108 protein-coding genes, 1 pseudogene and 2 riboswitches (2 of these 111 cut by a window edge) are annotated in these 115343 nt (G+C 38.9%); of the genes and pseudogenes, 85 read left to right on the forward strand and 24 right to left on the reverse strand.

What is annotated here, in order from left to right; all coding sequences use genetic code 11:
• The 8 genes in view from KW850_RS13710 to KW850_RS13745 are tightly spaced (at most 49 nt apart) and all read left to right on the forward strand, a layout consistent with a single transcriptional unit that may run on beyond the window.
• Window positions 1-143 carry the 3' end of a QcrA and Rieske domain-containing protein gene (locus KW850_RS13710; protein ID WP_218348140.1) on the forward strand. It extends 382 nt beyond the left edge of the window, so the window shows 143 of its 525 coding nt (coding positions 383-525); its start codon lies off the left edge, out of view; it ends in the stop codon at window positions 141-143.
• Window positions 133-324, forward strand: coding sequence for a hypothetical protein (locus tag KW850_RS13715; protein WP_218348141.1), 192 nt, complete (start codon window positions 133-135; stop codon window positions 322-324). Before KW850_RS13710 ends, KW850_RS13715 begins: the two co-directional genes overlap by 11 nt.
• Window positions 317-628 carry a hypothetical protein gene (locus KW850_RS13720; RefSeq protein ID WP_218348142.1) on the forward strand — a complete coding sequence of 104 codons (312 nt, stop codon included), beginning with the start codon at window positions 317-319 and terminating at the stop codon, window positions 626-628. The genes KW850_RS13715 and KW850_RS13720 overlap by 8 nt, the downstream gene beginning before the upstream one ends.
• Complete coding sequence (locus KW850_RS13725; RefSeq protein ID WP_218348143.1) at window positions 615-896, forward strand: hypothetical protein; 282 nt, start codon at window positions 615-617, stop codon at window positions 894-896. The genes KW850_RS13720 and KW850_RS13725 overlap by 14 nt, the downstream gene beginning before the upstream one ends.
• 49 nt (window positions 897-945) lie before the next feature.
• Window positions 946-1608: a sensor histidine kinase gene (locus tag KW850_RS13730; RefSeq protein ID WP_218348144.1), complete on the forward strand. Its 663-nt coding sequence runs from the start codon at window positions 946-948 to the stop codon at window positions 1606-1608.
• 13 nt (window positions 1609-1621) lie between these two features.
• A complete protein-coding gene (locus KW850_RS13735; protein WP_256358247.1) occupies window positions 1622-2275 on the forward strand; it encodes a response regulator in 654 nt (217 codons plus the stop codon).
• Window positions 2276-2290: 15 nt separating this feature from the next.
• Window positions 2291-2758 (forward strand): GAF domain-containing protein, encoded by a 468-nt coding sequence (locus KW850_RS13740; protein ID WP_218348145.1) that lies wholly within the window; start codon window positions 2291-2293, stop codon window positions 2756-2758.
• Window positions 2758-3819 carry a PAS domain-containing sensor histidine kinase gene (locus KW850_RS13745; RefSeq protein WP_218348146.1) on the forward strand — a complete coding sequence of 354 codons (1062 nt, stop codon included), beginning with the start codon at window positions 2758-2760 and terminating at the stop codon, window positions 3817-3819. Before KW850_RS13740 ends, KW850_RS13745 begins: the two co-directional genes overlap by 1 nt.
• 38 nt (window positions 3820-3857) lie before the next feature.
• On the opposite strand, the gene KW850_RS13750 is transcribed toward KW850_RS13745, so the two are convergent.
• Complete coding sequence (locus KW850_RS13750) at window positions 3858-5513, reverse strand: glutamine--tRNA ligase/YqeY domain fusion protein (protein ID WP_218348147.1); 1656 nt, start codon at window positions 5511-5513, stop codon at window positions 3858-3860.
• Window positions 5514-5760: 247 nt separating this feature from the next.
• Here KW850_RS13750 and KW850_RS13755 point away from each other — a divergent pair, with 247 nt between their 5' ends.
• The 4 genes from KW850_RS13755 (at window position 5761) to kynB (ending at window position 10798) form a co-directional block, all read left to right on the forward strand.
• Window positions 5761-6747, forward strand: coding sequence for a Gfo/Idh/MocA family protein (locus KW850_RS13755; RefSeq protein WP_256358249.1), 987 nt, complete (start codon window positions 5761-5763; stop codon window positions 6745-6747).
• Window positions 6748-6953: 206 nt separating this feature from the next.
• A complete protein-coding gene (locus KW850_RS13760) occupies window positions 6954-7967 on the forward strand; it encodes a 4Fe-4S binding protein (RefSeq protein ID WP_218348148.1) in 1014 nt (337 codons plus the stop codon).
• A gap of 126 nt (window positions 7968-8093) precedes the next feature.
• Window positions 8094-10070 (forward strand): WG repeat-containing protein, encoded by a 1977-nt coding sequence (locus KW850_RS13765; protein ID WP_256358250.1) that lies wholly within the window; start codon window positions 8094-8096, stop codon window positions 10068-10070.
• Between the two features lie 110 nt (window positions 10071-10180).
• Window positions 10181-10798, forward strand: a complete 618-nt coding sequence (kynB, locus tag KW850_RS13770) for an arylformamidase (RefSeq protein WP_218348149.1) — start codon at window positions 10181-10183, stop codon at window positions 10796-10798.
• A gap of 71 nt (window positions 10799-10869) precedes the next feature.
• Here the strand turns inward: kynB and KW850_RS13775 are convergent, their stop codons facing one another.
• The gene (locus tag KW850_RS13775; protein WP_218348150.1) at window positions 10870-11232 is read right to left on the reverse strand and encodes a hypothetical protein; all 363 of its coding nucleotides are present in this window, start codon (window positions 11230-11232) and stop codon (window positions 10870-10872) included.
• Between the two features lie 380 nt (window positions 11233-11612).
• On the opposite strand from KW850_RS13775, the gene KW850_RS13780 reads away from it, so the two are divergent.
• From KW850_RS13780 to KW850_RS33365, 4 genes are all read left to right on the forward strand, one after another.
• Window positions 11613-11912 (forward strand): DUF5658 family protein, encoded by a 300-nt coding sequence (locus tag KW850_RS13780; RefSeq protein ID WP_218348151.1) that lies wholly within the window; start codon window positions 11613-11615, stop codon window positions 11910-11912.
• A 107-nt stretch (window positions 11913-12019) separates the two neighbouring features.
• A complete protein-coding gene (locus tag KW850_RS13785) occupies window positions 12020-13165 on the forward strand; it encodes a DEAD/DEAH box helicase (RefSeq protein WP_218348152.1) in 1146 nt (381 codons plus the stop codon).
• A gap of 102 nt (window positions 13166-13267) precedes the next feature.
• Window positions 13268-14737, forward strand: coding sequence for an amidase family protein (locus KW850_RS13790; RefSeq protein WP_218348153.1), 1470 nt, complete (start codon window positions 13268-13270; stop codon window positions 14735-14737).
• Between the two features lie 56 nt (window positions 14738-14793).
• Entirely contained in the window at window positions 14794-14928 is a 135-nt protein-coding gene (locus KW850_RS33365; protein ID WP_256358251.1) for a hypothetical protein, read from the forward strand.
• Between the two features lie 156 nt (window positions 14929-15084).
• Here the strand turns inward: KW850_RS33365 and KW850_RS13795 are convergent, their stop codons facing one another.
• On the reverse strand, window positions 15085-16614 hold the full coding sequence (locus tag KW850_RS13795) for an FAD-dependent oxidoreductase (RefSeq protein ID WP_218348154.1): 1530 nt from the start codon (window positions 16612-16614) through the stop codon (window positions 15085-15087).
• A gap of 139 nt (window positions 16615-16753) precedes the next feature.
• Between KW850_RS13795 and KW850_RS13800 the strand changes: the two genes are divergently transcribed.
• A complete protein-coding gene (locus tag KW850_RS13800) occupies window positions 16754-17662 on the forward strand; it encodes a phosphotransferase (protein ID WP_218348155.1) in 909 nt (302 codons plus the stop codon).
• Between the two features lie 7 nt (window positions 17663-17669).
• Here KW850_RS13800 and KW850_RS13805 read toward each other — a convergent pair whose 3' ends face one another.
• Entirely contained in the window at window positions 17670-17816 is a 147-nt protein-coding gene (locus KW850_RS13805; RefSeq protein ID WP_218348156.1) for a hypothetical protein, read from the reverse strand.
• Window positions 17817-17914: 98 nt separating this feature from the next.
• Window positions 17915-18289, reverse strand: coding sequence for a DUF1360 domain-containing protein (locus KW850_RS13810; protein ID WP_218348157.1), 375 nt, complete (start codon window positions 18287-18289; stop codon window positions 17915-17917).
• Between the two features lie 132 nt (window positions 18290-18421).
• On the opposite strand from KW850_RS13810, the gene safA reads away from it, so the two are divergent.
• The 12 genes and pseudogenes from safA to KW850_RS13870 all read left to right on the forward strand — a co-directional run.
• Window positions 18422-19036, forward strand: a complete 615-nt coding sequence (gene safA, locus KW850_RS13815; protein WP_218348158.1) for a SafA/ExsA family spore coat assembly protein — start codon at window positions 18422-18424, stop codon at window positions 19034-19036.
• 153 nt (window positions 19037-19189) lie between these two features.
• A complete protein-coding gene (locus tag KW850_RS13820) occupies window positions 19190-19534 on the forward strand; it encodes a lmo0954 family membrane protein (protein WP_218348159.1) in 345 nt (114 codons plus the stop codon).
• Between the two features lie 81 nt (window positions 19535-19615).
• Window positions 19616-20260: a PspA/IM30 family protein gene (locus tag KW850_RS13825; protein ID WP_218348160.1), complete on the forward strand. Its 645-nt coding sequence runs from the start codon at window positions 19616-19618 to the stop codon at window positions 20258-20260.
• Between the two features lie 174 nt (window positions 20261-20434).
• Window positions 20435-21169 carry a cell wall-active antibiotics response protein LiaF gene (liaF, locus tag KW850_RS13830; protein WP_218348161.1) on the forward strand — a complete coding sequence of 245 codons (735 nt, stop codon included), beginning with the start codon at window positions 20435-20437 and terminating at the stop codon, window positions 21167-21169.
• Window positions 21166-22221: a sensor histidine kinase gene (locus KW850_RS13835; RefSeq protein ID WP_218348162.1), complete on the forward strand. Its 1056-nt coding sequence runs from the start codon at window positions 21166-21168 to the stop codon at window positions 22219-22221. The genes liaF and KW850_RS13835 overlap by 4 nt, the downstream gene beginning before the upstream one ends.
• A complete protein-coding gene (locus KW850_RS13840; protein ID WP_218348163.1) occupies window positions 22214-22846 on the forward strand; it encodes a response regulator transcription factor in 633 nt (210 codons plus the stop codon). Before KW850_RS13835 ends, KW850_RS13840 begins: the two co-directional genes overlap by 8 nt.
• Before the next feature lie 228 nt (window positions 22847-23074).
• On the forward strand, window positions 23075-23926 hold the full coding sequence (gene efeO / locus KW850_RS13845; protein WP_218348164.1) for an iron uptake system protein EfeO: 852 nt from the start codon (window positions 23075-23077) through the stop codon (window positions 23924-23926).
• Window positions 23927-25219: an iron uptake transporter deferrochelatase/peroxidase subunit gene (gene efeB, locus KW850_RS13850; protein WP_218348165.1), complete on the forward strand. Its 1293-nt coding sequence runs from the start codon at window positions 23927-23929 to the stop codon at window positions 25217-25219. It begins immediately after the preceding gene.
• Window positions 25220-25250: 31 nt separating this feature from the next.
• Window positions 25251-27005 (forward strand): FTR1 family iron permease, encoded by a 1755-nt coding sequence (locus KW850_RS13855; RefSeq protein ID WP_218348166.1) that lies wholly within the window; start codon window positions 25251-25253, stop codon window positions 27003-27005.
• Between the two features lie 104 nt (window positions 27006-27109).
• Window positions 27110-28444: a polysaccharide biosynthesis protein gene (locus KW850_RS13860; protein WP_218348167.1), complete on the forward strand. Its 1335-nt coding sequence runs from the start codon at window positions 27110-27112 to the stop codon at window positions 28442-28444.
• A 93-nt stretch (window positions 28445-28537) separates the two neighbouring features.
• Window positions 28538-29056 (forward strand): RNA polymerase sigma factor, encoded by a 519-nt coding sequence (locus tag KW850_RS13865; RefSeq protein ID WP_218348168.1) that lies wholly within the window; start codon window positions 28538-28540, stop codon window positions 29054-29056.
• A 16-nt stretch (window positions 29057-29072) separates the two neighbouring features.
• Window positions 29073-30845 (forward strand): annotated as a pseudogene (locus KW850_RS13870) (aromatic amino acid hydroxylase); the annotation flags it as partial.
• A 63-nt stretch (window positions 30846-30908) separates the two neighbouring features.
• On the opposite strand, the gene KW850_RS13875 reads toward KW850_RS13870, so the two are convergent.
• The 3 genes from KW850_RS13875 to KW850_RS13885 form a co-directional block, all read right to left on the reverse strand.
• Window positions 30909-31544, reverse strand: a complete 636-nt coding sequence (locus KW850_RS13875) for a Bax inhibitor-1/YccA family protein (RefSeq protein WP_218348170.1) — start codon at window positions 31542-31544, stop codon at window positions 30909-30911.
• Window positions 31545-31593: 49 nt separating this feature from the next.
• Window positions 31594-31983 (reverse strand): large-conductance mechanosensitive channel protein MscL, encoded by a 390-nt coding sequence (gene mscL, locus KW850_RS13880; protein ID WP_218348171.1) that lies wholly within the window; start codon window positions 31981-31983, stop codon window positions 31594-31596.
• Between the two features lie 126 nt (window positions 31984-32109).
• Window positions 32110-33609, reverse strand: coding sequence for a LuxR C-terminal-related transcriptional regulator (locus KW850_RS13885; protein WP_218348172.1), 1500 nt, complete (start codon window positions 33607-33609; stop codon window positions 32110-32112).
• Between the two features lie 203 nt (window positions 33610-33812).
• Between KW850_RS13885 and KW850_RS13890 the strand changes: the two genes are divergently transcribed.
• The 3 genes from KW850_RS13890 to KW850_RS13900 are packed head-to-tail and all read left to right on the forward strand — an operon-like array spanning window position 33813 to window position 35977.
• Window positions 33813-34388 carry a DUF6230 family protein gene (locus tag KW850_RS13890; protein ID WP_218348173.1) on the forward strand — a complete coding sequence of 192 codons (576 nt, stop codon included), beginning with the start codon at window positions 33813-33815 and terminating at the stop codon, window positions 34386-34388.
• A gap of 16 nt (window positions 34389-34404) precedes the next feature.
• Window positions 34405-34791, forward strand: a complete 387-nt coding sequence (locus KW850_RS13895) for a DUF6114 domain-containing protein (protein ID WP_218348174.1) — start codon at window positions 34405-34407, stop codon at window positions 34789-34791.
• A gap of 13 nt (window positions 34792-34804) precedes the next feature.
• On the forward strand, window positions 34805-35977 hold the full coding sequence (locus tag KW850_RS13900; RefSeq protein WP_218348175.1) for a hypothetical protein: 1173 nt from the start codon (window positions 34805-34807) through the stop codon (window positions 35975-35977).
• Window positions 35978-36014: 37 nt separating this feature from the next.
• Here KW850_RS13900 and KW850_RS13905 read toward each other — a convergent pair whose 3' ends face one another.
• The 3 genes from KW850_RS13905 to KW850_RS13915 all read right to left on the reverse strand — a co-directional run bounded on the left by KW850_RS13905 (window position 36015) and on the right by KW850_RS13915 (window position 41050).
• Entirely contained in the window at window positions 36015-37247 is a 1233-nt protein-coding gene (locus tag KW850_RS13905; RefSeq protein WP_218348176.1) for an aminopeptidase, read from the reverse strand.
• A gap of 337 nt (window positions 37248-37584) precedes the next feature.
• On the reverse strand, window positions 37585-38853 hold the full coding sequence (locus KW850_RS13910) for an MDR family MFS transporter (RefSeq protein WP_218348177.1): 1269 nt from the start codon (window positions 38851-38853) through the stop codon (window positions 37585-37587).
• A gap of 106 nt (window positions 38854-38959) precedes the next feature.
• Entirely contained in the window at window positions 38960-41050 is a 2091-nt protein-coding gene (locus KW850_RS13915) for a DNA topoisomerase III (RefSeq protein ID WP_218348178.1), read from the reverse strand.
• A 324-nt stretch (window positions 41051-41374) separates the two neighbouring features.
• Between KW850_RS13915 and hutH the strand changes: the two genes are divergently transcribed.
• On the forward strand, window positions 41375-42901 hold the full coding sequence (hutH, locus tag KW850_RS13920; protein ID WP_218348179.1) for a histidine ammonia-lyase: 1527 nt from the start codon (window positions 41375-41377) through the stop codon (window positions 42899-42901).
• 31 nt (window positions 42902-42932) lie between these two features.
• On the opposite strand, the gene KW850_RS13925 is transcribed toward hutH, so the two are convergent.
• The gene (locus tag KW850_RS13925) at window positions 42933-43136 is read right to left on the reverse strand and encodes a hypothetical protein (RefSeq protein WP_218348180.1); all 204 of its coding nucleotides are present in this window, start codon (window positions 43134-43136) and stop codon (window positions 42933-42935) included.
• Window positions 43137-43760: 624 nt separating this feature from the next.
• Window positions 43761-43850: riboswitch (cyclic di-GMP riboswitch) on the forward strand.
• A 30-nt stretch (window positions 43851-43880) separates the two neighbouring features.
• Here KW850_RS13925 and KW850_RS13930 point away from each other — a divergent pair.
• Window positions 43881-44003: an anti-repressor SinI family protein gene (locus KW850_RS13930; protein ID WP_256358252.1), complete on the forward strand. Its 123-nt coding sequence runs from the start codon at window positions 43881-43883 to the stop codon at window positions 44001-44003.
• An 84-nt stretch (window positions 44004-44087) separates the two neighbouring features.
• Here the strand turns inward: KW850_RS13930 and KW850_RS13935 are convergent, their stop codons facing one another.
• Window positions 44088-44414, reverse strand: coding sequence for a helix-turn-helix domain-containing protein (locus tag KW850_RS13935; RefSeq protein WP_218348181.1), 327 nt, complete (start codon window positions 44412-44414; stop codon window positions 44088-44090).
• Between the two features lie 284 nt (window positions 44415-44698).
• Between KW850_RS13935 and map the strand changes: the two genes are divergently transcribed.
• Window positions 44699-45448 carry a type I methionyl aminopeptidase gene (gene map / locus KW850_RS13940; RefSeq protein WP_218348182.1) on the forward strand — a complete coding sequence of 250 codons (750 nt, stop codon included), beginning with the start codon at window positions 44699-44701 and terminating at the stop codon, window positions 45446-45448.
• A 35-nt stretch (window positions 45449-45483) separates the two neighbouring features.
• On the opposite strand, the gene KW850_RS13945 is transcribed toward map, so the two are convergent.
• Window positions 45484-45708: a DUF1128 domain-containing protein gene (locus KW850_RS13945; RefSeq protein WP_026564441.1), complete on the reverse strand. Its 225-nt coding sequence runs from the start codon at window positions 45706-45708 to the stop codon at window positions 45484-45486.
• A 229-nt stretch (window positions 45709-45937) separates the two neighbouring features.
• On the opposite strand from KW850_RS13945, the gene KW850_RS13950 reads away from it, so the two are divergent.
• Window positions 45938-46309 (forward strand): YtxH domain-containing protein, encoded by a 372-nt coding sequence (locus tag KW850_RS13950; protein ID WP_218348183.1) that lies wholly within the window; start codon window positions 45938-45940, stop codon window positions 46307-46309.
• Between the two features lie 12 nt (window positions 46310-46321).
• A complete protein-coding gene (locus KW850_RS13955; RefSeq protein ID WP_218348184.1) occupies window positions 46322-47164 on the forward strand; it encodes a YihY/virulence factor BrkB family protein in 843 nt (280 codons plus the stop codon).
• 445 nt (window positions 47165-47609) lie between these two features.
• Here KW850_RS13955 and KW850_RS13960 read toward each other — a convergent pair whose 3' ends face one another.
• Together KW850_RS13960 and KW850_RS13965 are read right to left on the reverse strand one after the other, a co-directional pair.
• A complete protein-coding gene (locus tag KW850_RS13960) occupies window positions 47610-49523 on the reverse strand; it encodes a heavy metal translocating P-type ATPase (protein WP_218348185.1) in 1914 nt (637 codons plus the stop codon).
• A gap of 176 nt (window positions 49524-49699) precedes the next feature.
• Window positions 49700-50878, reverse strand: a complete 1179-nt coding sequence (locus KW850_RS13965) for an MFS transporter (protein ID WP_218348186.1) — start codon at window positions 50876-50878, stop codon at window positions 49700-49702.
• A 199-nt stretch (window positions 50879-51077) separates the two neighbouring features.
• Between KW850_RS13965 and cax the strand changes: the two genes are divergently transcribed.
• From cax to KW850_RS14025, 12 genes are all read left to right on the forward strand, one after another.
• A complete protein-coding gene (cax, locus tag KW850_RS13970; RefSeq protein WP_218348187.1) occupies window positions 51078-52133 on the forward strand; it encodes a calcium/proton exchanger in 1056 nt (351 codons plus the stop codon).
• Window positions 52134-52523: 390 nt separating this feature from the next.
• A complete protein-coding gene (locus tag KW850_RS13975) occupies window positions 52524-53108 on the forward strand; it encodes a YczE/YyaS/YitT family protein (protein WP_218348188.1) in 585 nt (194 codons plus the stop codon).
• Window positions 53109-53230: 122 nt separating this feature from the next.
• Window positions 53231-54055: a YfkD famly protein gene (locus tag KW850_RS13980; RefSeq protein ID WP_308128801.1), complete on the forward strand. Its 825-nt coding sequence runs from the start codon at window positions 53231-53233 to the stop codon at window positions 54053-54055.
• 133 nt (window positions 54056-54188) lie between these two features.
• Window positions 54189-54386, forward strand: coding sequence for an SE1561 family protein (locus KW850_RS13985; RefSeq protein WP_218348189.1), 198 nt, complete (start codon window positions 54189-54191; stop codon window positions 54384-54386).
• A 204-nt stretch (window positions 54387-54590) separates the two neighbouring features.
• The gene (locus tag KW850_RS13990; RefSeq protein WP_305730334.1) at window positions 54591-56132 is read left to right on the forward strand and encodes a fumarate hydratase; all 1542 of its coding nucleotides are present in this window, start codon (window positions 54591-54593) and stop codon (window positions 56130-56132) included.
• Between the two features lie 627 nt (window positions 56133-56759).
• Window positions 56760-57752: a nuclease-related domain-containing protein gene (locus KW850_RS13995; RefSeq protein WP_256358259.1), complete on the forward strand. Its 993-nt coding sequence runs from the start codon at window positions 56760-56762 to the stop codon at window positions 57750-57752.
• 28 nt (window positions 57753-57780) lie between these two features.
• Window positions 57781-58566 carry a delta-lactam-biosynthetic de-N-acetylase gene (gene pdaA, locus KW850_RS14000; protein WP_218348191.1) on the forward strand — a complete coding sequence of 262 codons (786 nt, stop codon included), beginning with the start codon at window positions 57781-57783 and terminating at the stop codon, window positions 58564-58566.
• Window positions 58567-58687: 121 nt separating this feature from the next.
• Window positions 58688-60070 (forward strand): 23S rRNA (uracil(1939)-C(5))-methyltransferase RlmD, encoded by a 1383-nt coding sequence (rlmD, locus tag KW850_RS14005; protein WP_218348192.1) that lies wholly within the window; start codon window positions 58688-58690, stop codon window positions 60068-60070.
• Between the two features lie 478 nt (window positions 60071-60548).
• Window positions 60549-62234 carry a serine hydrolase domain-containing protein gene (locus tag KW850_RS14010; RefSeq protein ID WP_218348193.1) on the forward strand — a complete coding sequence of 562 codons (1686 nt, stop codon included), beginning with the start codon at window positions 60549-60551 and terminating at the stop codon, window positions 62232-62234.
• 27 nt (window positions 62235-62261) lie between these two features.
• Window positions 62262-64334: a glycoside hydrolase family 3 protein gene (locus tag KW850_RS14015; RefSeq protein ID WP_218348194.1), complete on the forward strand. Its 2073-nt coding sequence runs from the start codon at window positions 62262-62264 to the stop codon at window positions 64332-64334.
• A 98-nt stretch (window positions 64335-64432) separates the two neighbouring features.
• Window positions 64433-65683 carry an exo-beta-N-acetylmuramidase NamZ family protein gene (locus KW850_RS14020; protein WP_218348195.1) on the forward strand — a complete coding sequence of 417 codons (1251 nt, stop codon included), beginning with the start codon at window positions 64433-64435 and terminating at the stop codon, window positions 65681-65683.
• A 167-nt stretch (window positions 65684-65850) separates the two neighbouring features.
• Window positions 65851-67140, forward strand: coding sequence for an efflux RND transporter periplasmic adaptor subunit (locus KW850_RS14025; RefSeq protein WP_218348196.1), 1290 nt, complete (start codon window positions 65851-65853; stop codon window positions 67138-67140).
• Between the two features lie 484 nt (window positions 67141-67624).
• Here the strand turns inward: KW850_RS14025 and KW850_RS14030 are convergent, their stop codons facing one another.
• Window positions 67625-68527, reverse strand: a complete 903-nt coding sequence (locus KW850_RS14030) for a DMT family transporter (RefSeq protein ID WP_218348197.1) — start codon at window positions 68525-68527, stop codon at window positions 67625-67627.
• Window positions 68528-69100: 573 nt separating this feature from the next.
• On the opposite strand from KW850_RS14030, the gene KW850_RS14035 reads away from it, so the two are divergent.
• The 13 genes from KW850_RS14035 to KW850_RS14095 all read left to right on the forward strand — a co-directional run bounded on the left by KW850_RS14035 (window position 69101) and on the right by KW850_RS14095 (window position 82224).
• Window positions 69101-70210: an FtsZ/tubulin family protein gene (locus tag KW850_RS14035; protein ID WP_218348198.1), complete on the forward strand. Its 1110-nt coding sequence runs from the start codon at window positions 69101-69103 to the stop codon at window positions 70208-70210.
• 852 nt (window positions 70211-71062) lie between these two features.
• Window positions 71063-71632, forward strand: coding sequence for a TetR/AcrR family transcriptional regulator (locus tag KW850_RS14040; protein WP_218348199.1), 570 nt, complete (start codon window positions 71063-71065; stop codon window positions 71630-71632).
• A gap of 91 nt (window positions 71633-71723) precedes the next feature.
• The gene (locus KW850_RS14045) at window positions 71724-72431 is read left to right on the forward strand and encodes a M48 family metallopeptidase (RefSeq protein ID WP_218348200.1); all 708 of its coding nucleotides are present in this window, start codon (window positions 71724-71726) and stop codon (window positions 72429-72431) included.
• Between the two features lie 31 nt (window positions 72432-72462).
• The gene (locus KW850_RS14050) at window positions 72463-72963 is read left to right on the forward strand and encodes a YehS family protein (protein WP_218348201.1); all 501 of its coding nucleotides are present in this window, start codon (window positions 72463-72465) and stop codon (window positions 72961-72963) included.
• Between the two features lie 43 nt (window positions 72964-73006).
• A complete protein-coding gene (locus KW850_RS14055; protein ID WP_218348202.1) occupies window positions 73007-74476 on the forward strand; it encodes a protein adenylyltransferase SelO in 1470 nt (489 codons plus the stop codon).
• 137 nt (window positions 74477-74613) lie between these two features.
• A complete protein-coding gene (locus tag KW850_RS14060; protein WP_218348268.1) occupies window positions 74614-75114 on the forward strand; it encodes a VOC family protein in 501 nt (166 codons plus the stop codon).
• 63 nt (window positions 75115-75177) lie between these two features.
• Window positions 75178-75447 carry an iron-sulfur cluster biosynthesis family protein gene (locus KW850_RS14065; RefSeq protein WP_218348203.1) on the forward strand — a complete coding sequence of 90 codons (270 nt, stop codon included), beginning with the start codon at window positions 75178-75180 and terminating at the stop codon, window positions 75445-75447.
• Between the two features lie 176 nt (window positions 75448-75623).
• Window positions 75624-76400 (forward strand): IclR family transcriptional regulator, encoded by a 777-nt coding sequence (locus KW850_RS14070; RefSeq protein ID WP_218348204.1) that lies wholly within the window; start codon window positions 75624-75626, stop codon window positions 76398-76400.
• A 51-nt stretch (window positions 76401-76451) separates the two neighbouring features.
• Window positions 76452-77339 carry an acetaldehyde dehydrogenase (acetylating) gene (locus KW850_RS14075; protein ID WP_218348205.1) on the forward strand — a complete coding sequence of 296 codons (888 nt, stop codon included), beginning with the start codon at window positions 76452-76454 and terminating at the stop codon, window positions 77337-77339.
• A 23-nt stretch (window positions 77340-77362) separates the two neighbouring features.
• On the forward strand, window positions 77363-78391 hold the full coding sequence (gene dmpG, locus KW850_RS14080) for a 4-hydroxy-2-oxovalerate aldolase (RefSeq protein WP_218348206.1): 1029 nt from the start codon (window positions 77363-77365) through the stop codon (window positions 78389-78391).
• Between the two features lie 199 nt (window positions 78392-78590).
• Complete coding sequence (locus KW850_RS14085) at window positions 78591-79997, forward strand: GntP family permease (RefSeq protein ID WP_218348207.1); 1407 nt, start codon at window positions 78591-78593, stop codon at window positions 79995-79997.
• 280 nt (window positions 79998-80277) lie between these two features.
• Entirely contained in the window at window positions 80278-81726 is a 1449-nt protein-coding gene (locus KW850_RS14090) for an HD domain-containing phosphohydrolase (protein ID WP_218348208.1), read from the forward strand.
• 228 nt (window positions 81727-81954) lie between these two features.
• Window positions 81955-82224, forward strand: coding sequence for a hypothetical protein (locus KW850_RS14095; RefSeq protein WP_218348209.1), 270 nt, complete (start codon window positions 81955-81957; stop codon window positions 82222-82224).
• A gap of 143 nt (window positions 82225-82367) precedes the next feature.
• Here the strand turns inward: KW850_RS14095 and KW850_RS14100 are convergent, their stop codons facing one another.
• Window positions 82368-82811, reverse strand: a complete 444-nt coding sequence (locus KW850_RS14100) for a MarR family winged helix-turn-helix transcriptional regulator (protein ID WP_218348210.1) — start codon at window positions 82809-82811, stop codon at window positions 82368-82370.
• Between the two features lie 23 nt (window positions 82812-82834).
• Entirely contained in the window at window positions 82835-83314 is a 480-nt protein-coding gene (locus tag KW850_RS14105; RefSeq protein WP_218348211.1) for a glutathione peroxidase, read from the reverse strand.
• A 166-nt stretch (window positions 83315-83480) separates the two neighbouring features.
• On the opposite strand from KW850_RS14105, the gene KW850_RS14110 reads away from it, so the two are divergent.
• The 3 genes from KW850_RS14110 to KW850_RS14120 all read left to right on the forward strand — a co-directional run bounded on the left by KW850_RS14110 (window position 83481) and on the right by KW850_RS14120 (window position 84983).
• Complete coding sequence (locus KW850_RS14110) at window positions 83481-83705, forward strand: hypothetical protein (protein ID WP_218348212.1); 225 nt, start codon at window positions 83481-83483, stop codon at window positions 83703-83705.
• Between the two features lie 204 nt (window positions 83706-83909).
• Window positions 83910-84320 carry a VWA-like domain-containing protein gene (locus tag KW850_RS14115; protein ID WP_218348213.1) on the forward strand — a complete coding sequence of 137 codons (411 nt, stop codon included), beginning with the start codon at window positions 83910-83912 and terminating at the stop codon, window positions 84318-84320.
• A gap of 54 nt (window positions 84321-84374) precedes the next feature.
• The gene (locus KW850_RS14120; protein WP_218348214.1) at window positions 84375-84983 is read left to right on the forward strand and encodes a methyltransferase; all 609 of its coding nucleotides are present in this window, start codon (window positions 84375-84377) and stop codon (window positions 84981-84983) included.
• Here the strand turns inward: KW850_RS14120 and KW850_RS14125 are convergent.
• Together KW850_RS14125 and KW850_RS14130 are read right to left on the reverse strand one after the other, a co-directional pair.
• Entirely contained in the window at window positions 84968-86047 is a 1080-nt protein-coding gene (locus KW850_RS14125) for a GIY-YIG nuclease family protein (protein WP_218348215.1), read from the reverse strand. The two genes, KW850_RS14120 and KW850_RS14125, sit on opposite strands and share 16 nt — an antisense overlap.
• A gap of 240 nt (window positions 86048-86287) precedes the next feature.
• Window positions 86288-87772: a peptide MFS transporter gene (locus KW850_RS14130; RefSeq protein ID WP_218348216.1), complete on the reverse strand. Its 1485-nt coding sequence runs from the start codon at window positions 87770-87772 to the stop codon at window positions 86288-86290.
• 457 nt (window positions 87773-88229) lie between these two features.
• Between KW850_RS14130 and KW850_RS14135 the strand changes: the two genes are divergently transcribed.
• The 20 genes from KW850_RS14135 (at window position 88230) to KW850_RS14230 (ending at window position 113698) form a co-directional block, all read left to right on the forward strand.
• On the forward strand, window positions 88230-88994 hold the full coding sequence (locus KW850_RS14135; protein ID WP_218348217.1) for a MerR family transcriptional regulator: 765 nt from the start codon (window positions 88230-88232) through the stop codon (window positions 88992-88994).
• A 306-nt stretch (window positions 88995-89300) separates the two neighbouring features.
• A complete protein-coding gene (locus tag KW850_RS14140) occupies window positions 89301-90314 on the forward strand; it encodes an ABC transporter ATP-binding protein (RefSeq protein ID WP_218348218.1) in 1014 nt (337 codons plus the stop codon).
• Window positions 90295-91263 (forward strand): ABC transporter ATP-binding protein, encoded by a 969-nt coding sequence (locus tag KW850_RS14145; RefSeq protein ID WP_218348219.1) that lies wholly within the window; start codon window positions 90295-90297, stop codon window positions 91261-91263. Before KW850_RS14140 ends, KW850_RS14145 begins: the two co-directional genes overlap by 20 nt.
• Window positions 91264-91311: 48 nt before the next feature.
• A complete protein-coding gene (locus KW850_RS14150; RefSeq protein ID WP_218348220.1) occupies window positions 91312-92922 on the forward strand; it encodes an ABC transporter substrate-binding protein in 1611 nt (536 codons plus the stop codon).
• Window positions 92923-93051: 129 nt separating this feature from the next.
• Window positions 93052-94059 carry an ABC transporter permease gene (locus tag KW850_RS14155; protein ID WP_218348221.1) on the forward strand — a complete coding sequence of 336 codons (1008 nt, stop codon included), beginning with the start codon at window positions 93052-93054 and terminating at the stop codon, window positions 94057-94059.
• Between the two features lie 15 nt (window positions 94060-94074).
• A complete protein-coding gene (gene nikC, locus KW850_RS14160) occupies window positions 94075-94974 on the forward strand; it encodes a nickel transporter permease (protein ID WP_218348222.1) in 900 nt (299 codons plus the stop codon).
• A gap of 177 nt (window positions 94975-95151) precedes the next feature.
• On the forward strand, window positions 95152-95637 hold the full coding sequence (locus KW850_RS14165; RefSeq protein ID WP_218348269.1) for a shikimate kinase: 486 nt from the start codon (window positions 95152-95154) through the stop codon (window positions 95635-95637).
• Window positions 95638-95732: 95 nt separating this feature from the next.
• Window positions 95733-96497 carry a type I 3-dehydroquinate dehydratase gene (gene aroD, locus KW850_RS14170; RefSeq protein ID WP_218348223.1) on the forward strand — a complete coding sequence of 255 codons (765 nt, stop codon included), beginning with the start codon at window positions 95733-95735 and terminating at the stop codon, window positions 96495-96497.
• A gap of 471 nt (window positions 96498-96968) precedes the next feature.
• A complete protein-coding gene (gene argC, locus KW850_RS14175; RefSeq protein WP_218348224.1) occupies window positions 96969-98006 on the forward strand; it encodes an N-acetyl-gamma-glutamyl-phosphate reductase in 1038 nt (345 codons plus the stop codon).
• Window positions 98007-98066: 60 nt separating this feature from the next.
• On the forward strand, window positions 98067-99296 hold the full coding sequence (argJ, locus tag KW850_RS14180; protein WP_218348225.1) for a bifunctional ornithine acetyltransferase/N-acetylglutamate synthase: 1230 nt from the start codon (window positions 98067-98069) through the stop codon (window positions 99294-99296).
• Between the two features lie 14 nt (window positions 99297-99310).
• A complete protein-coding gene (argB, locus tag KW850_RS14185) occupies window positions 99311-100108 on the forward strand; it encodes an acetylglutamate kinase (protein WP_218348226.1) in 798 nt (265 codons plus the stop codon).
• Window positions 100108-101307, forward strand: coding sequence for an acetylornithine transaminase (locus KW850_RS14190; protein ID WP_218348227.1), 1200 nt, complete (start codon window positions 100108-100110; stop codon window positions 101305-101307). Before argB ends, KW850_RS14190 begins: the two co-directional genes overlap by 1 nt.
• A 5-nt stretch (window positions 101308-101312) precedes the next feature.
• On the forward strand, window positions 101313-102389 hold the full coding sequence (locus tag KW850_RS14195; protein WP_218348270.1) for a carbamoyl phosphate synthase small subunit: 1077 nt from the start codon (window positions 101313-101315) through the stop codon (window positions 102387-102389).
• Window positions 102376-105603 carry a carbamoyl-phosphate synthase (glutamine-hydrolyzing) large subunit gene (gene carB, locus KW850_RS14200; RefSeq protein WP_218348228.1) on the forward strand — a complete coding sequence of 1076 codons (3228 nt, stop codon included), beginning with the start codon at window positions 102376-102378 and terminating at the stop codon, window positions 105601-105603. Before KW850_RS14195 ends, carB begins: the two co-directional genes overlap by 14 nt.
• On the forward strand, window positions 105596-106573 hold the full coding sequence (gene argF / locus KW850_RS14205; RefSeq protein ID WP_218348271.1) for an ornithine carbamoyltransferase: 978 nt from the start codon (window positions 105596-105598) through the stop codon (window positions 106571-106573). The genes carB and argF overlap by 8 nt, the downstream gene beginning before the upstream one ends.
• An 85-nt stretch (window positions 106574-106658) precedes the next feature.
• Window positions 106659-107870 (forward strand): argininosuccinate synthase, encoded by a 1212-nt coding sequence (locus KW850_RS14210; protein ID WP_218348229.1) that lies wholly within the window; start codon window positions 106659-106661, stop codon window positions 107868-107870.
• Between the two features lie 61 nt (window positions 107871-107931).
• Complete coding sequence (gene argH, locus KW850_RS14215; protein WP_218348230.1) at window positions 107932-109308, forward strand: argininosuccinate lyase; 1377 nt, start codon at window positions 107932-107934, stop codon at window positions 109306-109308.
• A gap of 166 nt (window positions 109309-109474) precedes the next feature.
• A riboswitch (SAM riboswitch) is annotated at window positions 109475-109584 on the forward strand.
• Between the two features lie 77 nt (window positions 109585-109661).
• Window positions 109662-110900, forward strand: coding sequence for a homoserine dehydrogenase (locus tag KW850_RS14220; protein WP_218348231.1), 1239 nt, complete (start codon window positions 109662-109664; stop codon window positions 110898-110900).
• Between the two features lie 230 nt (window positions 110901-111130).
• Window positions 111131-112978 (forward strand): glycosyltransferase, encoded by a 1848-nt coding sequence (locus tag KW850_RS14225; protein WP_218348232.1) that lies wholly within the window; start codon window positions 111131-111133, stop codon window positions 112976-112978.
• A gap of 30 nt (window positions 112979-113008) precedes the next feature.
• Window positions 113009-113698, forward strand: a complete 690-nt coding sequence (locus KW850_RS14230; RefSeq protein WP_218348233.1) for a glycosyltransferase family 2 protein — start codon at window positions 113009-113011, stop codon at window positions 113696-113698.
• A 265-nt stretch (window positions 113699-113963) separates the two neighbouring features.
• Here KW850_RS14230 and KW850_RS14235 read toward each other — a convergent pair whose 3' ends face one another.
• The 3 genes from KW850_RS14235 to KW850_RS14245 all read right to left on the reverse strand — a co-directional run.
• The gene (locus tag KW850_RS14235; RefSeq protein WP_218348234.1) at window positions 113964-114149 is read right to left on the reverse strand and encodes a YfhD family protein; all 186 of its coding nucleotides are present in this window, start codon (window positions 114147-114149) and stop codon (window positions 113964-113966) included.
• A 131-nt stretch (window positions 114150-114280) separates the two neighbouring features.
• Window positions 114281-114415 carry a YfhE family protein gene (locus KW850_RS14240; RefSeq protein WP_082797355.1) on the reverse strand — a complete coding sequence of 45 codons (135 nt, stop codon included), beginning with the start codon at window positions 114413-114415 and terminating at the stop codon, window positions 114281-114283.
• A gap of 118 nt (window positions 114416-114533) precedes the next feature.
• A protein-coding gene (locus KW850_RS14245; protein ID WP_218348235.1) for a TIGR01777 family oxidoreductase crosses the window boundary here: on the reverse strand, window positions 114534-115343 show its 3' portion. The gene runs 99 nt beyond the window's last position; 810 of the gene's 909 nt are visible here — the last part of the coding sequence; its start codon lies beyond the right edge, outside the window; its stop codon occupies window positions 114534-114536.

A 115343-nucleotide genomic window follows, 5' to 3' on the forward strand; every position in this document is an offset into this window, starting at 1 on the left:
TTTGTCCTTGCCATCACGGAAAGTTCGATGTGGAAACGGGTGCGCCAATTGCTGGTCCTCCGCGACGTCCGCTTCCTGAAATTTATGTAAAAGTAGAAAGCGGTGTGGTTTATGCCGTGGGGGTGAAACGTTATGAAGCGTAGTTACCTGCCTGTCGCCCTCCTTTTAGCTGTTTTATTGTTAAACATTATCTTTACACAATATATGGTACATCAATATTTCTATGAAAATTATACAAATACGATCATAGCCGCGGTCATCAATGTAATTTTATTTCCAATCGCCTTCCTTATTTATAAAAAAGGTGTGAATATCAATGACTAGTGAGACTTATATAGATTTTTGTTTTGTCCGTCCGGAAGCAAGCGGTTTTATAGCTGAAATCGATGAGTTATTAAAGAATACCTTTGCGAAAAAACGCCTGAATTGGTTTCTAGAAGAAAAAACGCTTGATGGGGCCGAGATGGTTATTGCAGAAATAAAGGGAATGAGTGACTGGGGTTCTGAAGACGAAACCATTCAATTTATCGAGGAAAACGCCGGGGAGAAGTTTTGGGAGTATCTGCAAGGGTATAAGATGTTCATCTATCCAGTGAAGAGAGGATGTAACAGCTGTGGAACTCATTAAGTTAGAAGATGTGAGCCGGTTTGTTGGTGTGCCAGTCGAGATAGCCATTCGAGATGCAGAGGGTGGAGACCAAGCACCCACTGTAAAGAAAATAGTAAAAAAGACGCAATTTTGTCCTGATGGAACACATATCCGCTTTTACTTTGATGATTTTTATTTTCTTGCCGTACCGATTTCTTCTCAAGTAAGAGAGTCGGAAGAGCAATGGACAGCTTTTGATTCAGAAAGCGGCTTAACATATACTATAAAAAAGGTACAGGTTTTCTAAAAAGAACCTGCCTTTTTTATATAAATTAACAAATTATTGGAGGAGCGAGATGGATGGTTTAAACTCAAAACAGCAGATTAGCTCTTATATTATTAATTCCCAAGAGGAAGAGATCAAACGGATAGCCTTAGAGCTTCACGAAGGTGTCGGACAAAATCTATATAGTATTTTAACAGGCTTGCAGTTTATTGAATCAGGTACAAAAGAGCCAGAAATGAAACATTATGTGCGCGACATGGCACAGTTGATTGAAAAGACCATTCAAGAAATTAGGCTATTATCTGTTGAATTACATCCCCCTACCCTGACAACGCTTGGTCTACTACCGGCGATGAGAAGTTATCTTAAGTTATATACATCAACGTTTGGGATCCTCGTGGATTTAGAATCAACTGGTGAAGAAAAATGGATATCTGAAAAAAATAGAATTACTGTATTTCGTGTATGCCAGGAGGCACTTGCCAATATCGCTAAGTATGCAGATACTTCTAATGTAACCATTAAATTCAATTGGACTGAGAAAGAATTGAATATTACTATTTATGATTTTGGCAAAGGATTTCAACCCGAGGAATACCATTACATGAATCCACTATCAGGACTTGCCGCCATGAAAGAACGGATGCTTCTGACTGGCGGACAATGTAACATTTCTTCTAAAATAGGGGAAGGAACATCTATAGTACTATCTCTTCCGATAAACCGAGATTAAAGGAGAATTAAGATTGATAAAAATCCTTTTGGTTGATGACCATGCTGTTGTTAGAATGGGTCTTAAGATGCTGTTAAACACAAATCCTGAAATGGAGGTAATTGGTGAAGCATCGGAAGGCAATGAAGGAATCAAACAAGCGTTAAAGTTAAAACCTAATGTGGTGGTAATGGATTTAAGTATGCCACATGGAAAAGACGGATTATCGGCTACAATGGAATTAAAAAAGTTAATGCCTGAGGTTAATATCTTAATATTAACGATGCATAATGATGAGGAGTATCTTTTTCGTGCCATTCAAGGGGGAGCATCTGGCTGTATCTTAAAAAGTGCTCCACATGACGAATTAATGTCGGCCATCCAGTCGGTTGCAGCAGGGGATGCCTATTTGCATCCTTCGGCACAGAAGAGGTTGATGGAAGAATATTTAAGCAGCTTAAAACAAGATGGCAATGATACATACAATCTTTTATCTGACCGGGAGAAAGAAGTTCTTACACTTATAGCAAAAGGGTATTCCAATAAGGAAATCGCTGAACAATTGGTAATCAGTGTAAAAACGGTCGAAACCCATAAAGGGAACTTGATGGAAAAACTACAGATGAAAACCAGACCTGAGTTGGTGGAATATGCCGTAAGAAAAGGGTTATTGGGGTTTGGTATTTAAGGAGAATTTCTTGGGATGAAAGAGATTAAGGGATTGCAAGAAGTGATTGAGGTGTGTAACAGGCTGATAACTGTTACAAGCTGCGAATTTGTTGCTCTGGCCTTGCAAAATGAAGTAGGCCCCGATGTTAGGTGGCATTATGCTGCTGGCAATTTAAATGACAAATACAAAAGAATTACCGTCCGTTTCGGAAAAGGTATTGCGGGAAAGATTATTTCAAGCGGCAGCCCGATGATGATAATTGATTTTCCAAACGGAATATTCGGAAAAGTAACAGACCATCCAATCATGCTTGCTGAAAAACTTGTATCCACCTATGCTGTCCCTTTATTTTTTTATGGTGCTCCTAAAGGGGTTTTACTTATTGGGAATAGGAAGGCATCGACGTTTTCAGAAATTGACCAGGAACAAGTAAAAGAATCGGCCCAAGCCTTGGAACAGATTTTAAAGGCAGATATTATGAAAGATGCAGGGAGAAGCTAATGGACAAGAAACATGACCAGCCTGCAAATCATTCCGCAGATCTAGAGTTAGAATTAAAAAAATCGATGCAGGAATTAGTTGATATAAAGTTTGCGCTTGATGAATCTTCAATTGTAGCCATCACCAATTCTCGAGGCATGATTACATATGTGAATGATCAATTTTGTCATATCTCGAAATATTCGAGAGAAGAACTGTTGGGGCAAGATCATCGAATTGTCAATTCCGGATACCATTCAAGAGATTTCTTTAAAGAAATGTGGAGAACAATTGGGACCGGAAAAGTATGGAAAGGCGAAATCTGCAATAGGGCAAAAGATGGGACCTATTATTGGGTAGATACCACGATTGTTCCTTTTTTTAATGACCAGGGAAAACCGTACCAATACTTGGCGATTCGTTATGAAATTACCGAGCGAAAGAGAGTCGAACGGGAGCTGCAAAAAATGATGACAACCATCATCAACGTTCAAGAAGAAGAACGAAAACGATTGTCACGTAATTTACACGATGGGATTGGTCAAAACCTTTATAGTCATTTGATCACCATAAACCGTCTCTTAGCCGAAATGGACCATCCGCTTCTTCTGCAGATGCAAACCGAAGCAACCGAATTGATTGAAGAAATCCGTGAAATCTCATGGGAGCTGCGTCCCTCCGTACTAGATGACCTGGGATTAGTACCAGCGATTCGGTCGTTTTTATCCCGTTATTCTGATCATTACAATATTGATGTGTATTTTGAATGCGTGTTAAATCGACGCTTGGATATCAGAATAGAACTCACAATTTACCGGATCATACAGGAGGCGCTCACGAATGTTCGCAAATATGCGGAAGTTGCCCAAGCGAAAGTCACTATTAGAGAAATAGATGATGTCATCAGAGTAATGATTGAGGATAAAGGAAAGGGGTTTGATGTAAAGAATCAAACCGTTGGTGTTGGTTTGTTTAGTATGGATGAGCGAGCACGCTCGGTGGGTGGAGAGCTAGTCATTAGTTCTTCTCCAGGGAAGGGGACTAAATTGATATTGGAAGTACCGAGTATGAATGTAGAATAGAAAAGAACCAGGCAACGATTAATGCCTGGTTCTTTCTTTTAAATTTTAAATGAGCTTTTTAAAGAAACGATACGGTTAAAGACGAGTTTATCGACGGTTGTATGTTTCGGATCGACGTTAAAGTATCCATGTCTAAAGAATTGGAACTTTTCTTGTGGTCTGCTTTCCTTCATGTTCGGCTCGACAAAGCCTTGTAACACCTCAAGCGAATTTGGATTTACGTTGTCTAGGAAAGTCTTTTCACTACCGCTTTCATCGTCTGCTTTTTCCAAAATAAGTGGTTCGTAGAGACGGAATTCAGCTGGAACGGCATGGGCCGCTTCAACCCAATGGATTGTTCCTTTCACCTTTCTGCCCGTAAAGCCGGTTCCACTTTTGGTTTCAGGATCGTAAGTGCAGCGCAGTTCGACAACATTACCGTTCGGATCCTTGACAACTTCTTCACATTTAATGAAATAGGCATTTTTTAGCCGGACCTCATTACCAGGGAACAGACGGAAATACTTTTTAGGCGGTTCTTCCATAAAGTCGTCCTGTTCAATATAAATTTCTCTTGAGAATGGAATTTTCCTCATACCCATTTCAGGATTTTCTGGATTGATTTCTGCATCTAGGAGTTCAATTTGTCCTTCTGGGTAATTTGTAATGACAACCTTTAATGGGTTGATCACACCCATGGTTCGCGGTGCTTTCAGTTTTAGGTCTTCGCGGACAAAGTGTTCTAGCATTTGTGAATCAACTGCCCCAGAACCTTTGTGAACACCGGTTTCCCGGACAAACGCCACAATTGATTCTGGCGTGAAGCCTTTTCTTCTCATCCCGGAAATGGTTGGCATGCGCGGGTCATCCCAGCCATCCACGAACCCTTCATCTACTAATTGCTTAAGCTTCCGTTTACTCATCACTGTATTAGTCACATTTAAGCGGCCGAATTCAATTTGTTGTGGAGTGCTCTCCATTTCGCATTGTTCCACTACCCAATTATAAAGAGGCCGTTGATCTTCAAATTCAATCGTACAGATGGAGTGGGTTACCCCCTCAATTGCATCTTCAATTGGATGGGCAAAAGCATACATCGGATAAATGCACCACTTGTCACCTGTATTATGATGGGTTGCATGGGCAATTCGGTAGATAACAGGATCGCGTAAATTGATATTTGGTGATGACATATCAATTTTCGCTCGTAGAACCTTTTGACCGTTATCATAGACACCGTCACGCATCTTTTCAAATAGTTCAAGGTTCTCCTCAATTGACCGAGTTCGGTAAGGGCTATCCTTTCCAGGCTCTGTTAGTGTCCCTCGGTATTGGCGGATTTCGTCAGCTGACAAGTCATCAACATAGGCTAACCCTTTTTTAATTAATAGAACCGCACGTTTATACATTTCTTCAAAATAATTAGATGCAAATAATAAGTTATCCCATTCAAAACCTAACCATTTTACATCCTCTTTGATTGAGTTTACATATTCGATATCTTCTTTTAAAGGATTGGTATCGTCAAAACGTAAATTTGTCAACCCGTTAAACTCATCAGCTAAGCCGAAGTTGATGACAATTGATTTTGCATGTCCAATATGTAAATAACCGTTTGGCTCTGGCGGGAACCGTGTGATGATTTTGTTGTGCTTTCCAGTTTCAATATCTTTTATCATAATATCTTTAATAAAATTTGATGTGTGATTGTCCACCCTTTTCAACCTCTTTCATCTTGTCTAGCTCCAGGTCCCGATTAGCAGGCACCCTACGCATTTCATCTTTCATACTACATTATAAATAACATAAATACGGATATTTTTCCATTGTTCCCATCAAATCATGTATAAAACACGCGTGAAAAGGAAGATTTGGTTATTTTTTCGAAGTTTGGAATTGGCAAGTAGCGGTGAAAAAGACTACAATGGTTTCTTAAAGGTATATAAAGGAAGGGGAACTCTAATGATTAATTTTGGAACAGTTGGGACAGGATGGATTACAGAATCCTTTATTCAAGCAGCACAACTTAGCGGTCAATTGCAATTAACGAGTGTCTATTCCCGATCAGAGGAAAAAGCGAAACAACTAGCCGATACATATCATGCTCCAAATTTATACACTGACATAGCAGAGATGGCTAAGAGTCCAGAGATACAAGCAGTATACATAGCTTCACCAAATTCAGTTCATTTTGAACAAACACTAATGTTTTTGAAAAATAAAAAGCATGTTATTTGCGAAAAACCAATTTTTTCAACGAGTGCAGAGTTAGCCACAGCCTACCAGACAGCGGAAGAAAATGGCGTTTACTTATTTGAAGCGATCCGTAATATTCATACACCCAATTTCAAAATATTAAAGGACAACCTTCATCTGGCTGGAAAGCTCCGGAGTACAATGCTGCCTTATATCCAATATTCCTCTCGCTATGATTTATTTTTACAAGGTGAGGAACCAAATATTTTCTCAGCAAAGTACTCTGGCGGCGCGCTTGTAGATTTAGGTGTTTATCCACTTTATGTCGCGGTCGGATTGTTCGGCAAACCGAAGCAGGTAAGCTATCATCCGGTCCTCCTTCGTAGTGGGGTGGATGGAAGTGGAACCCTTGTGTTAACGTATGACGATTTTGTATGTACGATTCTTTGTTCAAAGATATCTCATTCGGAATTACCGTGTGAAATTCATGGGGAAAGGGGAACTTTCTTCCTTGAAGATGCGGCCCCGATTTCTAAAATTACCTTCGTTGACAACCGTGGATTAGAGAGAGAAACCATAAGTGTTGACCAAGAAGAACAAAACATGGTTTATGAATGTGAAAACATTGTTAGCATCATTGAGACAAAAAATGATCAAGCATATCAAGAATTGAAGCGCTGGAGCGAAATTGTCCTCCAAATCACTGAAGAGGCTAGGAAACAAAATAACATCATATTTGCTGCTGAGAAATAGAAAAAAGGCCAGAGGGATTCGTTCCCCTGGCCTTGTTTTTGTCATTCAATGGTTTGATAAGGGTTGACTTCCCCAAGAATCTTATTTGACATTTTAACGAATGGTTATGTGAACTCTTTATGAATTCAATATTCTCAATGATTTTTATCACATGCCATGTTTTGTTCGTTCATTATAGTTGAGATAGTAAGATTGGAGGAAATCAAATGAAACCCAAAGCTTGGTATAAGAAACAGTGGAAACGTAAACCTGTCCAGCTGACAAGATATACCGTTCAGGGCTTATTTCTGTTGTTTTTACTATATGTTGGTCTACAGTTTTATCAATTTTATTTGCATTTTGAGACACTCGGAAAAACCCCTTTTGTTGAACGTCCATCTGCGGTTGAAGGATTCTTGCCAATAAGCGGTTTAGTTGCCATAAAGGTATGGCTTACGAGTGGTGAATTTGATGTGATTCATCCAGCGGGTCTCGTTTTACTCGCATTTTTTGTTGGTGCAGGTCTTATTTTACGTAAATCATTCTGCAGCTGGATTTGTCCCGTCGGTACTGCTGGTGAGTTAGTCGCTTGGCTGGGCAGGAAAATGTTTAAACGGAATTTTGAAATTCCAAGATGGCTAATCTGGCTTTTAACTCCGGTCAAATACTTGTTGATGTTATTTTTTGTTCTTATGGTTGTTCAAATGCCTACTTTTACAGCGAAAAGTTTTCTTGATGAACCGTACAATAAGGTCTCCGATATAAAAATGCTCCTTTTATTTACAAATCTTGGCGGCTTTACATTGAAGTTTATTATTGTCCTCTTCATCCTGTCGTTATTCTTACGAAACTTTTGGTGCCGCTTCCTTTGCCCATATGGTGCCTTGATTGGTCTGGGGAGTATTTTTAGGATTACAAGGATCGAGCGTAATGAAGATACGTGTACCAATTGCCAAATGTGTACAAAGGTTTGTCCACAAAGATTAAAAGTTCATAAGGTAGAGACAGTAAATTCACTTAGTTGTTCAGCCTGTATGTCTTGTGTAGAGGCATGCCCCGTAAGAGACACGCTAAGCATGACGGTTGCTCGGAAAAAGGTTAATAAATGGTTTGTTCCGGTAACGTTCTTCGTGCTGTTTTTCTTGGTTATTACGATTGCAAAAATAACAGGCCACTGGGATTCTATCATTTCCTATGACGAATGGAAACAGCTAATCCCAGAAGCTAAAAACATTAAATAATTGTTTACTAGCAGCTGAATCCAGCTGCTATTTTTATGAGAGAAGCCTGGTCATACTGTGAAGTCAGTAAACACATAGCCCACACTTCATCATATACATATTAAAAAGTAAAATGGGTGAGTTATGATGTTTAAAAATAAAAGCGAATTAATAAACTGGATCTTGCCATATCTCCCACTTGGAGCAGAAATGGAATACCGAGATAAACAAGCAATCCTTCAATATATGGATATCGATGGGGATGGAATCCATGAAATCTTTGGGTTGTTTCGTCTTAACCGAAAATACTATTTATTTGTTCTTAAAGATTACATGGGTCATTTTGTCTATTATTATCCATTACCTCCTGAGGTGAAGAAAAAGGCAGTCCGAGAGCTATCGATTTCTCGAGAGACGAGAGCTGTTTACCTTTTCCCTGTTGTGAGGAAGGAAATAGGCGGAAATAAGTGGGGCTATATTGATACAAAAGGGAAGATAGTACTACCTGTACATTATGATCGTGCAGAGGATTTTCAGGAGAATGATTTGGCCATTGTTGGTTTAATGGACAAATCAGGAGTCATCAATGCCAGCGGTTATTTTATTGTCAAACCCAAATACGACACAATTAACCCGTTTGCAGAAGGCCGGGCCGTTGTCAATGATTCTCAAGGATTCAAAGTGATTGATGAGAGTGGCAAAGAAATCACTGGCAAAGCGTATTCTATAATTGTTGGTGAATATAAAGAGGGGCGTATCCGCGCTGTGAAAATGGATGAGCACGGGGAGTACTTATATGGGTATCTCAATAAACGAGGGAATGAGGTGATTCCGCTAATCTATGAATCTGCCAGTGATTTTGAAAAGGGGAAAGCAATTGTTAAAACAAAAGATGGTACCTTTCAACTCATTGATCTGACCGGCAAGGTCATCCACTCGTACCCTTATGCATTCGTAGGCAATTATGGTGAAGGGTTGCTCACCTTTAAGGAAAGCATCGAAGGAAAGAGCGGATATATCGATGAGCAGGGGAAAACAGTCATCGAGCCTAAATTTTCACTGGCCGAGTCATTTATCGATGGCCGGGCGATTGTTAGTTTGTTAGAGAATAATAGAGAAAATTATGGTGTTATTGATCGAAACGGCAAGTTTGTGATTAAGCCAAACTATAATCAAATCTTATCTCTAGATGAAGGGCGCTTTGCCATCGGAAAGGAGATTGACCCGAAGCAGCCTTGTAGGAGGTCTATTTACGCCTTAGCGGATTCAGATGGTCATATTCTAACCGGATTTAATTTTTCAATGATCACCAAATTTGAGGACGGCCTCGCGTCGGTGACCGATGAAGAGCATACTTACTTCATCGACAAACATGGAAAGAGAAAAGAACATCTGCCAATGGTTAGTGGCAGCGGCTGGCTTAGTTTTGAGAAAACACTGATTAAGGGGCATATTGACGACCACCTCCTCTATTTTAATCAGACCGGAGAGTTGATCTGGAAGCAAAGTACCATACTCCCGCTAAATAACCAATTTTCTGTTGTCGAGTATAAGTACAAACCTAATAAGGATTATTTAGTTTATTTTCCACAGATTGAAGGAATGAAGAATCCAGAAAGTGTAAATCGTACTTTAAAGGAGCTGGCTGGTGTAAAACCTGTGCCCGCACATAAACCGTTGGAATCAAATTATACAGGTAATTATGAGGTAACATATTACAAGAAGGATTTACTGGTCATCAAAATTACAGGCTACGATTACCCGTTTTGTGCAGCCCACGGAATGCCCATGGAAAAATATGCTCATATTAACTTAGAAACTGGATCGATGTATCAATTAAAAGACCTGTTTAAGCCCGGAAGCCCTTATGTAAAAGTAATTAGTGATTTGATTCAAGCTCAACTAAAAAGCAATAATCAATATTCGTCCTATCTATTACCAAATGAGTATCATGGTATACGAGCAGATCAGCCATTTTTTATTAGTGAGGCTGGACTGAATATCTACTTTAATCCATATGAAATTGCTGCATATGCAGCTGGGTTTCCTACCTTTACCATCCCGTTTGAAGATCTAAAAGATCTCATTAATAGGGAAAGCGAGTTTTGGAAATCATTTCATTGACGAAGGCAGGAAGCTATCCTGTCTTTTTTTATGGAATCTAATGAAAAACGGTGTAAAAGTATGAAATAATGGTGATTAATGCAAGATCATTTTCGAGGGAGTGAGTGGGATTGAAAATTTATGATATTTCAAGAAAATTAATAAACGGGATGCCGGTTTGGCCCGGAGATACTGCTTTTCAATACGAGGTCTCGTGGCCAATGGAAGAAAGCGGCTCCGTTAATGTGGGCAAGCTCGAATTGAGTACTCATACGGGAACACATGTAGACGCGCCCTTCCATTTTGATAACCATGGAAAACGAATCATCGAATTGGATCTTAATCTTTACATAGGCTCTGCGAGAGTGATTGATATGATAGGGAAGGAAAGCATTGGTGCGGCTGACTTAGAAGGGATCGATCTTGATGGGTGCAAACGGGTGTTATTTCGAACCCTTGCATGGGAAAATCCTGATGAGTTCCCTGAACAAATCCCACATATTGAGCCAAACTTAGCTCCTTTTCTAGGGAGTAAGGGAATTCAGTTAATTGGCTTGGATGTCCCATCGGTCGATCCTATTGATAGCAAAGAGCTACCGGCCCATCATAGCTTGAATGAACATGGCATTCACATTCTGGAGTCACTATTGCTCGATGAGATCGAACCTGGAGACTACGAGCTTATTGCCCTGCCACTGCCTCTAGTTGAAGGAGACGGGAGTCCAGTCCGCGCTGTCCTCCGAAAGTAGAAAAAACGGTGACAGGCACCATAATAATAAAAAAGCGTGAATCACAAATTGATTCACGTTTTTTTATTCTATTATGGGGTAATTTCACTGTTTGTTTGATTGGTGGTATGCTTTTTTCGATAAATAAACCAATAACCTCCAAAGCCAATGATAATAAATAAACTAACTAAACCTGGAACAACGTAATTTTTTAAAGAAGGCTTAGCAGGCTTCACTTGTTTAGGAGCCAATGTGTCCTGCTCATATTGTGTTCCGGTTTTTTTATTTGTTGATATTTTTTTATTATGAACTGGTGAGAGGGATATATTCTGTGCTGCAGCACTTTTCACTCTGACATTTTGAGGAGATGAAATGGTTAATTGAGAATCGGCAAAAACATTCGTTCCTAAGAGCAAAAACAACAGTGATGTGATAAGCGCAATCTTATTAAACATCATTTTCAACTCCGCATTATTGTAATCTTCCTGTTGTTCATTCTATCACCGATTTCTGCAGACGAAATCTAATTGAGGGAATTGTTCACAAAGCTTTCGAATTTTAATAATGGTGATAAACTGAATCATAAACTTAAACTCTTAACAATGGGGAGCGAGAATGATTTAAAGAACTGCTCCTGGTGAGCAGTTTTTTTTGAAAAAAGTAATCTATATTAAGAACGAATTTTTGAAGAAACTTGAGCTGCTGTCTCATGCAGCTCATTTATATTCCTAAGGTGTTCGTTTTTAAGAACCGATGAAAGAATTCATAGGTATCATCATAAGTATTACTAGAAATAATGGAAACTAATTGAACTAATTCATTTGAGGTGGCATTGATGAGACTCTGTTTATTCCTGCTAATCGCCGGACTGTTGGATGCTGTTCTGACCCATTTTGGAATTGCTTCAGGTATCGTTGATGAAGGAAATCCAATGATGAAACTGGTAATTGAAAAAAGCTGGTCTTATTTCTACATCATTAAAATCTTACTGCCCCTCCTCTTGCTTGGGTTGTTTTACTTACGCCCATTAAATGGATGGATTCGGACACTATTGGTTTCCACCTGCGTACTTTACCTCTCCGTCCTTGTCTATCATATGGTTTGGATTGTCCTCTATTTTAATTCAGCATCATGACTTAAACTCTATTCCCAACTAGACACTCCAAGGTTATTAAGTTAGTATCAATACGATATGGAAAGACGAATAATAAGAAAAATGATTTTTATATAAAGGAGTTCAATATGTTAAATACCTTAAAACCATACTTGCAGGAAGCCTGGGAAAAGTCAGGGTTTCAACAACCGACTTCCATTCAAGCAGAGGCAATACCAATGATACTTGAAGGCAAGAATTTAATTGCTGAGTCACCGACAGGTACTGGTAAAACGCTGGCTTATTTACTTCCATTGTTACATAAAATGGACCCAAGTTTACAATCCCTACAAGCTGTTGTGTTAGCTTCTTCGCAGGAGCTTGTGATGCAGGTCTATCAAGAATTTCAAAAATGGTCGGAAGGAAGTGGAATCAGAGGCACTTCTATTATTGGCGGCGCTAATATGAAACGGCAGCTTGAGAAATTAAAGAAACGCCCGCATGTTATTTTTGCAACTCCCGGCCGTTTACTTGAACTAATCAAACAGAAAAAAGTGAAAATGCATGAAGTAAAACTGGTTGTTCTCGATGAGGGAGACCAATTACTCATTCATGAACATCTTAATACTGTCCAAAATATTGTTAAATCAACGATGAGCGACCGCCAAGTTGTTTTGTTTTCTGCTACAATGAAACCGGCAACCGAGAAATTGGCCAAAGAAATGACGAAGGACCCGGAAGTTCTTCGCATCGAAAAGGATGAGATCGCTTCATCAGGAGAAGTGGAGCACATTTATTTTTCATGTGATCCAAGAGATAAAATCAAGCTCCTTGAAAAAATCACTCGCTTAGAAAATAGTAAATCCCTTGCGTTTATTAATGATATCGGCGAAATTGAAGTATTTAAGGAGAAATTACATTTTAAAGAGCTTTCGATCGGAATCCTGCATAGCGACATGAAAAAGCTCGAGCGGCAGGCCGCATTAAAGTCTTTCCGTGATGGAAAAATGAACATGCTCATTGCTACAGATGTGGCGGCGAGAGGACTTGATATCCAAGGGGTCACCCATGTAGTTAATATCGATTCCCCGAAGGATATAGCGCAATATGTGCACAGGGCTGGAAGAACAGGAAGAATGGGTGCTAATGGGATTGTTATCTCGCTTGTTACCGAGAGAGAAGAACGAGAATTGAAACAGTATTGCCGTGAGTTAAACGTTCCACTTCAAAAAAGAGTGTTTTACAAAGGTTTAATTGCTGAAGAAGGACAAAGAGATCAAAAACTAAGAAGATAATGGACGGCAGAGACAGTGGAGGAACATCCACTGTCTTCTTTTAATGTGAAAAGGGATTTCCTTCTTATTTCTTGAATAGTAAAAGAGATGGAGGGGAAAAACATGGAAGATAAGAAACTAAAAAAAATGAATGAGGAATGGCTTGAAGAAGCTACTATCACACAGATCCAAGAAATGTTAGAGAGTGGAGAGCTCACATCGAAAGAGCTTGTTTTAATGTACTTACATAGAATCGCGGCTTATGATAGCCAATTGCATTCGATCATTGAAGTAAATCCTGATGCCTTACAGATAGCTGAAGCGCTTGACGCCGAGCGAAATGAATCCGGCCCGCGCAGTCGATTGCATGGCATTCCCATCTTACTAAAAGATAACATTGATACCAATGATAAAATGCATACTAGCGCTGGGTCACTTGCCTTGAAAAATTCGATTGCCCTCCATGATTCGTTTGTGGCAGAGCAATTACGGAAAGCAGGGGCAATCATTCTCGGCAAAACAAATATGACTGAATGGGCAAATTTCATAGCAATCGGGATGAAAAGCGGTTATAGTTCCCGAGGCGGACAGGTATTAAATCCTTATGGCCCAGGCAGGTTTGACGTGGGTGGGTCTAGTTCAGGCTCGGGAGCTGCCGTTGCAGCTAACTTCGCCACAGCGGCAGTGGGAACTGAAACATCTGGATCGATCTTAAATCCTTCCTGTCAAAACTCCTTGGTAGGAATCAAGCCGACTGTTGGTCTAATCAGCAGACGAGGGATTATCCCAATTGCACACACTCAGGATACAGCAGGACCGATGGCTAGAACGGTGGAAGATGCAGCTATTCTTCTTAACTCACTCTGTAGCAGCGACGAGAAAGATCCGATTACCAAAACAAACCCTTTTGGGCAGACTGACTTTTCTGAGTATCTTTTGAAACAAGGGCTTAAGGGAAAAAGAGTTGGCGTGGCCGTAAAAGGCTTTATCGAGTTGTTGAGTGAAGAGAAACAAAAGGTGATTCAACTGGCTGTTGATATTCTAAAATCTTCAGGTGCGGATGTGATTGAGACCATAGAAATTCCTTCCGCAAAGGCAAATTGGAAGTATGATGTACTAACCTATGAGTTTAAACCAGACCTAAATGCGTATCTAAACAGCCTTCATCCATCTATACCGATAAAAAACTTAACAGACCTCATTGAGTTTAATAAAAACAATGAAGAGAAAATGCTCAAGTACGGCCAGGCCGTCCTGATCGAGTCTGATGAAACGAGCGGGTCACTAACAGAAGCAGCTTATATTGAGGCATTGGAATTCGACCTCTATCACTCGAAAAAGCAGGGGATTGACTTTGCTTTGGAAAAATACGGCTTGGATGCGATTGTTTTCCCAAGTGAGGAAGGCTCTCATATCAGTGCAAAAGCAGGTTATCCATCCATTGCTGTTCCGGCTGGCTATACGACAGAGGGGGAACCGGTTGGAATCACTTTTGCAGGAACCGCATATAGTGAGCCTTTATTAATCGAGGTCGCCTATGCTTTTGAGCAAATGACTAAATTTAGAAAAGCGCCTGTCCTTGAAAGAGAATAAGACTAATTATTTTCACTCATACTATCAATGTATTTCTCAAAAAGGAGCTGGTACGTATGGGAAGACAGAAGCTAGGTAATCAAAATGCTCAGCGAAATAATAATAGCAAAAAGCCAATGAGAGATAGTGAAGAACTAGTTGAATTTACAACTGGTGAAGGATTAAAACACAATCGACCAAATAGTAAATAATAAAGCGCGCCTCCTACATTTAGTAAGGAGGCGCTTTTTCGCACTAGGAAGTGATTTGTAGATAATTCAAAAAAGTGTAGATATCATCCCGAACTTTGTAGATACCCATTCTAAACCTGTAGATATCACCTCAATTTTTGTAGATATCTTAAAAACCTATTCTTCAGCCAATAATTTTAGCGCTTTTTTAGCCGGACCCTCAATCACATCGCCTGAATAAGCATACCTTGAGCCATGGCACGGACAATCCCATGTTTTTTCCGCATGGTTCCATTCGCATTCGCAGCCAAGATGGGTGCAGGTGGTGTCAACAATATAAAGTTTACCGTTCTTGTCTTTGTATGCACCTGCTCTTTTCCCGTTATACATCACAACTGATCCTTCACCATCCATCAAATCATCCGGATCCCCTGGAACAATTTCAAGTTTGCCTTTGAGTAGGTGTTTGGCAACATCAACATTAGTACTGACAATACTTTTTAAATCGGGATCGGCGTGAAAACGCGATGGTGAATAAAGTTCTTTGTATGGATTATCGTTGTTTAACACATAATCGGCTAATAAACGCCCAGCCATGGTTCCGGTTGTCATGCCCCATTTTTTAAAGCCGGTCGCTACTAAAATATGCTCCCGCTCAGCAGTAATGGGACCAATATAGGGAAGCTTGTCTAGTGTAACTAAATCCTGTGCAGACCAGCGGTAATCATATTCCTTAATCCCAAAAACGTCTTCGGCAAACCCTTCAAGGGCTTCAAAATGCGCAATCGTATCAATGCCCTGACCGGTTTTATGGTTTTCACCACCAATAATAATCAGTTTTTCGCCATTTATCGGTGTATAACGAATCGAACGGGTTGGACTGTCCGCGCTAATATACATGCCGCCAGGGTACTCTTTGTCGGTTTTAATACCAATTGCATAGGAGCGGTCCGCGTACATTCGCGCAAAATAAAGACCTGGCAAATCATAAAATGGAAAATGTGATGCAATGATTACTTGATTACAAGTCACTTTGAAACCAGACTTTGTAACCACTTTTGGTTGTACGCCATCGTCTTCAATATCGGAAGCTGTTGTATTTTCAAATACTGTACAACCAGCTTTCACTGCTTCATCCAGGAGCACTTTTAAATATTTAAGCGGATGAAACTGGGCTTGATTTTGCATCATCAGGGCGGCTTTCACTTCAATATTAAAAGGAATTGTATCCTTTAATGCACCATCAATATCAAGTCGTTTATAGGCTTCCCATTCCGTTACAAGCTTATCTTTATATTCTTCGGTGACTGCATAAATGTAAGCATCTTCTTTGCTAAAATCACAATCGATTCCTTTTTCATTAATATTACTTTCAACAAATTGTATGGCATTCATATGTGATTCGAAATAAAGTCGAGCCTTTTCCTCTCCAAAATGGTTAATAAATTCATCATAAATTAATCCATGCTGGGCGGTTACCTTCGCAGTCGTATGACCAGTGGTGCCATTCAGAACACTTCCCGCTTCTAATATGGCAACCTTTTTACCTTCCTTAGAAAGTAAATAGGCTGCGGTAATCCCTGTAATTCCGGCTCCGACAATGGTGACATCGACGGATAGGTCTTCGGTTAATTTTTTAAAAACAGGTAATTCTATTTCACGCCAATATGTTTTTGGAAATTGTGGAATTTTTTCAGATGAACTCATATACATTCCTCCAGCCTAAAAAATGACATCATATTTAATTTTTCCAAAAGTGCTAGAATAAATGTAAACAAGGAAAAAGTTCCTAAAAGTAAAAAAGAACCCTGCATATGCAAGGTTCCTTACGAATGGAGGATATCCAATGACGAATTCATGGTCACCTGAAATTGAACTATCCCCACAAGAAGCAATGCGCTTAATAGCCAATCAATTTCCGGATCTTCATCCAATTCATATTCGTTTATTTGGCCAAGGGTTTGATAACAGCGTGTTTATGGTTAATGACCAATACGTGTTTCGTTTTCCAAGACGAACAAGTGCCGTTCAGTTATTGTTTACAGAAAATCATCTTTTGCCGCACCTAACTGAATTCCTAAATTTTCAGATTCCTGTCCCGGTATTTTTGGGTCGGCCGTGTCCGGATTACCCGTGGCCATTTACAGGCTATCAAGTAGTATCAGGAATGACACCTGGGATTTTATCTGAATCAATAAGGAGCGCTTCAGCAGAACGAATGGCTGTTTTTCTCCGTAAACTCCATCAGTTTTCAATCGAAAAAGCAAAGAGCTATGGCGTTCCGTATGATCAATTAAACCGTGTAAGTATTAAATTAAGAAAAGATAGACTAGTGGAAAATGTAACTAAAGCAGTAAACGATCGATTATTGAAACATCCAAAACCACTACTGGATTATCTAAATAACCTAAAAATAATCGAAGAAGTTTCAAACCTTTCCCTTGTCCATGGTGATCTTCATTTTAGAAATGTACTCGTTGACTCGAACGGACATATTTCAGGCATTATTGATTGGGGAGATGTTCACATAGGAAACCCTGCGGTTGATCTTTCTTTTGTATATAGTTTTTTTCCGCCATTGGGCCGTAAACAATTTTTTGAAGCCTACGGAGATGTTGATGGAAATACACGATATCTGGCTAAATTTAAAGCCATTTTTACAACAGTAATACTGTTAAGATACGCTCATGACTTAAGTGATTCGAAAATGAAGGAAGCTGCATTACAAGGCTTAAACTTTGCCTTAGTTGATTAAAAGGAAATCATTCCTCTTTATCAATGTTCAATGGATCTATACGGGTAGAGTCTTCTGTGTTTAAGGAGCTTCTAATAAAATGAAAAAATGTTCCTCCAATACAACCGAGAAATATGACAAAACCAATTGTTGTGACCCACCAAATCGCAGCCATTGTATTCCCCCTTTTGTCGAACTTAATTGACCAATGTCTTTAAGCTTTTCTAAAATATATGCAATAGGGGGGATGATTTTGCCAAAGACTAATTTGTTTTAGTCTTTTTTCTTCAGTGCGGCATAATAGTCAACTTTTTTGATATTGACGCCGACAAAGGTTTCAATTATGGACTGGCCGCCTGCAATCGAGAAAATTAAAATAACCACAAAGGCAATGCGCGGGAAGAGCAAATAAGCTCCACCGAGTAAAATGGCGCTCCAAACACCTGCACACCAATAACATTTCAACAAATAACCGAACATCGATGTGGGAACTTCCTTTGTTTCCACGCCAGCATCGGTTTCGACCTTGATTTTTTTAACAAACGGTTTACGGATAAATTCAGTAATTTTATCAAAAACAATTAAATGAGTTAAACGATAACTCGCCAAAATTAACATAATATAGGTCATCCATGAAATTTCTTTCACTTTTCCATCCTCCAAATAAATCTGCATTGATGTTCATCAAATTTCCTATCACTCAAAGCAAAAATTTATTTTTTAATCCATTGTATATTTTGAGCCTGAAATCAAGATTATATATTCGGAGGAGGCGAAAAAATGAAAAAATCTTTTTGGTTTAGTTTTCTGTTTTTATTGTCGCTATTTTGTATTCCGAGTGTGTCGTTTGCCCAGCAACTCTACACTGTACAGCCAGGCGACTCTCTTTGGAAGATCGCAGTCAGGTATCAAGTGGGCATATCAGAGATTATTTCCGCAAACCCGCAATTTAAGAATCCGAATTTAATCTATCCAGGTCAAAAGGTAACCATTCCAAGTTTCGATGCAGTAAAAAGCATTGAAAGTCAGGTCATCCAGTTAACCAACCAGGAGCGTGCGAAGAATGGATTGAAGGCATTAACTCCAGATTGGGAATTGTCAAGGGTTGCTCGTTATAAAGCCAATGATATGAGAGATAAAAACTATTTCAGTCATACCAGTCCAACCTATGGCAGTCCGTTTGCAATGATGAAAAGCTTTGGGATTTCCTATCGTTCAGCAGCTGAAAACATTGCAGCAGGGCAAACTACACCAGCATCCGTCGTTCAAGCTTGGATGAATAGCTCGGGGCACAGGGCCAATATATTAAGCACGAGATCTACCTATATTGGGGTTGGTTACGCACAAGGCGGCTCCCAACGACACTATTGGGTCCAGATGTTTATCTCTAAATAATGAAACAAAAAGGGTCAGTTACTTAAGCATTTCGCTTAGGGGCTGACCCTTTCTACGTCTTAAGACCGATATCAAAATCAAGCTAAGGCGCAATTATGACGAACAAAGAAAAGAGGTAAGATGATATCAAGATAAAGAAAGGAGAAAAACAAAATGAAAAAATTTGGTTTATTGTTAGCAGGTGCAATTGCAGCGATGATTTTGCTTTCAACGATTGGTCCAATGGTGGGGTTACTCGTTAGCCTAGTACTCCTATACTTTATATTTAAACAGTTCTTAAAAGCTAAATCTACAGGTGGGAAAATTGGGATTGGGATTATCGGTTTTATCGTCCTCATGGCTTCCATTCATAATGCCCCAGCTATCATTGGAGTAGCTGCTGCCTATGTACTGTACCTCGTTTATAAAAAATGGAACGAGAAAAAGTACACGGTCACAACAGAGGAATCAGACCCATTTGTCAACTTTGAAAAACAGTGGAATGAATTGAAAAATTAGTAGGATCTGTTAAAGCTGAATGTTGATTTTTAAATTCAACACTATTGATAAACCAACCAAAATTAAAAGGAGAGAGAAAACATGACAAACTTATTTACAAGAATAAAAAACACGATTACAGCAGATTTACACGAGGCACTTGATCAAAAAGATAAACAAAATCCAATTGCTTTATTAAATCAATATCTTCGTCAGTGTGAGCAAGAAACAGAGAAAGTTAGAAAGCTATTGGAACGTCAGTACACACTGAAAGATGAATTTACTAGAGAATATCAGCAAGCTGCCCAATTAGCCGAAAAAAGAAAGTATCAAGCTGAAATTGCTTCAACTGCCGGCGAAACAGAGCTTTATCAGTTTGCTGCTGCAGAACATCAGCAATATTCCGATCGTGCGGTCCGCTTAAGTGGATCACTTGAACAAGTAAAAGGTCAACTAGCAGACCTAGAAAGAAAATATGAGGAAATGAAGCACAAAGTTAAAGATATGCATTTGCGCAGGATGGAATTAATGGGCCGTGAAAATGTAACACGAGCGAACCACCAAATCAACCAGGTGCTCGATTCTCACTCGTATTCTGATAAATCCTACTCGAAGTTTAAAGAAATTGAAAACTACCTTGACCGTTTAGAGCATCAAGTGAATAGTTCATTTTATCGTAATACGATTGACGCTCGGATCTCACAGTTAGAAAAAGAAATGAAATTAGAAGAAAGCAAGTCCATTTAATAACAAATATGGTAGACTATATTAGAAAAGCAGAATCTCTTTCAAAGCAAGTATTGCTTATTCCTCAGGGATTAATGCTTAAGTTAGTATACTAAAGGCGTAGACATTCTGCGCCTTTTGTCCATAAATAAAAATATTCGAATGAGCCAGACTTTTAATAAGGGAGGGTGGGCCATGTTTAAAAATACGAAAAATGATTATTTAGGCTGGATGTTCATGATCGGTGCGATTATTCTAGTCATGGAAATATTATTTTTTAACAGTGGGCTTATTTTTTCCCTTATCATTTCTGGTGGTATGATTTTTCTCGGCCGGAAGCGTGCTGGGAAAAAGTTGGGGAAGATTCTTTTTATCGGTGGAATTATCTTTTTTGTCCTGAGTATTGCGCACATGATGACGTTTAAGTTCTTGTTGCTGGCTGTCTTACTGCACTTTTTTATTCAATTTATTAATACAAAAAAGCATCCTAAGAAGATTTTACCTGAAATCAATAAAGCGGAAGAAACCTCTCAACAAGAAACACTGATTAAAACAGAACCACTATTTGAAAATATTGTCCTTGGTCAACAAAAGACTCCTTTGGGTGCCTATAAATGGAATGATGTAAACATTCAGGCTGGAATTGGTGATACAATCATTGACCTTAGTTTTACGATGCTGCCTAAAGGGGAAACAGTTATCTTTATTCGAAATCTCATCGGGAATATTCAAATTCTCGTTCCTTATGATATTGAAGTAAGTCTTCATCATTCTTGCATTGTCGGTTCCACCACTGTTTTCGACCATCATGACTCGAAACTTTTCAATCGTGTAGTACACTTAAAAACACCTGGATACGAGACAGCCGAGCACAAAGTAAAAATATTTACCTCGCTTGTTGTCGGAAATATAGAGGTGAGCCGGATATGAGCACAACCCAGCGTCAGATTTTCTGGAGTGTCGGCTTTTCTTTTTTCATTGCGATTATCGTTGGTGCCATTTTTATCTTCGTTTTCCCACTTGGCAGTTGGGCTGAATTGTGGAATAAACAATTCATGAATATACCCTTTGTAGTCTTTATTCCGGCATTTAGTATTGCAGTAGGAATTCTTTTAGGTGCGTTCTCTGGAATGTATTGGAGAAGACAATTCCTATCGGTTGAACACTCATTGCATTTATTAGAGGAAGGAAAACAAATAGATGTAAAGCAGAAACCTGTCATCTCGGAAATGCAGCTCATTGCGAGCCGAATTGAGAAAATCGGGAAACAGATGTCTGAACAGGCAAAACTTTCCCAGCGCTTAGCCACTGAAAAGGTGGAAGACATTGAAGAAAGAATTCAAGAAATAATTGAACAAGAACGGAACCGTCTGGCCCGTGAACTTCATGATTCGGTCAGTCAGCAATTATTTGCTGCTTCGATGATGATGTCAGCCATCAACGAAACGAAACATCAATCACCAATAGAAAATGAGCGCGAAGCGAAACAATTGAAATTAGTAGAAGAAATGATTCACCAATCACAATTAGAAATGCGGGCTCTTCTTCTTCATTTGCGGCCTGTTGCGTTGAAAAATAAAACACTCCAAGAAGGAATTGAAGAGCTGTTAATCGAATTACAACAAAAGGTTGAAATGGATATAAAATGGAAGACTGAGGCGTTTCCTCTAGATAAAGGAGTAGAGGATCATCTTTTCCGTATTCTACAAGAGTCTATATCGAATACGTTAAGACATTCGAAAGCCAACAAGCTCGAAGTTCTGATGGTTAAACGAGATGATTTAGTCATCTTAAGGATTGTGGATGATGGAATTGGTTTTGATGTAAACGAGATGAAGGCAGGCTCCTATGGAATGCAAAATATGCATGAGCGTGCGGTTGAAGTTGGCGGTACGTTAAAAGTGGTTAGTGTAAAAAATCAAGGAACAAGGCTGGAAGTAAAGGTTCCGGTGATGGTTAATGGAGATGGTGCCAATGATTAGAGTAGTATTTGTTGATGATCATGAAATGGTAAGAATCGGGGTTTCTTCTTATTTATCAGCGCAGTCAGATATTGAGGTGGTTGGAGAAGCGGATGATGGAAAAAAAGGGGTGGAACTTGCCCTCGAACTTCGCCCTGATATTATTTTGATGGATTTAGTTATGAAGGAAATGGATGGAATTGAAGCCACACGTCAAATCATTGAACAATGGCCTGAAGCAAAAATCATTATCGTCACAAGCTTCTTGGATGATGAAAAGGTCTATCCAGCACTTGAGGCAGGTGCTACCAGCTATATGCTGAAGACCTCTAAAGCAGGTGAAATTGCCAATGCCGTCCGCGCTACATATCATGGACAATCGGTCCTTGAACCGGAAGTAACCGGAAAAATGATGGTGAAAATGCGTCAAAAAAATACTCACCTGCCACATGAAGATCTCACTTCTCGTGAAGTCGAAATATTATTATTAATGGCCGAAGGCAAAACCAATCAAGACATTGCGGATGAGTTATTTATTGCCCTCAAAACCGTCAAAACCCACGTCAGCAATATTTTGAGCAAGCTCAACGTTCAAGATCGAACGCAAGCAGTCATTTATGCTTTTAAACATTCTTTAATTAAATAAATTAAGAAGGCTTTCCTAAAAAACGGAAAGTCCTTTTTCTATTTTGGGCTTTGTTAACTTGTCTGTTGATTTCCGCTCCAATCAACAAGGGTGCAAAATCCATAATGACCTTTAAACATAGACTTTTTTAATAAAATTTCGAAATTACAATTGAAAACATTTCTCATTTACTGGTATGATATTAATGAAAATGATTATCATTATTATAGATACCGGAGGATTACATATATGAAATTATTAAAAGTGTCAGGCACCCTTATTTTATCTAGCAGTCTACTATTTGGATGTTCAAATACTACGGAGAAAGAATCAACAACAGAGAAGGTAAAAGATAAAGCAGCAACAAGCCAGGCTGACCTTACTGGGGTCACAGATGATTACAGGTCATATGCCTTAGGAGAAGTTGAGGCATTTGTTAAGGCTACAGAGGCATTTACAACTGCAGTTAAAAATGGCGATATAGAAAAGGCCAAAGCTCTTTATGGACCATCACGGATGCACTATGAGCGTGCAGAACCAATTGCGGAAGTGTTCGGAGATCTCGATCCGAAGATTGATGCACGAGAAGGCGATGTTCCCGAGGCGGAATGGGGAGGTTACCACCGAATTGAAAAAGGCCTTTGGATTGAAAAAACTACGAAGGGCTATGAGCAGTACGCTGAGCAGCTAATGAAAGATGTCAATCTTCTCCGTGCCAAAGTAGATACCGTCGAAGTGACACCAGAATTGTTAATTACGGGTGCAGTTGACCTTTTAAATGAGGTATCGACTTCAAAAGTAACAGGAGAAGAGGATCGGTATTCCCATACAGATTTATATGATTTTGCTGCAAATGTAGAGGGAGCAGAAAAGATTTACCAGCTGTTAAATCCGGCATTAGAGAAAAAAGATGAGGGCGTTTCAAAAGAAATAGCAGCGCGTTTCAATGATGTTTATAATCTACTAAACCAGCATAAAAAAGGCGATGGCTATAAACTTTACTCTGAATTAACGGAAGCACAGGTAAAAGAACTAAGCCAAGCGATTGATGCGCTAGCTGAACCACTTTCACAAATAGGACTAGTTACGGAGGCGTCTTAATTGGAAAAGAAAACAAACATCATCGATGAGTCTTCAACAATCGGAAAAAAGCTTTCGAGAAGAGATATTCTTAAAACGGCCGGTGTTGGTGGTGTCGGAGTGATCCTTGGTGCATCTGGACTTGGCGGCTTGCTTTCAATCACGGAGAGCAAAGCGACAACAAATGAAGACCATGATATCGTTCCCTTCTTTGGAAAACATCAAAATGGAATCACCACAAAAACCCAAAACCATGTGTATTTTGTTTCCTTGGATGTGACCACTTCGGAAAAAAGGGAGTTGGTTCAACTATTTAAGGATTGGACAAAGGCTGCCTCCTTATTATCTGAAGGGAAAGCTGTAGGCGATTTATCGAGTAATGAGTTTATCCCGCCAAAAGATACAGGGGAGGCCGCTGGGTTATCTGCTTCTAACTTAACGATTACATTCGGGGTTGGTCCTAGTTTGTTTGTGAAGGACAATCAAGACAGGTTTGGTCTTAAAGCCAAGCAGCCGAAAGAATTAGTAGACCTGCCGAAATTTCCGCTTGATGCGTTGGAAGACGAATGGACAGGTGGTGACCTTTGTATTCAAGCCTGCGCTGATGATTTGCAAGTCGCCTTTCACGCCGTTAGAAATCTGATTCGAATTGCAAGAGGGAAGGCGACCTTACGCTGGGCGCAAACAGGGTTTCAACGTACTAAACAAGCAGACCCCAATAATGAAACGCCAAGGAATTTGTTTGGCTTCAAAGATGGTACAGCCAATCCTGATGTAAACGATGAAAGAGAAATGAATAAGCAAGTATGGGTTCAACCGGGCGATGGACCGGATTGGCTCGTCAATGGAAGCTATCTTGTAGTCCGCCGAATTCAAATGTTTATTGAAGTGTGGGATCGTACAACTTTAAAAGATCAAGAAAATACTTTCGGTCGTTATCGTGGCAACGGTGCACCTATTGGCCAAAAAAAAGAATTTGAAAAACTTGATTTGAAGCAGAAAAATGACAATGGCGAATTTAGCATCCCTGCCGATTCACATACACGCTTATCCCATGGGGACGGTTCCCAACAAATTCTGCGCAGGGCATATTCCTATTCGGATGGAATGGATCTGAAAACCGGAAGCTTTGATGCGGGTCTGTTGTTCTTATGTTTCCAGCGTGCTCCTAGTAAACAATTTATCCCGATACAAAATAGATTAGCCAAGATGGATAAATTAAATGAATATATATCCCATAGAGGTAGTGCCATTTTTGCTTGTTTACCAGGAGCAAAACAAGGTGGCTTTATAGGAGAAACACTTTTTAACTAGAGTTTTTCCTTTTGATAGAGGAGAGAGACGCATGCTGCGATTTAAGACAAAAAGTAAATCCATAATAATATTAATGATGTTTTTCATTCTTTTTCAAACAGTTCATCCAGCGAAAGCGGAAGTGAATCTTGATGAGTTGTTTGTTCTTATTGGAGATAGTCTTATGAAAGCCAAGGATGGAGACCAACCCACCGTTTCGAGGAATATGGAACAGTTTGCAAAAGAATGGACAATGATGAAGAAAACGGATAGTAAACAAGCAAAAAAGGTTGAGCAAGAACTTCAAAAGGTTCAGAGTTTACTAGCTAAAGGAAATATAGACCCAGACACTCTTTCAAAAAACCTTTCGTCGCTGTCAAGTGCCGTCGTTCTCTATGATCAAGAACAAAATCCACAAGACAAAGAAAAAGGTAAAGAGCAGGTGAAGCAGTTGCTTCCTCTCATCGCTACCTTTACGAAATCGATTGAGGACGGGAATCAAGCTGTATTGAAAACGCAATATCAAAACCTGCTAAATAAATGGAATGCCTCGGAGAAAATTGTTCATGACGAGAGTATTGCAGCCTATGGCAGCATTGAAAAATACATGGCTTTAATCCGGATTTCGATTACACAAGATCCCGCCGATTTCGATAAGGCCAAAATAAATATCGAAAAGCTAAAAGTTGAAGTGAATAATTTCTTGGCCGGTAAGGTTTCTAAACAGGATGAAGGGGATTATTCACTCTCTGATCTAACCACATTGTTGAGTAATGCAGAAACAGAGATTTCAAAAGAGAACTATAAGCGTGCTACTGATCACTTAAATGAAGTCCTAAACATTTGGCCAATGATTGAAGGCGATGTTCAGACCAGAGACAGAAAGTTGTATAGTGATCTTGAAACAAAAGTACCTACAGCTATTAGTCTATTAAGTTCTGCAAAAGTTGATGGGCCAAAAGCAAAGGAGATTGTAAAGGAATTAAATGCACGTTTGGCACCATTAATTAGTAAAACGGATTATTCTTTATGGGATGCGGCATTAATTTTGTTACGTGAAGGGTTAGAAGGGTTACTAATCGTAGCAACATTGCTTGCCTTTCTAAAGAAAATGGGTCAGGGTGCGAAACAGAAATGGATTTGGGCGGGTGTTGGCGCAGGTATCCTAGCAAGTGCGATCCTAGCGATCATTATTAATGTTGTTTTTTCACGCATCGTTGCGGCTTCCAGCCGAGAGTATATTGAGGGAATCATTGGGGTAGTCGCGGTGATTATGATGTTAACGGTTGGGGCATGGCTTCATAATAAATCCAGTGTTGGTAACTGGAATAAATATATCAACCAACAAATGGAGCAGGCAATTGCCAGAGGAAGTTTATTTTCATTTGCTTTCATTAGTTTTCTGTCCGTGTTCCGTGAAGGAGCAGAGACAATCATATTCTATACAGGAATTACCCCTTATATTAGCTTGCAGCAACTGGTTCTGGGTGTGATTCTTGCAGTGGGAATCCTGGCCATTGTTGGGTTCGCCATTATTTACTACAGCGTAAAAATACCGATTCGCTTTTTCTTTAAAGCGGCAACCATTCTTATTTATATTTTAGCCTTTAAAATTCTAGGTATAAGTATCCATGCGTTGCAGATTTCAAACGTGTTGTCGACAAGTACCGTGCATCAGCTTCCGTTTATTGATTGGATCGGTTTATACCCTACCTGGGAAACAACGATTACCCAGTTATTATTAGTCATTGTTATTGTCGGTTTAACTTGGATGATCAAAAAAAGAACAGTCATCACCAACATTTAAAAGGGCCTTGGGCCCTTTTTTCGTTTCTCCAAAAATTTTCCCTACTAATCAAAGAACTTGTCTCATAAGTTTATAAAAGTGAGACTAGTATGGAGGAGAAAAAATTGAGGATTTATTATAAGGGAATATTCTTTTTAGCTGCCGCTGCTTTTTTGGGGGAAGGTATTGAAGTTTTAGTAAATATGATTCTTGCTCGAGAGTTAGGACCACACGGGCTAGGCCTGTATATGTCCATTTTGCCATCGATATTCTTCATTGTTTTACTATCAAGCTTTGAGTTGCCTGTATCAATTTCAAAATTTATTGCAGAAAGGGAAGAACGTTATCACCGTAATATCCTTCATCATGCCCTTACGATTACGATTGTGTTCTCGGCTGTACTTTTTTTAGCAGCAACTGTGCTTATTCCGTTTATTCCTGTGTTTGATAAATATCATCCATACGTTAGATGGCTTGTTTTGATCTTAATCCCAATCATTTCCTTCACGTCCGTCGCGAGGGGATATTTTATGGGAAAGCAACAAATGGGGAAAATAGCAGTCTCTAATTTTTTAAGGAAAACCATTCAACTCGCTGGATTGTTTCTTCTCTTTCGTTTGTTTGCCTTTGACACATCCGAGTCATTGTTAATCGCAATTGGTACATTTATTGGAAGCGAGATTGTTGTGTTCCTATATTTATTCTACATGTTCATTATCCAGTTTCAGCAATTGAAACGACAGCCATTTTCTAATATGAAACGCAAGGTAGTTCAGAAGAATTTAATGGCAGTATCGATTCCAACCACGGGTCTTCGGTTGTTCTCAGCATTCACTGGTGCAATACAACCCTTTGTCATTAAGGCAGCGTTGGTTCGTTCTGGTATGAGCGAAACAGTAGCGACCGAGCAATTTGGGCTGCTGATGGGAGTAGCCATGTCAATTGGCTTTTTCCCAGCATTTATTGCCCATTCCCTTATGGTCGTTCTAATTCCAGCTGTATCCAAGACTTATTCACAGGGTGATTATCAAAGGCTCCAAAAAATGCTTCAACAGGTGATGAAGCTCACCTTTGTATACGGGGTCGCAGCTGTAGCTATTTTCTACTTTTTTGCACCGGAGTTAACTTCGCTATTTTTTAAATCAGAAACACCAGCCCTATTTTTACAATTACTCTGGCCATTTTTCTTATTTCACTTCTTTATCATGCCGATGCAGGCCTTTTTGTTTGGGCTTAATTTACTTAAAGAGACATTTATTCATATCATTTGGTCGACCATCATCACCTTTGCACTCATTCTACTACTTGCAGCGATGCCAGAATGGAGAATGGCTGGGGTTATTATTGGAATGAATACAGGCGCTGTTTTATTAGCGCTTATGCATTATATAACCATTTGCAAAAAAATCGGAGTAAGTATTTTAATGAAAGGACTCATTCATAATACGACTGAGCGATAAATTTTAAAAAATTACTTCTTAACTGTAGGGGTTAATAAGTCCATTCCGTCTATTATTATGAAAAGTTATTTTTCGACTTGGAGGACTTGGAAAATGAATAATGGACGTACCCCGTCATTTGAAGAAGTAGTTATGGAATACGGAAGAGCAATTTATCAATATATTTTATCGTTAGTGAAGCATAAAGAACTTGCAGAGGACATCTATCAGGAGGTATTACTCTCTGCCTATTTAGCATATCCTTCAATAAAGGAGCAATCCAAAAATAAAGGATGGTTTTTTACGATTGCTATCAATAAATGTCGTGATTATTGGCGGAAAGAAAAAAAGTCAAAACAATTTTGGAGGGAAGAAGTTTATTCCTATTCAGCCTCATTTGAACCATCTTTAATCCCCGAAGAGGAAGTTTTACATAAATTTTCTGCTGAACAAATGGCTGAAAAGGTGAACCTATTACCGGAAATCTACAGATATCCTATCTATCTATATTACTATCAAGATTTCTCTCTCGTCGAAATTGCTAAGAAAAGTAATCTTCCAATGTCTACAGTAAAAACAAGGATGAGAAGGGCAAAGGAAAGACTCCGACCAAAAATGCAGTCACTCGCATGATGATACCAGTAAAAAATATTCTTTGAGAAGGAGAATGTTGACGATGACTGGAAATGGAGCAAAAAAAGGCCAGGCGCACCTGCAGCCATATATTTCAAAGCAGTTTTACTATCGATATACACCCATTGACCACGCCGTGTGGCGATTCGTCATGAAGCAAAATCATTACTTTTTAAAAGATATCGCCCATCCTGCCTATGTAAATGGTCTGCGTGATTCAGGTATTAAAACGGAATCCATTCCGAAGGTAGATGACATGAATGAAAGTCTTGCCAAAGTTGGCTGGGGGGCCGTTACGATTGACGGGTTAATTCCTGGTTCTGTGTTTTATGGCTTTCTGGCAAATGGTATCTTACCAATTGCAACAGAAATCAGAAACATCCAAAACATTGCTTATACCCCTGCTCCGGATATGATCCATGAGGCAGCCGGACACGCTCCCATTTTATTAGATCAATCTTATCGGGATTTTGTAAGGAAAATTGGCGAGATGGGAGCGAAAGCTCTTTCCAGTAAAGAAAAATTTGAGGTATTTAAAGCGGTTCGCCACCTAACCATTGTTGCAGAAGATCCCAATTCAACCCCTGAACAAGTTAAAGAGGCAGAGATGCTTGTCGCTGAAGCTAGAAAGAAAGTGAAAGGGTTGTCGGAATCCGATATGGTTTCAAGGCTATTTTGGTGGACAGTGGAATATGGCTTGATTGGCGATATCAACAATCCGAAGATCTATGGGGCAGGTTTACTTTCATCAGTAGGTGAGAGTCAGAGTTGTTTAGCCGATGATGTTAAAAAGATTCCGTTTTCAGTCGAAGAATGTATCAAAACACCATATGATGTCACCAAGCCGCAGCCGCAATTATTTGTATGTAAAGACTTTGATGAATTAGCGGCTGCCATAGATCAATTTGCTGGTACGATGGCCTTTAAGAAAGGCGGCACGGAAAGTCTTGAAAAAGCCTTGAATTCTGATAATCTTGCAACGTTTGTATTCTCGTCTGGATTGCAAGTGACGGGGACATTGGCAACAATATTAAAGGATGAGAAGGGAGAAGCTGTTTATATTAGAACCAAAGGGCCGACCGCCCTTTCTCTGGATCAGAAGCAATTAGTGAATCATGGCAAGGATACACATCATAAAGGCTTTGGAACACCAATAGGCAGTCTTGAAGGAAAGATAGTATTAGAGAATTGCTCAATGTCTCAATTAAAGGATTTAGGCATTATTGAGGGCAGCGAAGCCGTGTTGAAATTTGAAAGCGGTGTCAATGTAAAGGGGCGTGTCAAGACAATTTTGTTGTCAGCTGGTAAACCAATCTTAATCTCTTTTAAGGATTGCCAAGTAACATATCAGGGGCAAGTCCTTTTTGAGCCAGCATGGGGGACGTATGATATGGCAGTCGGCGCAGCAACCACGTCTGTGTTTGCAGGCGCTGCAGATCCAGATGCATATTTTGAATGGCCAACAATAAATGATACAGATAGTATGAAGGAATTAGAGGTTCGTCAATTAAATGAATTAGAAATGCTCTATGCTGAAATCCGCAGCCTGCGAGAGGGAAAGGAATGGAATGAACAGAGTTGGTCCATTTTGGAGAAGGTGATAGCGACTCTTGATAAGAAATATCCCAATGAATGGTTATTAAGACTGGAAATACTTGATATCTATAAGTTGCAAAATAACAGTCATCCCAACGTAAAAAGAATTTCTGAAATGTTATTAAATAAAAACTGGGGGAAATCAGTTAATCAGGTGATTCAACGCGGGTTCACTTTAATAAATAATAGTTAAAGGAAAAGGAGCTTGGGATTCCAAGCTCCTTTCTTATATGGTCTAGGACGAACACGTTACTAGTTAGTCTTTACTTGATAGAATACCGAAAATACGAAGGATGCTAACAAATAGGTTAATAAAATTCAAATATAAGTTTAATGCCATCAATGGTACTTCTTCTGCTCTAACCCCATAATGCTTCATGCGGCTGAAGTCAAACAGAACATAACCGCTAAATACAATCACTCCAATTATAGAGAAAGCAAGCATCGCCGTCGACCCTAATGGAAAGAAGATATTATAAATAGAAATTGCTATTAAGGCTAGCAAAGCAGCTAGCAGGAATCCACCTAAAAAGGAAAAGTTTGATTTTGATTTCGTCGCATAAATAGCCACACCCGTAAAAACAACTGTTGTACTTGCAAAGGCCATGACAACAACGTTTGCCCCTGCAGCAGCTGTGTAATAGGCTACTATTGGGAATAGAGTAATTCCTGAGATAAAAGTAAAGATATATAGAAATGAATAAGAAATCGCCTTTTTACGTCTGAAAAAGAATGCGATCATGAGCATTACAAATTCTAGAATCGCAAGCGGCATAAATAGACTATCTGGTACAAATCCACCTGCCATAGTGCCCAAGAAAGCAATCGCAAGTGAAAGGGCAAATGTTCGTATTACGGATGGCAAAAATTCAGTAGATGTTTGAGTATACAAATTTTTCACCTCAAAAATTATTTGTTACTAAAGATATACGATTAATTGGTCAAGATGTTTCATTTTTTCTAAAAAAATCTTTATCTTCTTTTAATAAATCGCGAATTTCCGCTAATAATTCCTCTGAACGGTCCACTTTTGCTACAACTGGGGCTGGTTCTTCTTTTTTCTTAAAGCGGTTAAGAAACTTCACAAATAAGAATATAGAAAAGGAAATAATTAAGAAATCGACTACGGTTTGAATAAATTTTCCATAGGCTAATTTTCCGTAAGCAAGATCAGAAAAATCAACGACTCCAATAATCAAACCAATTAAAGGCATAATAATATCGGCGACCAGAGATGACACTATTTTGCCAAATGCCCCGCCGATAATAACACCGACGGCTAAATCAATCACATTGCCTTTCATAGCAAACTGTTTAAATTCATTCCACATGAATCTTCCTCCTCAATGCCTGTTTTGTTAATTGTATATTGTACCTCTTAATCATCGATAATAGCAATCCCTACTCGACCTGTCCGAATAAGCCTGTCATTCAGACAATAATAGGGTAACCTTGTATTAAGAAATTAAATTCATCTTTATCGCTTTAACCGCCGCATCCGTTCGGTTTTTTGCAGCTAATTTTTGAATGATGATTGAGATATAATCTCGAACTGTATAACTGCTAAGATGAAGCGTGGTTGCTGCTTCATTTATGGTTGCCCCGTCGGCGATTAGCTTTAATACCTCTTTCTCACGCTGTGTTAAGACGCCATTGGCGTTTCCGAATTGTTGAAGGGCCTCGTCTCTAATGGAGAAAAGCAATTCCCCGGCGTAATGCCCAAATTTTATTAAAGTAGTTAACGTTTGAATAGAAACGTCAAATTGAGAATCTTCCCCTTTGTCCAATAGAGCAATCCCAATTAGCTTACTTTTGGTTGGCACAAATATAGGTAAGACCACTAGGGATTTTAACTTATATTCTTGGACATATTTTTTCGGTAACACCTGGGCAGCATTTGCAAAGTACAGGGGTTGAGAATGGTTTAAAGAATGGCCATATTTCTTTATTAAAGGGAGTTTGAATATTTCCTCCTTAATCTGCTGAACAGACGGATTGCTTACATTATAGCCTGAAACTCCGATTCCTTTCCCCTCGTAGTGGTTATACATAAAAAGGGCGCAGCGATTAAAGGGCATATACTCGACTAACCCTTCCGAAATAGCCTTAACAGCCTTATCCGCCCCCCGTGCACGTAATAAGTGCTGTAAGAAGAGAAGAGAGGCATCCTTCCATTCCAACTTACTTTCTAGATGACGCAGTTTTAGCTGGCGCAAATACATCCCTCTAATAAATTCGATTTCGTAATCGGTGACTGCGACACTACTATTTTGCAATCCGATTAACAAAGTGTCGTTCAAACAAGGAATTCGGAGAATAGTATCCCCATCGCTGTTTGTTCCTAAAAGTCTAGCGATAGCCATTGATAAGTGGTCGATTTGACTGGCCTTTAAACTCGTGGACATATCGATTAAATGGCTATCCACTTGATTTTGCTCGGAACAGACAACACTTTCAACCTGATACTCTTCTTGCTTATTTATGACAGCGATCCATTCCATTTGAATAATGTTAGTTGAAATAATATTTTTTACCCACTTCTCATTCCGATCCTCAAGATCACGTGTTAATAACGTTTGGTCGAGTATTCTCGAAAAAACGGATTGGACAGCCTGATGATCGAGAAATGTAGAAGATTTACGTTCCGTTAACAGCTTATGAAACATATTTTCAATCGTCGTTAATAAGTAGATTGACTCGTTTTCATCATATTTTGAGGCGAAACGATTTTGCCATTCCGTAAGAAGGGAAAGGATGAAGGAGTCGACACTAGGGATTTTATCGAGAAACACCTGTTGAAAAGCAATCTGGATCATAACATTAAATTCATCGACTAAACTGTCTTTTCGGTATTTTAACGTCGCCAGAACTTCCTTCCATTCTTTCATAAATGGCTTACTAAGTTGAAAAATAATCGAAAGTCCCCTTTGTAAAAGCTGATCCACTTTGTGCTCCATGTTCCTCCCACCTCACCTATATTTGTTTTTATATCGTTCGGCGGAATATTTTTCAATATGTCCGTAGTAGTACTCCTCCACCCGACATTTGACGGGGGTCTCGTATTTTTACGATAGATGACGTGATTGTGGCCGTGAAATAACAGTAGTAAGGTATAAAAAAGAGTAATATTTAAAAATTCAGAAAATAAGAGGAGGAGCGTATGGAAAGTACAATTCAGCCTGTTGAGGGTATGACAAGTAAAAAAGTTTTCTGGTCAGCTTTAGGTTCTGGAATTTTGGTGTTAGCGCTGTTATTAGTTTCATTTGGGATTTCAGGGGTAGCCTATGCTGTTCCAATTGCGGGTGTGGGTGACTTTTATGTCGAGTTTGACAAATTGGAGGGGAACGGTTATACCTTTTATCCAAAAATGGGTGAAACCAGCAGTGAAGACTCAGCACCACAAGGGACTAATTTAATAGATAACTTGACGATTGATCATTTGCAATTATATAAGGATTTCAAGGTCGGCGGGGAGTGGATTCGTGTTAAGATTACGGCCTCTAAACCCGTGCAGATTACTGGACTGCAACACGATGCAGGTCTGATTGAAGCAGATGCAAAATTTACAAACTTAGCCCTTAAAGAAAATCATAGCGATGATTGGCAAAAACAATTCCGACAAACCTCATCAAAAATCACCTTAGAACATGCCAAACTTAAAACACACTATCTTTTTCAGAAAACGATTAATATGAACGGAATGCGACTAACAGTTGAAAAGATTAATAAAAAATAAGTAAGGAGGGAATAAGATGAGATTTACTAAATGGCGGAAAAGCCGGCCCTTTGGGGGTTCATTGATGACAATCATCAGTGGACTCATGATTTTATGGGTACCATTAAACCTTTATTTAAGTACATTCCTGCCAGGATCGATTGCCATCATTGGTTTATTATTTGGCGGAGTGCTTACGTTAATTGGAATTGTGGCATTGTTTTTTCCAAATGCTTCGAAAATCCTTGGCATCTTCACTATCTTTCTATCAATATTATCTGTTATCGGAGCATTAGGAGGGTTCCTTTTCGGCACGCTATTTGGAATCATCGGTGGAGCTTTGCTGATGGCATGGCGGCTTGCACCTGTGAAAGTTAAAGCTTCACCTCCAATTGATAGAGAAAAAGCAGTCCACACTTTCTAAAGGAGAGCAAACAATGTGGTTGAAAAGCAAGGTGGTCTTGTTAAGCTTATGTCTTCCCTTACTAGGATTAACTATTTTCACTAGTGGTGGAGCAGCCAAGGCGGAAGAACCAAATACAGATGGTTTTCTCATTAAAGCAGACCGAGTTGTCGGTTCGGGTATGACAGCAAACATTATTCAACAAGAAACCTCTACAAATAATGGTAAACTAATGCTACGAATTCATTATAAATCAGCCATTATTTATGGAATGAAATTAACCAAGCAGATGAATTCACCAAGAGGTCAAATAAGCATTAATTTAAAAGCTAATGGGCCTGTTACCGTAAAGAATATGATTGTAGATACATCGGCTCTAACTTTTAAAGGGGCTTGCCTAAAGGCAGCAGAAACTATTCCAGAACTTGGGATGGAGCAGGTGGTCATGGTTGCTCATTATATGGAATCCGAAGATAGTATTATTAAGCAACTTGTTCTTAATACGGTTGCAGGGCAATCAACTGCACCCAAGCCAGGGAAGTTGAAAATTATTCAAGATTTAGGCTTGCTTCCTCTTAATCAATTGGATGAAGAGCTTGATAAAATTTCAAGTGGACATTTACCTCTCACATGTGAAGATGGCTCCAAAGCAGTTGAATCACCTGATAAGATTGGAAAAATCACTAAACCCGTTCAAGATGTGACTGAAGTGGTGACCCATCCGTTGAGACCGGTTACAATACCATTGGAGCCCATCGTAGAACCAATAAAGCCAATTTTGAAACCGTTAGAACCTGTAACCAAACCGCTCGAGCCTGTAACTAAACCACTTGAGCCAGTTTTGAAGCCACTTAAGCCTGTAACAAAGTCGCTTGACCCTGTCGTCAGTGGGGCAACGGAAAAGGTAGAACATATCGTAAAATCAACTTGTGAACAAATGGAGGATGCAAAGGGTGATATTAACAAGGAACTGGCATTGTCTTTAATTGATGAAGCTATTGCAAAGAAAATACCTTTGAAAGATGTCTGCCAGAGTGAACCTTCATTAACAAAAGAACTTCAAAACTTAGAAGAGGGCTTACTAAAATCACTCGGCCTTATTGATTTATTAGGGAAAGTAGTAACTGATGATCCTATTGAACAGCTTAATAATTTACGTGAGAAAATTGCAAAAGAAAAGGATGGAGCCATTATTTATTCACCATAGGAAAAAGAGCAGGTAATCCTGCTCTTTTGTTCTGATATTAGAAAGCCCAATTTCCGCTTCTAAACACTGGTTCTGATTTGCCATCGGCGGTGATTCCATCGATGTCCATTTCAGTGGAACCAATCATAAAGTCCACATGAGTGATACTTTCATTTAAGCCATGCTCTTTCAATTCTTCAGAAGACATTTTCTTCCCGCCTTCAAGACAGAAAGCATAGGCACTGCCGATTGCCAAATGGTTTGAGGCATTTTCATCAAATAATGTATTAAAGAAAAGAATATTGGATTGGGAAATTGGCGAGTTATAAGGTACAAGGGCAACCTCGCCCAGATAATGGGATCCTTCGTCCGAATCAACAAGACGCTTAAGGATTTCTTCGCCTTCTTCTGCTTTCACCCCAACAATTTTTCCATTTTCAAATGTAATCGAAAAGCGGTCAATAATATTTCCACCGTAACTTAAAGGTTTTGTGCTTGCAACTGTCCCATTTACACCTGTTCGATAAGGAACAGTGAACACTTCTTCTGTTGGCATGTTTGCCATAAACTCGAAGCCATTCTCATTGACACTGCCTGCGCCCACCCAGATGTGTTTTTCAGGAAGCTCAATCGTTAAGTCTGTACCTGGGGCTTTGTAATGAAGCTTTTGGTATCTTTTTTCGTTTAAATAGTGAACTTTTTCATGAAGCGTTTCGTCATGTTTCTTCCAAGCATCTACTGGATTTTCGACGTCTGCACGTACTGCTTTAAAAATCGCATCCCAAAGCGTATTTACTTGATTTTCAACAGGCTCATCAGGGAATACTTTTGCTGCCCATGCAGGTGACGCTGCTGCGACAACCGTCCAACTCACTTTATCAGATTGTACAGCCTTACGATAATTTGACAATGCTGTTCCTGCAGCCTTGTTGAAGTTAGAAATCCGTTCTGGATTCACACCCTTCAATAAATCAGGGCTCGTGGAAATGACCGACATAAAAGCTGCACCATGAGCTGCTAGATCTTCCATTTCTTTAGCACGCCATACTGGGTACTCAAGGAAAGCTTCATCTGGGGCTAGGTCATATTTTGTTTTTGTAACGGTATCGTCGTTCCAATTAACGATGACATTTTGGGCACCAGTTTCGTATGCCTTTTTAACAATCAGACGAATAAATTCCGCCGCATCTAAGGTGGCATTAACGACTAGGGTTTGACCTTTTTGGATATTTACACCAACCTTAACAGCCAGTTCAGCATACTTTTCCAGTTTTTTTTGAAATTCACTCATATGTATGTCTCCTTTTTCAGAATCTTCCTTTATTGTAGCGTTATTAATTGGAAAAAGAAACTAGTATCCATGTAGCAAATAAATGCTAAAAAAACAGTAAAGATTTTCATCTTTACTGCATCTTGCTGCCGTATACTTTTATATTAAAATAAACACCTGCTGAAAATATTACTAGGAATGTTAAAATACCTGACAATGATGTTGGAGACATGAACTGGGATAATTCCATTGTTTCCACCGCCCTTATATTAATAACTTTTATAAGTTAATTATAAATACTATCCAGGTAAATGTGAACAATTTAGTACAAATATTGTGGGATTATTGACACACTTTTTTACATCTGCGATCCAATCTTTTGCTTTTCAAAGGAATAAAACATGACCCAATACATCCCTGCACTTAACAGGGCAAGAATAACTAACACGAAAAACGTCCAACTATACCCGATCAATACCGTCATTGGAATCGCTAGTGGTGCAATCGTACGGCTAATGGTAAACCGCAGGCTTGCTGCAGCAAAATATTGCCCTCGCATATGATCAGGAGCAAGTCTCGATACAAAGCTTTGCTGGAGACCAGCCCCCATTAATTCAGCAAAGGTGAAAACAGCCATGGCAATCATTAAACCCCAAATCCAAGTGGTTTGACTAAAAAGAACCATCGAAACCGCGTAAACAACAGACGAGAGAACAAATACATTTCTTTCATAATAATTACTCATCCACTTTGTGACGATTACGGTCAGCAGGGCGACAAGGAATCCATTTTCCGCAAGCACCAAACCAAAGGCCTGCTCACCATTGACCGAAAACGACCAGTTCCCTAGTGAAAAAAGACTTTGCTCGTGGTAGACATCCTTTATATAAACGGGAATCAACAAATCCAATTGCATGAATGTTTGCCCAGCTAAAACACCTGCAAGAATAAATAACAAGAAGGTTTTATCTTTAAGAATTAGAGAATAATCACTTAATTGCTTTTTTAAAAAGTAATACCATTTCCCGTCAGGCGAAAAATCGTTATGTTTAACCGGCACCGTTTCTCGAGTCCATTTGGCAAGAATAAGTCCCAAGGCAATACAAATAAACCCAGCGGCAAGTAAGAGTTGGAATCGGTAATGAACATAAAAAATCGCACCTAGAATAGGGCCAATTACAACCGCAATATTAATAGAAGTGTAAAATATAGCAAACACATTACTTCTATCTTTTTCATCGACGACATCCGCTACCATCGCTTGGCTCGCAGGCCAATAAAAGGAACCGAAAACACCGGCTACTGCAAAAGCGACAAACCCCAGCCACGGGGATTGAAACCATGGTGAACTAGCGAAGCCAAATGCGATAAACGAAAGTCCTTGTCCGATAGCAGACAGAACCATCATCCGTTTTCGCCCGAACCGGTCCGCACAGTAACCGCCCATAAGGTTTGCTAGAACAGAAAAAACCTGTGAAAAAACTAATAATATTCCTGCTTTACTTTTACCGAACGCTTCTGAAAAATATATCGTTAAAAACGGAAAAAACATCCAAAACGTGATGTTCATCATCGCTTCGCTAAATAAGCGGACCTTTAAATTAGGATCCCAATCCCTAATCCTCATACAATGTCCTCGTTTCTACATTTTTGATTTAACAATCATACTTTTTTGAATTGAAAAACTTACAATATTAATGGTAAGCACTTCGTTGAGCGCTTACCATTAATGATTAATCCTGATTTTTTAAGGCTTGTTTCAGTAAGTCTCCCAAACTAGTTCCGAAATCTTCTTTTGGTGTGTATTTCTGTACGAGCTTTTGTGCTTCTTTTTTATTGACTGCTTTTTTCTTGTCTTCTGCTTTTTCAACGACATTACAACGGCGGCATTGGAAATACATGCCCGCCTTTCCATTGTGAATTTCCATTTTCTTATGGCACTGTGGGCAGCGGCGGTTGGAAAGCTTTGGATCCTTTCGTTTCCGGAATGAACACTCAGGGCTCGAGCAAACGAGAATTTTACCTTCCTTTGTATTCCTTTCTTTTAGGAACTCGTTACACTCAGGACATCTCGAGCCAGTCAAATTGTGTGCCCGATAGGATTTTTCGCTTTTTTTAATTTCAGATACCAATTGCTCCGTTTGACTGCGAATCTTTTGTAAAAAGACTTTGGGATCGGCCTTCCCTTTAGAGATTTTTTCAAGTTCTTGCTCCCATTTGGCCGTTAATTCCGGTGACTTTAATTCATCATTGACAAGGTCAATGAGTTGCTTGCCTTTTTTTGTTGGGTGGAAGCGTCCACTTTGTCGTTCCACGACTTCTGTTTCCACCAATCTTTCAATAATTTCTGCTCTTGTTGCTGGGGTCCCTAGACCGAATTTCTCCATTTGCGACAGGACATCAGCTTCAGAATAGCGCTGCGGCGGCTCAGTCCATTTTTGATTAATTGAACTGCTTTTTACCGTAAAGGACTGACCCTGGGATAATTTTTGCAGTCCAGTGGTCAATTTCTCCATTTCTTCTTTTCCTAACACTTTTTTGAAGCCCAAGTCGATAACATTCGTTTCTTTGGTGGTAAAGGTTTCGCCTTCGACCTTAAATGTTGCCTGAATGGTTTCATATTCATAAGCCGGTAAAAACAATGCTAAGAAACGTCTGGCAATGATGTCGTACAGTTTTCTTTCATCTGAATCCAGTTCACTAAGATTCAGTCGTTGTTCCGTTGGGATAATTGCGTGATGATCTGTTACCTTTTCATTGTTAAAAACACGTTTGGCGAGTACAATCCCCTTGTTCGCAAGAAGAGGACGGACTTCCTCCTTATATCCAGAAGCCATTCCATGCAGGCGATCTGTCATTGTGTTTATCATATCTATAGTTAAATAGCGTGAATCGGTTCTAGGATAAGTGACCAATTTGTATTGTTCATAAAGACGTTGTAAGACGGATGAGGTCTTTTTCGCCGAAAAACCAAAACGCTTATTGGCATCACGCTGTAATTCGGTTAAATCGTAAGGTAGTGGCTGTGGTTCTGATTTTTTCTTCCGGTCAATTTTATCAAGCACAGCCTTTTTACCATTTACTTTCGATTGGATGGTTTCGGCTTTGGCCTTATCGAAGATGCGCTTTTCATTGTCCCGTTCCCAATCCGTTGAAAGTGGGCCAATTTCGGCATGAATGGTCCAATATTCCTTGGAAACAAAAGATTGAATCTGCTGCTCACGTTCCAAAACAAGGGCAAGAGTAGGGGTCTGAACGCGTCCTGCAGAAAGCGGATCTTTATATTTAGTGGTCAATGCTCTTGTTACATTTAATCCGATTAACCAGTCGGCTTCTGCTCTACAAACAGCTGAATGATAGAGGTCCTCAAATTGTTTACCTGGTTTTAATTGCTTGAAGCCGTCTTTAATAGCTTTATCTGTTTGCGAAGAAATCCATAGCCTCTTCAATGGCTTGTTCCAACGAATCTTCTCAAGAATCCAGCGGGCAACCAGCTCGCCTTCACGACCTGCATCTGTTGCAATGATACATTCATTAATGTCTTTCCGCTTTGCTAACGACTCAATGGCACGGAATTGATGGCTGGTTTGTTTCATGACCAATAAGCCCATTTTGGGGGGAATAATCGGAAGATCCTCCAAATTCCATGTTTTATATTTCGGATCATAATGTTCTGGCATTTTTAATTCGATTAAGTGTCCTAATGCCCATGTGACAATGTATTGATTTCCTTCCATATAACTTTTATGTTTTTGATTGCATCCAAGGACGCGTGCGAGTTCACGGGCCACACTCGGCTTTTCTGCAAGAACGAGAGATTTCATAATTACTCCTTTCAAGTACATCCATTTTGACCTTTATATAGTATAACGGAAACTCCAGCTATTTTGTAATCTGAGTTGTTCACCTTTCATTTGTTATTGTGCTAAAGTATTATCGTGCTAAAATTCTGAAAATTTGATTGACAATTAAGCTTTTCATCCCATACAATAATTATCATTAAGATAGTTAAAGAATGGAATGATACCCATGAGAAATCTGAAAATATTCAATCAGTTAACCATAAAAGAGGCTGGACTCCAAATCAATTAGATTCGGAATCCAGCCTCTTTCTTTATTATACTACAGTGGTAGAGGAGAGAGATTATATGATCACACTTACAGGTGGAAGCTTAACATTAGAACAAATGAAGGATGTATTATATCGCAAGCAAAAGGTCAATGCCTCAGACAAGAGTATGGATGCAGTCAAGAAGAGCCGTGAAGCAGTGGAAAGAATCGTTGCAGAATCAAGGGTGGTTTATGGAATTACGACAGGTTTTGGGAAATTCAGCGACGTACTTATTGATAAGAATCATGTTCAAGACCTTCAGCTTAATTTAATTCGTTCCCATGCATGCGGGGTGGGAGAGCCTTTTCCAGAAATCGTTTCAAAAGCAATGGTGTTACTCCGTGCTAACGCACTCCTAAAGGGATTTTCAGGGGTCAGGCCGATTGTCATTGAAAAATTATTAGAGTTAGTGAATAAAGATATTATTCCAGTCATCCCGCAGCAAGGTTCTCTTGGGGCAAGTGGTGATTTAGCTCCGCTTTCCCATCTGGCATTGGTTTTAATTGGGGAGGGAGAGGTTTTTTACAAAGGCAAGCAAATGGAAGCCTTTCATGCACTCCAACAAGAAGGGATTTTACCCTTAACATTGGAAGCAAAAGAAGGTCTCGCACTTATTAATGGTACCCAAGCGATGACTGCGATGGGGGTAATCGGTTATCTGGAAGCAGAGCAGCTGGCTGAAGAAAGTGAACTGATTGCTGCCATGACTATGGAGGGGTTAAACGGAATTATTGATGCATTTGCCGAAGAAGTTCATGTGGCTAGAGGGTATCAACAGCAAATTGATACGGCAGCAAGAATCCGCCGTTATTTAAGCGATAGTTTATTAACAACCCAGCAGGGAGAGTTACGTGTCCAAGACGCATATTCACTCCGCTGTATTCCACAGGTCCATGGTGCCTCGTGGCAAGCCTTGGATTATGTGAAAGAAAAGCTAGAGATCGAAATGAATGCAGCAACTGATAATCCGTTAATTTTTGATAATGGTGAGAAGGTCATTTCAGGGGGGAACTTCCACGGCCAACCGATTGCTTTTGCAATGGATTTTATGAAAATTGCCGTTGCAGAACTGGCAAATATTTCGGAAAGAAGAATTGAACGTTTAGTTAATCCACAGTTAAATGATTTGCCGGCATTTTTAAGCCCTCAACCTGGTTTACAATCGGGGGCGATGATCATGCAATATGCAGCGGCAGCACTTGTTTCAGAGAACAAAACACTTGCCCATCCAGCGAGTGTTGATTCTATTCCTTCATCAGCCAATCAAGAGGACCATGTAAGTATGGGGACGATTGCCTCAAGGCATGCTTATCAAATTATCCAAAATGCACGCAGAGTTTTGGCGATCGAACTAATTTGTGCCATGCAGGCGGTGGAGATTCGCGGGATTGATAAAATGGCTGCATATACTAAGGCGTTTTTTGATAAAGGCCGCGAACAGGTAGAATCGATTAAGCAAGATAGGGTGTTTTCAACGGATATCGAGAAAGCTGCCAAGTGGCTTAAGTCCATAGAATTTTCACATTTTATTAGAAATTTACGGATCGAAAAGGGACAGTTCTAAAAGGAAAAAGGCGTGAGGTGCTCACGCCTTTTTATTCTGTCTGATCATGCAGCAGACGAGCAGTGTCTCCTCGGTACTCGTCCTCATTTTCAACTCGGTTTTTAAATGCTTCTCGAACCACTAGGAATTCTTCGTCACCAATTGCTTCTTTTGCATGTTTTTCTGTTAAACCGTCTTTTGGGAAGTTCCCAGGGTGGTTTTTCTTTTTATGTTCAAAATGTTCTCCACGTGCCAAATGTAACACTCCTTTCGTCTTCGCAAGTATCATTCCCTAAATGGAGTGAATTCATTACATTTGATTAGCCAGTTAAAAAGAAAAAGCTGATTGAAAGAGGAATCTTCTAATAAGGATTCACTCTTCCCCAGCTTTTTGATTTGAAGAATCAGGCTTGCACATGCGGTCCAATAAATACCCAGCGAACAGAATAAAAGCAATCGGAATTGAAAAGTTTAACACATGAATAAAGGTCATCGCATTGCTTCACCACCTATATTTTAATATTTTAATATTTTTAATATTAAGAAAATTAATACGTTGTTTACATTATATGCTGATTGTCACAATTCAGACAAATATCTACGTGATAAATAACTATTTATTGACATAAGAAAAGGGAAGAATTTCTTCCAAAGTTTTATTCCTTTGACAAAAAAGGAGTGATGTATCGATTGTAAATGGGGGTATAATTGTAGATATATGGGATAATTTGTTAGAAAAAGTTGTTTGAATATTTGAAAATTACGACAAATTACAACACACTACTAAAATAGCACTAGATATAATATCAATGTGGATTAAGTAAATCGACCTATCGAAACTAAAAAGAAATGCTTATACAGTGACTTAAGTAGTGCTAGTGTCAGAAAAAGGCAAACCTGTTGAAAAGCAGGGACGCAAAGCCGAGGATCTAAGGCATGGATTGCATGCTAAGATGGCCGGGCTACCTGGAATACATTATGTATTTTAGGGGTGAGTAGAATGGTAATTACCGAAAGTAAGGTAGACGTAATTGATCAAGAATGGATTGCACTTATTTTAGAAGCAAAGGACTTAGGGTTATCCATAGAAGCTGTTCGTGATTTTTTGGTTAACAAGAGTTAGTTAGGCATTCACGAAAAACGTACATATATAAAAAAGCATTCTACAAAAATTATCTTTTTTGTAGAATGCTTTTCTTTTTCAATTTTATTTATCGTTTTGATTAATTCGCCACTTGTTAAATTCAAGGAAATCTCGGAATTGTTCTTTAGAAACGCCAGAATTCATGGCGTCTTTAACAAGAGTCATCCATTCAATATCTAATTCCTCTTTATTAATTTCTTCATGTATTAAATGGTCCACAGGAATATTTAAGACAACTGCGATTTTTTCCAGGAACTTTATAGAAGGATTTTCTTGTTTATTATTTTCAAGGTTACTTAAATAAGATTTCGCCACTCCTGCTTGAGAAGCAAGTTCTGAAAGCGACATTTTTTTATCTAAGCGAAATTTTTTTACGCGATCACCAATCATTAGTCTCACACCCAATTATTATTCACTTTACGATAATTCTATCAAAAAGAATATAAAAGTACCATATTAAGAACAAAGAAATATGACATAATAATGGAACTCGAGAAAAAATTTCAGTAAAAGTAATTTTGAAAAAATACTTGGATAGAGTTAATATTAAAAGTGTTGCCTATAACAGCTTATAGTATAATTCTCTAGAGGAATGTTTTTAGTCGAATAACATATTCGATTTGCATACATATAAAAATAAATAAATAAATAAAAAGGAAGGGGATCCTCCAATAATGATTGTCCTTAAATCACAACGTGAAATTGAAGCTATGAAAAAAGCTGGAGAAATCCTAGCTGCTTGTCATAAAGAAATAGCTAAAATGATTAAACCAGGTATTACGACGTGGGAAATCGATGTATTTGTCGAAGAGTTTCTTAAGAAAAAAGGTGCCACCCCAGAACAGAAGGGATATAAAGGCTACGAATATGCCACTTGTGCGAGTATAAATGACGAAATATGTCATGGCTTTCCAAGGAAGGAACCTTTAAAAGAAGGTGACATCGTCACAGTGGATATGGTTGTCAATTACAATGGTGCTTTAGCTGACTCCGCCTGGTCATATGCCGTTGGCGAGGTTTCAGAGGAAACGGAGCGTTTATTAAAAGTAACAAAGGAAGCACTTTACAAAGGGATCGAGCAAGCTATTGTCGGCAATCGAATTGGTGATATTGGGCACGCCATTCAAAAATATGTTGAAAGTGAAGGGTTTTCTGTCGTACGTGACTTTATTGGCCACGGAATTGGGGCGGTGATTCACGAGAAACCAGATGTTCCTCATTATGGGCTGCCAGGGAAAGGCGCAAGAATAAAGGAGGGTATGGTCTTTACGATTGAGCCCATGGTCAATGTAGGTAGATACCAAACAAAGATGGATCTCAATGGCTGGACTGCTAGAACCATTGATGGAAAATACTCAGCGCAATACGAGCATACTCTTGCAATTACAAAAGAGGGAACCATCATCTTAACTGAACAGGATTAAAAATAAACCCGTTATGTCTAATAACGGGTTTTGCTTTATTTCTTTCGAAGGCTTCCGAGTTCTTCCACTAGTGCCTGCATTTCATTAGGACTAAACGAATTCTTTCTTTGGACCATATCATAAATTTCTTTCAATTCCTCGTACATTTCTTCATCAAAGTGTGAAGGTTTTATTGCCCCTAGGTTCAAAACTTTCAGCTTTTCCTTTATTTGTTCAATCATATATTCGACATTTTCAATCGACTTTTCAGATAAATTCATTTCGGTCACCCTTTCCGAATTAATAAGTTCATCTTTTCATGTAAAAAATTATCTGTCAATAAAAAAATACTTGGAAGGACTACCAATTTAGTTTATCCAAAAAAATTTGTTAAAAGTATATCTGGACTTGCGTGGACCGCTTCTTTAAAGCAAAATTAATATAATCAGGTTTTGTTATTTTTTACATGGGGTACTATTGATAATAGCAAGGATTAAAGGAGACGTTAATATGACACAGAAAAATCAATTTTGGCGCGGAATGATACTAGGTGCAATCGCAGGCGGGGCCATTAGTCTTTTAGATAAGCATACACGTGAATGGATGAAAGAAAATGTACAAAAAACGACCACGAAGGTTTCCTATGTTTTTAGAAATCCAGGAGAAATAACGGATAAAGTAAAGGAAACAGCAGAGAAATTAAAGACAACTGTAAAGCAGGTCAGCGAAGACATCTCTTACATTACAGACAAGGTAGAAGAGTTAAGGGAATTAACACCACAGGTATCTGACATGATAAAAGAAACGAAGGTGACATTCTCTAAAAGTGACGAAGAACTTCTATTAGAAGAAGTGTTAAGAGAAGATGAAAGAATTCAGTAAAGGAGGATGGAGATGGATAAGGTGGGGAAAGAGAATGTTCGCTCATCTCTACTGAGATTACTTTGGCATAGGATCGATGAAGATGATCTTCCAGGCTTGAGTGCACAGTTGGCCTATTATTTTTTACTGTCCCTATTTCCACTCCTGATTGTTCTATTTACGTTACTTCCCTATTTTCCGATTCCACATCAGGACATGCTGGGGGTAGTGAGAGATTTTGCACCAACTGAGGCAATGGACTTAATTGAGAAAAATGTCCATGACATAATGAACCATCGGAATGGCAGTTTGCTGTCGTTCGGGATAATCGGCACCATTTGGTCGTCATCGAATGGTATTAATGCCATTGTAAAGGCGTTTAATAAGGCATACAACGTCAAGGAAAGCCGCTCATTTATTGTCTCAAGAGGAATGGCCATTCTTTTAACTTTTGGGATGATCTTAGTATTAATACTTGCAATTATACTTCCTGTCTTTGGCAGGGAAATAGGTCTTTTTTTATTTTCTCAATTAGGTTATACCACCGAATTTATTAGGCTCTGGGATACATTAAGTTGGCTGGTTAGTGCGATTATTTTGTTTCTTATTTTTACAGGTTTATATTGGATTGCACCGAATGTAAAATTAAAATGCCGCAGTGCCTTTCCAGGGGCAGCTTTTGCCACAATCGGCTGGATTGTTTCCTCCATTGGATTGTCCTTTTACGTGGGAAATATCAGTAATTATTCGCTTGCCTATGGAAGTATTGGAGCCATTATTGTTTTAATGATTTGGTTGTACATATCAGCTTTTATTATTATTTTAGGTGGAGAAATAAATGCTTTTTATAGTGAAAAAAACCGCAGGAATTGCTAATAGTTACCTTCATGAAAGTGGCCAAACTGTTCAAACTAAGATGGCAGGTTAATTTTACATCAAGGAGGTTCTTATTATGACAAAGAAGACTAAAAAAGATGGCGGTACAAAGCAAAAAGGAAAAGGAAGTAAAGGAAATAAAACTTCGGGTTCTGCGAACGGGTCAAATGGCTATCACTAATGGGCTTTTCCTCATTTAAAATAAGGACCGGATGAATGTTCATCCGGTCTTTTACTGCTTATGAGTTTTTTAATTTAGGCTTTGTTAACTGCAATTGCTGATTTTCCTAACCATGTTGATTGGACGCGGATACAGCGAGACTCCTGCGGGAGTACGGGACAGGGGAGACCCCGCAGGCACCTAAGCGAAGAGGAGGCTCCCCAAACCGCCCGCGGAAAGCGAAGCTTCTTTCGCTCCAATCAACAGGCAAGTTTAACATAGCCTTTATTTAAGCAAGCGGAGGCTGTTTAGAATGACTAAAATGGTACTGCCTTCATGGCCAATGACTCCAAATGGTAAATCAAGCATTTGCAAGAAATTAGATGATATCAAGATCATGATAACAGAGATGGAGAATACAACATTTTGCTTAATGATCCGATTCATCCGTTTTGACAGATCAATGGCTTCAGCAATTCGAGGCAAGTCATTTTTCATTAGAACAATGTCAGCCGTTTCAAGAGCAACATCCGTTCCACCGCCCATGGCAATGCCGACATTTGCGATTGCCAATGCAGGTGCGTCATTGATTCCATCTCCTACCATTGCTACAGTTTCATATTTGGATTTCAAACTCTTAAGTTTTTCTACTTTAATCTCAGGCAAACATTCTGCGAAAAATTCATCAACATGGCTTTCGGCGGCAATCGCATGCGCAGTTTTTTCACTATCACCGGTCAGCATTACAGTGCGGATTCCCTGCTTTTTTAAATGGTCAATTGCCAGCTTTGTTTCCTCACGTACAACGTCCTTCATGGCAATAATCGCACTTAGTTCGCCATCAATTTCAATAAATACTAGTGTATTACCGAGGCTGGCTAGTTCCTTTGCCTTTCCGTCCGCAAACATTTCAACATCCTTATTTTCTATAAAGGCTTCCTTGCCTATTTTCCAATACTCCCCGTCTATTGTGGCTTTTACACCCCAGCCAGGTACATCTTCAAGAGTGTCGGGATGAAGGAGTTCTTTGTTTATATTTGATTTCCCATATTTTACAATCGCCGTAGCAAGTGGATGGTTAGAATGGCTTTCAATGGATGCAGCCTTCCAAATTAGAGTTTCTCGAACAAGGCCATCCTTTACAATCACTTCGGTTACTTCTGGTTTGCCTTTTGTAAGAGTACCGGTTTTATCAAATGCAATCGCACCTAAATGGCTTAAATTTTCCAAATGCACCCCGCCTTTTACCAGGATTCCATGCCTTGCTCCATTTGAAATGGCAGATAATGTGGCCGGCATAATGGATGCAACAAGGGCACAAGGGGAAGCAACCACCAATAATATCATCGCCCTGTAAAAGGCTTCTTGCCAACTCCAGTCTAACAAAAAGTGCGGGAGAAAAAACATCAATAAAACAACAGAAAGGACCACTTTAACATAGGTTCCTTCAAAGCGTTCAATAAATAGCTGTGAAGGAGATTTTTCACTTTGAGCGGATTGTACGAGTTGAATGATTTTTTGAAAAAGGGTATCATGACTCGCTTTTGTCACTTGGACGGTAATCGAACCTGACAGGTTTACGGTACCAGCAAATACATCTTCGTTATTTCCTTTTGAGACGGGCATAGATTCACCGGTGATTGCTGCCTCGTCAATATTCGTTTGTCCTTTCGTGATGATCCCGTCCGAAGGGATGCGCTCCCCCGGCTTGATGAGAATCAAATCACCAACTCGAAGCAAGGAAACAGGAACTTTCTTTTCACAACCATTTGCGATGAGCAAAGCTTCTTCTGGCTGAAGCTTCATTAAAGAAGAGATTTCCTTATGACTTTTATTCATTGTATAAGTTTCCAGAGCACCGCTTACAGCAAAAATAAAAATTAATATAGCACCTTCTGTCCAGTAACCAATAATGGCAGAACCTATTGCGGCAAAAATCATTAACATTTCTACATTTAATTCTTTATTTTCATAGGTAGCCTCGATACCTTCTTTTGCTTTGGCAAAACCGCCAATTACAAATGCTAGCAGATAAGCAATAATGGAGTCAGCACCATTTCCATACTTATCTAACATCCAGCCAGCTGCAATTAATCCACCGCTTAAGCCCGCAGCAATTAATTCTGCATGTGGTTTGATCTTTTCGAAGAACCTTAATTTGTTAACACTCTTTGTTAGAGCCTTTGCTTCAGAACTCATGGTTTTTCCCCCCTAGTATTTCTAATTGATAAGAATAATCAAAGTCAATAGCCTTAAAAAATACGAAAGCTGTCATCAAAGGGATGACAGCACAGTCTAAAAAATCTTTCTATTTATGTTTATCTTTATCTTACCACACATTGTATGCACTAGATATGAATTTGCTCTACTATTAGTTAAGAATTTTGCTGCTCCAACACCAAATACGTCTTCTTTCCAAAAGTGAAAACGATGATCGATAAAATTAAGAGCATCGTACTAATGATATAGAAAAAACTCACATTTTCTAAAAATTTAATGAACAAACCACCGATGATTGGGCCACTTAAACTGCCGAGACTGAAAAAGATACCGCATAACAAATTTCCAGTCGGAAGTAAGCTCTTGGGTACTAAATCTGTCATATAGCTGATTCCAAGTGAGAAAGTCGAGCCGACTATCATTCCAGAAATAAGGAAAACTACAAAAAGTCCGATAAAAGAGTTCTCAAAGAAGATTGCTGCCGTAAAGCTAAAAAATCCAAGAAAAAGAACTGTTATTAAGATATTTCTCCTTCCATACTTATCACTTAAGATTCCTAAAGGAAGTTGGGTAATAATACTGCCGATGGCAAACGCAGATAAAACCATTGAAACACTGGATACGTCAATATCCTTTCTTAATGCGTAGACAGGGAAACTGCCATTTAAGGAAGATTCTAAAAAACCATAAGAGAATGGCGGTAAAAAAGCAACCCATCCATATTTTAAAGCCTTCTTAAACTGTTTTATGGTTGATAGAAATGAATTAATACCTACCTCTTGTACAGGCCGTTCATTTTTAAGCAGGAATACAAAGATCCAGCCAATAAAACATAAAATCGAGGAGACAATAAAAGGCAGAGATTCATTTACATTTACTAATGGCGTCATCAGCGGCCCACTAGCAAAACCAATCCCAAAAAATAATCCATATAGAGAAATATTTCGCCCCCGCTTATCTGCAGGAGAAGATGATGTAATCCAAGTCTGTGTGGCAAAATGGAGAGAATGATCGCCTATTCCAATGAGTAATCGGAGGGTAAACCAAAACCAAAACGTTTCCCAAATAGAAAATAAGGCCAGCGAAATAATGACGAGGCCGCCACCATAGATAATCACGGGTTTATAACCGTATTTCCGAAGGGGCATTTCCATAAAAGGAGACACAAGTAGAATTCCAATATAAAGTGCTGTTGCATTTAAGCCATTTAGAGAGGGCGATACACCACTTTTCTCAAAAATGACGGCAATGAGAGGCAGCAGCATTCCTTGAGAAAACCCGGAAATAGCAACGATGCTAACAAGAATCCAAAAGCGAAGTTTATTTTTTTTCATAGAACTTCCTCAATTCTATTTTCATCTTTCAATATAAATAAAATTGTTCCTAAATGATGGTAACGAGAAAATTGTCCATTTGCAAGTGAAATATACTCCCCTAGACATTTGGGTTGATTTTAGGTAAATTAAGGAACAAAAGGAAAAAACTCAAAAGAAAAAAATCCCCGTTAGATAAAAAGAATATGGAGGGAATACGGTGAACAGGATTTTTATGCTTATGACACTCATAGGGGTGCCACTTTCCGTTATTGGCTCACTGATGCATTGGTCAAATATTGTCTTATTTATTATTTATTGCTTAACCATCGTAGCGCTAGCCAGTTTTATGGGAAGGGCAACAGAAAGTCTTGCGATCGTGGCCGGACCTAGAATTGGCGGATTATTAAATGCAACGTTTGGAAATGCAGTCGAACTCATTATTTCAATATTTTCGTTGAAAGCTGGACTTGTTGGAATAGTTTTGGCTTCACTAACGGGTTCGGTTTTAGGAAACTTACTTCTTGTGGCAGGTCTTTCGTTCTTTATTGGGGGCTTAAAATTTAAGCGGCAAACATTTAATGTTTATGATGCTAGACATAATTCAGGGCTGTTGATGTTTGCTGTTATCATTGCCTTTGTCATTCCGGAAGTTTTTTCGATAAGTATGAATGAGGCAAAAACTCTTTCCTTAAGTATTGGGATTTCAGTCATATTGATTATCCTTTATCTTGCTGCCTTATTTTTTAAGTTGGTTACCCATCGAGGCGTCTACCAGCCTAATACGGTAAAAGTTGTACATGAAGAAGAAGAACCAGAATGGGGAAAAGGAAAAGCAATTGCTGTTCTTTTCATTGCAACCATAGCAGTCGCTTACATTTCCGAACACCTTGTTCACACTTTTGAATATGTGGGAGAAACACTTGGTTGGTCTGAATTGTTTATCGGGGTCATTATCGTGGCGATAGTAGGGAATGCAGCTGAACATGCATCTGCAATTGTGATGGCATTTAAAAACAAAATGGATATCGCGGTGGAAATCGCGATTGGTTCTACCTTACAGGTAGCCATGTTCGTTTTACCTGTGCTCGTGCTTGCCTCTCTTTTCTTTGATACCTCTATGCCGCTTTTATTTAGCTGGCAAGAATTAATTGCGATGGTGTCATCAGTGCTCCTTATGGTTGTCATCTCCAACGACGGAGAATCGAATTGGTTCGAAGGGTTAACTTTACTAGCTGCCTATTTAATAATGGGAATTGGCTTTTACTTACTTTAATGATTAGAAACAAAATAAAGACTCTAAGCTTTTTGGCATAGAGTCTTTATTAAATCTAAAAATATTTCAATTCTTCAATGTACGGGGTTAATCGTCATGCTTGTGCTATTATGATAAAATAACCTTTTAGCAGGGTAAAAATCAATCGCTTTACTTTGGGCCATCCATCACCAACCTTCATGTTTATTTAACTACATGAACACGAGTGTTGAATCTCATAAAAGACGGGAATCCCAACCTCCTTATGGGGTAATAGGTAATTGATAAGCTGATTGATTACGGCCCTCCTTTGTTGATAAGTTAAGTATATTATAATATGGAATTGTAATTTTGTAAATGTTCTGAATATTACATTTATGTTACTTTTCCTCCAATTTTAAGGAGCGACAAATGAAATTATTAATTCGGTTATTATTTTTTATTTTCGGTTTAAGTATTATGACTTTTGGTGTTTGCATGACGATTGAAGTAGCAGAAATTGGCGTGGGTGCATGGGATGCTCTTAATGTAGCTTTAACTGAAAAAATAGGTTTATCAGTTGGAAAATGGGTAATGATTGATGGTGCTATTTTAGTCATTGTCGTTTCTCTTTTATTAAAGAAAAGACCCGACATTCTTTCTCTTCTCACCATAATTATCATTGGTTCGTTAGTTGATTTTTGGCTAGGGACAGTATTTGATTTATTTCAAGTCAATCAACTTATCTTCAAATTAGCGATGCTACTTTTAGGCATCTTGATTATCGGATTTGGGGCAGCAATTTACATACAAGCTAATTTCCCAAAAAGTCCAATTGATAATTTTATGTTAGCGATTAAGAAACGGTTTCAAGTAAATTTAATGGCAGCGAAAACAATTGGGGAGATTACTGCACTGGTTCCAGCATTTTTTCTACATGGACCTATATCTTACGGAACCTTTATTATTACGTTTACAGTAGGCCCTGCCATCCAATTGTTCTTCCCATTTTTTTGAGAAATTAATGTTACGCCTTCAGGCGAAATATTGAAATTACATCCTTTGATGGATAAAAATAATCAACTCCGAAAAAACTACTAGCAGACTGATTAATGCTATTAGTGAAAGGGGTTTAACTCGTGAAGAAAAATGTCAGTATCTTAATGACTTTGCTATTAATGTTAACTTTTATTCCGTCAGCCCTCGCTCAAAAGGCCCCGGCTCAAAAAGTCCCGGCTCAAAAAGCCTCGGTAAAATATCAAGTTCCAGCTTCGGTCCGGAATATTACAAAGGAAAATACCTATCCCAATTCAACACAGGATCTGCCATTATTACAACCAAGTGATTTAACCAAAAGGTTGATTAACTCTACAAAGGTAAAAATTGAAAATCCGGATTTAATCCGGATGCTAAATGAATCAAGTATTAATAGCACACCGTTTGCAATTGGATATCGTGCCATCGTTTACCTTGGTCAGTGGCCCTTAAATTACGAATCATCCGAAACTTCGCCAAACTGGGAGTTCCAAAAAATTAACACCAACTATTTTGATAATCGCGGGGGCAAGGTACCATATCAGATCAAGTATGTTCAGGAGTCCCAAAAGATTATCAGAGGCGGACTGACTGCTAAAATCGCTAATCCGGAAGCCGTGAAAAAAATGATGCTTTTAAAGGCGATGGAAAAAACTCATCTTCCACTTGCGTTCGATACAATTATTGGTGCCGGCACGAAGAATGACCATATTTATAACATTCCACCGAACCGCTTGGGTTACCTATATGCATATGCACCTGGTGTAAATGAAAAAGGGAAAGTAACCTACGGCGAAGTCTATTTGATGTTAAAAGGAAGTAAAAAGTTTATCGTGATTAAAAACGTAACTTCTCAAGGGATTGGTGCATGGATTCCTGTTCAGGATTATGTTTCCTTTGGATTCGCAGCCTCTGAACGGCCACGCTGATATTTAATTGAAATGGACTCCTCATTGCAGGGGTCTTTTTATTTTTAAAAAATAGGGCAAAATACTATTAATTGATTGTCAAAGTATAAATTTTTCGGTAGGATGAGAACGTTAGCGAAAGGAGTGAACCAACTTGGGTAGTCCGATTGATGATAAAAATACACAAGTGAATTTTCTTAAACAACGATTAAACATGTTCATTGATGTCCTCGATGCCATTGATCCTGAAGATACGGATCTTGAAGATATTGACCGCTTAATTTCAATGTTAGATGATATGGAATCAAAATGCAGAGAATTTAATAACCGTGAAGTGAGTGAGTCTGTTTAACCAACAGGCTCTTTTTTTATGGGGGTGGGTTTTGGGCTGAAAGCTATTTTATCCAATATTTACATGGATATTTACTCGATTATCCTGGCAGCGGTTGCAAGCTAATCCTTTAATTCTAGTGGTTATAGGAGTATAATATAGGCGTGCAAAAAATTATAAAATTGAAAAAGATTATTGGGGAACATTGGGAGAGGGGTACTCGAATTGAATATTTCTAAATTTCAAGAAAGCATGTACAAGCTAGTTGTTGAAACTTCAACAAAACTTCCTAAGGACGTACGCCGGGCCGTTAAAAGGGCTAAGGAAATTGAAAACGCTGGAACAAGTGCGGCAATGAGCCTTGCAACAATCACAAACAATATCAAAATGGCGAACGATCAAGTGTCACCCATCTGTCAGGACACTGGTTTACCAACCTTTAAAATTAAAACGCCAGTGGGTGTGAATCAGTTAGAAATAAAAGAAGCAATTCGTAATGCCATTGTGTTGGCAACGAAAGAAGGCAAGCTTCGCCCGAACTCGGTTGATTCCCTAACTGGTGAAAATAGTGGTGACAACCTTGGTGCTGGGTTGCCAGTTATCAAATTTGACCAATGGGAAAAAGACTACATCGACGTTCGTCTTATTTTAAAAGGCGGCGGTTGTGAAAATAAAAACATTCAATATAGCCTTCCATGTGAATTAGACGGATTAGGTCGTGCCGGACGTGACCTTGATGGAATCCGCAAGTGTGTCATGCATTCCGTCTATCAAGCTCAAGGACAAGGCTGCAGCGCAGGCTTTATTGGTGTTGGTATTGGCGGCGATCGTTCATCCGGATACGATTTAGCCAAAGAACAGTTATTCCGTTCTGTGGATGATGTGAATCCAAATGAAGACCTTCGTAAGTTAGAAGAGTATGTAATGGAAAATGCAAATAAATTAGGAATCGGCACTATGGGCTTTGGCGGTGAAGCTACCCTTTTAGGCTGTAAAGTGGGTGTCATGAACCGGATTCCTGCAAGTTTCTATGTTTCTGTTGCCTACAACTGCTGGGCATTCCGCCGCTTAGGTGTGAGTGTGGACCCTGAGACAGGCGAAATTAATGAATGGATGTACCAAGATGGGGAATTCATTGATTTTGCTGAGGGAGAGGCAGCCAAGGAAACGGCAGCTGCGTCTGAAGAGGTAATTACTCTTCAAGCACCAATTTCCGAAGAACAGATTCGTTCCCTGAAAGTTGGCGATGTCGTTCAGATTAACGGTATGATGTACACAGGACGAGATGCGATTCATAAATATTTAAGCGATCATGAAGCGCCTGTGGATTTAAATGGACAAGTTATTTATCATTGCGGTCCGGTAATGTTGAAGGATGAGGCGGGTACGTGGCACGTTAAGGCCGCTGGTCCGACAACAAGTATTCGTGAGGAGCCTTACCAAGGTGATATCATGAAGAAGTTCGGTATCCGTGCTGTCATCGGTAAAGGCGGTATGGGGCCGAAGACGTTGGCTGCATTAAAAGAGCATGGCGGGGTATACTTAAATGCCATTGGCGGTGCTGCACAGTATTATGCAGATTGTATCAAATCTGTTGAAGGTGTAGACCTAATGCAATTTGGTATTCCAGAAGCAATGTGGCATCTGAGCGTAGAGGGTTTCACGGCGGTCGTTACAATGGACTCACACGGAAACAGCCTCCATGCTGACGTCGATAAGTCTTCATTAGAGAAATTAGCGCAGTTTAAGGAACCAGTTTTTAAATAGGGATTTGTGGGATAGGCGCGGGAGTCGCGTCTATCTTTTTTTGTGGGGGCGGGTAGGAATTATGGAATAAGTATCTTAAGTATGAGTAGGATTTCCAATTAATATCCAGTAAATGTCGTAAGTTTCGAGAAGGATGTGATAATAGTCTGAAAATATGTAATAAGTTCCAAAAAAGATGTAATAAGCGGGAGAAGGTTGAACGGATTTCCAATTAATATCCAGTAAATGTCGTAAGCTTCGAGAAGGATGTGATAAGAGTTTGAAAATATGTAGTAAGTTCCAAAAAAGATGTAATAAGCAGGAGAAGGTTTAGTGGATTTCCAATTAATATCCAGTAAATGTCGTTAGTTTCGGGAAAGATGTAATAAGAGTCTGAAAATATGTAATAAGTTCCGTAAAAGATGTAATAAGAGTCTGAAATTATGTAGTATGTCCAATACACTATGAAATAAGGAATTGGAATTAGTGCAGTTTCCCCAATTATTTTTCCTAAATTTAGAGGGGAATTTACCCATAATCCAAATAGACACACAAATTTCATAATAACTACTGAAAAAGAGTAGGAGCTTCCAAATTTTTATTGAAGATATACTAATAAATACGAAGGAGGAACAAAATTTGATTGAAATGGAACTCACTCCACCGACCTTCTTACTTCAAGTTGAAGCTTTAGAAAGAAGGATAGTAGAAAATCACAGAAAGATGCAGGATATTAAGGCCAAAATTAGAATTTTAAGATCTGGATACAATGGAGAAAAAACAATAAAATATTATCTCGAACAAATTCCGGAACACAAGTATCACATTTTTTACGGTCTCCGCCTCCCCATGGGAAATACTTTCTCCCAAATTGACGCTCTTCTACTTTCTCCAAAATTAATAGTAACTCTCGATGCTAAAAATCATTCAGGGAGGTTACGATTCGAAAAAAACCAAATGATTCATGAATATGGAGACATTAGAGAAATTTATGAGAATCCAATAGCCCAAGTAAACCGACACAAAATTTTATTAAGACATTTATTTGACAATAATAAAATACCCTTCATCCCGATTGAAAATTTTGTTGCAGTTTGCAAACCCTCTACTGAAATCATCATCAATCAAGGCTATATAGAAGCCGAAAAAAAAGTCATAAGAGCATATGATTTATTAAAGATGATAGATGAATTAGAGGAGACGAACAATGAAAAAAGGTTAAATCAGAAGGCGTTAAATGAAGTGATTAATCTTTTGATAAAACTACACACTCCTCAAGAAATTGATATCCTTAATTTTTTTCAAATTGCAGATGCCGAAGTAATCACAGGAGTGCAATGTCCAAGATGTTTATACATCCCAATGGACTATAAAAGATCGAAATGGATTTGTCCCGAATGCCTTTTATTTTCAAAGGATGCTTATTTAAATGGCATTAACGATTACTTTTTGCTGAAAAAACCATCATTTAGCAACCCAGAAATACGGAGATTTCTTCACTTGCCATCTTCGAGAACAACCACCTCTTTCCTACCAAAACTAAACTTTCCCCATACGGGCACAAAAAGAGGCCGAATATATCACCAACCACCATTTCCTTTTATATCCAATCATGTTTCCCCTCAAAAAAACAAACACTAACCCTAAACAAAAAATAGGGGGAACATGGATGAAAAGATTTTTGTGCATCCTTAGTATGCTGCTTTTATTTATACCGCAGAGTACATATGCGGCTGTTTCCAATCAGCCGATCCATTGGGGCTTTAATAAAGGGGTAAATGAGCAGCCAGCAGAAGCTGGGGCCGAGCTGGATCAATTGATCGAAAAATACGGTGCTTTTTATAAAAGTGACCCTAATAAAAAGACACTTTACCTTACCTTCGATAACGGGTATGAGCAAGGTTATACCCCTCAGATTCTTGATATTTTAAAAAAGGAGAAGGTACCTGCAACCTTTTTTGTCACCGGACATTACCTGCTTTCGGCAGAGGACATAGTGAAAAGGATGGTCAAAGAAGGGCATATTGTCGGTAACCATTCTTGGCATCACCCGGACCTGACAACCGTAAGTGATCAAAGGATTCGTGAAGAGCTCGAAAAGGTCCGCATCAAAACCAAAGAATTAACTGGTCAAAAAGAAATGAAATACCTTCGTCCACCACGGGGGGTATTTAGTGAAAGAACGATGCAGATTGCTAATGAAGAGGGCTTTACGCATGTATTCTGGTCACTCGCTTTCGTCGATTGGCATGTGAATTCGCAAAAAGGCTGGCAATATTCCTACGATAATATCATGAGGCAGGTCCATCCGGGCTGTATCTTACTATTACACACTGTCTCAAAGGACAACGCCGATGCTCTGGAAAAGGTCATTCAGGACTTAAAGAAAAAGGGTTACAAGTTCAAAAGTCTTGATCAATTTCCGAAGAAAAAAATAAATTCAAATGAACAGTAACACCCACAAAAACTGAATTTCTAATGAAATTCGGTTTTTCTGTTTGAATCATGCTATAATACGGGGAAAATTAAAATGAAACTATCTATATGAATGTATGGAATACTTTGGAGTGAAATAGATGAAAACTGATCAAAATATAAAAATTGAACTGAATCAAACCTTTCCGCTCACGATCAAACGGCTAGGGATTAATGGGGAAGGCGTCGGTTATTTTAAAAAGCAGGTCGTCTTTGTACCAGGTGCCCTTCCGGGTGAAGAGGTTGTCGTTGAGGCGACGAAGATTAACCCGAAATTTGCTGAGGCTAAAATCAAAAAAATTCGAATTAAATCCCCGCATCGTGTACAGCCGCTTTGCCCAGTATATGATCAATGCGGAGGATGTCAATTGCAGCACCTGAATTACGAACAACAACTAAAGGAAAAACGTGATATTATCATTCAATCACTTGAGCGCCATACAAAAGTTAACATCAACAAACTCGATATCCGCGAAACGATTGGAATGGAAGACCCATGGGGATATAGAAACAAGAGCAGTTTTCAAGTGAAGGCAATCGATGGCAAGGTACTTGCTGGACTTTATGGCCTCAATTCCCATCAATTGATTAACATTAATGAATGTGTCGTCCAGCATGCGCAAACAAATGAAGCAACCTCAGTAGTTAAACGGATACTAGAGGAATTAAAAATTCCGATTTATAATGAAAAGTCCAGAAAAGGTATTATTCGTACGATTGTCACTCGTGTCGGCATCCAAACAGGCGAACTGCAAATCGTCCTGATTACAACTCAGAAGGAATTACCAAAAGCAGAGATCATCATTCAGGAAATCCAAAAACGGCTGCCTAATGTGAAATCAATTGTTCAGAACATCAATGGGCAAAAAACATCTCTTATTTTTGGAGAAGAAACACTTCCGTTAGCAGGGGAAGATTACATCCAAGAAACATTAGGAGATTTACAGTTCGAGCTTTCAGCCAGGACCTTCTTCCAGTTGAATCCTGTTCAGACGGTAAAGCTTTATAATGAAGTGAAAAAAGCAGCAGCTCTGACTGGCCAAGAAAAAGTAGTTGACGCCTATTGTGGAGTAGGAACAATTGGACTATGGCTCGCTGACCAGGCTGGTGAAGTCCGTGGGATGGACGTCATCACCGAATCGATCGAGGATGCGAAGAAAAACGCAAAACGCCACGGATTTAACAATACAAAATATGTGCCTGGAAAAGCAGAGGAAGTCCTTCCTAAATGGGTCAAAAAGGGTTGGAAGCCCGATGTCACTGTAGTCGATCCACCAAGAACAGGCCTCGATGCGCAGTTAATCCAGACCATCCTACAGGCAGAGCCCAAAAAACTCATTTACATCTCATGTAACCCGTCAACATTGGCGAAGGACATTCAGACTTTAAGTGCGAAATACGAAATAAAATATATCCAACCTGTGGACATGTTCCCGCATACGGCACATGTGGAGTGCTGTTCACTACTAGTATTGAAAGAATAAAAAGTATTATGTGGCCGTGTGTAAAAAATAACTACCTAGACCCCCGAATAGATTACCGGGGGTTCTTTTTGTGTATATCCCAATTTATTAAACAATTGAAATAATTTGTGTTTTCTAATTGTGCAGTGCTAGTCCTTATACTTGTGACCATTTTAAATTTCATAAAATACTGCTATTAAAATAGGCGGGGGGAATTAACCTTACCATGTCCTCAATATTTGATAATCTTTAGAGAATTATCTCGAATCCGCTGAATTCTGAAATAAAATTTCACGTTTTTATTAGAAATTTTAAAAAATAATGCCAATGGCGTAATCCTTTTGACCTGTAGAAACGGCTGTTACGGGACTTATGTGGTATAGACTACTGTACACCATTACCTATATGCTTTTACTATAAATTGTAAGCGTTGCCAGTATCTTGGTATACATAGGGGAGAGCCCGCCTACAATTCATTCAATTGTTTAAAGGAGGACGTATGAAAAGAAAAACGTTTATGATTACAGCAGTTTGTACCATGCTACTAGGCACATCAACAGTATTTGCCAACAATGACCTTCCTAATGATCCAACGATTGAAAAGCAAGGAAAACTCACATTCCCATCAAAGAAGCCACACCCTGTCTTTACATGGAATTCGACTGTCATCCCTGTTTCGAGCGTACTTCACCCAAGCTCTGCACGAGGAGCCGGAATGGTGGAAGCTCCACTCCAGCAAATCGATCAAATTATGAACCATGCAATTTCACAAAAATTAATGCCAGGCGCTGTCACATTTGTAGCGAGAGCTGGGAAAATTGTGAAACATGACGCTTATGGCTATTCGGCTCAATACACCGATGGTAAGTTTACCGAAATGGAAAATCCAATTCCTATGGAAAACGACACGATTTTTGACTTGGCGTCTATCAGCAAGATTTTCACTGCTACGGCCGTGATGATTCTTTTTGAAAAAGGATTATTCAATCTTGATGATCCGGTGGCAAAACATATTCCAGAATTTGCTGCAAACGGGAAAGAAAACGTAACGATTCGCCAGTTGTTAACCCACACATCCGGATTTGTCTCCTGGATTCCCTTATATTCAAAAGGGAATTCAAGAGAAGATAGGCTGAAGCTGGTATTAAACCAACCTTTGAAAAATGCCCCCGGTACGACTTACGAATACAGTGATTTAAACATGATTACGCTAGGAATGTTAGTTGAGCACATTTCCGGCCAGCGTCAGGATGAATTTGTCCGGGAGCACATCACAGAACCTTTAGGGATGAAGGATACGATGTACAATCCGCCGGCTTCTTTGAAAAATCGCATTGCTGCAACTGAATATCAGTCGACACCAAATCGCGGTCTCGTCTGGGGAGAAGTTCATGATGAGAATGCTTGGTCATTGGATGGGGTTGCCGGACATGCCGGTGTGTTCTCAACTGCAAATGACCTTGCTAAGCTTGCCCATATTTTTATTAATGAAGGCAAGTATGGTGGTAAAAGAATCCTGAAGCCGGAAACGGTACAGTTGCTGCTGCAAAATCAGAACGCCGCATTCCCTGGGAATGACCATGGCCTTGGCTGGGAGCTAGGCCAGGGCTGGTATATGGATGCTTTATCAGAAGGTACATACTCTTTTGGCCATACGGGGTATACAGGAACTTCGATTGTAATAAGCCCGAACAATAAAACAGTAGCGATCTTACTGACCAACCGTGTCCATCCGTCAAGAAATATGGGGTCAATGAATCAAACCCGTCGCTTATTTGCAAGAAATGTAGCTGATTCGATTCCTGTCTCGATTCCAGGTAAGAGTGATGCTTGGTTTGCAGGGTACGGCGACAAGCTAAACCGAGTAATGGAAACTGATCTTCAATTATCCAAAGATACCACACTCACGTTCTCCACATGGCACATGATTGAGAATGTATGGGATATCGGATCCGTAGAGATTTTTAGAGATGGCAGCTGGCACCAGCTTGCTCAATTTACAGGCACAAGCAATGGCTGGGAAAAGAAAGAATTGGATATACCTAGTGATTCGACGAAATTACGGTTTGTCTATCGAACCGATAGTTCTACAAATTCCCGCGGCTGGTATATTCAGAATCCAAAACTTGATTCTGGAGATGCTCTTTCTTTTGCAAAAAATGAATGGGAACTAAGGGACTATTAAAAAAAGAATAACTTGAGGAGGAGAAACATGCGAAAATTTTTAAAGACATTTATGACCTCGTTTCTAGCATTTGCACTCGTGTTGACAGGGATTCCGTTTTCAGGAGCAACAGCAGCTTCAGGAATCGCGGATTTAGTGATTGATCTCAATGTTCCACAGGTTACAAGAGAAGTAAAGGATAACAAACTTGATTTAAAAGCACTTCATGTTTATGAGGATGGCCACTTTATGCTGGCGTCTGAGAACTTAAAATGGAAGACTTCTAATAAGAATGTTGCCTCTGTATCTAAAGATGGAGAAGTAACTTTATCCGGTCACAATGGTACAACGTTTATCTCTGTCAGCGATGGCAGCAATAGCGACAGAATTTCAATTCAATTCAAGGGAAATCAAGACAAAATCCTTGTTGAAAAAGAAAAAGGCGCCCGTTATGACCTTATCGGCAATGCAATCGATCACATGTCAATGGAAGAAAAGGTCGGACAAATGCTAATGCCTGACTTTAGAAATTGGAATGGCAAAAATGTCACGGTAATGAACGACGAAATTGCCAAGCTTGTAAAGGACTATCATCTTGGTGGTGTGATTTTATTCCGTGAAAATACGGTGACAGCTGATCAAACAACTAAGCTCGTTAGTGCCTATCAAGAATCTGCGGAAAAGTACGGACTGTTAATTTCCATTGACCAAGAAGGTGGAATCGTTACACGTCTGCAAACTGGTACCGACATGCCAGGAAATATGGCACTTGGTGCAACACGCTCTGAAGAAACCGCTGAAAAGGTTGGTAAAGCTATTGGCGAAGAGCTAAACGCCCTTGGGATTAATATGAATTTTGGACCTGTGCTGGATGTAAACAACAATCCAGATAATCCGGTAATCGGAGTTCGTTCTTTCAGTGAGAATCCTGAGTTAGTTGGAAAATTAGGTAATGCTTATATTAAAGGACTTCATGAAACGGGCACTGCGGCCACTGCTAAGCATTTTCCAGGTCATGGAGATACTGCGGTTGATTCACATGTAGGACTTCCATCGGTACCTCATGATCTTGATCGATTGAAGAAAGTAGAATTATATCCTTTCCAGCAGGCAATGGATGCTGGTATTGATGCGATTATGTCAGCACACGTGACGTTCCCGAAAATTGATGATACAAAAGCAATTTCTAAAAAGGACGGAACAGAAGTCTCTGTACCAGGTACGCTTTCCCACAAAATATTAACGGGTTTAATGCGCGAAGAAATGGGCTTTAAGGGAGTAATCGTTACTGATGCGATGAATATGGGTGCGATTGCTGATCACTTTGGATCCGTTGATGCCGCTATCCGTGCTGTAAAAGCAGGTGCAGATGTCCTATTAATGCCTGTTGGAATCCAAGCGGTGGCAAATGGACTTTATGATTCAGTCAACGCTGGTGATATTTCAGAAGAAAGACTTGAGCAGTCAGTAGAGCGGATATTAACCCTGAAATTAAATAGAAGTATTGTTAAGTCAGAAGTAGAAAAGAGTCTTGATGAAAAGGTTGCGAATGCTATTCAAGTAGTAGGTTCACCTGAACATAAAGCAGTTGAAAAAGAAGCAGCAGAAAAATCAATTACGCTTGTAAAAAATAATGATGTGCTTCCACTTAATGTTTCTCCTGATGATAAGATTGTTGTGGTTGGTAATTCAACTTTCTCCATGAATCTCCTTGCAGCTGAGGTCCAAAAACACCATCCTGGCGCAATTTATATCAATGCTTCAGGATCACTTAATGCTACACAATTAGCACAAGTGAAGGATGCGAAATACATCATTGCTGGAACCTACACCTCAAGTGTTGGAGGCAGAGCCAACGACGCTAGTCAAATGGTGATGACAAGACAACTCATCGAGACTGGTGTACCTGTCATTGCTGTTGGGGCTAGAAATCCATATGACGTTATGTCCTATACGGATGTAGATGCCTATCTTGTTCAATTTGGTTTTAGACCAACGAGCTTTGAAGCAACAGCAAACACAATTTTTGGTAAAAATAATCCGACAGGAAAACTGCCAGTTACGATTTACAACCATGATGGCAGTGTTTTATATGGATTTGATCACGGGTTAGGATACTAAGTAGGGGATAGATAAAGGGGAATTTAGTTGTGACTGATTCTAATAGAGGTATGGCTATATTCCCTAAACTTTGATAGATCAAAAGAGGAGGGGTACTTTTGAAAAAGTGGCTTACATGTTTATTGGCTCTCGTTCTACTACTTACGACCGTTTCAGCAGCTGTTGCAAAGAACGATAAAGAGAAGAAGAATGAAAAATTCCGTTTGGGCGTAGAGGTTTTGTTGCAGGATAAGATTGATTTGATAAAGGATAAGCGCGTCGGCTTAATCACTAATCCGACGGGGGTCAATCAAAACGTTACTAGTATCGTAGATTTACTCTTCAATAACCCTAATGTGAACCTGACTGCTCTTTACGGCCCTGAGCATGGTGTCCGTGGAAGTGCACAAGCTGGTCAATATGTTGAACAATATACGGATGAAAAAACAGGACTTCCTGTTTACAGCCTTTATGGAAAGACCAAAAAGCCAACACCTGAAATGCTAAGCAATGTCGATGTATTGTTATTTGATATCCAAGATGTGGGGACACGTTATTACACCTATATTTACACCATGGCACTAGCGATGGAAGCAGCAAAAGAGAACAATATTCCAATTATCGTTCTTGACCGCCCCAATCCAATCAGCGGGACAAAAGTCGAAGGACCTGTGCTCGAGGATAAGTACTCTTCGTTCATCGGTGAATATCCGATCCCTGTTCGCCACGGGATGACCGTCGGGGAATTAGCTAAGCTTTTCAATAGCGAATTTGGTATTGGAGCCGATTTAACGGTAGTGGAAATGGAAGGATGGAAACGAAACATGTATTACGATGATTCGCCATTAGAATTCGTACTTCCATCACCAAACATGCCAACCTTGGAAACTGCTGTAGTCTACCCAGGGGCTGCCCTCATTGAAGGAACCAATGTTTCGGAGGGACGAGGAACAACTAAGCCATTTGAATTGATTGGAGCACCGTTCATTAATAGCGACAACTTGGCTGCCAAGTTAAACTCCTACAAATTACCTGGTGTCACATTCCGAGCGGCTTCGTTTATACCGACCTTCTCGAAGCATGCGAATGTTTTAAGCCATGGAATTCAAATTCATGTTACAGACCGAAATGCCTATAAGCCGTTTGAAACTGGATTATATATTGTAAAAACGATCCATGATATGTATCCAAACAATTTCCAATTCAGAGCGCCAAATGCAGCAGGAATCTCCTTCTTTGATAACCTTGTCGGTAATGGTTCGATCCGTGCTGATATTGAAGCTGGCAAATCTATTGAAGAAATAAAAGCTGCATGGCAGGCCGATTTAGATGAATTTAACGAGGTTCGTGAGAAGTATTTATTATATTAATAGGTGTGAAGGGCCTTCTTTTTAGGAGGCCTCTTTTTAGTACGATTTATCATCTAAAAATTACTCCTTGAAACTTTCTATTAAAAAATGGACAATAGATACTAGTAGTTGGATTCAACACTTTATTGCAATTTTCGCTATATATCTATTAAGTAAGGGGTAGGGTTATGGAAACAGCAAAAAGAATTGGTGTAGAAAATGAACAAGTACGTACCTCGCGTCAGAAGAAATGGATTTTACTTGGGATCCTTGTTCTTTTATTCATTTCTGTGATGTTAAGCATAGCTGTAATAGAAGTTAAAAAAAGTAAATCTAAGCCGTTAGTGTTAATAAATCCAACAGAAAAAAAATATACTAAAACAAAAACAGTGTCAGGTCGTGTTGTACAAAGTCATGCTGAAACGATTTATTTAAATGTAACAAAAGGAGCTATACAGGAAATTTTTGTAAAAGAAGGGGAAATTGTTACAAAAGGACAAAAGCTCTTTTCTTATGAAGGTTCAACAGTCGCGGCTGAGCAAGGACAAGCAGAAGTAAATAAAAAGCTAGCAGAAACAAGTGTTACTCAGATGAAAGAGCAAATCACGTCATTAGAGCAGGATATACGAGAAGCTGAGTCAACCTCTACAACCTCTACAACTGATACAACTGATACAACTGATACAACTGATACAACTGATACAACCAATACAACTGATGCAGTTGATACAGCTAACATAGCTACTAAAGCTATCACGATCCAGTCAATTCAAGCTGAACTAAATAAAGCAAAAGCTGAGCTCCGTGCAGCAGAACTAAAAGTAGAAAAATATACGTTGCAGGCTGAAAAGCTAAAATCTGAGCTCGAAACATTAACTGTCATCAGCAACACTGCAGGTGTAATATCAAACCTGAACCAAAATGTAGGTCAAGGTTTTCGAGCAAAAGAAAATCAGCAACTAGCAATCATGCAAATAGCTTCAAATGATCCGTTTCAAATTGAAGGAAAGCTAACAGAAGCAGAAAAAGCAAAAATTACATCAGGCCAATCTATTACAGTAACTTCTAAAGTAGTAGCCAATAAGAAATGGAAAGGAAAAATTTCGGAGGTTAGTGATTATCCTACATATAAAACAACTGCAAATAAGGATAAAGATACACAACAAGAACCTATTCCATACTATTCCTTTAAAGCAAGTCTAGATTCACAGAAGGGCCTATATCCTGGCTACTATACCATGCTAGACGTAGTAGTTCAGTCAAAGCAGTTGTTAGCAGTTCCTGAAACGAGCATCATGGGCTTTGGAAAATCGACCTATGTATATGTACAAAAAAAAGGAAAGATTCAGAAACAAAAGGTAGAAACTGGTCAAAAAGGAGGCAAATGGGTTGCTATACTTAAGGGGTTAAAGGAAGAAGACAAATTAGAAGAAAATCCATCCTGGATTGTTCACCTTGGTACATCTCTTTTTGATTAGTATTTCACAGGTGAATTATGGTAGTGATTGGATTCAAAAAGAACAAAATATTGCTGTAGCCCCAAATGGTATTTTCCATTTGGAACAATAGGAAAAGCAAGTAATATGGACATGCCAGTGTAATATTAGCTGGTATGTTTTTTATATATAGAATTATTTATCAAAGTAACTCACAAACACCCATGTGTTGCCACATACAATCTGGACACGTCGAGTGTGTATCGTTGCAAGAGCTAAACTAATAATTTTAATATAAAGATTTTATCGGGACGAGAGGAAATGTGGGAGAAGCTTTCTGTTATTCTTTCACTAACGGATGACTTTCGTGCACCAGTAAGCTGATTTTGTTGTTGTCTAAATGTAGTAATATGTAATGCAAAAAGGATAGATAGAGCATATTATTCTACTCATCTATCCTTTTTATTTCTGGCTTTAAAATGTGTGAATATTAAAAAGAAAAAATGAGGGGCAATCCTTTAAAGTTTTAAACTCCAATTTCCCCTTGAACAACAACCTGTTTCTCCGTCTGCTTTTGCTTCTTATTTACGAGATAGATACTGGCCACAATCAGTACAATTCCTAAAAATAAGAGTTTTGTAAAGGGTTCATTCAAAAATACGGTCCCTATGACAACTGCGAGCATTGGAACTAAGAATGTAAATGTTGCCACAACACTCGCATCCCCTGTTTTCACAAGTATGACGTAGAGAATCCATGATAGCGCAATTCCCAGAATCGTACCAAATGAAAGGCCCCATAAAAACGTATCATTCCAAACAATACTAGTCCACTTTTCAGACGAAAGTCCGGCAATCATTAGAACTAATCCCCCAATTAAACACTGGAAAGCTACCATCCAAAGCGAATCAACCGAGTGAGCATTTTTTTTGGTGTAAACTGTACCTAATGCCCAGGAAAGTGCTGATAATAATCCGAAAATAATCCCTAAAATTGAAACATGGCCGGAAAATCCTTCTGCGCTGACAGAAATGACTCCAAGAAAACCTAGAATAAGTCCCAGTACTTTAGTTATGGTCATCGATTCGCCTAACCATAGCCAAGCAAGAAGACCAACTAAAATAGGTTGAAAATAGACAATTACAGAGAATAAACCAGATGGTACTAATTTAAGCCCCTCGGTTTGCAACCCATAGAACAAAGCAATATTTAAAGTGCCGGTAACGACATATATTTTCCAATTCTTTCGCCATTGAATGCGGGAACGTGTTTTCCAAATGACAGCACCTAGGAGCACGCCGCCCAACAAACACCTCATCCCTGCAAAAAGCAAAGGAGGTGTAAATACCAATGCAAGTTTATAAATTGGCCAGGAAACACTCCAAATGATGATTAAACCTGCCATCATTAAAAACCATTTTAAATTCATAATCTTTTCTCCCTCAGTTTAATTCAACTACATGACTGGCGAATAGACTGTAGACGTATAGAGCCCATCTCCCATATCTTATAAAACCATAACTTTCATAGAATACGCCCCTTCGTAAAATATTTCAATTAAGAAATCTTGGATAAAATTTACCTTGACTGTTAGAATCACATGACTGCAGGATAACCTACCTTAAATTCAACTCACCAGCACCTCATGGGTTGACACATACACACTGGATATGTAGAGTGCTGTTCAGTACTTTTCTTAAAGAAATAAATAACAAATATGGCCGTGTGTGTACAAGAAATCTCCCTGCATAACAGAGAGAATTTTTTATAGAATGAACAATTGGATATTGAATTTATAGCTGATAAAAACGAAAACAAAGCAGTTTTGGACACCTAATTTCCAATCCTAACCATTTTACAAATTACCTTTGGGATTCCATTTTTGGGGAATAGGGATACGCAATACCAATGTTTTTCTCCAGCTTTTCATTCATTTTTTAAATGAAAAAGTCTAAATTCATAAAACTTGAGTATTATCATAATAAGATAAGGAGGCGATCTGGTGAAAACAATAGGAATCTTGGGTGTAGGTCAAGCAGGTGGTAATATAGCTGAGATAGCAACAACCTTGGGCTTTCAAACCGCCTTGATCAACACTAATCAACGTGATGGGGCAGTAAACACGAGGGTGGAAAAGAAGTATTTTGTCCCTGGGTATAATGGTGCTGGTCAAGATAGATCCATAGGATTAAGAGCTGTTAATGAACATTATCGAGAGATGATTGACTTTGTAAAGGGGGCCTTTAAGAACATAAAGCTGTTATTTGTGGCCTTCTCTACTGACGGTGGTACTGGATCAGGTATGAGCCCTCTATTAATTGAGCTGTTATTAGAGCAACTGCCTGGCATCAACATTGGTGCTATTGCTATTTTACCTGAACGAAACGTGTTAGCAGGAAACCGAATCAATGCTTCTGAATGTATTGAAGAGATTTCCAAAATCGAAGCCATCTCTTCTGTATTCCTTGTAGACAATGATCAGATGCGTAAGATTAACCCACAATCCAGCAAACATCAGATCTACCTTTCTTCTAATCTTCAAGTCATGGAGGCAATTAACAGCATACTTAAAATAACTCAAAAGAGTTCTTTTTATGGTAACTTTGATGAGATGGACCTATTGAATATTCTTAACACAAGAGGAGTAACGCTAATATCTTCGGCTACTATCACAGACGCTAAGACAATGTCTGACGCATCTAATGAAATCCACCAATCTTGGGTTCACTCAATATTCTGTCCTGTTGAATCAACAGGCGTAATTCGAGCGGGTATAATCTATGAAGGACCAGAGAATATGTCTAAGCTAATTAATGTACCATCTATCTTTGAAGTGATTGGAGAACCTTTACAATTATTCGAAGGGACATATTTCTCAGAAACCGACCCTACTATAACAACAATTCTAGCGGGCTTATCCTTTCCTGCCCGACGCCTACTATCACTAGAGGAATCCCTTGAAAAGGACAAAGATCGTTTACAAAACCTAGTCACCAAGGAAGTTAGTCAGAGGTATGAGTCTCGAGTATCCTGGGCATCCAACCTAAAAGCTAAAAAACCTGAGAAAAAGGCAGGATCAGTATCATCCAAGTTATCTAAGAACCAGAAATAAGGGACGCTCGTGCTGTGGTATTCACAAAGTGAAGAATAGCAAAAGTAAACACACTGGAAGTTAAGTTTCAGTGTGTTTTTCATTCATGGAAAAATTTCTTTTCTACAACTACCATTTTTTATCATGAATTTAAAAAGGTCTTTTTCAGCTAACGGAGAGGGTTAGTTTCATAATCGTTTTTTCGCTTTATCGATTTTACGGTGTTAATTAGAAGTTATAAGATCACATCTTACTTGAATATATCTAGGTGAAAGACTGAAAATGGAGGGCTTTTTATGGCTTTAGTTTCGATCTATACTGTTGGCAGGCTATATCACCACTATGACCACCCTGCCTCTCGTGAGTGAAGGTGAAGGATGTATCATGGGATGAGGCTTTCAAGAGATACAACTATTATATTCAGCATGGACCCACACCTTATGCGTTTGACTTTAAGCACGCGTTTGATGAAAAAGGGGAGACGTGCATGGTTAAGTAGCAGTGGGGGCTCTTGTTTACACTTAGGAACAGAGAAACATCACTTTTCTTCTTTCTTGACATATCTGTTCTTTTATTAAATTACAGGCTAGCATGTTAGTAATCTTCGTTCCAATTGGTACGAAGGGTTATTTTTTTTTGTAGTTCTTTTTTTACTTGTTGATTAGATTATTCCATAGTCTATTACACGTTCCTTTTATAATGGTATATATAATTGACAATAAGTTGTTTAATTGATAGTGTGTCAATAAAGTAAAGCCTACCATGATAATAGTGAAAATATTCATTTGCATTTTTACGATAAATGTTGACTACTAGACGATTTATTGAATATGTGTCGAAAAAATATTAAATGATAGACGAAGGGTGGATATGATGTCTAACACCAAGAAGATAAAGGTGGATCCTCGAATTAAACGTACAAAGAGAATGTTTAAAGATGCACTCATATCATTGATTCAGGAAACCGACGATAAAAGCAAATTGACAGTTCAAACAATTGCTGATCGAGCTGAATTAAACCGTGCGACTTTCTACTTACATTATCAGGATATTGATGATCTAATGGAGCAAATGACCAAGGAAATTCTTGAAGAGTTGACAAGGACGATGAAATCTACCTCCGAGATGGATAATCAGTCCATTATTAAAGGAAACATAGCACCTAAGAGTCGTCTTGTCTCATTTCTAGAGCATTTTTATCAAAATGCTGGGCTCTACAATGTGATGCTCGAGAACAAGGATTTTCGCATAAGAGTATTTAGTATATTATTAGATATCGTTACTTTTTGGGCTGATGATAGAAACGCGAGGGGTCGGTCATTTCAGGTGCCCAATGAGATCATTGCTTCATCGACACTTGGCATCGTATCATGGTGGTTACAAGAAGGGACACTTTATAGTCCAAGTTACTTAGCAAATCAGATTGTTCTGATGTACAATTAAAACTTCCTTCATAATACAAGGAATTTCTTTTGGCGGACCAAATCAAATTTTATTGCGTTATAATTTATCCAATGTATATAAAGGTGATTAGATGATACATAATTATTTAGGTCAAACTATTAGTTTTGAGATCGTTTATAAAAAGCGTACATCGATGGGCATTACTATAGATGTCTATGGTAATGTGGAAGTCCAAGCACCAAAAGGGACATCCGATGAACATGTTCTTCTATTAATGGAGGAAAAATGGGATTGGGTCCAGCAAAAATCCAATGAAATGAAGGATAGATTTCTTGGGAAAAAGGTGAAGGTCTATGATCATGGTGAGATCTTTCTTTATTTAGGAACCGAATATCCCATTCAGGTTTTACAAGATATAACTATCAAGCAAGACTATGTAGTCTTTGAAGCGGATAAGTTAAATATATATGTGAAACAACTTGAGAATGAAAAAATAATGCAAGCATTAAAACGGTTTTATTATCAGCAATGTAAAGCGTTAGTAGAGAGGAGTATTCGTTCCTATCAAAAACAGTTTAAAATTAAACCACGGTCTATTCGTATTTCAGATAATAACAGCAACTGGGGAACTTGTGATTCAAGGCAGCAGTTAACCTTCAATTGGAAGCTGGCGATGGCACCACAGAGGGTGATCGACTATGTAGTCGTTCACGAAATGTGCCACATGGTCCATCTGAATCACGATCGTTCCTTTTGGCGCCTTGTTGGTAAAATCCTACCCGATTATGAGGAGAGAGAGAACTGGTTAGCTTTATCTAGTTGGAAAATGACAGTATAAAATGGAGCATCAATTTAAAGGAGATTTATGGATGGATAATAATGATATATTAATTCGATTGAGATATGCACTAGAAATAAAGAATAAAGAAATGGCAGAAATATTTAACCTAGGAGGCGTCGAAGTAACGGTCCCTGAGGTGATAAAGATTCTAACAAAATCAGATGATGATGATGATGATGCAGACGATCAACTAAAATGTAATAACAGTATGTTCGATTCATTTTTAAATGGCCTAATTATTTTTAAAAGAGGGAAACAAGAGCCCAAACCAGGACAGTCGGATACACCGGAACTGGCATTAAAGAAAAGTGTCAATGTTAATAATCTCTTGTTGAAGAAAGTAAAAATAGCGCTGTCATTAACGACTGAGGATATGCTGGAGATATTCGAAATAGCAGGAATAAAGGTTACAAAAGGAGAACTTGGTGCTTTATTAAGGAAAGAAGGACATAAAAATTATAAAGAGTGCGGGGATAAATTTGCGAGGAATTTCTTAAAAGGATTAGCATTAAAATATAGGGTATCTTAATGACAATAAATGAAAAACTGAGAAAAAAGAAAAGGAGGATACGATGGCAACAGAAAGAAAAGAAATAGGATGGAAATTTGATAACAGTTATGCCCGTCTGTCTGACTCATTTTTTACCAGAACTGACCCAACCCCCGTCCGCTCACCTAAGTTGATTATTCTTAATAATCCGCTGGCAGCCTCGTTAGGTTTGAATGACCAGGAGCTCGACGGTGAATATGGAGCGAGTGTGTTTGCTGGCAATCAGATCCCTGATGGGGCAATTCCTCTAGCCCAAGCTTATGCTGGGCATCAATTTGGACATTTCACGAAATTAGGAGATGGCCGGGCCATTTTGTTTGGAGAACAAATCACTCCAAAAGGGGAACGATTTGATATTCAACTCAAGGGTCCAGGTAGAACGCCGTACTCCCGCGGAGGTGATGGCCGCGCGGCGCTTGGACCGATGCTGCGCGAATACATCATCAGCGAAGCCATGCATGCACTGGGGATCCCTACCACCCGTAGTTTAGCAGTTGTGACAACTGGAGAGGTTGTTCTCCGCGAAACTGCTCTTCCTGGAGCGATTTTGACCCGTGTGGCTGCCAGTCATCTGCGCGTTGGTACCTTTCAATATGTTGCTAAATGGGGCACGATTGAAGAACTTAGGGCTCTGGCTGATTATACACTCAAGCGTCATTATCCAGACGTTGATAAGGATGAGAATCGCTATCTTGCGCTGCTTCAGGAAGTGATTAAACGTCAGGCAGCACTAGTTGCCAAATGGCAACTAGTAGGCTTTATCCATGGTGTTATGAATACCGATAACATGACGATTAGTGGGGAAACGATCGATTATGGTCCGTGTGCCTTTATGGATACCTATGACCCAGCAACAGTATTCAGTTCTATCGATAGGGAAGGACGCTATGCTTATTGCAATCAGCCTTATATTGCTGGATGGAATCTGGCGCGTTTTGCTGAAACCCTTTTGCCGCTATTGGATGATAATCAGGAACAGGCTGTCAAACTGGCACAGGATGAGATTTCACAATATATGGGGTTGTATCAAAGCAATTGGCTCGCGGGAATGAGAGCCAAACTGGGGTTATTTAACGAAGAGAAGCAAGATGAATTGCTTGTAGAAGATCTTCTTAATATGATGCAGAAGTATCAGGCGGACTATACCAATACCTTCCGTGCCTTAACATTTGAAAAAACAGATGATACAGTCTTAATGGCCGCCACGGAATTTAAGGCGTGGTATGAGCAGTGGCAAACTCGGTTAGGCAGACAAACGGAATCAAAAGCCAGTTCACAGCAGTTGATGCAGAGCAGCAATCCAGCGGTCATTCCTCGTAATCACCGGGTGGAGGCGGCCTTAGATGCTGCCGTGAATCATGAAGACTACAGCGTAATGGAGCGGCTGCTTGATGTACTTTCAAACCCATATGCCCATTCTCCTGAACAGACTGAATACTGTACACTTCCTGAGCAATCAACCTTGCCTTACCGTACCTATTGCGGTACATAAGAACGTATTGAGTATTGATTACAAGATGGACAAGATCGTGCTAACCTAATCATAAGGGTAGCATTATCTTTGTTCATCTTTATTTGCCAAACTATTACTATCAATAAGCATCCTTTTAGGAAAGTAAGATGAATAACATGGATAATAAACTCCAAAAAATCACAACGAACTTGTGGTTCGATACACAAGCGGAGGAAGCTGCAAAGTTTTACACTTCTATTTTTAAAAACTCCAAGATTGGAAGAATCACTCGCTATGGAAAAGAACGGCATGTAATTGAAGGGATATCAGAAGGAACCGTGATGACCGTGGAATTTCAACTAGAAGGACAGAAATTCGTTGCCTTAAATGGTGGTCCACAATTCAAATTTACAGAGGCAATCTCTTTTATCGTCAATTGCGAATCTCAGGAAGAATTGGACTATTTTTGGGAGAAACTATCCGAAGGTGGAGACGAAAAGGCTCAAGTTTGCGGCTGGATGAAAGATAGATTTGGTGTATCGTGGCAAGTCATTCCTGCTGAATTAACCGAGATGATTAATTCACCTGATGCAGAGAAATCAAATCGAGTGATGAAAGCGATCCTTCAAATGAAAAAAATAGATATTCAAACATTAAAGCAAGCGTATGAGGGTTAGAGGAATTTTTTTCCTAAATAATAGGGAGTAGGCATGACTTAATAAACAAATGGGGATGAGTTCGTGTTTACGTTATCTGAAAATGCAAAAACAGAACTACAAAATAGGGTGAAATCTGAAAACTCAAAACAGTTTATTCGGCTGCAAATGCGTAAAAGTTGCTTTATGAAAGTGAGATTGAGATTCGAAGATTCTATTCATCCTAATGATTATCAAATTAAAATGAACAATCTGCATTTCATCATTGACAATGGTGAGTGCCATTATTTTAATGATAAAACATTAGATTTTATCCCCGATACAACGGGGTTTAAACAATTTGAGATTATTTAAGAAGAGTCTGATTTCTATAGGAAATCAGGCTTTTTTTTGAATATTTCCTAAGCTAAATAAAAACAAATAGATAAACCGCCTAAATTATTGACAGAATAATGAACCAGAGTTACTATTAGATTGTCAATGATATTTACGAACGACATTCGATAATGTCGAACGTAAGGAGGATGGTTGTGTCAGATCGTTTAATTCAGTCTGTTGAAAGAGCTGCAGATATCCTTGAATTATTTTTGGTTACTAAACCAGAACTAAGTATTAAGGAGATTAGTGAGCATCTAAATTTATCAAAAAGTACAGCCCACGGTATTATCAAAACCCTTGAACATCGAGGGTATCTTCAACAAAATCAAGAGGATTTGAAATATATGCCTGGGATCAAGCTTTTTGAACTTGGCAATTTTTTCGGAAAACATCTCGATATTGGGAAAATTGCAAGACCTATTATTAGAGAGTTAGTTGATGAACTAAATGAAACTGTTCACTTAGTTTCGTTACAACGTGATGAACTTGTTTACATTGAGAAGGTAGAAGGACATAGTGCCCTTACCATTTATTCTCATATTGGAAAAAGAGCGCCTTTTCATAGTACAGGAGTAGGGAAGGCAATCCTTGCACACATAAATGAAAATGAGGCAAATAGAATCTTATCCTCAATCAATTTAGAATCGTTCACAAAATTCACGATGACAAATATTGAGGAGATCAAAGAACAACTACAATCCATCCGAGAGTTAGGCTATGCGGTCGACGATGAGGAAATTGAGCTAGGGCTGAAATGTATAGCTGCCCCCATTTTTAATCATCAAGGAAATGTAATCGCTTCAATAAGCTGTGCTGCACCTAAAATGAGGCTTGATGAAAATCGGCTTCCTCAGGTAATAGCAGGAATTAAAAGAGCAGCAGCAGAGATTTCAAGTGGTTTAGGCTATAAAGGTAAAAGCACCTTATAGAAAACTAGAGAGAAAATAAATAAAACCATAAATTTTAGGAGGAGAATTATCTTGTCAAAAGTAAAAGTTGCCGTTCTTGGCTCAGGGAACATTGGTACAGATTTAATGATCAAACTTGGTAGGTCGGAAATTTTAGAATTAACTGCTGTAATTGGGATTGACCCGCAATCAGATGGATTACGCCGGGCAAGAGAATTAGGGTATGCAGGGGTTGATACAGGAATCGATGGTTTCCTTGCAGACCCATCGTTAAAAGCTGACATCGTTTTTGATGCAACTTCAGCCAAAGCACATCTTTATAATGCAAAGGTGTTAAAAGAAGCAGGAATAAAAGTAATTGATATGACTCCTGCTGCAGTAGGCCCATATGTATGCGCTGCCGTTAATATTGATGAGCATTTAGATAATGATAATATCAATTTGATTACCTGTGGTGGTCAGGCGACAATTCCAATGGTCCATGCAGTAAACCGAGTTGCTCCAGTAGAATATGCAGAAATCGTCGCTACGATTGCGAGTTTGAGTGCAGGACCTGGAACACGTGCAAATATCGATGAATTTACGGAAACAACTTCAAGGGCCATAGCTGAGGTCGGTGGTGCAAAAAAAGGAAAAGCGATCATGATCTTAAACCCTGCTGAACCGCCAATTATGATGCGTGATACCGTTTATACACTTGTTGAAGAAGGAAAAATGGACGAACCAGCCATTAGGAAATCGATTGAGGAAATGATAAATGTGGTTCAAACTTATGTTCCAGGATATCGACTCCGCACGGAACCTATTTTTGAAGGAAATAAAGTAACTATCTTCCTAGAAGTGGAAGGTGCTGGTGATTACCTTCCTAAATATGCTGGAAACCTAGATATCATGACATCCGCCGGTGTTAAAATTGCTGAAGCATTTGCTAAAAAACTATTAACGAAAGAAACAGTTTGAACTGTAGAAAGGGGTATATAAAAATGACAAATGAACGAGATATTCTTATCACGGAGGTAGCCTTACGTGATGGAAGCCATGCCATCAATCATCAATATACAGTAGATCAAGTACTAAAAATCGCAAAAGCATTAAATGATGCAAATGTTCCTTTTATTGAAGTTTCTCATGGAGATGGTTTAGCAGGATCCTCCTTACAATATGGACTTTCACGTACAAATGAAATGGAATTAATTGAAGCAGCAGTTTCAGTTGCAGATAAATCAAAGATTGCTGTGCTGCTCTTGCCTGGTATCGGTACTTTACATGAATTGAAGGAAGCAGCGAATTTAGGTGCTAAAATGGCACGTATTGCAACACATGTGACGGAAGCCGATGTCGCTCCACAACACATTGCCTATGCTAAAGAATTAGGGATGGAAACTGTAGGATTCTTAATGATGAACCATATGGCACCTGTTAATAAATTAGTAGAACAGGCAAAACTAATGGAAAGCTATGGAGCCGACACGGTATATGTGGTTGACTCTGCAGGTTACTTACTCCCTGACCAAGTTCGCGAACGGATTCGAGCACTTAAACAATCTATCAGTGTTAATGTTGGTTTTCATGGTCATAACAATCTATCACTTGCCATGGCCAATACACTTGCTGCCATTGAAGAAGGAGCAACACGAATCGATGGGAGTGTTCGTTGCCTAGGTGCTGGTGCAGGTAATACACAAACAGAAGTACTTGTCGCAGTTTGTGAGCGAATGGGAATTAAAACTGGGATAGAGTTATATAAAATGATGGACTTAGCCGAAGATATTGTGGCACCTCTTTTACAAGTTCCACAAGAAATCACAAAAGACAGCTTAACATTGGGATATGCCGGTGTTTACTCAAGCTTTGCGCTTCATGCAAAACGTGCTGCTACAAAGTTTGGTGTAGATTCACGAGATATCTTAATAGAATTAGGTAAGCGTAAAGTGGTCGGTGGTCAAGAGGATATGATTGTTGAAGTTGCGGCAGAAATTGCTAAAAACAAATCAAAAATAGTTTTAGCCTAAAATATTCAACCGCTAGTAGATTGATAGAGTTAAAGAAAGATGGGACTATTTTGTGCCCTCTTCCTTTAACTGTCTTATATTGAAGCTTGACTTATATTTTTACTGCTGGTGTAAGCGTTTTAACCTATTAAGAAGAGTGAGGCCGTCTTATTTTCATCTTAGCAGGAATTTACATCCTAGGGATTAGAGGAGAAATTTTATGGAATTAGTTATTATATTATTAGCACTCGGTATGTTAATGTTTATTGCATACCGGGGATTTTCCGTTATTATGTTTGCACCATTATGTGCATTATTTGCCGTATTATTAACAAACCCAGATTGGGTTCTCCCGTTTTTCTCTAATGTGTTTATGGGAAAAATGGTTGAATATATTAAACTTTACTTTCCTATTTTCTTGTTAGGAGCTATTTTTGGTAAAGTTGTTGAAATGTCAGGATTAGCTCGTTCGATTGCTTCTACCCTTATACAGTTAGTTGGACGTAAACGTGCGATGTTAGTTATTGTTTTATTATGTGCCATTCTAACGTATAGCGGCATAAGTTTAGTGGTTGTTGCTTTTGCGGTTTATCCATTTGCAGCTAACTTATTCAGACAGTCTAATATTCCTAAACGTTTAATTCCTGGTACGATCGCTCTTGGATCCTTTACCTTTACAATGGATGCATTACCTGGATCACCTCAGGTGCAAAATGTTATCCCAACAACTTTTTTCAAAACAAACCTTTATGCAGCCCCAACTCTTGGGATTATCGGAGCTATTTTTATCTTCATATTCGGAATGCTGTATTTAAATTCACGCCGCAAAAAAGCAGAAAAAGCAGGAGAGGGTTACGACTGCTTCGGTACAATTAAAGAAAAACAAATCGAAATGGACTTGGACCAAACAGAAAGTATTGGTCGAAAAATCTTGGCATTTGTTCCCGTTGTCCTTGTTGGTGTATTAAATAAAGTGTTAACCACGTTGATTCCAAAATGGTATCCTAACGGATTTGACTTTTCTAAGATTGGCTTAAATTTTCCAAACATTGAAACTTCTCAAGTTGTCGGTATTTGGTCTGTTGAAATTGCCCTTATTTTTGGTATTCTTACAACAATCTTGTACAATCGGAAACCGATTGTGATGAACTTTAAAGATGGCATGAGTGTTGGTATTGCGGGTGCATTATTAGCCATCATGAACTCTGCAACAGAATATGGTTTTGGAGCAGTTATTTCAAACCTTCCTGGTTTCACAATTGCGAGAGATGGGATTGCTAAATTATTTACGAATCCATTATTAAATGGAGCGGTTACAACAAATGTTCTTTCGGCTATCTCTGGATCTGCTTCAGCGGGTATCGCCATTTCCCTTGGAATTATGGCAGATAAATATATTGAACTAGCAACTCAATTCGGTATTCCACTCGAAGTTATGCACCGGGTTATTTCCATGGCATCAGGTGGTATGGATACACTGCCACATAATGGAGCCGTAATTACCTTACTAGCAATTACAGGATTAACGCATAAGCAATCCTATCGCGATATTTTCGCTGTTACCATTATTAAAACCATCGCGGCTTTCTTTATCATTGGCGTATACTTGGTAACAGGTCTTGTTTAAGATTACAATGATGATTGAATATAAATGGTAATCTCCTAGTTGGACGAACCATTTAAAATATTTGACCGGAAAACCTGATTGCAATGGGGCAATCAGGTTTTTGTTACTGGCATTTATTAATAATGATATTAATAGAGGGATAGCTACGAGGAATTTCTTTTACTTAAGTTAATATTTACCTATACTCTAAGATTGCCAAATATTCCAGCAAGTTCAGAATATACTATATAGATTGTTATATATGTATTAACCATTTTACTGGTACTTTTGGGGGAGTAATATGAAAAAATACAGCTTTCTAGGGCCTTTGCTGGCTGTGGCATTCCCTTATTTTGTTTTCGAAGCATTTCATTCAGGTTTATTTAAGAATTGGATGATCACATTGCCAAAAGGGCACTTTTATATTGTTAGCCTTGTGTCGATTCTGGCAAGTATTTTCGCGATTGCGGTAGGGGTTGCTGGTAGAAGAATCCGGAATATTAAAATTAGTTTTCTCTCCTTATCATTTTTATCGATCGGTATAATGTTTTCAATCCATGGACTTTCTACTCCACATTTCATCCTTGGCATCAGCGATTTGCCTGGGATTACGGCCCAATTAAGTATGATATTGGCGACGTTTTGGATATATTTATCATCCATTCCTTCTGACAACCCGATTGTTGAATTTTTTACAAGAGTGCAGTGGTACCTAGTTCCCGTATGGACGGTTGCCTTAAGTGGTGTTTGTCTAATGCTAATGATGAACGATCATATTGTTCATTTTCTTCCGCTAAATTCTAAGCCTTTAAATATCATTTTGACCTGTTTAACCCTATTGTTAAATGGTGTAACAATTTATCGCTATTATCAATCCTACAGGTTTACACGATTTCCATTACAGATTGCGATTGTATACAGTTCAGGCTGGTTATTGGTCTCGCAGCTGATTATGGTCAGAGGGGTGTTATGGAGTTTTAGTTGGTGGATATATCATTTTTTATTACTAGCCGCCATGATTGTCATGATGATTGGATTAGTTAAGCAGTATGCGGTTAAAGGTACATTATCAGAATCAATCCGGTCCTTGTTTACGAACGATCCTATTGAGCGAATAACAAATAGTATCGGCCCAAGTGTCAAAGCTCTGGTAACCGCAACTAACAAGAAAGACGCTTATACAGCTGGACATACCTTCAGGGTAACGATGTATGCGCTAAAACTTGCTGAAGAACTCCATCTGAACCCTGAACAACAACGTGCCATTGTTCAAGGGGGACTCGTTCATGATGTTGGGAAAATCAGTGTCCCAGATCCGGTCCTTAATAAACCAGGAAAACTCTCGCCTGATGAAAGGAGGCTGATCGAAAGGCATCCTATCGATGGGTATGAAATGTGCAGAGGACTTGGGTTTATGAAGGAAGAGTTAGGCATTATCCGTTCACACCATGAAAAATGGGATGGAAGCGGGTATCCGGACAAATTAAAAGGGAAAAACATCCCATACTTCGCTAGAATAATGGCGGTTGTGGACGTATATGATGCTCTGACTTCAGAACGTCCTTACCGTAAGGCATGGGGACATGCTGAAGCCATGAAGTTCATCACAGACAACAAAGGAACCCATTTTGATCCTGAATGTGTCCACGCATGGGAGCAGCTCTGTATCCGAAATCCATCAGTCTATCAATATCCAGCCCATGCTATTAAAGACCAACCGACCATTAGGAAAATATCTTCGATTAATTAATTACAAAAAGCAACACTGAGATAATTGATGGATTCGGACAGGATCAGCCGGAAATTTCTTTGTGCTGTCCGAATGCGCGGCCTATTCGGACAGGGGCAGCTGGTAATCACTTTGTGCTGTCCGAATACGAGGCCTATTCGGACAGGGTAAACAGGAAATTGCCAAGAGCTGTCCGATTGCGTTGTCTATTCGGACAGGGTCAACAAGAAATTGTCAAGAGCTGTCCGAATGCGAGGTCTGTTCGGACAGGGTCAACAAGAAATTGCCAAGAGCTGTCCGAATGCGAGGTCCATTCGGACAGGGTCAACAAGAAAATTGCCAAGAGCTGTCCGAATGCGAGGGCTATTCGGACAGGGTCAACAGGAGATTGTCAATAGCTGTCCGAATGCGTTGTCTATTCGGACTGGATCAGTAAGAAATCGCATAGATCTGTCCGAATCCGAAGCCTATTCGGTCAGGGTCATCAGAAAATCACCTAATATTGTCCGAATACCATAAAACAGCATAAAAGAATGGCTGGGAGAAAACTATTGGCCATTCTTTTAATGGATTATACTGCGGTTTCATCGTTATTTAGTTTGTGATTTGTGCTAATATCCCGCCAGCGATTCCAGTATTGTGTTATTTGTTAGTGGGATTAGTTATGAATATTCTTCCCGTTCTTTCAACTTTCGATGCAAATGATTCAATCGCTCCATTAACTGTTCATATTCCTCGAGTTCGATATGACAGGATTGAATTTTTTTACTAATCGTTTTTGTAATCGCCTGTTTTTCTTCCAATGCTTTCGTTTCTAAATGGATATAGACTCTTCGTTCATCAGCCTTTGAACGTTCTTTTCTTAGCCATTCGTTTGCTTCCATTCTTGTCAGCATTGGAGTCAATGTTCCAGTACCTAAGCTCAATTTTTCCCCTAAGTCTTTAACTGTAACACCATCTTTTTCCCATAATGCTAGTAGAACCAAGTACTGGGGATAGGTTAAGCCGTATGGTTGAAGCGCACTAGTATATAACTTATTGAATTCACTTGCTGTTTCGTACACGGCAAAGCAAAGTTGATTTTTTAATAACGTAAAGTCTTCCAAGATGATCACCTTACTTTAAATAATTATGACAATAATCTTTTTATATCTTTCTCAATTCTGCTTGGTTCAGTTGTAGGTGCATAGCGTTCGATCACCTGACCCTTTTGGTCGACTAGGAATTTTGTGAAATTCCATTTGATATTTTTGGTAAGTGCTCCTGGTTTTTGGTTTTTTAAATAAGTAAATAAAGGATCGGCATTAGTGCCATTTACATCGATTTTTGCAAATATTGGAAAGCTCACCCCATAGTTTATTTGGCAAAACTGAGTGGTTTCTTCAATATTGGCGAATTCTTGATTGTTGAATTGATCACAAGGGAAGCCTAAAATCTCCAGTCCTTGCTTATTGTATTTTTCGTATAATTCCTGAAGTCCTTTAAATTGGGGTGTCAAACCGCATTTACTGGCAGTATTCACAATAAGTAATGGCTTACCCTCGTAATCCAATAATGTTTTCTCCTGTCCATTCGTCATTTTTACGTTAAAGTCATAAATTGTTGTCAATTTAACTTCCCCCTTAGTTTATGGATGTATATGATTAAAAATTAAATCGCCTACGATTTAATCCTACGCGATTTAATTAGTTATGGCAAGTTGGATGAACTGATTTCCCAGTTGGATATATAGAAAAGGAAAAGAGAACGATAAAGGGGAAAAGGAGGTTTTCAAGATGAGTTTCAATTTGTTTAATGGTAAAAATGAAGAAAAGGAATTACTTAAAGACGTTCTTGAGGATGCAATTGAAACAGAAGAGAATTTAATGAGGACATATCTTATTACAGCAGAGCGAATTCACGATGACAGTGAACTTAAGGAACGTCTTGAAAACTTTGCAGAAGGTAATGCGAAACGAACTAAGCAGCTGATTGATGAACTCAATGAAAACAGGGATTAGTAAAAATAGGCTCATCTAGAACAAACTATGATGAGCCTTTATTGGTTGAAACGCATTTTAATCGATAGTGGCAAATAATGCTTTAGGTTAACGAAGCAGCTTTTCTAAAGTGTATCGATTTCCGCTATTAACCAATCATAACCTCCTTCTTAATAAACCAAAATAAGATGGTTCACTTATTCAATTCCAAAGGAGTTGGTTGTGTTGAAATGGCAAAAAATGATACTTTCAATGATTCAGCAGCGCCAAGATAAAAAAGTTGCCTTAGCTGTTGACACTTCCACAAATGAAGCCCCCAGCATTTTAATTAATAACATAGTAAAACTGTTTGAACAGGTGAAACCAGATACCATATTAGTACAAGCTGATTTTAAAATTCGAAGTACGTCTCCTGTTAAAAGTGATACAATAAAATATCATACACATGGGAAATCTTCATATACTTTGGTTCTTGAGTGGGCAAAAGAAGAGAATATTGACACATTGTTTTATATTACAGATGTGACCGGTTTTATTTCTGAAGATATAGATTCAGTAAGTTATGAAATGATCTGGCTGGTACCTGGTGCTATTTTGCCGCGGGTTCCTTTTGGTAAAGCCATTAAGGTTGCATAAAAAGAAATCCCTCACCTAAAAGTGGGGGATGAATTCGTCGAAATGGAGTAATCAATGAAAGAATATTATTATGATAAATTGATGGGAATAAAAACGGGAGGAGACCAAAAGGGATTTCATAAGTCCTTCCATTATCATCGTTATGAACCAACCCCTTATAGTGCCCTCGAAGAATTATTTATTCACTATCAATTGAGCAATAATGATCAAATCGTTGACTATGGGTGTGGTAAAGGGCGATTAAACTTTTTTATCCATTATCATTTTCAGGCAACGGTTATAGGAATTGAAATGAATGAGGATTTTTATCATGAAGCCCTTACTAATCGTAAAAATTATCTAAAGACAACCCAACAGAGCAGTTCTCATATATACTTTCATTGTTCGCTTGCCGAAGCATATCAGGTCAAGCCATTAGATAATCGATTTTACTTTTTTAACCCCTTTTCAATTCAAATTTTTATCAAAATCATTAATAATATCTTGATTTCGGTAGAGAAGAACAGGCGGGATGTTGAAATCATCCTATATTATCCATCCGACGATTATATCTATTATTTAGAAAATGACACCGCTTTTGAATTAAAAAAAGAAATTATTCTCCCATATGTTTATGAACATGACATAAATGAGCGATTTTTAATCTATCAATTAATCGGATAGGTTTGCATTAACTGGGAAATTTCATCGTCCAAACGTGCAGCCTGTTTACTTTCAAGCATTTGTTCCGAAATGAGGATATAGCTGCAGTTGCTTCCTTTTAAGTAGCTATAGATAATCTGAGCGCTATCAATTTCATCTCGGCTGATTTTTGTTAATACTGGATCCTTACTTGTTTTAAAAGTAGTGACTATTTTGGTCTTGATTGTATTTTGAATAGATTCATGCTCCGACCAGCTGTATTTTTCACTGAATAGTATTTTGTTCTTTTTAATCAGAAATAGTTTAAAGGTACAGTCCGTTAAGCGTTCAATGACAGCAATATTGTTATTACTTTCCGTAAATTCAATTACTTTTTCTTTATTAAGAAGTGAGTGGATGGCATCCAATGTATCTTTATATTTTCCTGCTGTTTCGAAATCGAATTTTTCAGAGGTCTCTAACATTTTTTGCTGCAATTCGTGAAGCAGACTCGTATCCACACCTTTCAGCAATGCAATGATTTTGTTCATCCTCTCATTATACAGAGCGAGTGCTACCCCTCCCATACACATCCCAAGACACAAACCTAAGGAAAAGTTTAAACAAGGAGTATTCTTGTTTGAAGGGGAACTGCAATTTATCTTATAAAAGTCTTTTATCCCTTGAAGCGCCTTTTCGATAGTATGTCTACTTCTGTATGGGCCAAAATAAAGACTGTCTGGATTCTCGGGGTGCTGACAAATTTCAAGTCTTCGATAGCCTCCATCCATGTGAATCCTGATGTAGATATAGGATTGAGGGCTCTTCATCATTCGATTAAAATTAGGCTTTATTTCCTTGATTAATTTACATTCGAGCATAAAGGCTTCAAATTCAGTGTCAGTAAGAATATAGTCAAAATCCTTGAGGCTGGATTTAAGTTTCATGATCTTATGGGAATGCGTTTTGGAATTTTGGAAGTAGGACCGCACACGATTCTTAAGATTTTTCGCCTTTCCTACATAAATAATATGTCCGTTGAAGTCCTTCATTAAATACACTCCGGGGGAAGAGGGAAGCTGTTTCACTTTTTCTTTTACATCCATATGAATACCTCCAATCACTATTTATTTTATCACAAATAAAAAAGGTGCCCAGCCTTCATCATCCGCAATCAACGGATGGGAAGACAAGGCACCTTATTTTAAAAGCAATGAAAGATTCTGAACTTAGATAACTGTCTAGCGAAAGCGGCCCAGCGGCTAGTGTACTTCGCCCTTTTCCCTGCGATAAGTTAAAGTGCTCTAGTCCATACGCCGCTAAACGGACGCTTACGCTTTTCTAATTTATTTAATCCCTTTCATGTAACCTTGAATCTTCGGTGATAACATTAATAGGATAATACCTAGTACGATGGAAGCTCCACCGATGACACCAAAGTAGGTCATTTCAGTTTCAGGGGTGTAGAATTTAACTACTTGTGCATTTAATGCTTGTGCAGCAGCACTTGCTAGGAACCATAAGCTCATTGTTTGAGCGGAGAAGGCTGCAGGCGCTAATTTAGTTGTTGCAGACAATCCAACAGGTGATAAGCATAATTCACCAAATACAACAATTAAATAACTAAGAACAAGCCACATTGGACTTACTAGTGAATCTGTACCGCCAAGATAAGCCGGGATAAGAATAACTAGGAATGACAAACCAGCAAATAATAATGATAATGAGAACTTTTGTGGTACCGATGGCTGACGCTTTCCTAATTTAACCCAAATCCAAGCAAATACTGGTGCAAAGATGATAATGAATAATGGGTTTAAAGATTGGAACCAAGCTGGAGAAATCTTAATTCCTAACCAATTTAATTGAGTGCGCTTATCTGCGTAATTTGCAAGGATGGTTGAGCCTTGTTCTTGAATGGCCCAGAACATAACCGCTGCAATAAATAATGGAATATAAGCAATAATTCTTGAACGTTCTACTGCAGTTGTTTTAGGACTGCGATACATGACAACGAAGTAGATCGTTGGGATTAAAATACCAAGGAAAGTGACAATATTAATAAAGCTAGCAAAAGTTAACAGACCTTTTGGAATTAATACTGCACAGATAACAGCAAGAATAATTACTGCTAGTCCAATCATGGTAAAGACCTTTTTCTTTTCTGCAGGAGCCATTGGATTGGCAACCATTGTTCCAGCAAGACCAAGATTTTTTTTCTTTGTCACACTGAACACGACTAATCCTAAAAACATACCTACAGCAGCAATTCCAAAACCTATGTGGAAGTTGCCTACTGAGCCAACGATTAGAGGGGATAAGAATGCCCCAAGGTTAATACTCATGTAGTAAATAGTGAAACCTGCATCACGACGTTCGTCCTTTTCGCTATACAATTCACCTACTGCGGAAGAAACATTTGGTTTAAGCAATCCAGTACCTAGGACAATCAATACCATGGAAACAAAGAACATGGAAACGCTGCCAGGAACAGCCAACGATATATGTCCAAACATAATTAAGATTCCACCGTAAAACACGGCTTTTGAAGAACCGAAGATCCGGTCAGCTAGCCAACCGCCAATGATTCCAGACATATAAACAAGTGATCCGTAAATGGACATGATTGAAAGTGCGAGATTTTGATCAATGCCCAATCCACCTTTAGAAACTTCATAATACATATAGAAAACGAGGATGGCTCTCATGCCATAGTAAGAGAAACGCTCCCAGAATTCCGTGAAGAAAAGAGTGGAAAGACCTTTAGGATGTCCGAAAAAGCCCGTTTGAGGTACACTATCCACAATTTTCTGTCTATTCATATTTGACATATTATTACCTCCCTTTTACTATTCTATAATACTTTCTCATGTTTTGAATTGTCAAAAACATTTTTTGGAGAAATACGTTGCAAATAGTAAAAAACATTGATAATACTGAATTTTAGTTAGATTAAATTAAAAAAGAAAGTTTTTTTAAAATAATAAATAATTTCAGAGTAAATAGACTTTTCGCTCTAATATAATGATAGAAATATAATTTTTGGAAGGGTTTTAGGGTAATTAACTACAAAATCAACGAGAAATATGTTTCCTTCCATCTATCTAGATATCGATAAATTTAAAGGAATTAATGATTCACTTGCCAACTAGTTCGGTGCCTGACACCACAAATGGACATTTGTCCATTTGTGGTGTCAGGCACCGTTTTCTAAATAAATAGGCTATATGGTTATTGACATTGACGTTGCGTAAAGGTGTATCGTTAGGTTTACAAGGGGGTGAACGAATGGAATATACCGTGCATAAGCTTGGGAGTTTAGCAGGTGTTAGCACCAGAACACTTAGGTATTATGATGAGATTGGAATTCTTAAGCCGGCAAGAATAAATTCATCAGGATACCGAATCTACGGTCAAGAAGAAGTGGATCGCTTACAGCAAATCTTATTCTATAGGGAATTAGGAATCAGTTTAGAGAACATAAAAGAAATCGTAACGGCTCCTTCTTTTGATGGTGCAGCTGCACTAAAAGAACATCGTAAAAAACTCCTTGAGAAAAAGGAACAATTAGAATTGTTAATTGCAAATGTGGAAAAGACAATTGCAGTAACTGAAGGGAGAATGAAAATGTCGAATAAAGAAAAGTTCGAGGGATTTAAGAAAAAAATGATAGATGAAAACGAGAAAAAGTATGGGAAAGAAATTCGTGAAAAATACGGTGATGATACTGTAAATAAGTCAAATGCTAAATTACAAAATATGACTCAAGAGCAATATGATGAGGTTACAGCATTAGCTGAAAAAGTTACCAAAACGTTAGCTGAAGCATTCCGAACAGGTGATCCAGCTGGAGAACTGGCACAAAAAGCCGCTGATCTCCATAAACAATGGTTATGTTACTATTGGAATGAATACAATAAGGAAGCCCATGCAGGTCTTGCACAAATGTATGTAGATGATGAACGATTTACTTCCTATTATGATAAAGAACAGCCAGGGACGGCAGAATTTTTAAGGGATGCTATTCATATTTATACTGGTATGAAAAAATAATTTTTTATAAAAGTAATAGAAGATATATAGGGGCAAAAAAAGTATATAAAAAATATAAGAAAAATGACCTGCCAAAACTTACCGATTATTAATAAAATTCCGAAGAATTCCCTGTAAGACTGCAATAGTCTTACAGGTTTTTTTATTATCCTAAATTATCATTTTTTGAACTTTTTTCACGTTGTTGACAAATTTGTCTCGCAACACTAAAGTTATATATGTCATAATAATTTAAAAATTTACTATATTGTTATATTTCTGATAAACCAAAATACATAAAAAACAAAAGTGCAGGTAGGTGTAAATGTGGAAAAGGATCCTATTCTTCGAATAAAAGACTTAAAGGTGTCTTTTCAATCAGGGAAAAAATTCGTTCCAGCTGTTGATGGTATCAGTTTTGATTTAAAGGATGGTGAAATTTTAGGGATTGTCGGTGAATCGGGGAGTGGTAAAAGTGTCACTTCATTAGCAGCCATGGGGCTGATACCGTCTCCGCCTGGAAAAATTGAAAAGGGTGAAATCATTTTTGAAGGAAAAGACCTGAAAAATCTACCTGAAAAAGAGTGGCGAAAAATCCGCGGAAATCAGATATCAATGATTTTTCAAGAGCCAATGACATCATTAAATCCGCTGTTTACGATTGGCAATCAATTAATAGAGGCAATTCGATTACATACCGACCTTTCAAAGAAAGAAGCAATGGAACGCAGTATTGAATTATTAAAACTGGTTGGAATTCCTAGGGCAGAAGGAATCTTAAAAGAGCATCCCCACCAACTTTCAGGGGGGATGAGGCAGCGGGTTATGATTGCAATGGCAATGGCTTGCAATCCTCGGGTGCTGATTGCGGACGAGCCCACGACTGCGCTAGACGTAACGATTCAAGCACAGATCCTCGCTTTGATGAAGGATTTAAATAAGAAGACAAATACAACAGTTATTCTTATTACCCATGATTTAGGTGTTGTAGCAGAAATTTGTGAACGTGTCATTGTCATGTATGCGGGACAAATTGTTGAGCAAGGTGATGTTAGAACAATTCTCAAAAATCCTCAGCATCCGTATACAAAGGGCTTGTTAAAATCCGTCCCTGATTTAAGAGGGAAAAAGGAACGGCTGTATAGTATTCCAGGCTCAGTCCCTACTCCAGGCACGATCAATAAGGGATGTCGGTTCGCTGCAAGATGTGCAGAGGCATTCGCTCAATGTCAGGTAGACACACCAGATTTATTTAAAACGGAAAAAGACGGACATGAAGTGCGCTGTTTCCTACATACATTGAAGAAGGAGTGTGACAACCATGTCAGAATTACTTCTTGAAGTAAATGGGTTAAAAAAGTACTTTCCGATAACTGGCGGCCTATTCGGAAGGAAACAAGGCGAAGTCAAAGCGGTTGATGATGTTTCTTTTTACGTTAGAAAAGGAGAGACATTAGGGATTGTTGGTGAAAGCGGTTGCGGTAAATCGACCACTGGACGGCTGCTTATGCGTTTGATTGAAGCTAGCGACGGAAAGATTGTCTTTGAAGATAAAGAGATTACCAGCATGTCAAAATCGGAATTAAGAAAAACGCGCCGAGATATTCAGATGGTATTCCAGGATCCTTATGCATCGCTTAATCCGAGACATTCGATCGAACAGATTCTTGAAGAGCCGCTAATTGTTCATGGAATTGGCACGAAAGAGGAACGCAAAAAGCAAGTGAGAGAAATGCTTGAAGTGGTCGGCTTAAGCAGCTACCATGCTAAAAGATATCCACACCAATTTAGCGGCGGTCAGCGTCAGCGGATTGGGATTGCAAAGGCGTTAATGACGAAGCCCAAATTAATTATTGCGGATGAGCCTGTCTCAGCGCTCGACGTATCCATTCAGGCCCAGGTTCTTAACCTGATGAAGGACATTCAAAAGGAATTCCAGCTTACTTACATATTTATTGCTCATGATTTAGGAGTAGTACGACATATTAGTGATCGTGTTGGCGTGATGTATTTAGGAAGATTAATAGAGTTAGCTGAAAGTGAAGATCTATATGAAAATCCGAAGCATCCATATACTAAAGCGCTGCTATCGGCTGTACCAATTCCAGATCCCGATATAAAGAGGGAGACGATTTTAATTGAAGGAGAACTTCCAAGTCCAGCTAATCCTCCTTCAGGATGTGCCTTCCATACACGCTGCTCACAGGTGATGGATATTTGTAAAAATACTAGACCAGCGGAACACAATCTTAACGGTCATTTTGTCGCTTGTCACTTATATAACAAGTGATTTGCCGCATTTATGATAAAAACAAAAAAATAAGGGGGTTAAAATCTTATGAAGAAGAGGTCTTTTAAACTGCTGTTGATCTCTCTATTAGCCATCAGTATGTTATTAGTTGGCTGTAACAGCAAAACGAATGAAGCAGGAGGCAAAAAGGATCCTGCCAGTGGTGGATCGAAAAAGGATACACTAGTTTATGGACGTGGAGGAGATTCTACATCACTAGATCCTATCACTACAACTGAAGGTGAAGCATTCAAAGTAACAGAAAACATCTATGAAACATTGATCCAATATGGTGATCAAGATACCACTATCAACCCGGGTCTAGCTGAATCATGGGAAGTTTCACCAGATGGCTTAACTTACACATTCAAACTTCGTCAAGGAGTTAAGTTCCATGATGGTACAGATTTTAATGCAGAAGCGGTTGTTTTTAACTTTGATCGCTGGATGAATGGTAATTCCGATAGCTTCCCATATTACACCATGTTTGGTGGATATAAAAAGGATGAAGGTCACGTTATCAAAGAAGTAAAAGCCGTTGATGCAAATACCGTTCAATTTGTCTTAAAACGTCCACAAGCTCCATTCTTAAAGAACCTAGCAATGTCTCCGTTTGGAATTGCCAGCCCTACGGCTGTTAAAAAATATGGTGACAAGTTTAGACAAAATCCGGTTGGAACAGGTCCATTTAAATTCGTTGAGTGGAAAGAAAATGATACTATTACGCTTGAAAAGAACCCTGACTATTGGCAAAAGGGTTTGCCTAAGTTAAACAAAGTTATTTTCCGTGTAATACCTGAAAATACTGCACGTCTTAACGCTCTTGCCAATGGTGAGATTGACGTGATGGATGGACTAAATAATTCAGATGAGGCTACTGTTAAAGCAAATGCTAACCTCCAAGTGATTGAACGTCCATCAATGAACGTTGGTTATATTGGTTTAACAACTACACGTAAACCATTTGATAATAAACTTGTTCGTCAAGCAATTAACTACGCAGTTGATAAAAAATCAATCATTGATGCGTTTTATGGTGGGAAAGCCCTTGCTGCTGTCAATCCAATGCCACCTTCCATTGAAGGCTATAATAAGTCAATTGAGCCGTACCCTTATGATTTAGAGAAAGCAAAGGCTTTGTTGAAAGAGGCTGGATACGAAAAAGGATTTGAAATCGATTTATGGGCAATGCCTGTTGCACGCCCATACATGCCAGAAGCACAAAAAGTTGCAGAAGTTATCCAAGAGAGCTTAAGCAAAATCAATGTCAAAGCCAAAATCCAATCTGTGGACTGGGCTACTTACTTAGATAAAGCTGCAAAAGGTGAATTTGATATGTTCATGCTTGGCTGGACAGGTGACAATGGTGACCCTGATAACTTCTTATACACATTGCTTGATAAAGACAGCATTGGAAGTAATAACTATTCCCAATATAGCAATGACAAATTACATGACGTCTTAATTAAAGCACAAACAGAAATTGATCAAGCGAAGCGTAATGCACTATACGAAGAAGCACAAGTAATCATCCATGATGATGCTCCATGGGTTCCACTTGTTCACTCTACACCGCTGTTAGCAGCAGGGAAAGATGTGGCAAATTACTTACCACACCCAACTGGATCAGAAGCGCTGACAAAAGTTGAATTTAAATAATAATGGCAGAAAGGGGAGGAAGCTTTGCCTCCCCTTTTGTTAACGAAACGCAGTCTCTTTTTGGTAAAAAAATTGTCAAGTTGTAGCGCCTAGCCAGGCGTTTATGCTTAACAGTGAGGTGAATATAAATTGTTAACTTATACAGTCCGCCGTGTATTTTCATTAATACCTGTATTAATTGGGATGACGCTCGTTGTTTTTGCTATTATCCATGCGATTCCTGGAAATCCCGCGCAGGTGATTCTTGGGCAGAGAGCAACGGCAGAATCCATTGCCACGTTAACGAAGGAATTAGGATTGGACAGGCCTTGGTACATACAATACGTAGATTATATTAATGCCCTGATTCATGGGGATTTAGGTGTTTCACTCCGGACAAGGGGCCCAATTAATGAAGAAATATGGCCTTACTTAGCAGCAACAGCGGAACTAACTATCGTAGCAATGCTTATTGCCATCATTGTTGGGGTTAATGCAGGTATAGTTAGTGCCTGGTTCTCGAAATCGTGGTTTGATTATGTTGCGATGGTCCTTGCCCTTATTGGTGTATCACTGCCAATTTTTTGGCTTGGTTTAATGGAGCAATGGGTATTCTCCATTGAATTAGGCTGGCTTCCGACAACCGGAAGAGAGAATGTACGAGACCCCGTTGCAGCGATTACTCATTTTTATTTAATCGATACCCTATTACAAGGAAGACCTGATCAGTTTATTACAGTCCTAAAACATTTGGTGTTACCGAGCATTGCGCTTGCTACCATTCCAATGGCGATTATTGCTAGAATGACTCGGGCAACGATGCTCGAGGTGATGAAATCGGATTATGTCCGTACAGCTAGAGCAAAAGGACTGAGCATGTTCTGGGTAGTGTATAAACATTCCTTAAAAAATGCTGTTATCCCAGTTCTAACTATTATCGGCTTGCAGACGGGTCTTTTACTGGGAGGAGCCATTTTAACTGAAACCATTTTTGGCTGGCCAGGAATCGGGAGATATCTATATGATGCCATCGGTTACCGTGATTATCCAGTTATTCAGTCAGGGATATTAATTATTGCGGCAATTTTTGTTCTTATTAATTTAATCGTAGACTTATTATATGTTTTTGTTGATCCGCGGATTAAATATACGAAATAGAGGAGGGAACTTAACGTGGCAGAACTTGCAAAAAATCCGGCAAATATAAAAGCGGTAATTGCTGAAGAAAAGCTGACACCTCCATGGAAGGAAGCCTGGCAATCTTTCTATAAAAATCGATTAGCACTGGCAGGCTTAGGAATCGTAGTCTTTTTTATTATTATTGCTGTGATTGCCCCAGTTATTGCACCATATAGCTATAAAGATCAAGTCTTAACCGATCGAATGCTCCCGCCTTCAAGTGAACATTGGTTTGGGACAGATGACTTTGGACGCGATATTTTTTCTCGGATTGTTTACGGGGCAAGAATATCATTGTGGGTAGGCTTTTTCTCAGTCTTAGGTTCAGTTGTGGCAGGGACATTCCTTGGCATTGTAGCTGGATACTATGGACGCTGGGTAGATGCTGTTATCTCTCGTATTTTTGATATTATGCTAGCCTTCCCTAGTATTCTCTTGGCGATTGCAGTTGTTTCAATTTTGGGACCATCATTGCAAAATGCGCTAATTGCGATTGCGGTGATTAACATCCCGAATTTTGGACGACTTGTTCGCTCCAAGGTATTAAGTGTAAAACAAGAAGAATATATTATGGCGGCCCGTGCGGTCGGGATGAAAGATACGAGAATACTCCTTCGCCACATCCTACCGAATAGCATTTCACCAGTAATCGTCCAAGCCACATTAGCGATTGCTACGGCAATTATTGAGGCTGCAGCCCTTGGTTTTCTTGGAATGGGGGCACAAGCACCAACACCTGAGTGGGGGAAAATGCTGGCTGACTCTAAAAACTATATAACACAGGCACCATGGACATTATTCTTCCCTGGAGTAGCAATTATGCTGACCGTCCTTGGATTTAACTTAATGGGCGATGGACTAAGGGATATCCTTGACCCGAAAATGAAACAATAAACGTAGAGACTCCTGTGTGGGTCTCTTTCTTTTGGTGTCAGGCACCAATAAATTTCCCTAAAAATTTTCTAAAATCTAAAAATAGCATTATAATTATGCTTAATCATTTGAATAATCCAATTGGAGGTCTGGGGTATTTTGACAAATAGAGATAAGAGTATTGTTTTTATTGGGTTTATGGGTGCAGGAAAGACTACTGTTGGTAAGAAGGTTGCTGAAAAACTCAATCGTGAATTTATTGATATTGATGATAGAATCGAAAAAGAGTATAACATGCCCGTGTCGCAAATTTTTACTGAATTTGGTGAGAAAGAATTTAGAGATAGAGAAAAAAGTTTAATTGCAAGTCTAGCAGTACAGAAGCAAAAGATTATTTCTCTTGGTGGCGGAGCATTCCTTCAAAATGAGATTAGAGAGAGCTGTTTAGCATCTTGTATTGTTATTTTCCTTGAACTCTCATTGGAAGCTTGGAAGGATCGATTAGGGTTGATTATTGACAGCCGCCCCGTATTACAAGGCAAATCAATGGAAGAAATGGAAGAACTGTTTTATAAAAGACAAGCTATATATAGAAACCATCATTTAAAGATTTCCACGGATCACAAAAATGCGGAGGAAATTGCGGACCTAATTGTAAAAGAATTAATGACTTATGGGGAATAAACCAATACTTTAGTTTGTTGATTGGAGCGAAGCTTCTTTCGCTCTAATCAACAGGCAAGTTTAACAGATCCAAGTATTAAAAAGGAGTGGGGAAAATGCCTAAAACTGTTACTGTTAGAGGCCTTACCATTGGGGAAGGAATCCCAAAAATCTGTGTCCCTTTGGTTGGAGAATCGATAGCACAATTAAAGGAGGAAGCTGAATTTCTTAAAAATATCGACTTAGATGTCGTCGAGTGGCGTGTCGACTTTTTTGACCAAGTAGAAGATATTGAGCAAGTAAAAATTGCTCTTGTTGAGATTCGCTCGATCCTGCCGAACACACCACTTATTTTTACCTTTCGTAGTCATAAAGAAGGCGGTAATAAGGAAATTTCTACTGCTTTCTATTTTGAATTAAACAAGACGATCTCAGAAACCGGCTTAATAGATATCGTTGATATTGAACTATTCAATGATGAAAAAGAAATAAAAGAATTAATTGAGGATGCTCATGCCAAAAAAGTCTTTGTTATTATTTCTAACCATGACTTTCATAAGACGCCGGCTAAAGAAGTAATAATCTCCCGGTTAAGGAAAGCGCAAGAATTAGGGGGCGATGTACCGAAAATTGCTGTGATGCCAACTAGCACTGCCGATGTGCTCACCCTCTTAGATGCAACAAATACAATGAATGAACTGTATGCTGACCGACCTTTCATTACCATGTCTATGGCAGGTAAAGGAGTCATTAGTCGTTTGGCAGGTGAGGTATTTGGGTCAGCTCTTACTTTTGGAGCAGCAAAAAAGGCCTCTGCACCCGGACAGGTGGCAGTTAAGGAATTAAGAAACGTATTAAATCTGTTACATGCGGGTTTATAAACATTTGAAAGGCACTCAACCGAGTGCTTTTTCTTTTTTTGATGGCTATGTTAAAACTTATTGTTGATTTTGGCACCCTGTTGATCTACGTTCCAGGCGCGAGACTCCTGCGGGAGTACGGGGCAGGGGAGACCCCGCAGGAGCGCAGTGACGAGGAGGCTCCCCGGACCGCCCGCGGAAAGCGAAGCTTCTTTCGCTCCAATCAACAGGCAAGTTTAACAGAGCCTTTTAAATAAATGATGTAATTATAGCAATAGAAGGACAGTGAGCATTACATAATTTACTGTCTTTTTTATATACATATCTATGCATAAAAAATGTATAATCTTACAAAGTTCAATGTAAGCGTTTTCAAAACAAGGAGTGATTATTTTCAATAAAAAACAGAAAATTAAGCTATTTTTTAATTGAATAATTATATAAAGGAATGTATAATAATTCATTATGAAAGCAACTTAGGAGTTGGGTAAATTGAAGGCTGCAATTATCGGTGGTACTGGTTATGGATCAATTGAGTTAGTGAGGTTAATCAATAAGCACCCTTATTTGGAGATTGGTTCAGTTGTTTCAAACTCACAATCAGGGTCTAACTTTAGCGGAATTTATCCACATCTCACTGAAATGGTGGAGCAACCGCTGGAAACATTTGATGTTGATAGATTGTCTGAAAAGAATGAAATTGTATTTTTTGCAACCCCGTCAGGTGTGAGTAGCAAACTTGTGCCACAACTAGTTGATAGGGGAATTAAGTGTATTGATTTATCAGGAGATTTCCGGCTAAGGTCTGCGGTAGAATACGAAACTTGGTATAAACACTCACCTGCTGAAGAGAAATATCTAAATCAAGCAATCTATGGTTTAAGTGAAATATATCCTGACCAAATAAAGACGGCCAATTTGATAGCCAATCCTGGATGTTATCCAACCGCATCCAGTCTGGGAATTTTACCAATCCTTACATCCAAATTAGCCGATGAAAAATCGATTGTCATTGATGCAAAATCTGGAGTTTCTGGTGCTGGCAGAGGTCTTTCCTTAACAGCCCATTACTCTGAAATCAATGAAAATTTTAAAGCTTATAAACTAGGAAAACATCAACATATTCCTGAAATTGAGCAAGTACTTTCAGATGAGAGTGGAAGTCCAGTCACGATTACATTTACTACCCATCTTGTCCCAATGACAAGAGGAATCATGTGCACGATGTATGTGAATCTTAAAGAAGTAATTTCCACAAAAAAAGTAATAGATTTTTATAAACAATTTTATCAAGTATCTCAATTTATAAGAATACGGCCGGAAGGGAATATACCTTCAACAAAAGAGGTCACTGGAAGTAATTATTGTGATATTGGGCTGCATGTTGACGAACGTACAAACCGTCTGACGATTATTTCCGTAATTGATAATTTAGTTAAAGGTGCTGCCGGGCAGGCCATCCAAAATGTGAATTTGATGAATGGCTGGGATGAGCGAACAGGGCTCACTGACATTCCAATGTTTCCATAGATAATTAAAAACTACCTTGTTTTATAAATGAACGAAGAGGAACCAAAGGGGGAAATGAAAATGACACAGGCTACATCTACGAATGAGATCGTTATTATAGAAGAAGGTAGTGTTACCTTGCCGAAGGGTTACAAAGCGGGCGGATTGCATTGTGGTATTAAAAGAAAACGACTTGATCTGGGATATATCGTTTCAGAAGTTCCTGCTACAGCTGCAGGAGTCTATACAACTAACATCTTCCAAGCAGCACCATTATTAGTTACACAAGAAAGTATTGCAAAAGAAAACAAGATTCAAGCAATTATCGTGAATTCTGGCAATGCCAATGCATGCACAGGGGAACAGGGATTACTCGATGCATTCGCCATGCAAAAGAGTTTTGCAAACGAACTGGGATTTGAAGAACATCTTGTTGCGGTTACTTCAACCGGCGTCATCGGAGAACTTTTACCGATGGATAAAGTGCTAACAGGGATAAAACAAATCCTAAATAAAGAAAATCAAGATGAAAATAATTTTAAAAAGGCGATCCTTACAACTGATACCTGTGTCAAACATACAGCAGTGCAAATGACGATCGATGGAAAGACTGTTTCCATTGGCGGAGCATCAAAAGGATCAGGAATGATTCACCCGAACATGGCGACAATGCTAGGATTTGTAACAACAGATGCAAATATTGCACATAGTGATCTGCTTGGAGCACTTCGAGAGGTAACGAATCAAACGTTTAATATGATAACAGTGGATGGCGATACAAGTACAAATGACATGGTTCTCGTTATGGCAAATGGTTTAGCGGAGAATAATCAACTAACAAAAGACCACCCAGAATGGCAAATGTTCAAACAAGGGTTAAAAATCGTTTGTGAATCACTTGCTAAAAAAATTGCAAGAGACGGTGAAGGAGCTACAAAACTAGTAGAAGTTCAAGTTAATGGCGCCTACAGTCAAAATGCAGCAAGTGCAGTCGGCAAAGCAATAATTTCTTCCAACCTAGTTAAAACAGCAATTTATGGAACGGATCCGAACTGGGGGCGAATTGTTACTGCTATCGGTTATAGCGGTGTACCTGTTGAACCTAATGCAATTAAGGTAGCTATTGGACCTTTCACAGTATTTGAGAATGGTCTGCCAAGTAACTTTATAGAAGAAGAAGTAAAGGAATACTTAGAATCGGAAAATGTTCAATTGAGTGTTGAATTAAACCAAGGTGAATATAGCGCTACAGCCTATGGATGCGACTTAACTTATGATTATGTGAAAATCAACGCATCCTACCGCACGTAAGGGAGGACGAGAAATTGAAATATATAGTCATTAAGTGCGGCGGAAGTGTGTTAGATAATCTCCCAAGATCCTTTTATGAAGATATTGTTTCACTTCATGAATCAGGCGAATGGACTCCAATCATCGTTCATGGAGGAGGCCCGCTGATCACATCATTATTAAAAAATCTAAACGTTGAAACCACCTTTGTGAATGGTCTTAGAGTAACCAATCACGAAGTATTAGATATAGTAGAAATGGTATTAAGCGGTTCCGTCAACAAACAAGTTGTCCGTAACATTATCGAAGTTGGGGGAAAGGCTATTGGGGTAAGTGGGGTAGATGGGTGCCTATTACAAGCTGAACCAACCCAAAATGCGGATACATTAGGCTTCGTTGGTGAAGTAATTGGTGTCAACCACGAAGTTATCGAGGGAATCATTTCCCAAGGAAATGTTCCAGTAATTTCTCCAGTCGGGATCGATGCAGGCGGGCAGCGATATAACATTAATGGTGATATAGCCGCATCAGCGATTGCCAAAGCATTGGGTGCGAATCTTTGCTTCATTAGTGATATACCTGGAATCTTAGTTGAAAAAAATGGTGCCAAGACAAAACTTGATAAAGTCTCAAAGGCGACAATCGAGGAACTGATAAAAAATAAGACTATTTATGGGGGAATGATTCCTAAAGTAAAAGCCGCTATTGACGGTCTTGTCCATAAAATACCCGAAGTAAGTATCATTAATGGGTCTGAAAAAAGCAGCTTAATAGATTATACGAATGGTAAATTGACCGGAACTAAAATTGTCTTAGAAGAGGGGATCGCGTAATGTCAATCAATAATTCCATCTCACTAACCTCGCCAGTGATGGCAACATACAGCCGCTTTCCTGTCACAGTTGTTAAAGGGAAGGGTAGCTACGTGTGGGATGAACAGGGAACACAATATCTAGATTTCACTTCCGGTATAGCGACCTGTAACCTAGGGCATGTTCCGGATGTCGTAAAAGAAAAACTAGAAGAGCAATTACAGAATCTGTGGCACTGTTCAAACCTTTATAATATACCAAATCAACAGCAGTTAGCGGCACTTCTTACAGCTAATAGCTGTGGAGATCAAGTATTCTTTTGTAATAGCGGAGCGGAAGCCAATGAGGCAGCGATTAAGTTAGCCAGAAGATATGCTAACAAAGTAAAGGGCAAAGAAGCACCTGAAATTGTCACCTTTCAACAATCCTTTCATGGAAGAACATTAGCAACCCTATCAGCTACAGGACAAGAAAAAATCCAGCAAGGATTTTTTCCATTAGTTTCCGGGTTTAGTTATCTGCCCTTTAATGATGAAGAAGCTCTTGAACTGCTCTATACTATTGAGCCTGCCGCAGTCCTCCTTGAACTCGTTCAAGGCGAAGGTGGCGTCATTCCGGCAAATCAAGACTGGGTAAAAAAGGTAGCAAAAATTTGTAATGAAAGAGACATTCTCCTGATGGTTGACGAAATCCAAACAGGGATTGGCAGGACAGGAACCCTTTTTGCATATGAACAGTTCGCGATTGAGCCCGATGTCATTAGCATTGCCAAAGGTCTTGGTTCAGGTTTTCCGATTGGTGCGATTATCGCAAAAGAAGAAGCAGCCAAAGGTTTTGACCCAGGCAGCCACGGCAGTACTTTTGGAGGAAACCCATTAGCTACAGCGGCTGGAGTCGCAACCGTTACACATATAAATGACACGAACATATTACCACATGCCAATGAAATGGCATTGTACTTAGATAAAAAACTGCAAGTCCTGAAGGAAAAGTATTCATTTATAAAAGATATCCGCGGACTCGGACTCTTAAAAGGAATCGTTGTTGAAACGAATGCATTAGAAATTGTTCAAAAAGCTATCGCCAATAATCTTCTTATCTTAACGGCAGGTCCAAATGTTGTGAGGATTTTACCTCCGTTAACTGTAACAGCTGACGAAATAAATGAATTTATTAAAGCATTGGAAAAAACTTTCCAAAGTATTGAGAAAGGCGAGTGAGTATTTTGCAGAATGGATACCTTACTTTGGAAACGGGCGAAGTCTTTGAAGGCGTCCTAATTGGAGCAGAAAAAGATTCTCTCGGGGAAGTAGTTTTTAATACTAGCATGACCGGGTATCAAGAGATTATCACTGATCCATCGTACGCTGGCCAAATCATTACGTTTTGCTATCCAATTATCGGAAATTATGGGATTAATTCAATCGATAATGAAAGTATCACACCAGCTTTATCAGGGGTCATCATTGGTGATTTATGTGAAACACCCAGCCATTATCAATCCATCAATAAATTTTCTGAAAAACTAAAGCAGGCAGGAGTTCCTGGGATTGCGGGAATAGATACTCGACTTTTAGTAAAGACCATTCGAAGCCGCGGGACAGTAAAGGGCTATTTAAGCAAGACAAAACATAACGAACCTTTAGAAACGGAAATCGGATCATTTTGGGTAGAGAAAGTATCAACAAAAAAAATCCAATCTTTTAGAAACAACGGACCACATGTGGTGCTAATGGATTTTGGATATAAAAAATCGATTCTCAACGCCCTGCTAGATGAGGATTGCGCCGTTACCATTGTTCCATATAATACACCTTTTGAAAAAATCAAAGCCTTGAATCCAGATGGTGTCCTGTTCAGTAACGGCCCTGGGGACCCGATGGAATTGAAAAAATGGTTCCCAGAAATAAAAAAGATCAGCCAAAACTATCCTTCGCTGGGAATTTGTCTGGGGCATCAATTAATCGCATTAGCATATGGAGCGAAAACAACAAAATTAGCGTATGGACATCGCGGCGGCAACCATCCGGTAAAGGAATTATTAACTGGAAAAGTCAAAATCACCGCACAAAACCATGGCTATGTTGTTGTAGATGAGAGCATCGACAACAACGTGTTTGATGTCACTTACCGAAATGTAAATGATCGTTCGATTGAAGGGTTAAAGCATAAAAACTTTCCAATTCAAACCGTACAATTCCATCCGGAAGCTCATCCAGGGCCAAGCGATACAGAATATATCTTAAAAAATTTCGTAAGTCAGATAGCATCAATGGGAGAGACAGTGTATGCCATTAAATAAAACCTTAAAAAAAGTACTAGTGATTGGATCAGGTCCCATTGTCATTGGGCAGGCAGCAGAATTTGACTATGCTGGCACACAGGCATGTATAGCCTTGAAAGAAGAAGGAATTGAAGTTGTTTTAATTAATAATAATCCGGCCACCATCATGACGGATGAAGCCGTTGCCGACAAGGTATATATTGAACCACTTAATGTTGAAACCATAGAAAAAATCATCCAGAAAGAAAAACCGGATGGGATTATTGGCACGCTTGGCGGCCAAACCGGTTTGAATTTAACGGTGGAACTTTTTGAACAAAATATTTTAGAGAAATACAACGTGGAATTATTAGGAACATCTGTCGAATCGATTAAAAATGGTGAGGATAGAGAAAAGTTCCGCAGTTTGATGCTTAAAATTGGAGAACCCATTCCTGAGTCTGCTATTATTCACAGCTTTGAGGAAGGGGTATCCTTCGTTAAAGAAATTGGATTTCCAGTCATTATTCGCCCTGCCTATACGCTTGGAGGGGATGGCGGCGGTTTTGCTTATAATGTAGAAGAATTTGAAACGGTGTTAAAAAAAGGCTTAGCGGCAAGTCCTATTCATCAAGTATTAGTAGAAAGAAGTATTAAAGGCTGGAAAGAAATTGAATATGAGGTTATGAGAGATGCAAATGATACGTGCATCATTGTTTGTAATATGGAAAATATGGACCCAGTTGGTGTTCATACGGGTGATTCAATTGTCGTCGCTCCATCGCAAACCTTAACAGATGTTCAGTATCAAATGCTTCGTGATTCTTCCATTAAAGTAATTAAAGAATTAAAGATTATCGGAGGCTGTAACATCCAGTTTGCACTTCATCCAACATCTAATCAGTATTACATTATCGAAGTAAATCCAAGGGTAAGCCGTTCTTCGGCGCTCGCTTCTAAAGCAACTGGCTATCCAATTGCTCGGATGGCAGCGAAATGTGCGATTGGGTATCATTTGGATGAGATTGTGAATCCAATAACAGGTAATACGTTTGCATCATTTGAGCCGGCGATTGATTATATTGTGGTGAAACTGCCTCGCTTTCCCTTTGACAAATTTCCTGAAGCAGATCGTACCTTAGGAACGCAAATGAAGGCTACTGGAGAAGTAATGGCGATTGATCGGACCTTCGAAGGAGCACTAAACAAAGCCATTCGTTCCATGGAAATGAATGTTTATGGGCTCTGCCTCCAGGGAAATAAATTTGTAGAAGAAAAGACCTTGCTTGAACTTCTTAAACAGGCCAATGACCAACGGTTGTTCATCATTGCGGAATCATTTAGAAGAGGAATCGGCCTTGATAAAGTTCAACAATTAACCGAGATTGATCCATGGTTTTTGCACAAAATTAGTTCAATCGTTACATTAGAAATGGAATTAGCGTCCTATAAATGGAGCGATGTACCGGTTTCCTTGCTTAAAGATGCAAAAAGAAATAATATCGCTGATAAATTTCTAGCGCAAATATATGAAATTCCTGAAAAAGAAGTAAGAGCTAAGTGGAAAGAACTCAATTGGAAACCAGGCTATAAGATGGTTGATACATGTTCAGCAGAATTTGACGCGGTCACACCTTACTATTACTCTACCTGGCACGGGTTTGACGAGGTTGAGGTTAGCAGTAAGAAAAAGATTCTTGTCATTGGCTCAGGTCCGATTCGGATTGGCCAAGGAATTGAATTTGATTACTGCTCTGTCCACGCTGCAAAAGCGATTAAGAAAAAGGGCTACGAGGCTGTCGTTATTAATAATAACCCTGAGACCGTTAGTACCGATTATTCTGTTGCGGATCGTCTCTATTTTGAACCACTCGCTGCAGAAGATGTACTTCATGTCATAGAAAAAGAAAAGGTCGAAGGCGTATTGATCCAGTTTGGCGGACAAACGGCAATTAATATAGCTCATGCATTAGAAGAAGAGGGTGTAAAAATCTTGGGCACGACCGTGGAGAATGTCGATCGACTAGAAGATCGAAAAGAATTCTATCAACTTCTAGAAGATTTAAATATTCCACATATTGAAGGGCAAACCGCGACACACCCCGAGGAACTGAAAAAAGCAGCAGCTGGGTTAGGCTATCCAGTTTTAGTGAGACCATCCTATGTTATTGGCGGTCAATCCATGTTTACGATTTTTTCTGAAACGGAATTGAATCAATATATTACGCAGCTCGAGAAAAATTCACAAGCTACGATGTGGCCTTTATTAGTAGACAAATATTTACCTGGACTTGAATGCGAGATTGATGCCATTTGTGACGGGGAAAATATTGTCGTACCGGGAATTTTTGAACATATTGAAAAAGCAGGAGTTCATTCTGGGGATAGTATCTCAGTGTTCCCACCGGTTTCACTGTCAGAAAAAGTGAAAGAAACATTAATTGATTACGCCGAGAAGATCGCTAACTCGGCACCAGTGATTGGAATCATGAACATTCAATTTGTGATCTATCAAGACCAGGTGAATGTACTTGAAGTCAATCCTCGTTCATCAAGAACTGTGCCTATCATGAGTAAGGTTACGGGCATACCGATGATTGAATGGGCGACTCGAGTGCAGTTAGGAGAAACGCTCACTGACCTATGTTCAACAAAGGGACTAATGGATGAACCCGATTATTTTTCAGTGAAGTCACCGGTATTTTCTTCAAGTAAACTTAAAGGTGTCGACCATGTGCTCGGACCTGAGATGAAATCTACAGGTGAAGCACTTGGTATGGGAATCACCTATCAAGAAGCTCTTGAAAAGTCAATTCCATCTCTAGGTGGTCAATCAGAGGAAAATTATCTTTTTTGTTCCATCGCCGATCGAGATAAGCAAGCATCTCTTCCAATCATGCGAGAATTTGTAAAAAAACAATACAAGATTGCTGCAACAGAAGGGACAGCAGCCTATTTTCAACATTACGGCATTCAGGTTGAAAAAGTAATTAAGGACGATGATGAGGTCATTGAACTTTTCCGAAACCAGTCTATGAAGGCTGTTATTAATATACCGAATCAAGGTCGGAATAAAATTAAATTTGGGTTCCAGATTCGTGAGCATGCTGTTCGCTACAAAGTACCTGTATTTACACACTTAGATACCATTGAAGCGATCCTTGGCCTTGAAAAAGAGGCGCGTTCCGATTTTGGGGTACGATCTGTGAATGAATATTACAAGTTGGAAGAAAGAGGTGCCGTTCATGGGTGAGGCCATCAAATTATTTGAAATTAGTAATAAATCCGTGCAGAAACTAAAAGGAAAAGACTTCCTGCAGCTTTCTGATTTCAGTACAGACCAAATCCTCTATCTTCTAAACGAAGCAATAGAGATGAAGAAACTCCAAAAACAAGGCAAATCTCATCCGTATTTAGCCGGAAAGGTTTTAGGAATGATTTTTGAAAAATCCTCAACCCGTACAAGGGTATCATTTGAAGTAGGGATGCTGCAGCTCGGAGGACATGCGATATTCCTAAGTTCAAAGGATATCCAATTAGGAAGAGGAGAAAGTATTTCAGATACCGCAAAAGTATTGTCCCGCTATGTGGATGGATTAATGATTCGAACTTTTTCACATGATTCAGTAGAGGAATTAGCTGAACAAGCAACAGTACCGGTAATTAATGGCTTAACCGACCTTCAGCACCCAACTCAAGTGTTGGCAGATTTATTAACAATATTAGAACATAAAGGAAAATTGGCTGGATTAAAGCTATGCTATATCGGTGATGGGAATAATAATATGGCGCATTCATTAATGGAGGGCGCTATGAAAGTGGGAATGGATATTAGCATTGCTAGTCCACCAGGATATTTGCCAAATGGTAAAATAACCGAAAATGCCATCAAAGTTGGAAAACAAACTGGATGTTCACTGATGATTACGAATGATCCGCAAGAAGCGGTTAATGGCGCAGATATCATTGTAACAGATGTCTGGACCAGTATGGGGCAGGAAGAAGAAAGCGAAAAGAGATTGAAGGCATTCCAAGGTTTCCAAGTAAATGAAGAACTGTGCAAATTAGCGAAGGAGGATTTTATCTTTTTGCATTGTTTGCCAGCCCATCGAGGCGAAGAAGTAACAGCAGAGGTCATTGATGGTCCACATTCAGTCGTTTTTGATGAAGCTGAGAACCGTCTGCATGCTCAAAAAGCAATTTTAAAACTTTTACTAGAATAATAGTTTCATTTTCTATGAGATTTGTTGTATAATAATTCTATCGGTTGGATAAAAATACACAGATAGTAAGAGGAGAATAATTATCATGACAAAAGAAAAAATCGTTTTAGCCTACTCAGGCGGTTTAGATACATCAGTATCAGTAAAATGGATTCAGGAAAAATATGGCTATGATGTGATTGCTTTGGGTCTAGATGTCGGTGAAGGAAAAGACTTAGAAGCAATTAAAAATAAAGCACTGAATGTAGGAGCTATTAAGGCCTATATGATCGATGCAAAAGAATTATTAGCGAAAGAATATATTCTACCTGCCTTAAAAGCTAATTGCTTATATGAAGGAAAATACCCATTATCTTCAGCTCTTTCTCGCCCGTTAATTTCAAAATTATTAGTGGAGGTAGCTGAAAAAGAGGGTGCTACTGCTGTAGCACATGGCTGCACAGGTAAAGGAAATGACCAGGTCCGTTTTGAAGTTTCCATTCAAGCATTAAACCCAAGCTTAAAGGTCGTTGCCCCTGTTCGTGAATGGGGAATGACACGTGATGAAGAAATCAAATATGCTGAGGAAAACGGAATTCCAATTCCAGTAGATTTAGATAATCCATTTTCAATTGATGCGAACATCTGGGGCCGTGCTTGTGAGGCGGGAGTGCTGGAAGATCCATGGGCGGAGGCACCAGAAGCAGCCTTCGATTGGACGAATCCAATTGAGTTAACTCCTGATACAGCTGAGTATGTTGAAATCGAGTTTGAGCAAGGGGTACCGGTTGCTCTTAACGGTGAAAAACTTCCGCTAGTTCAATTAATTGAAACTCTAAATGCGCTTGGCGGCAAACACGGTGTTGGCCGTATTGATCATATCGAAAATAGATTAGTAGGGATTAAATCTCGTGAAGTCTACGAAAATCCTGCTGCACTCATTTTAATCAATGCCCATAAAGAATTAGAGTTTTTAACCTTAACTCGCGAGGTTACTCAATTTAAGACACAGGTTGAACAGCAAATGGCTAAGATCATTTACGAAGGCCTTTGGTATTCTCCTATCAAACCGGCACTAGATGCATTTATTAATGAAACTCAAAAGAATGTTTCCGGAACAATTCGTGTTAAGCTTCATAAAGGGAACCACACTGTTGTTGGCAGAAAGTCTCCATACAGCCTATACAATGAAGAACTAGCAACCTATTCTAAAGGCGATGCGTTTGATCATAATGCCGCTGTAGGATTTATCAAGATTTGGGGTTTGCCAACAAAGGTTTATTCAGAAGTAAATAAAAAGGAAACTATTTTAAAATAATTCGGATTGCCCTCGAGTCCTTTTCGAGGGCTCTCTTATTAGGGTAAAGGAGGAGCACTAAATGTCGAAGTTATGGGGCGGCCGTTTTACAAAAGAAACCAATAAGCTAGTTGAGGAATTTACAGCCTCAATTTCTTTTGATCAAAAGCTAGCTAAGGAGGATATCGCTGGAAGTCTCGCCCATGTGCAAATGCTAGGTGAGTGCGGCATCATTCCAATGGAGGATGCCCAAAAAATTAAGGATGGCCTTCTCTCCATAAAAAAGTTGGTTGAAAATAATCAGGTTGAATTTTTAGTAGAAGATGAAGATATTCATATGAATATTGAAAAGCTATTAATTGAAAAAATCGGTCCTGTGGGTGGTAAACTTCATACCGGGCGAAGCCGTAATGATCAGGTAGCCACCGACATGCATCTGTATTTAAGAACAAAAACGACGGAGCTTATAAAATTAATAGAAGATGTTCAACAGGCATTAATCGAGCAGGCGAAGGAGAATGTCCAAACCTTAATTCCTGGATATACACATTTGCAGAGGGCCCAACCTGTATCCTTCGCCCATCATTTAATGGCCTATTTTTGGATGTTTGAACGTGATAAGGAGAGATTGATTGATAGTTTGAAGCGCATCAATTGGCTCCCACTTGGTTCAGGGGCATTGGCAGGTACTACTTTTCCAATTAACCGTGAACGCGTCGCTGAATTGTTGGGGTTTGAAACTGTTTATCCAAACAGTATGGATGCTGTCAGTGATCGCGACTTTATTCTTGAATTTTTATCAATAGGGTCCATTATCATGACCCATATTTCCAGATTATCGGAAGAACTTGTGATTTGGTCAAGCCAGGAGTTTCAATTCGTTGAGCTAGACGATTCGTTTTGCACAGGTTCAAGTATTATGCCGCAAAAGAAAAATCCAGATGTACCTGAGCTACTCCGTGGAAAAACAGGTCGGACATATGGTAATTTAATCGGCTTGTTAACCGTTCTTAAAGGCTTACCTCTCGCTTATAACAAGGATCTACAAGAAGACAAAGAAGGTATGTTTGATACCGTTGAAACGCTTGAAGGTTCGTTAATGTTATTAGCGCCAATGATTGAAACCATGACTGTTAATAAAGATGTCATGCGTAAGGCGATTAATAATGATTTTTCAAATGCCACAGATATTGCCGATTACTTGGTGCGAAAAGGTCTTCCCTTCCGTGATGCTCATGAAGTGATCGGAAAAATTGTTTTATATGCCATTCAATCTAACAAATTTTTACTGGATTTGAGCTTTGAAGAATATCAAGGCTTTAGCCCATTATTTGATGAAGATATTTATGAAATATTGGCTCCAGAGCATGTGGTTAGTGTCCGAAACAGTTTCGGGGGAACGGCTCCTGAGCAAGTCGAGAAGCAAATCAAGCTAGCTGAGGGAAAACTAGAGCGATAAAGATGAAATTCTAGAAGCCTGCCATTTGGCAGGCTTTTAGGGTTAGGGAGAAATATCCCTATTGCCTTTGTAATAAAAAGAAATTTCAAATAATATTGACAACTACAAAGGATTCAACTAGAATTCTTTTTATAACTTAGAAATTTAATGAAAAATTTAAATAAAACTCTTATCCAGAGCGGCGGAGGGACTAGGCCCGATGAAGCCCGGCAACCATCAAGTTAATTCTTGAAAAGGTGCTAATTCCTGCAGGTTATTTAACCTGACAGATAAGAGGAGGAAACTAACCCTCTTCTTATGAAGAGGGTTTTTACTATTTGGTCATGTCTAATATAAGTGAAGGGTGGATAAACATGTCTGTAATTAAAGTGGCAATTCTAGGTTTCGGAACAGTCGGGGAAGGTGTTTATAGAACGATGCAATCCCATGCGCAAGAACTTGAGGGAGTATTAGGAAAAAAGGTCGAGGTTGCAGGCGTACTAATCAGAAATAAGCAGAAAAAGAGAAATATTGATGAAGATGTTTTAGTCACTTCAGATTTCAATGAAATTTTAAGACTTCCACAACTGGATGTTATCGTCGAAGCAATCGTCAATAAAGAACCCACCTTTACATTTTTAAAACAAGCCATTCAAAGAGGATGCCACATAATTACAGCTAATAAAGAGATGTTTGCACACCACGGGAAAGAGCTGATCGCGTTAGCAGAGCATCATAATGTTTCGATAGGTTACGAAGCGACAGTTGCGGGTGGTGTACCTGTAATTCAAACCTTAAGGCAGTTATTAAATGTTAACCGTGTTCGTCACGTCCAAGGAATTCTAAACGGGACATCAAATTTCATCTTAACGGAAATGCGTGAGAAAAAGCAGTCCTTTGCTGACGCCTTAAGTTTAGCGCAAGCGAAGGGATTTGCTGAAGCAGATCCAACCAACGATGTAGAGGGATTTGATGCTTTTTATAAAACATTAATACTTAGCAGAATTGCTTTTGGAGAGGAACCAACATGGGAAGATGTCGAACGGGAAGGGATTACATCGATTACAAGTGAATTAATTGAGGCAACTGAAAAACTTGGATTAAGGTTTAAACATGTTGCGAGTATTAGCAGGTTAGGTGGTCAAATTAACGCAGCGGTTAGACCAGCCCTTGTTGGAAAATCTCATCCTTTTTTTTCTATTGAAGGCGTAGAAAATGCAGTAAATGTTCAAACGGATATTGTGGGTAGTATTACTTTACAAGGACCAGGTGCTGGAATGTTTCCAACTGCAAGTGCAGCCATCGAAGATTTAGTCTATGTCTGTCAAAAAAAGCCGACAAATAAGAATTTCACAAAAATGCCAGCAATTCATTTAGGAGATAAAAAAGAGCATGTAGACGAATTATGGTTAATTCAAGGTCTCACAAAGGATTATAAAAACCCTCTGATAACATGGATTGCTCAATCTAGTGATGAGACAGCAATTATCCGGACAACTATGGAAGTAATTAAACAGTTAATTAGTGAACAAAACGTTAGGTGTTGCTTTGAAATTTTGGGGGAGTATGAAATAGAAAGCAATAATAAAGAAGTAACATTAGCTGCCATATAGGTTAAAAGATGTAATAAGCAATTATTTCGTAAAAAAAGAGCAGGGGCTCTTTTTTTTTGTCTTGAATTTCTATTCTCTTAAATGGAGGGAATCAACAAATAGCTAAAAAAAGTCAACAAAGCAACTAATAACTGGGGATAAGTCTAGTCAAAATCAAATGATAATCATATTGTGTAAAAGCTCAACCAAATGGACTAGTTATTTATCAAAGTAAATTGAAGAGGTGCGTCATGTTAAGGAATAGCTTAAATGGACGTTTATTAACGAATCTGAAAAATACATTTACCTATGAGTTTTGGGTATTGCCTGAAAATGTTCATCGCATCGATAAACAATCTCGGGATAAGCCAACTGATGGAAATGGAAAAAATTATATCATTGGACCTGCACAGGGGGTGTCCGATAATGATGCTGGGGTTAGTGTTTCAGTTGGACTAAATGGTATAACGGTTTATGAACATACTAAGGAGAACATCTATGCGGTGTTAGTCTATGAAGCCATCATTAATGATCTCATTCACATTGCTGTTGTCTATGATGAAAGAGAGCCGCTGCTATTCATTAATGGGAAGTTTGTAAAAAAGGGTGATGGAAGCCCTAAAAAGTATGTCTACCCATCTGGGATGATTTGCTGGCAGCCAGGTCTTTTCTTTAATGGTGATATTAACGAAATTAGACTTTGGGATCACTGCCGGACAGAAGAAAATCTTAATGATTTTTTGAATAAAAAGCTTACTGGAAACGAGAAAGGGCTATATGGTGTTTGGCCAACTCCGACTGTAAATGAACTAGAACCACAGAGGGAAGATCCAAAAATCAAAAAGTCCCAAAATAACAAGGACATAAGCTCTAAAGAGAAACATATTAAAGAAATCCAAGTAAATCAGATCCAAGAAATTGAAGTCAGTATTATTATTCCTTCCCTAAATAAATATCCACTAAATCTCCTGACTCTCTTCTCACTGGAATACCAAACCTTCAATCCTTCAAAAATGGAAGTTATCTTTATAGATGATGCTTCAACAGACCAAACGGAAGAAAAGATAAAGGGCTATAAGCCTCCGTATCATTTTAAATATATACGTAATAAAAAGAACCTAGGAAGAGCGAAGGTTCGAAATTTAGGCATTCGTTCAGCAAGAGGGAGCGTTCTTATTTTTCTTGATGCAGAAATGATAACAGAACCTGATTTTGTTGAAAAACATCATAAGTTCCACCAATCAAAAAATAAGCATATTTTGTCAGGGGCAATGCATTCAAAAGTCATATATTCATGTATCTTTCCTGAATTTACTCCAGAGAAAATAAACACAATCGCAACTTTAACAAAAAATAATAAGTTGCTTTATTCCAGGTTCAAAAACTTTAAATATCCATCTAAACAACCATACCCGTTGTTGGAAAAAAGCGATATTGCAAGAAAGGCTTTCAAGGATATAGGAGTTGTAACATACCCATGGTTCCAATCGATAACCGACAATTTTGCTGCTGACTTAGAAGGATTTTCCTTTCCATGGATGGCATTTCTTACAGGAAATGTTTCCATTCGAAAAGAGTTTATTACTCAGGCAGGATTGTTCGATGAAGACTTTGTCCAGTACGGTTACGAAGATTGGGAAATAGGATATCGTTTATTTAAAATGGGTGCCAAATATATTGCTAGAAATGATTTGATAACGTATCATCAAGAACACCCTATAGGCGAAAGCAAATGGAAAGAGGCAATTAACAACCTTGGACTGTTTATTTTAAAGCATCATGACATCGATGTTCTTATTCTTGGATTAGAGATTTCAGGTCTTGTAGATTTATTAACGATGAGTAAGCTATTAAGCGAATATAAATTACTCATTCAATCTTATCCAGAGCAATTTCAAAAATTCCAAGAAAAATTCATACACATTCTTGAAACAATTGTCCTTTTACTTCAAATCGACATCCGTCACATAAATATCTTAGGAGCTGCAGGCTTTGGCTCTTACGACATAAAAGAGCTTCAAGAAGAAATTAATTCTATCAAAACTCTTAAAAAGTTTACTAATTTAACCTCCCTTTTAGAAAAGGTCATGAACTCATAAAATAATTCTCCAAGCTAAAGGAGTGAGAATGTGGTTTCCATTATTACTTGTACAATAAGAGAAGAGAATATCAATAATGTTTTTAAAAATTATAAACAGCAATCCTGGAAGAATAAAGAGCTTATCATTATCCTAAATAAGGACTCTATGAATATGGATAAATGGATTACTAAGGCAAGGAAATATCGTAATGTCCAGATTTATCAATTACACGAAAAAGCAACATTAGGTGACTGCTTAAATTTTGGGATTATGAAATCAAATTATGATATTATTGCAAAATTTGATGACGATGACTATTATGGGCCTGACTACATTAAAAGTTCGATGGATGCTTTTAAAAATAAAGATATTTCTATTATTGGAAAAAACTCTTTATATATCTATTTTAAAAATAAAAAAGCGCTGATCCATGTGCCAGGTAATGAGAATTCAATCACAGAAACTGTTGCTGGAGCGACATTGATGTTTAGAAAAGATGTCTGTCAAAAAGTTCAATTTGAAAAAGTAAATCGAGCTGAGGATTACTTTTTCATTGAACAATGTAAGGAGAAGGGGTTCAAGGTCTATTCAACTGACCGTTTTCATTTCGCAGTTATCAGAAATGATGCCGATAAACATACGTGGAAGATTTCCGATAAGGATCTAATGGAATGGGGGGAAATAATCGCCTTTACAGATGATTTCCAAATATTAGTGTCAAAAAATGTCGAGATTTGAGGATCTTGTAGGGTCAATTTAAAAGGCTATGTTAAAGCTTATTGTTGATTTTGGCACCCTGTTGATCTACGTTCCGGCGCGAAGACTCCTGCGGGAGGACGGGGCAGGGGAGACCCCGCAGGAGCGCAGCGACCAGGAGGCTCCCCTGACCGCCCGCGGAAAGCGAAGCGCCTGGAGCGGAAATCAACAGGCAAGTTTAACAGAGCCATTTAAAAAAAAGAAGCAGGATGTCCTGCTTCTTTTTTTGATTCATTTTCGTAAAGATTTATTTATTTCTTTTTGTTTGTACACGCTGATTCGCTGCGTTAGCACGTGCCTGTGCCTCAAGGTCTGCATGGTCTGCAAATTCTGCAGAATATTCTACATCATTTCCATCCGTTTTTAGGTTCTTAGGTGTTTGTGGAAGTGAACTTTTATTGCTATTACCAGTTCCGTTATGCATACGGCCCATTACTAAAAAACCCCTTTCATTGTCAATAACAAGGAGCCTAATTGCTCCCTTTACTATCATTTACAATTTGAAAGGGAACCATGAATGGAAAATCCTTCAGCAGCACGCTCTAGCTTGCAGCAATGGGAAGCCTATAGTCTGGTTTTCTTGTCGTGATATCCGCCTGCACGGTCCGCCATTTTAAATTCTCTTTGATAAGAAACCTCCTGCATACTCGTTAATGAGTATTTGCCTCGATCCTTATCCTTTTTCTTTTTTTCCGCCATTTTGCTCATTCCTTTCAACATTCTTTAGTTAATCGTCATCAAGCTATGTGGTAAAAAATAGAAGCACTATATGTACTTATTTCCATTTTTACCTTTTAAGAAAGGAATGATACGGTTTTTATGAAAATATATTTTTTAATGCCAAATTTAGATCGGCATACTGAAATTGATAGCCATTTTCCAAAAGCTTTTTCGGTAATACCATTTGACCATCAACAACCAAGGTACTCATTTCACCCAAAAGGAGTCGAAGGGCAAAACGTGGAACAGGCAGCCAATGGGGACGGTGCAATACGATTGAAAGTGTTTCTCCAAATTCAGACATTGTTACTGGGTTTGGAGCCGTAAAATTAATCGGGCCATTGATTTGGTCCTTTTCGATAATAAAGGATATCCCTTTTACGACATCCTCAATGTGAATCCATGACATCCATTGTCGACCATCCCCAATTGGGCCGCCAATAAATGATTTATAAGGAAAGGCTATTTTAGGCAGGGCCCCTTCGTGTGGATCCAGGATGATTCCAAACCTGCAAAAAACGGTGCGTATTCCTAAATGGGGGGCTTTACTCGCCTCGTCTTCCCATTGCTGCACTGTTTTGGATAAAAAATCATTCCCAAATCCATGGTTTTCTTTTTCTGTAAAGACTTTTTCCAAGGATGTTCCATAAATGCCGATAGCACTCGCATTAATCAGTGCTTTTGGTTTGGTTTTTAATTTTGAGATGATGTTTATTAGTGCGTTAACCGATTCTAACCGACTAGTAACGATTTTTTCTTTTCTTTGTTCAGTCCAACGACCGCCATTAATTGATTCGCCAGCAAGGTTAATAAAAATATCGGTACCCTCAAGTTCATGCCAAGTGCTTGTATGTTCAGTTAACCATTGGACATATTGAATCCGATCGGTCGTATTTTTGTCTTTTAA

This window comes from Bacillus sp. sid0103, from assembly GCF_019219025.1.

Excerpts from the sequence above, each read along its gene's own strand:
- KW850_RS13715 (WP_218348141.1), top strand. The coding sequence starts at position 133 with ATGAAGCGTAGTTACCTGCCTGTCGCCCTCCTTTTAGCTGTTTTATTG.
- KW850_RS13720 (WP_218348142.1), top strand. The coding sequence starts at position 317 with ATGACTAGTGAGACTTATATAGATTTTTGTTTTGTCCGTCCGGAAGCA.
- KW850_RS13730 (WP_218348144.1), top strand. The coding sequence starts at position 946 with ATGGATGGTTTAAACTCAAAACAGCAGATTAGCTCTTATATTATTAAT.
- KW850_RS13740 (WP_218348145.1), top strand. The coding sequence starts at position 2,291 with ATGAAAGAGATTAAGGGATTGCAAGAAGTGATTGAGGTGTGTAACAGG.
- KW850_RS13745 (WP_218348146.1), top strand. The coding sequence starts at position 2,758 with ATGGACAAGAAACATGACCAGCCTGCAAATCATTCCGCAGATCTAGAG.
- KW850_RS13755 (WP_256358249.1), top strand. The coding sequence starts at position 5,761 with ATGATTAATTTTGGAACAGTTGGGACAGGATGGATTACAGAATCCTTT.
- KW850_RS13760 (WP_218348148.1), top strand. The coding sequence starts at position 6,954 with ATGAAACCCAAAGCTTGGTATAAGAAACAGTGGAAACGTAAACCTGTC.
- KW850_RS13765 (WP_256358250.1), top strand. The coding sequence starts at position 8,094 with ATGTTTAAAAATAAAAGCGAATTAATAAACTGGATCTTGCCATATCTC.
- KW850_RS13775 (WP_218348150.1), bottom strand. The coding sequence starts at position 11,232 with ATGTTTAATAAGATTGCGCTTATCACATCACTGTTGTTTTTGCTCTTA.
- KW850_RS13780 (WP_218348151.1), top strand. The coding sequence starts at position 11,613 with ATGAGACTCTGTTTATTCCTGCTAATCGCCGGACTGTTGGATGCTGTT.
- KW850_RS13785 (WP_218348152.1), top strand. The coding sequence starts at position 12,020 with ATGTTAAATACCTTAAAACCATACTTGCAGGAAGCCTGGGAAAAGTCA.
- KW850_RS13790 (WP_218348153.1), top strand. The coding sequence starts at position 13,268 with ATGGAAGATAAGAAACTAAAAAAAATGAATGAGGAATGGCTTGAAGAA.
- KW850_RS33365 (WP_256358251.1), top strand. The coding sequence starts at position 14,794 with ATGGGAAGACAGAAGCTAGGTAATCAAAATGCTCAGCGAAATAATAAT.
- KW850_RS13795 (WP_218348154.1), bottom strand. The coding sequence starts at position 16,614 with ATGAGTTCATCTGAAAAAATTCCACAATTTCCAAAAACATATTGGCGT.
- KW850_RS13800 (WP_218348155.1), top strand. The coding sequence starts at position 16,754 with ATGACGAATTCATGGTCACCTGAAATTGAACTATCCCCACAAGAAGCA.
- KW850_RS13805 (WP_218348156.1), bottom strand. The coding sequence starts at position 17,816 with ATGGCTGCGATTTGGTGGGTCACAACAATTGGTTTTGTCATATTTCTC.
- safA (WP_218348158.1), top strand. The coding sequence starts at position 18,422 with ATGAAAAAATCTTTTTGGTTTAGTTTTCTGTTTTTATTGTCGCTATTT.
- KW850_RS13820 (WP_218348159.1), top strand. The coding sequence starts at position 19,190 with ATGAAAAAATTTGGTTTATTGTTAGCAGGTGCAATTGCAGCGATGATT.
- KW850_RS13825 (WP_218348160.1), top strand. The coding sequence starts at position 19,616 with ATGACAAACTTATTTACAAGAATAAAAAACACGATTACAGCAGATTTA.
- liaF (WP_218348161.1), top strand. The coding sequence starts at position 20,435 with ATGTTTAAAAATACGAAAAATGATTATTTAGGCTGGATGTTCATGATC.
- KW850_RS13835 (WP_218348162.1), top strand. The coding sequence starts at position 21,166 with ATGAGCACAACCCAGCGTCAGATTTTCTGGAGTGTCGGCTTTTCTTTT.
- KW850_RS13840 (WP_218348163.1), top strand. The coding sequence starts at position 22,214 with ATGATTAGAGTAGTATTTGTTGATGATCATGAAATGGTAAGAATCGGG.
- efeO (WP_218348164.1), top strand. The coding sequence starts at position 23,075 with ATGAAATTATTAAAAGTGTCAGGCACCCTTATTTTATCTAGCAGTCTA.
- KW850_RS13855 (WP_218348166.1), top strand. The coding sequence starts at position 25,251 with ATGCTGCGATTTAAGACAAAAAGTAAATCCATAATAATATTAATGATG.
- KW850_RS13865 (WP_218348168.1), top strand. The coding sequence starts at position 28,538 with ATGAATAATGGACGTACCCCGTCATTTGAAGAAGTAGTTATGGAATAC.
- mscL (WP_218348171.1), bottom strand. The coding sequence starts at position 31,983 with ATGTGGAATGAATTTAAACAGTTTGCTATGAAAGGCAATGTGATTGAT.
- KW850_RS13885 (WP_218348172.1), bottom strand. The coding sequence starts at position 33,609 with ATGGAGCACAAAGTGGATCAGCTTTTACAAAGGGGACTTTCGATTATT.
- KW850_RS13890 (WP_218348173.1), top strand. The coding sequence starts at position 33,813 with ATGGAAAGTACAATTCAGCCTGTTGAGGGTATGACAAGTAAAAAAGTT.
- KW850_RS13895 (WP_218348174.1), top strand. The coding sequence starts at position 34,405 with ATGAGATTTACTAAATGGCGGAAAAGCCGGCCCTTTGGGGGTTCATTG.
- KW850_RS13900 (WP_218348175.1), top strand. The coding sequence starts at position 34,805 with ATGTGGTTGAAAAGCAAGGTGGTCTTGTTAAGCTTATGTCTTCCCTTA.
- KW850_RS13905 (WP_218348176.1), bottom strand. The coding sequence starts at position 37,247 with ATGAGTGAATTTCAAAAAAAACTGGAAAAGTATGCTGAACTGGCTGTT.
- KW850_RS13910 (WP_218348177.1), bottom strand. The coding sequence starts at position 38,853 with ATGAGGATTAGGGATTGGGATCCTAATTTAAAGGTCCGCTTATTTAGC.
- KW850_RS13915 (WP_218348178.1), bottom strand. The coding sequence starts at position 41,050 with ATGAAATCTCTCGTTCTTGCAGAAAAGCCGAGTGTGGCCCGTGAACTC.
- hutH (WP_218348179.1), top strand. The coding sequence starts at position 41,375 with ATGATCACACTTACAGGTGGAAGCTTAACATTAGAACAAATGAAGGAT.
- KW850_RS13930 (WP_256358252.1), top strand. The coding sequence starts at position 43,881 with ATGGTAATTACCGAAAGTAAGGTAGACGTAATTGATCAAGAATGGATT.
- KW850_RS13935 (WP_218348181.1), bottom strand. The coding sequence starts at position 44,414 with ATGATTGGTGATCGCGTAAAAAAATTTCGCTTAGATAAAAAAATGTCG.
- map (WP_218348182.1), top strand. The coding sequence starts at position 44,699 with ATGATTGTCCTTAAATCACAACGTGAAATTGAAGCTATGAAAAAAGCT.
- KW850_RS13945 (WP_026564441.1), bottom strand. The coding sequence starts at position 45,708 with ATGAATTTATCTGAAAAGTCGATTGAAAATGTCGAATATATGATTGAA.
- KW850_RS13950 (WP_218348183.1), top strand. The coding sequence starts at position 45,938 with ATGACACAGAAAAATCAATTTTGGCGCGGAATGATACTAGGTGCAATC.
- KW850_RS13955 (WP_218348184.1), top strand. The coding sequence starts at position 46,322 with ATGGATAAGGTGGGGAAAGAGAATGTTCGCTCATCTCTACTGAGATTA.
- KW850_RS13960 (WP_218348185.1), bottom strand. The coding sequence starts at position 49,523 with ATGAGTTCTGAAGCAAAGGCTCTAACAAAGAGTGTTAACAAATTAAGG.
- KW850_RS13965 (WP_218348186.1), bottom strand. The coding sequence starts at position 50,878 with ATGAAAAAAAATAAACTTCGCTTTTGGATTCTTGTTAGCATCGTTGCT.
- KW850_RS13975 (WP_218348188.1), top strand. The coding sequence starts at position 52,524 with ATGAAATTATTAATTCGGTTATTATTTTTTATTTTCGGTTTAAGTATT.
- KW850_RS13995 (WP_256358259.1), top strand. The coding sequence starts at position 56,760 with ATGGAACTCACTCCACCGACCTTCTTACTTCAAGTTGAAGCTTTAGAA.
- pdaA (WP_218348191.1), top strand. The coding sequence starts at position 57,781 with ATGAAAAGATTTTTGTGCATCCTTAGTATGCTGCTTTTATTTATACCG.
- rlmD (WP_218348192.1), top strand. The coding sequence starts at position 58,688 with ATGAAAACTGATCAAAATATAAAAATTGAACTGAATCAAACCTTTCCG.
- KW850_RS14010 (WP_218348193.1), top strand. The coding sequence starts at position 60,549 with ATGAAAAGAAAAACGTTTATGATTACAGCAGTTTGTACCATGCTACTA.
- KW850_RS14015 (WP_218348194.1), top strand. The coding sequence starts at position 62,262 with ATGCGAAAATTTTTAAAGACATTTATGACCTCGTTTCTAGCATTTGCA.
- KW850_RS14025 (WP_218348196.1), top strand. The coding sequence starts at position 65,851 with ATGGAAACAGCAAAAAGAATTGGTGTAGAAAATGAACAAGTACGTACC.
- KW850_RS14030 (WP_218348197.1), bottom strand. The coding sequence starts at position 68,527 with ATGAATTTAAAATGGTTTTTAATGATGGCAGGTTTAATCATCATTTGG.
- KW850_RS14040 (WP_218348199.1), top strand. The coding sequence starts at position 71,063 with ATGTCTAACACCAAGAAGATAAAGGTGGATCCTCGAATTAAACGTACA.
- KW850_RS14045 (WP_218348200.1), top strand. The coding sequence starts at position 71,724 with ATGATACATAATTATTTAGGTCAAACTATTAGTTTTGAGATCGTTTAT.
- KW850_RS14050 (WP_218348201.1), top strand. The coding sequence starts at position 72,463 with ATGGATAATAATGATATATTAATTCGATTGAGATATGCACTAGAAATA.
- KW850_RS14055 (WP_218348202.1), top strand. The coding sequence starts at position 73,007 with ATGGCAACAGAAAGAAAAGAAATAGGATGGAAATTTGATAACAGTTAT.
- KW850_RS14060 (WP_218348268.1), top strand. The coding sequence starts at position 74,614 with ATGGATAATAAACTCCAAAAAATCACAACGAACTTGTGGTTCGATACA.
- dmpG (WP_218348206.1), top strand. The coding sequence starts at position 77,363 with ATGACAAATGAACGAGATATTCTTATCACGGAGGTAGCCTTACGTGAT.
- KW850_RS14085 (WP_218348207.1), top strand. The coding sequence starts at position 78,591 with ATGGAATTAGTTATTATATTATTAGCACTCGGTATGTTAATGTTTATT.
- KW850_RS14090 (WP_218348208.1), top strand. The coding sequence starts at position 80,278 with ATGAAAAAATACAGCTTTCTAGGGCCTTTGCTGGCTGTGGCATTCCCT.
- KW850_RS14095 (WP_218348209.1), top strand. The coding sequence starts at position 81,955 with ATGCGAGGTCTGTTCGGACAGGGTCAACAAGAAATTGCCAAGAGCTGT.
- KW850_RS14110 (WP_218348212.1), top strand. The coding sequence starts at position 83,481 with ATGAGTTTCAATTTGTTTAATGGTAAAAATGAAGAAAAGGAATTACTT.
- KW850_RS14120 (WP_218348214.1), top strand. The coding sequence starts at position 84,375 with ATGAAAGAATATTATTATGATAAATTGATGGGAATAAAAACGGGAGGA.
- KW850_RS14125 (WP_218348215.1), bottom strand. The coding sequence starts at position 86,047 with ATGGATGTAAAAGAAAAAGTGAAACAGCTTCCCTCTTCCCCCGGAGTG.
- KW850_RS14130 (WP_218348216.1), bottom strand. The coding sequence starts at position 87,772 with ATGTCAAATATGAATAGACAGAAAATTGTGGATAGTGTACCTCAAACG.
- KW850_RS14135 (WP_218348217.1), top strand. The coding sequence starts at position 88,230 with ATGGAATATACCGTGCATAAGCTTGGGAGTTTAGCAGGTGTTAGCACC.
- KW850_RS14145 (WP_218348219.1), top strand. The coding sequence starts at position 90,295 with ATGTCAGAATTACTTCTTGAAGTAAATGGGTTAAAAAAGTACTTTCCG.
- KW850_RS14150 (WP_218348220.1), top strand. The coding sequence starts at position 91,312 with ATGAAGAAGAGGTCTTTTAAACTGCTGTTGATCTCTCTATTAGCCATC.
- KW850_RS14165 (WP_218348269.1), top strand. The coding sequence starts at position 95,152 with ATGGGTGCAGGAAAGACTACTGTTGGTAAGAAGGTTGCTGAAAAACTC.
- aroD (WP_218348223.1), top strand. The coding sequence starts at position 95,733 with ATGCCTAAAACTGTTACTGTTAGAGGCCTTACCATTGGGGAAGGAATC.
- argJ (WP_218348225.1), top strand. The coding sequence starts at position 98,067 with ATGACACAGGCTACATCTACGAATGAGATCGTTATTATAGAAGAAGGT.
- KW850_RS14190 (WP_218348227.1), top strand. The coding sequence starts at position 100,108 with ATGTCAATCAATAATTCCATCTCACTAACCTCGCCAGTGATGGCAACA.
- carB (WP_218348228.1), top strand. The coding sequence starts at position 102,376 with ATGCCATTAAATAAAACCTTAAAAAAAGTACTAGTGATTGGATCAGGT.
- argF (WP_218348271.1), top strand. The coding sequence starts at position 105,596 with ATGGGTGAGGCCATCAAATTATTTGAAATTAGTAATAAATCCGTGCAG.
- KW850_RS14210 (WP_218348229.1), top strand. The coding sequence starts at position 106,659 with ATGACAAAAGAAAAAATCGTTTTAGCCTACTCAGGCGGTTTAGATACA.
- argH (WP_218348230.1), top strand. The coding sequence starts at position 107,932 with ATGTCGAAGTTATGGGGCGGCCGTTTTACAAAAGAAACCAATAAGCTA.
- KW850_RS14220 (WP_218348231.1), top strand. The coding sequence starts at position 109,662 with ATGTCTGTAATTAAAGTGGCAATTCTAGGTTTCGGAACAGTCGGGGAA.
- KW850_RS14225 (WP_218348232.1), top strand. The coding sequence starts at position 111,131 with ATGTTAAGGAATAGCTTAAATGGACGTTTATTAACGAATCTGAAAAAT.
- KW850_RS14235 (WP_218348234.1), bottom strand. The coding sequence starts at position 114,149 with ATGGGCCGTATGCATAACGGAACTGGTAATAGCAATAAAAGTTCACTT.
- KW850_RS14240 (WP_082797355.1), bottom strand. The coding sequence starts at position 114,415 with ATGGCGGAAAAAAAGAAAAAGGATAAGGATCGAGGCAAATACTCATTA.